The sequence below is a fragment of the Hymenobacter sp. PAMC 26628 genome (assembly GCF_001562275.1).
GTDB lineage: Bacteria > Bacteroidota > Bacteroidia > Cytophagales > Hymenobacteraceae > Hymenobacter.
The window spans coordinates 4,785,404-4,900,746 of record NZ_CP014304.1 but is presented as its reverse complement, the minus strand read 5'-3'; the positions used below and the strand labels follow the sequence as shown (position 1 = coordinate 4,900,746).

Below are 115,343 nucleotides of genomic sequence, written 5' to 3'. Positions count from 1 at the left end.
CCTTGCCTTTTTTCTCCCTCGTTATGAAAGCCTTCCCTAAGTTCATCGGTGCCGCCCTGGTAAGTGCGTTTGCTTTGCTGACCGCCCCGGCCGCCCACGCCCAGGTGGGGGTCAGCGTCAACATCGGCAGCCCGGCCTGGGGGCCCCAGGTGCCCTACGGCACGCAGTACTACTACATCCCCGAAATTGACGGCTACTACGACCTCTACACGCAGCAATACCTTGTGTACCAAGACGGCTACTGGGTGCCGTTGCCCGAGCTCTACGGGTACGACCCCTACCAGTTCCACCCCGTCGTGATTGGCTACCGCGGCAACCAGCCCTGGCTGCAAGGCGAATATTACCACGCCCACTACGCCTACCGCCCCTACGCGCCCTACGGCGGCGGCGGCGGTGGGTACTACGCCGGCCGGCCCGGCTACGGCCGCCCCGGCGTGGTGGTGCGCCCCGGCTACGGCGGCGGCTACGGCAACCGCGGCGGCTACGACGAACACCGCGGGGGCTTCGACAACCGTGGGGGGAACTACGACGACCACCGCGGCGGCTTTGACAACCGCGGGGGCTACGGCGGCAACCGCGGGGACTACGGCGGCAACCACGGGGACCACGACGACCGCCGGGGCGGTGGCTTTGACAACCGCGGGGGCCAGTACCCCGGCGGCGGCCCCGGCTCCGATAACCGCGGCGGCCAAGGCCCACAGGGCGGCCGCGGCAACGGCGGCTTCGACCCGGGCCGCGGCGGGGCAGGCCCAGGGCCCCAGGGTGGCCGCGGCCAAGGCCCGCAAATTGGCGGGAGCCCAGGCCGCGGCGACGGTGGCGGCCGGGGGCCCCAGGGCGGTGGGGGCCAGGGGCCGCAGGGCGGCCGCGGCGATGGTGGCGGCCGGGGACCCGGCCGCGGCGGCCGCTAGGGTTTAACGCGCTAAATACGGCAGCGGGCGCCGTGCCCATCACTTAATTTTTAAACCAACTACACGTTTTACCGTCCAAACGCCATGAAATTCCTTCAAACCACTTTTTGCGCCGCTTTGCTGAGCGGTTTTGCGCTGGCCGCCGCCCCGGCCGCCCAGGCCCAGGTCAACGTTAATGTAAACATTGGGCGGCCCGCTTGGGGCCCCGCCGTGCCGCAGGGCGCCCAGTACTACTACATCCCCGAGATTGACGGTTACTACGACCTGCAGGCCCAGCAGTACATTGTGCTGCGCAACGGCCGGTGGCTGCCGGTGGCCGCGCTGAGCGGCTACGACCCGTACCAGTTCCACCCGGTGGTGCTCGACTACCGCGGCCGCCAGCCGTGGGCGTACGTGGGGGCGCACCGCGACCGGTACCGCCCGGTGGTGTACCGCCCTGCTCCTACCCGCGTCATTGTGCGCGACCGGGGCTTGCCGCCCGGCCAGGCCAAGAAGCTTTACCGCGCCGGCTACAACGACGGCCGCGACCAAGATGATGACCGCGGCCGTGGCCACGACAATGACCACGGTGACCGCGGGCACGGCCGGGGCCGCGACTAACCCTCACCCGTTTGGCTAAACAAAAAAACCGCCCCTACCGGCGGTTTTTTTATGCGCTTGCGCGGCGTGGGGCCCTGGTTAGTCGTTGGCTACGGCCCAGCTCATGCCCTCGTGCACGGCGGTCGGGGCGGGCAGCTGGCCCTGCTCCAGGCGCTCGGCGAAGTAGATCATGTCGGCGTCGCGGTTCATGCTGGCGGCGGCGATGATGCGGCCGTCCAGCACGTACAGGGCCAGGAAATCCTGCTTCGCCACCTCGCCGTGGTAGATGATTTCGTCCCACTTTTCGGCGTGGCCGGCGTAGCGCAGGCTCTTGCCGTACTGCTGCGTCCAGAAGTAGGGCGCGGCGCGGTAGGCCTCCCGCTGGCCGAGCATGTTGCGGGCCGCCGTGCGGCCGTGCTGCTGGGCCACGCGCCAGTGCTCGATGCGCGTGGGCACGCCAGAGGGCCCCAGCGGAAACCGGGCAATGTCACCGGCGGCGTACACGTTTTCGGCAGCTTGCAAGTAGGCATCCACGGCCAGGCCGCCGTCTTTTTCCAGCGGAAAAGCGACTTGCAAAAACTCGGTGGCCGGGCGCACCCCCATGCCCAGCACCACGGCGTCGGCGAGCAGCACGCGGCCGGTTTTCAGCTGCACGCCGGTTACGCGGCCGGCCTCGCCCAGCAGGGCCGTTACCTCGGCTTCGGCCTCAAAGTGCACGCCTTTCTCCTCGTGCAGGGCCCGGAACATAGCCCCGATTTCGGGCCCCAGCACCCGCGCAAAGGGCACTTTGTCCTGGGCCACCACCGTCACGGCGCGGCCTTCGCCCACGAGGCTGCTGGCGGCTTCCATCCCAATGAAGCTGGAGCCGATAACCACTACCTGCTTCGCATCTTTCGTGGCGGCCAGGATGGCGTCGGCATCGGCCTGGGTGCGCAGGGGCAGCACGCCGGCCAGGCCGTGGCCGGGCAAGCCGGGCAGGCGGTTGGGGGCCCCGCCGGGGGCTAGCAGCAGCCGGTCGTAGCGCAGCGGCGGCTGGCCTTCGAGCTGCAGCTTCTGCCGCGCCAGGTCGAGGCCGGTGGCGCGGGTATTCAACACTAGATCAATGCGGTGCTTTTCGTAGAAGTCCGGCTTGCGCAGGGGCAGCGCCGCCGGCTGGGCCTTGCCCGCCAGGTAGGGCTTGCTGAGCTTGGTGCGGTCGTAGGGCGCTTTTCCGTCGGCCGACACGAGCACGATTTTCCCCGCGAAGCCTTCGCGGCGCAGCGTCTGGGCCGCGTACTGGCCGGCTGCCCCGCCGCCCACCAGCACGAAGGTGCGCGCATCGGCGGGGGCCCCGGGGGCGTCGGCGGGAGGCGTGCCGCCCACTTCCGCGGTGGGCGTGGCGTTGGGGTCGTCGGTGCTGGCGGCGGGCTTCGCGGGCACTTGCACCAACACCCGGCCGCCGGCCTCGCGCACGGCAAAGGCGGGCAGGTCGTCGAGGGCCGGCGGCTCGCACAGGCTGCCATCGGCCACCCGGAAGCAGGCGTGGTGCCAGGGGCACACAATTTTGCCGTTCACCAGCTGGCCCTTGGCCAGCGGGGCCCCGTAGTGTGGGCAGTGCGCGGCAAAGGCGTGCACGGTGCCCTGGTAGCGGGCCAGCAGCACCTCGGGGCCCTCGTGGGGCGTGGGGAAGGATTTCAGCGCGCCTTCGGGCAGGCTGGCGGCGTCGGTCAGGTCAATTTCGGGCATGGCGCGGGGCAAAAAATATTTTTCTTTTCAACAGGTCAGCCGCAGGCGGGGTTAACCGATAAGCACAAAAAAAGCGGCCCGCCGGGAGCCGCTTTTTTAGAAAAATACTTGTGCGCCGGGGCCCTAAAACGCCGCGTTTTTGGGGTAGCGCGGGAAGGGAATCACGTCGCGGATGTTGCCCATGCCGGTCACGAACAGCACCAGCCGCTCGAAGCCCAGGCCGAAGCCGGCGTGCGGCACCGTGCCGAAGCGGCGCGTGTCGAGGTACCAGTCCAGCTCGTCGGCAGGCACGTGCATCTCGGCCATGCGGGCCGTCAGCTTGTCGTAGTCCTCCTCGCGCTGCGAGCCGCCGATGATTTCGCCGATGCCGGGAAACAGCACGTCCATGGCCCGCACGGTGCGGCCGTCATCGTCGAGCTTCATATAGAAAGCCTTGATTTCCTTAGGGTAGTTGGTGAGGATGACGGGCTTCTCGAAGTGTTTTTCCACCAGGTAGCGCTCATGCTCGCTCTGCAAGTCGGTGCCCCAATCGACGGGGAACTCGAATTTCTGCTTCGCCGATTTCAGGATTTCCACCGCCTCGGTGTAGGTCAGGCGCTGGAAGGCGTTGTCGGTCACGAAGCGCAGGCGTCCTAGCAACTCCTTGTCGTACTGGTCGTTGAGGAACTGCAGGTCATCGGCGCAGCGTTCCAGGGCGTAGCGCACCAGGTACTGGAGGAAGTCCTCGGCCAGGTCCATGTTCTCCTCCAGCTCGTTGAAGGCCACTTCCGGCTCAATCATCCAGAACTCGGCCAGGTGGCGGGCCGTGTTGGAGTTTTCGGCCCGGAACGTGGGCCCGAACGTGTAGACGCTGCCCAGGGCCATGGCCGCCAGCTCCCCCTCAAGCTGCCCGCTCACGGTGAGGTTGGTTTGCTTGCCGAAAAAGTCCTGGCTGAAGTCCACCGAGCCGTCCGCGGTGCGGGGCGGGTGCTCGGGCGGCAGCGTGGTCACCCGAAATATCTGGCCCGCGCCCTCGGCGTCGGAGCCCGTGATGATGGGCGTGTGGACGTAGAAAAAGCCGTGGTCGTTGAAGTACTGGTGGATGCCGAAGGCCAGCGCGTGCCGGATGCGCAGCACCGCCCCAAACGTGTTAGTGCGGGGGCGCAGGTGGGCAATTTCGCGCAGGTGCTCCAGCGACGTGGCCTTCTTCTGCAGCGGGTAAGTTTCGGGGTCGGCCTTGCCGAGCACGGTAATTTCCAGGGCCTGAATCTCCACCGCCTGGCCCTTGCCCTGCGAGGCCACCAGCTGACCCCGGATGGCCACGCTGGCGCCATTGGCCACGTCGCGCAGGCTCTCCTCCGGGAACAGCTCGGCGTTGGCCACCGCCTGGATGGTGTGGATAGTAGAGCCGTCGTTGACGATGATGAACTGCACGTATTTGTTGCCGCGGCGCGAGCGCACCCAGCCTTTGACGAGCACTTCGCGGTCGAGCTCCTGGCTGGCCAGCAGGCTCTGAACGGTGGACCGTTTGAGGGACATAGTGGTAAAAGAAAGCAGAATACCGGATAAAGGTAGGGCCCCCGCGGCGAGGCCAAAGTTTCATCCGTTACCGGGGCCCGTGCGTACTTTACCTGTTCCTACGCCACGCCGTCCGCTTATTAGCTACTGTTATGCAACGCCTCGATTTAAAACAGCTCCTCTCGCAAAAGCTCAGCCCCCAGCAAATTCAGTTCATCAAGCTGCTGCAAATCCCGACGGCGGAGCTGGAAACGCGCATCAAGGAGGAAATGGAGGTGAACCCCGCCCTGGAGGAAGGTGACACCGACGAGCCCGAGGACCAGGACAGCGGCGACGATGAAGATGACCGCGACGAGGCCGACGCCGACGACCCGGACGCCGAGTTTGACAGCGACAACAGCACGCTCGACGAAGATTTTGAAGAGCCCGCCGACGTGGACGACTACGACGGCCCCGCCGAGGCCCCGCCCGAGCCCGAACCTGCCAAGGAAGAGGGCCCCGACAACGCCGACCTCGACCTGAGCGACTACCTCAACGACGATGAAATAGCCGGCTACAAGATGCAGGGCGACGGCCCCGGCGAGGAAGAGGAACGCGAAATGCCCCTGGCCGACACCAGCGGCTCGCTCATGGACTCGCTGCTCGACCAGCTGCACTTCACCCAGCTCGGCGAGCGGGAGGAAGCCATTGGCCAGCAGCTCATTGGCTCGATTGACGGCGACGGCTACATCCGGCGCGACCTGGCGGCCATTGCCAACGACCTGGCGTTTTCGCAGAACCTGGAGGTGACGGTGCCCGAAATCGAGGCCGTGCTGCGCGTGGTGCAGGGCTTCGACCCCGCCGGCATCGCCGCCCGCGACTTGCCCGAGTGCCTGCTCTTGCAGCTGGAGCGCCGCCCCCAGGACGCGACGACGGAGCACGCCGAGCAAATCATCGGCACGCTGTTCGATGAGTTCAGCAAGAAGCACTACGCCCGCATCCAGCAGAAGCTGGACCTGGAGGACGACGAGCTAAAGGAAGCCGTGGGCCTGATCCTCAAGCTGAACCCCAAGCCCGGCGGCGCGGGCCCCACGGGCCCCGGCAAAACGCAGTACCTGATGCCGGACTTCATCCTCACCAACGACAACGGCGAGCTGAGCCTGACCCTGAACGCCCGCAACGCCCCCGAGCTGCGCGTGAGCCCGGCCTACACCGAGATGTTCCGGACCTACGACAAGGCCGCGAAGAAGGACCAGAAGATGAAAGAGGCCGTATCTTTTGTTAAGCAAAAATTGGATTCTGCCAAGTGGTTCATCGACGCCATCCGGCAGCGGCAGAACACGCTGCTGCGCACCATGAACGCCATTGTGGGCTTGCAGCGCGACTTCTTCATCGAGGGCGACGAAACCAAGCTGCACCCGATGATTCTCAAAGACATTGCCCAGCAAATCGGCATGGACATCAGTACCGTGAGCCGGGTAGCTAACTCTAAATCAGTACAAACTGAGTTTGGTATCTATCCATTAAAATATTTCTTTTCAGAAGGAATCGCTACCGATTCGGGCGAGGACGTGTCGAGCCGCGAGGTGAAAAGCATTCTCAAAGATTTGATCGATAAAGAGAATAAATCGCGCCCACTGGCCGATGACAAATTAGAGAAGATGCTGAACGCCAGGGGCTACAACATTGCCCGGCGCACGGTGGCCAAGTACCGCGAGCAACTGAACATTCCAGTGGCGCGGCTGCGCAAGGAATTGTAGCCAAAAGAGTGGCCCCGGGGCCCTACATTTACGGCAGCTATTAGTATTTTCCCGCTATGCCCTGTCGTTATGGTTGCTATCTCTTATCCCCCGCCCGCCGCGGCTGATGCCCTGGCCGAATTGCGCGCCGAACTGGCCACCGAGCGCATGCACCGCTGCCGGGCCGAGGCCGAGGCCATTCACCTGCGCCTGACGGCCCACCTGACCGAGCGCAGCTCCAACGCGCTGGTGCGCCTGGGCCCGGAAGGACAGCTGCAATACGCCAACGACGCCTCGTTTCGGGTGCCCGAGCTGGTGGGGGGCCCTGGTACGCCGGCGCGGCAGTGGATGAACGCCACGGCCGCCGCAGTGTGGGCCGCCGGCGAATCGGGCGAGCACGAGCTGGACGTGGCCGGGCACAACTTTCTAGTATGTGTGGTGCCGGTGCAGGATGAGGGCGAGGTGTACACGCTGTTTTACCTCACGGACGTGACGAAGCTGCGGGCGACCGAAACCGAGCTACGCGAACAGCATACCTTTTACGAGGCCTTGCTCCGGCACATGCCGGCTGCCGTCTCGGTGCTCGACCCTGAGCAGCGCCTGACCTACCGCAACCCGGCCGGTAATGCCCTCCGCCAACAGGCGGGGCTGGGCGAAACATTCAGCGATTTTTGCCATGTCAATGACCTGCCTGCGGCCCTGGCCGAGCGCCGCAAGCGCATGTTTCAACGGGCGGTGTCGCAGCGCACTGGCGTGGACTGGGAGGAAGAATGGCCGGGCGTTAATGCCGAACCTCCAGTGTATTGGCTGCGCTCGTACCAGCCCGTGTTTTACGCCGACGGGGCCCTGCGCGTGGTCATCAGCTACGGGCTGGACGTGACCGGCCGGCGCCGGGCCGAAGCCCAGGCCCGGGCCAGCGAGGCGGCGGTGGCGGCCCAGCAGGCCTTCGTGGGCCAAGTGCTCGACCTCAACCCCAACCTGATTTACGTGCGCAAGCCCCAGGCCGAGGTGGTGTTTCAAAACCGGGCCATGCTGGAGCTGCGCCAACTGGTGAAGCAAATGGCGGGCACGGCTACGGCCACGGCTAGTATCTCAACTGAGGAAAACGCCTCGTTTGACGTGTCCGATGCCGAAGTAATGGCCCTGGGCCGCCCGCTGATGGTATCGGACTGCCTCACGCTACCCAACGGCGAAGTGCGCTGGTACCAGTCGATGAAGTGCCCGCTGGTGCAGCCCGACGGCACGGCCCACGTGCTGTGCGTGAGCACCGACATCACGACTTTAAAGGCGGCCCAGCTGGCGGCCGAAGCCGCGGCCACAGCCCGCGAAAACTTCCTGGCCAACATGAGCCACGAGATTCGCACGCCGCTGCACGGGGTGCTGGGCATGGCCTCGCTGCTGGCTAAAACCCCGCTCGACGCCGACCAGCAGCGCTTCGTGGGCACCATTCAGCACACGGGCCAGCACCTGCTCTCGGTGGTGAACGACGTGCTCGACATGGCTAAGATTACCTCGGGGCAGCTGGAGCTGGAGCAAACTGCTTTTAACCTGTGCGAGAGCATGTCCAATGCCGTGCAGCCCCTGTGGGTACTGGCCCAGCAAAAGGGCATCACCGTACAGGGCAGGCGCCTGAGTGAATCGTGCGACCACCCGTGGGTGGTGGGCGACCCGTACCGGCTCAACCAAATTATGCTCAACCTCATGAGCAACGCCATCAAATTTACCCCGCCGGGGGGCACCATCTCGATGGGCGGCTTTTTCGTGTCCGAAACCGACACCACCACCACCACCGAGTTTCGGGTTGCCGACACGGGCATCGGCATTGCGCCCGATAAGCTGGAGGCCATTTTCCAGGAATTCACCCAGGCCTACGCCGATACGGCCCGGCACTTCGGGGGCACCGGCCTGGGCCTGAGCATCTGCCGGGCCCTGGTGAAGCAGATGGGCGGGACCCTGCGCGTGCAAAGTGAAGTCGGCCAGGGCAGCGCATTTGCCTTCACCATCACGCTGCCCAAAGCCGCTGAGGCGCAGCGGATCGCTGCCCTGGCTCCGCCGCCGGCCCCCGGCCACCAGGCCGTGCGCGGCCGCCGCGTGCTGCTGGCCGAAGACAACCCCGTGAGCGCCGAAGTGGCCCAACTGCTGCTAGCCGGCCACGGCGTGACCGTGGACGTGGCCGCTAGTGGGGCCGCCGCGCTGGCCTTGTTTACCGCCAACACCTATGACGCCGTGCTGATGGACATTCAGATGCCCGGCATGAACGGCCTCGAAGCCACCGCCCACTTGCGCGCCCACCCCGACCCGGTGCGGGCCGCCACGCCCATTTTGGCCCTCACCGCCAATGCTTTCCGCGCCGATGCGGACAAGTACCGCGCCGCGGGCCTCAACGATACTTTGGCTAAGCCTTACGTGGAAGCCGAACTGCTGGCCAAGCTGGCTGCCCTGCTCGGCGAGCCGCTGCCCGACTTAGTAGCGGTAGACACACCGCCCGCCCCAGCGTGCCCGGACGCAGAGGCCCCCACCCCCCTCTACGACCTGGCCCTGCTGCGCGAGACCGCGCACGGCAGCCTGGTGTTCATCAACCGGATCCTGGCTGCGTTCCACACCAATACGCCGGGGGCCCTGGCCGAGCTGCGCGTTGCCCAGGCGGCCACCGACCTCCCCGAGCTAGCCGCCCTGGCCCACCGCCTGCGGCCCTCGTTGCAGCTGCTGGGGGCCCAGCTGCTCGCCCCCCACTTGGCCGTGCTCGAAACCCCCGGCGTGGCGTCGGTGGACGCGCACCGGGCCGCACGAGCCCTCGCGCAGGGCCTGGCGGCGCTGCTCCGGCACGTGCCCCATAGTGTACCCGCTTAAGGGCCCCAGGGTCCGTTCTTTGCCGCCATGCTTCACCTTGTTTCGCGCTACGCGCTGGCGGCCGTCTTCGTGGGGGCGGGCCTACTGCATTTCATTAAGCCCGCCACGTTTGTGCGCATTGTGCCGCCGGGGCTGCCCGCGCCACTGGCCTTGGTGTACGTGAGCGGCTTTTTTGAAATAGCCGGCGGCGTGGGGCTACTCGCCGGGGCCACGCGCAGGTGGGCCGCGCTGGGCCTGGTCTTGCTGCTGGTGGCCGTGTTTCCAGCCAACGTGTACATGGCTCAAATTGCCGGCCAGCTGGGCTTGCCAGCCTGGGCTGCCTGGGGCCGCCTGCCCCTGCAAGCCTTGCTGATGTGGTGGGCATGGACGGCCCGGCGTTGAGCTTTACACAACCAAATTTCGAACCCTAAGCAGTTAAGGATTTTATTAAAAAAGTTATATTCGTTAGCAGACGGACCTTGGCTTACTGCGAAAGATTCAACCGCGTTTGGCTTGGGCACATTTATTTATCCACGTCCCGCAACGCTGGTTCGAAGCGCAATTCAACCTCTTGTCGCTCAGTATTATATAGCCATCCAATTGTTGCACTAATATTTTACCAAAAACTCGACCTTAGCACCCCGGTGCTTGGCTGGCTTTGGCTAACCTTCTGCTACTTGCGCCAGGGACGGGCCACCGGTTTAATTATTTTTTGTAGAATAGCAGAATATTTACAAACCACCGCAGCGCAGAAAACAACCTGTACAGGCCAAGTACCCATCTAGCGAACGGCTCACCCGTGACCAATCCGATGGGCTAGACAACCGGCGCCCGGTGGCGGCCGCATCCGGGCCGGGGCCCTAGCGCGCCCCGCGCCGCCCAGCGTTTTTTTGCCTGCTTTACTTGCTTCGTTCTCCTATGTCTTCCTCCCAGCCCCAGCACCTGCACCGCTTGGTGTACCAAAGCTCGGCTACTGTTTTTCTGAACGAGTCCCACTTGGAGCCTTTGCTCGCTAAATCGCGCGCCTGGAACACGGTTCACGGCCTCACAGGCCTGCTGCTTTACTGCGACGGCGAGCTGCTGCAAGTGCTGGAGGGCCCCGCCGATGAGGTACACGCCATCTTTGCCCGCATCCGGCACGACGCCCGCCACACGCACGTAACCACGCTGGCCGACGGCCCCGTGGGACAGCGCTGCTTCACCGAGTGGTCGATGGGCTTCCGAACCGTTAACTCGACTTACCTGGCCTCGGTGGCCGGGTACTTCAACCCCGCGCAGGCCCCAACTCCCGCCGACCTGGCCGAAGACAGCTGCTGCTGCGACCTGCGCCCGCTGGTCTTCGACTTCCTAAGCGCGGACCACAGCTGGGCGTAGGGCCCCGGGGCCCTACGCCCAGCGCAAATCCAGCAGCCGCAGCTGCACATGGCGGCTACCACGGTACTCGTTCATTTCCAGCGTGTAACACGCATCAAAGGGGCGGCCTTCGTTGATTTGGGGTAGGTAGCCGGCCAGTCCAAAGCCGATGACTTCCACGGCGGGGCCCGGCGCGTCGGCGGCCACAAGGCGAATTTTGAGGTGGCCATTACCCACTTCGCGGGCACTGCCGGGCACGGCCAGCACGCGGGCCGTGGCAAACACCGGGTTGGGATTGCCAGGCCCAAAGGGCTCCAGGGGCCGCAAGTCCTGCAAAAAGCCGTCGGTGATGCGGGCCACCGGCAGCAGGGCGTCAATTTCGACGGGCCGCACCAGGTGGGCCGTGGCCTGGGTGCGGGCCACCACTTCCTCGAACTGCTCCTGGAACGCGGGTACGTTTTCGACCTTCAGGGTGAGGCCGGCGGCGGCGCGGTGGCCGCCGTACTGCTCCAGCAGCGGGGCGCAGGCCTCCAGGGCCGAGTGGATGTCGAACCCCGCCACCGAGCGCGCCGAGCCCGTGGCCTTGCCGTCGCGCTGCGTGAGGATGACGGTGGGGCGGTAGTACTGGTCGAGGCAACGCGAGGCCACGATGCCAAGTACGCCTTGGTGCCAGTGCGCCTGGTAGAGCACCGTGGCGTGGGATGTTTGCAGGGTGGGACTGGCGGCAATCAGGGCCAGGGCCTCCTGGGTGGTGGCTTGGTCGGAGCCTCGGCGCTCCTGGTTCATGCGGTCCACCACTTCGGTGGTGTGGCGGGCTTCCTGCTGGTCGGCGGCCAGCAGCATGGCCACGGCGCGGCGGGCGTCGCCCATGCGCCCGGCAGCGTTGATGCGCGGCGCAAACCCGAACACCAGGCTGCTGAGCGTCAGGGGCCCCTCGCGCAGGGTAGCCAGCTCGCGCAGGGCGGCCAGGCCCGGGCGCAGCAAGTGGGCGTCTTCGTTGAAGCGGCGCAGGCCGTGGGCGGCCAGCACACGGTTTTCACCGGTCACGGGCACCACGTCGGCGGCAATGCTCACCGTCACCAAGTCCAGCAGGTCGTAGAGCGGGGCCGTGTCGCGGCCCAGGCGCTGGCCCAAGCCCTGCATCAGCTTGAAGCCCACGCCGCAGCCCGACAAGTCTTTGTAGGGGTAGCAGCAATCGGCGCGCTTGGGGTCGAGCACGGCCACGGCGGCGGGCAGCTCGTCGCCGGGCAAGTGGTGGTCGCAGATGATGAAATCGACGCCCTTGGCCGCGGCGTAGGCCACCGGCTCCAGGGCTTTGATGCCGCAGTCGAGGGCCACAATGAGGCCGTAGCCTTCGGCGGCGGCCACGTCCACGGCGGTGTGGCTGATGCCGTAGCCCTCGGTGTAGCGGTCGGGGATGTAGTCGCGCAGGCGCTCGGCGCCAAACAGGGGCGTGAGGTAGCTGATGACCAGCGCCACCGACGTGATGCCGTCCACGTCGTAGTCGCCCAGCACCAGCACTTTTTCACCCGTCTCCAGGGCCCGCACGAGGCGGTCTACGGCCAGGTCCATGTCGTGCAGCAGGAAGGGGTCGGGCAGCTGGCGCAGGTCAGAGTAGATGAACGCGGCGGCGGCTTCGGGGGTGTCGAGGCCGCGCTGCACGAGCAGGGCCCCTACTTCGGGCCCCACGGGCAGGGCCTCGGTGATGGCTGAAACCAGCGCCGGGTCGGGGGCCGGCGCAAAGTTCCAGCTTTTGGCGGCGGGTGGTGGCATCAAAGGAACGGATAGAGTAGCGGAAAGAATATCGAGCAAAAGTACGCCCAAACCCCCGCCCGGGATGCGGGCGTACCTTTGCCCGGGGCCCCGCCGCTCCCTGCCCCCGCCATGTCCAAGCTCCGCGACTTTTACCGCCGCTACCGCCAGTACATCCTCACCGACGGGCTGATGTACGTGGTTTTCATTGTGTTCCTGGCGCTGCTGTTCGTGTTTTTCGGCTGATAAAAGCGCGCCGGGGCCCCACCCCGGGCCGCCGGCTTCCCGGTAAGAGCCAATTATCCCTAAGTTGGGTACCACAAGGCAGCGGCAAGCCGCCGGCCGGGCAGCGGTGGCAACAAGTAGCGGGCAGCTGGCAAGAAGTTGGCAGCCCGGCGCAGGCCCCGCCCCCCGCGCCGGGGGCCCTACTGCACGCTGTCGCCGCGCAGCTTGCGGAAGCGCTTGCGGGCTTCGGCCACGTAGATGCTGCCGGGGTACTTGGTCAGCACCTGCTCGTAGAGGGCCTGGGCCTTGGGCCGGTCCTTGAGGTCTTCTTCCTGAATGCGGGCCAGCAAAAACAGCGCGTCGTCGCTGAGCACGCCGTTGGCGGGGCCGGCCAGCAGGCGGCCGAGCGTGGCGGTGGCGGCGGGGAAGTCGCCCATGCGCCGCTGCAGCTGGGCCTTGAGGTAGTAGGCGTTGTCGGCGAGCGAGTGGCCGGGGTACTTGGCCAGCAGCGCGTCGAGGCCGGCCACGGCGGCGGGCAGCTTGTTCTGGAACACGAGCTGCTCGGCGGCGGCGTAGTCCTTCAGGGCCAGGCCCAGGGTGTCTTCCACCGTGTTGGTGGCGATGAGCAGCGAGAGCTGCATGGCGTCATTGGCGATTTCGCGGGTCGTGGCTTCCTTCAGGATGTCCAAGTGGCTCTGGGCCAGCTTAAAATCGCCGGCGAAATAGCTCAGGCGGGCGTTGCGCAGCTTGGCCTCGTAGCCCAGCGGCGAGTCGTGCTCGGTTTTCTCCACCTGCGAGTACAGCAGCGTGGCCTCCCAGGGCTCGGCGCGCAGCAGGTACAGGTCGCCGAGGGTCAGCTTGGCCTCGTCCACCAGGCCGGTGGGGGCCTGGGGCTGGTCCACAACGGCCTGGAGCAGCCCCATGGCCTTGGCCTGGTCGCCGAGCTGGAAGGCGTAGAGGTCGGCCAGGCGGCGGCGCACCTGGGCGGCTTCGGGGGCCTGGCCCAGCTCGGCCAGCAGCTGCTCGTACTCGGTGGCCAGGGCCCGCACCTGGGCTTGGTCCACGGGGTAGGTGCTGCGCACCTGGTCTTCGCGGGCCGACAGGCGGCCCTGCCGGGCCACGTTGTAGAGGGGCCCCGTGCGGTACTCCTTCAGCACGTAGTCGTAGCCGGCCAGGGCGCTTTCGAAGTCCTTGTTTTGCTGGGCGATGGAAGCTACTTCCAGCACGCGGCTGCCCTGGGTGTGCCCGCGCCGGTCCAGGGCCCGGGCCTGCATCAGGGCCCCCACGAAGTCGTGGCGCTGCACTTGCAGCCACAGCAGCAGCTCGGCGTAGGCGGCCTGCTCGGGGTGCTGCTGCACGGCGCTGAGCAGCTGCTTTTCGAGCGCGTCGAAGTCCTTTTCCTCCTTCAGCGCGTTCTGGAGCATGTTGCGCACGTAGGGCAGCTGCTGCTCGTCCTGCTGCACCAGGCGCAGGGTTTCGGCCAGCAGCTTGTCCTGCTGCTGGCTTTGGGTGTAGAGCTGAATGAGCTGGGGCCCGTACTCGGTTTCGTTGCGGGCCAGGGCGCGGCCGCGCAGGTAGGTTTTTTCGGCCCAGGCCGGCAGCTCGCGCCGGCTGAACTCGGCCGCCACGGGCCCCACTTGGTTGGGCGTTAGCTGGTTCACCACGCGCTGCCACTGCTTGTCGGCCGCGGCGGCGTCGCCGGCCGCTTGCAGGGCCCCGCCCAGGGCCACGCCGTAGGTGGCACCGTCGGGGTGCAGCTTGATGGCTTTTTTGGCCAGCTTCTCGGCGTCTTTGTAGCGCTTGAGGTCCATCAGGGCCTGCACGTAGAGCGGGAACAGCTCGGGGCTGGTTTGCTGCTCGGCAGGCAGCCGCTCCAGCAGAAATACGGCTTTTTCGGGCTCGCCCCGGCGGGCGTAGTCCTTGGCCAGGGCGGTGCCGTCGGCGGGGCCCCAACTCCGGGGGCCCTGGGCGCGGGCCGGGGCGGCGAGCAGTAAGGCCGCGCTCAGCAGCAGAAGGGACGGACGCATGGCAGGGTACGGGTAGTGCAGGCTATCAACGCCCGCCGGGGCTGGGTTCGTTCATCCCGAGCCAGCTCCGGCAGACGCGAAAGTTAGCGGGTTTCAGGGCCCCGTGCGGACCCCGGCGTTCCAGGGTCAGGCCCTCGCGTTCCGGGGTCAGACCCCGGCGCTCCACCCAAAAAGCCCGGCCCGCCACCAAGAAACCCTGGGCCGCCAGGCAAAAAGCTCGGCGTCCCACCCAAAAAGCCCGGCCCGCCAGGCAAAAAGCTCGGCCCGCCGCCAAAAAAGCCCGGCCCGCCACCTAAAAAGCTCGGCGTCCCGCCTGAAAAGCTCGGCCCGCCGGGCTTTTTTGGCGGCGGGCCGGGCTTTTTGGGTGGGACGCCGGGGGCAACAGTTGCCGGGCGGCTGGCGCGGGGCCCTGCGCCAGCCGCCCGAAAGAAGCAATAAAAAAGGGCCGCACCCGAAGGCACGGCCCTTTCACAGCCTTAGCCGAAGTGGCTTAGAAAAACTTCGAGCGGTTGTCTTTCACGTTGGCGTGGGCCTTGATGGCTTCGTAGATCAGGCCGTCCTGGCGGCTGCCGCGCTGCTGGGCCAGCTGCTGGCGCACGGCTTTCAGGTCGGCGGCCGCAGCGGCGGGGGCCACGCGCACGGGCTCCACCACCAGCACGCCCTGCTCGCCTTGCAGCGGGGCCGAGTGCTGGCCCGGCTTCAGGCCGAAGGCGGCGCCCACGGCCAGGGGCTCGAAGCCCACGTTGGGCAGCGTGCCCGTGCCCAGGGCCACGCCCTCGGCGGTGCCCAACTGGGCAGTAGGGCCGTAGGCGGTGGCCAACTGCTCGATGGCGCCGGTTTTGCCGAGCTTGGCCATGATTTGCTGGGCCTTGAGGTCGTTGCGCACCAGGGCCGATAGCTGCGGCTTGAGGCCGGCCACCGTGGCTTCGCCCTTGGCCTGGGTGCCGGTGAGGGCCGCGATGACGTACTGGTCGCCAATCTCGTACACCTCGCTCACGTCGCCGATTTTGGTTTCGCCGCTGGGGCCGGCGCCGTAGGCCCAGCGCACCAGCTCGCGGGCGTTCTGCAAGTTGTTCACGGCGCGGGCGTTGCGGTCGAGGTTAGGAGCCTCCTGCTTTTGCAGGGTCTTGTCCTTGGTCGTCAGCTGGCGGAAGCTGGCCAGGTCGGTGGCCTGGCCTTTCAGCTGCTGGGCCCGGGCGTAGGCGGCCTCACGGGTGGCGTCGGTGGGCACAATGGCCTTCTTCACCTCGGCCACCTGGTAGGTCTTCGTGGTGGTGGGGGCCGTTACTTTGATGACGTGGTAGCCAAACGAGGTTTCGACCGGCGCGGACAGCAGGCCCACGGGGGCCCCCAGCACAGCTTTCTCAAACTCGGGCACCATGCGGCCCTTCGTGAACCAGCCCAGGTCGCCGCCCTGCTCCTTGGTGCCGTCGGTGCCAAACTGCCGGGCCAGCGCCGCGAAATCGGCCCCAGCCTTGATTTTGTTGATCAGGTCCTGGGCCTTGGCTTTGGCCGCGGCCTTGGCCTGGGGCGTCTGGGCCTCAGGCTTGATGAGGATGTGGCTGGCGCGGGCAGATTGGGGCCCCTCCTTTTCGCCGGTCACTTTATACAGCGAGTACGTGCCGTTCTCGGCGTAGGGGCCGTACACCTTGCCCACCGCCAGGGGCATTTGCTTGCGCAGCTGCTCGGGCAAGTCGGCGGGGCTGCGGAAGGCCTTGTTGTAAGGCTGCTCCGAGTTCATCTTCACAAACAGCGAGTCGGCCGGGGCCGTGGCAAACTGCGTGGCCAGGGTGGCAATGGTACTGCGCACGGCGGTGCTGTCCTCCTTCGAGGCCACCACCGGCACGCTGATGTATTCCACTGAGCGGCCGTCTTCCACCTTGTACTGGCCTTTGTGCTTGTCGAGGTAGGCTTGCAATTGCTCGTTGGTCACCTTCACCGCCGAGTCGGAAATGCTGGCGTAGGGCACGAACAGGTACTTCACCGTGGCCTTGGTGTTCTGGTCGTCGCTGAAGCGCTTGGCTTCGGCGGTGGTCACGTACACCGAGTTCTTCAGCAGGCTGTTGTACTTGTTGGCCAGCCGGTCGGCGGGCAGGTTGGCCTCGAAGTTGCGCCAGGCGGCCTGGCTCTCAGGAGGCAGCTTGTCGAGGTTTTTGAGGTACTCAATCAGGCGTGCCTTGTCGAACTGCCCGGTTTTGGGGTCCGTGAAGGCCTGCTTGATGCCGGGGTTGATGTTGTCGCCCTGCACCATGTCCACCAGCTCGTCGTCGCTCACGGCCAAGCCCAGCTTGTCCCACTCGGGCTGGAAAGCCAGGCGGTAAATGGTTTGGTTCCAGGCCTGGTCGCGCAGGTAGCCGAGGGCTTGGTCGTCGGGCGGGCGCTGCTGCTGGGCGGTAAACTGCTGCTTGGCTTGCTCGAGGGCATTGTTGTAGTCAGCCAGCTCCACTTTCTGGCCGGCCACTTCGCCCACCACGGAGTCGTTGCCGCCAAAGAGCCTGTTCTTGCCGCCCACCAGGTCGCCGCCCACAATGAAGAGCAGCATCCCGATGGCCACCGTGCCCACGGCCCAGCCCGATTTTTCCCGTATCGTGTTGATTAACGCCATTTTTTAGTTGTCAGTTGTTGGTTGCTGGTTGTCAGTTGCCGGCCGTTGGTTGTTTGCGAACAACTGACAACCAACAACTGATAACTAATTCGTAAGGTCAAAAGAGGCGCAAAATAACCAGAAATCCCCGGTTTATCCTAGCCGGGGCCCCTCAGCGGCGCCGCGGGGCGGGCTTGCCGCCCTTGGGGGCCCCGCCCGGCTTGCCGCCTTTGGGCGCGGCCTTGGCCGCTTTGGCGGCCTGCTCGGCCAGCTTAGCGGCCACCGTGTCCTTCTGCCGCCAGTAGATGAGGGGCATCCAGCAGGCTGAGGCCACCATAAAAATCCAGTAGTTGCGGCCCAAATCGTTGAAGAGCAGCGTTTGGTAGATGCCGATGACCATGGCCACCACGCCCACGGCGAAGAGCACGGTACGGAGCAGGTCTTTGTCGAATTTCATGGGCGGTGGGGCCCCCTACGGGGCCACGGACTGGTCGATGGCGAATACGCCCTCGGGCCGGGTGATGCGGTAGGTGGAGAAGTTCTGGTTGGCCTTCAGGCCGTAGCCAGTGAGGCGCTCGGTGAGCGTTTCGACCCGCACGAACATGGCCGAATCGGTGTAGATCTGCCCCTTATTGCGGTCGTAAAACAGCTCTTCGGTGAAGAGCTTCTGCTGCTCGGGCACGTTGGCCACCCGCACGTCGCCGCGCATGGTGAACAGGTTTTTGGTTTGCTCCAGCTTGCCGTAGTGGGCCGTCAGGGTATTCACCACTGACTTATCCTTGGCGTAAAAAGTAACGGACACACCCTTGGTATAAATCACGTCGCCGTTTTCGTAGCGCTGCTCCAGCGGCGCCGTGAGGCGAATTTGGAGCCGCGCCGAATCGCTGAACAGCTCCAGCACGTTGGTGCTTTCCATATTGGGGCCCTTGTAGATGAGCGTGGGCCCCACGGTTTTTTGCTCGTCGCAGCCCACCAGCGCCAGCGCCAGTAGGCCGCCAGCCAGCCAGCCAGCCCCGGGGCGCTGCCGACGCCCGGGCCGCGCACGCAGTGCCCGGGGCCCCACGGCTATTGCAGGCGGCGCTTGATGAACCACCGGTTGTTCAGCGTCACGCCAAACGTCATCTTCACGTAGTTTTCCTGCACGTTGCTGGCACCGGTGCCGGCCGCCAGCAAGTCGGTGTTGCCGCGCATGCCGTAGGTGAAAGCCAAGCTAAACGTGGTAGCCTCGAGGGGTGAGGAGGTAGGCAGCGGGAAGCCGAAGCCCCAGCTCACCGAGCGGTCGTACAGCATTTTGCCTGCGGGCTGGTAGGGCAGCTGGGCCACGTTGACGCCCACGCGGTAGTTCACGCGCTGGAAGTAGTGCTCCACCGAGCCCGGGTCGGGGGTGAACTCGCCGCCCACGCCGATGCGCACGGTGTTGTGCAGCGGCGTCGTGACGACGCCGAAGCTCGAAAACTTGGACCATTGCTGCTGGGCCACGTCCACGCTGGCGCTCCAGTTCTTGTCGTTGTCGAGGCTGATGCCCAGCTGGGCCAGGGCGGGCACCTTCACGGTGCCGTTCACGTCCTCGGTCTGCACCGTGGTACCGGCCACGGTGGCCCCGTTCACGTCTTGCCGCTCCTGGGTGGTAGTGCGCCGGGCCCCCAGGTTGGCGGGGAAGCTGTACACGCCGGCCAGGTTCATGCGCAGGTCTTTGCCCAGGTTGTGGCGGTAGTGCAGCCCAGCCCGGAAGTCGAAGTCGGAGTAGTGGACGTGGCGGCGGTCCTGCGTGGTTTGGCTAGCCGAGCCGTCGGACAGCACAATGCGGGTACCGGTCGTTTCGTCCACAGTGCCAAACACGTAAGCCGCCGTAAAGCCCACGTTCAAGTCGCGGGTAACGTGCACGCCCTGGGCCAGGTAGGCCCGCGAGATGCCCCCCGAACCCGAATAGCGCGTCAGGGCCGAGTCGCGGGGCGCGCCCACGATGGTGCTGCGCACGTTGGTTTCGTAGTCCACGGCGCTCAACGGCTTCAGGCCCACGGCGGCGGCCCAGCGGCGCTTCAGCGGCACGGCCAGCGAGAGGTAGCCCAGCGTGGCGCTGCCCGATTGGGCCGACGCCGCGTTGTTTTTCACCGTCTTGTACTGCCCGTCATACGCCGCCTCAAACGTGGTGCGGGCCGTATAGTAGAGCAGTGCCGGGTTCAACTCGTTCACGTTGATGGCGTTGGGCGCGGCCAAGCCCACGCCGCCCATGCCCGCCTGGCGCACACCGCCGGTATTGGGGTAGTACTCGCCAATGCCGAGGCGCGAATAGGGCGAATTGCCCAGGCCCTGCGCCTGTGCCCCGCCGGCCAGCGCCGCCATCCCCCCAGCCAACAGCAACCGCCGGCCTACGTTCTTATTGTTCAACATTATAGGCTAAAATCCGGTAAAGCCCGAGCAGCACCAGTTCGGGCACAACAAAGATAGGGCCTGCCAGCCGGCTGGCTAGCAGGGGGGCGTCACCACCAGTCAGCAGCACGCCCAGGGCGGGGTACTGCTGGCGGTAGGCGGCAATTAGGCCGTTGGCTTCGGCGGCGGCCCCGTTCACCACGCCGCTGAGCAGGGCCCCCGGGGTAGAGTCGCCCACCAGCGGAACCGTTGCATCGGGAGCGGGCAGCGGCAGCAGCGGCAGCCGGCCGGTGAACTCGTGCAGGGCCCGCAGCCGCATGCCCAGCCCCGGCCCGATGCTGCCGCCGCGGTAGGTGCCGTCGGCCGTCACGAGGTCGCATTTCAGGGCCGTGCCGGCGTCGAGCACCAGCGTGTCGCGGCCCGGGCGCAGCGCAGCGGCCCCCACGGCCCCGGCCAGGCGGTCGGCCCCCAGGGTGAGGGGCGTGGCGTAGGCATTGCGCAGCGGCACGGGCGTGGTGCCCGGCTCAAACAGCAGGATGCGGCCTGGTACTAGGCCTTGCAGCCGCAGGGCCCACCGGGCCGCTTCCTCCGCCACCGACGCAATAAGCAGGTGCTGGGGGCCCCAGCGCCGCACCAGCGCGTCCACCTCGTCGGCCGTGAGGCCCGCCGCCATTTCCCGCAACGCCGCGCCCGCAAAGCAGCCCGCCTTGATGGCGGTGTTGCCAATGTCGAGAACTAGGGTGTGCATTGGGCTAAATTAATAAATGCTTGGGGGTTAAATTGTTGAGGGCATAGTCTCAACAATTTAACCCCCAAGTATTTAACAATTTACATGAAGTACTTCAATCGAATTACCTCTTGCTCGCTCAGGAAGCGCCACTTGCCGCGGGGCAATTCCTTCTTAGTAAGGCCGGCGTACTGCACGCGGTCCAGGGCCACCACGTCGTAGCCTAGGTGCTCGAAAATGCGGCGCACGATGCGGTTGCGCCCGATGTGGATTTCAATGCCCACGAAGTGCGGGTTGCCCGCCACCACGGCCACGTCGTCCACCTCAGCCTTGCCGTCCTCCAGCTCGATGCCTTCGCCAATCTTGCGCAGGTCGTCCTCAGTCAACGGCGTGCTCAGCTCGACCTGGTAGATTTTCTTGTTCTTGTGCGAGGGGTGCGAGAGGCGCTGGGCCACCTCGCCGTCGTTGGTGAAGAGCAGCAGGCCGGTGGTGTTGCGGTCGAGGCGGCCCACCGGGAAGATGCGCTCTTTTGAGGCGTTGGCTACCAGCTCCATCACCGTGCGGCGGCCCTCCGGGTCGTCGGTGGTGGTGAGGAAATCCTTGGGCTTATTCAGCAGCACGTACACCGACTTTTCGCGGTTAAGGTTAGTCTTGCCGTACTGCACCGTGTCGGTGGGCTGCACCTTGTAGCCCATTTCCGTCACCACTTCACCGTTCACCCGGATTTCGCCGGAGGCAATTAGCGCGTCGGCCTCGCGGCGCGAGCAAATGCCGGCGTTGGCGATGTAGCGGTTCAAGCGCAGCTCATCGGTGGCAAAATCCTGGTTCTCCTGGTCGCGGCGGCGTTTGTTGCCGCGGTTCGGGTCGGCGTCGTAGTGCTTGAGGTTTTTGTAGTCGGGGGCCTCACCGGGGCGCTCGCCGAAGCGGGGCTTGTCGGCGCGGTTGGTTTGGACAGCGGTACCGTAGCCGGTGCCCGAGCGACGCACGCTGCGCTCCTGGGCCTTCAGTTCCTCGCGGCGCTGCGCGAACTTGCCTAAAGCCGGGCGCTCGTCACCGTCGGGGCGGGCATTGCCCACGCGCACCGCGTCGCGCTCGCCGCCAAAGCCGCGCTTCTCGAAGCCACCCGGCCGCTCGCCGTTGCTACGCGGGGCCCCCGGGGCCCCATCGCGCTTGCCGAATGCGCCCGGCGTAAACTTGCGCTCGAAGCCGCCTTCGCCGCCGCGCGCGCCACCGAAGCCCCGGTCGCGGCTGCCGTCACGGTCGCCACCCGCGTTGCGGTCATTGCGGTCGGGGCGGCTGTTACGGTCGTCGCCGCGCTCCTCGCGGGGCTGCGGCGGGTTGGCCTCGAAGGGCCGCGCTGCCCGGATGGGCCTGTTAGGACCCCGCTCGTCGGCCGAGCGCGGGGCGCTTTCCTCGCGGGGCGTGCTACGGCCGAAACCGGTGCCCGTGGTACTGCGGCTAGCGCTTGTCTCGCCCTCGGGGGCCCCGTAGGGGTTCTGCTTTTGGAATTTCCGGTTGCGCTCGCCCGGTGTGCCGCGGGGCACGGCCGGCCGGCCTTCCTGGCGGTAGGGCTGGCCGCTCCAGTTTTCGCGGGGCTGGTAGGGCCGGGCGGGGCGCTCGTTGGCCTCGCCGCCGTTGCGGCCGAAGCCTTCGCGCGGGGGCCGCTCGGGGCTGCGCTCGGTACGGCCGTAGCTGGTGCCGGTGCGCTGCTCTCTGCTGCTGTCAGGCCGCTCATCGCGGCGCGCGGCGCTGTAGCTGGCGCCACCGCCCTGGCCGTAGGGCCGCCGCTCGGCATTGCCGCCAAACCGCTTGCCCCCGTCAAACGAGGGCCGGCCACTGGCGCCGCCGGATTGCTCACGGCTACCTCCGCCGAACGAAGGCCGGCCGCCGCCGTAGCTACCGCCGCCCGATTGCTCGCGGCCGGCACCGCCGCGCTCGGCGCCGCGGCTACCGCCACCAAATCCCCCGGGGCCCGTGTTGGGGCGCCGGTCGCTACTGGGCCGGTCGCCCGAAAAAGAGCGCCGCTCGCTGCTGGGCCGGTCGCTGGACGATGGACGGCCGGAGCCGCTGGAACCACCGCCGCGACGGTCGTTCTTGTCTTTGGAAAAATGTTGCTTGCCCATGGGGAACAATAGCTAAGTGCCGTATCGCTACGGTACGGTTGGTAAGGGATGGATTAATTAAAAAAGCAGTCGGTACCGAATAGCCGATGGATCAGATGCGGGGCCCGGCCGGGCCGGCCGCTCTGATCACCGAATGTATTCAGTACCGACTGTCGAACGCGCAAAGCGCCAGGCATAGTGCCTAATCGCGGCGCGCCATTTTGGCTTCGATGGAATGCTGGGTGTGGGGCACCGCGCGGAGTCGTTCTTTGGGAATGAGCTTGCCCGTGCCGATGCACACGCCATACGTACCGTTTTTGATGCGGACCTGCGCGTTTTCCAGCTGCTGGATAAATTTCATCTGGCGCGAGGCCAGTTGGTTCATGCTCTCTTTCTCGGCCGTGTCGGCGCCGTCTTCCAATACCTTGGCCGACGAGGCGGTGTTATCAGTACCCGAATCGTTGCGGCGGGTCAGGGTTTCTTTGATGAAGGAAAGCTCCCGCCGGGCGGCCACCAGTTTTTCTTGGATAATCTGGTCGAATTCACTTAAGTCTTCCCGCGAGTAGCGGACGTTTTCGTCGGTCATGGTAAAGGAAAGGAATAATCAGAATAAGTGCGCTTACAACCCGTAGATGGGCAAGGCAACGGTTGTGGCAGATAAATAGTTTACCGGCCCCCTATCCGCTTTGCCACCGGTGGGTTTCATAGGCCCTTTGCCCCGGTCTGCAAAGGTAACAAGTGTGTTGTGGTTTCGCCTAACCTTCTCAAAAGCTCAACATTTGGATGGCGGCCACGGCAGCCTCTACACCTTTGTTGCCAAGTTTGCCGCCGGCGCGGTCCTGGGCTTGCTCAAGGGTATTGGTGGTCACGAGCCCAAAAATTACCGGCTTGTTAAACTTTAGCCCGACGGTGGTAAGGCCCTGGGCCACGGCGTGGCAGATGTAGTCGTCGTGCTTGGTTTCGCCTTGGATTACCACGCCCAGGCAAATCACGGCGTCGATTTCTTCATGCTGGGCCAGGAACTGGGCCCCCAGCGTCAGTTCGAAGCTGCCGGGCACGCTGTTGCGGAAGATGTTTTCGGCCAGGGCCCCGTGCTTCACCAGCGTGTCGTAGGCCCCGGCGTTTAATACATCAGTTATTTCACGGTTCCAATCGGCCACTACCAAGCCAAAGCGCTTGTCGCTGATGTCGATGAAATTAGAAGCGTCGTAGGTACTCAGGTGTTGCAGAGAAGTGGCCATAAAAGCGCTGGTTTAATTGTTTATCCGTGGCAGCACGGATTTTTAATAAGAAGAACAAATTAGGCCCCGGGGCCCCAAGACCGCGAGGCTAAAGACAAAAAATGCGCTTCCCGGTTGGGGAAGCGCATTCAAACTTCAAACTGTGACGCAAGTAGAGGTTATTTCTGCAGTCGGGCTTTGAACTGCCGGGCCTCAGCTACTTCTTGAGCCGAAGGATATTCGTTGAGGATGCGGTCGTAAGCTTTGAGGGCCCCGTCGCTGTCTTTGGCCAGCTCCCGGGCCGTAGCCTCCTTCATCAGGTAGCCGGGTGAGAAGTACTCATTGGCTTTATTGTCGGCAGCTTTCGCGTAGAGGTCGGCGGCTTCTTTGGGTTTGTTCAGTTCCAGTTGCGCGTCACCCATCAAGGCATAGGCGCGGCTTTGCACCAAGTAGTCGTCCGAACTGAAGTCTTCTAGGTAATCAAGCGCGTCTTTGTACTTGCCCTCTTTCAGCGAAGCTACGCCAGCGTAGAAATTGGCCAAGTTACCGGCCTTGGTGCTACCGTACTCATTGGCCACGGTAGCCAGGCCAGGGGCCCGGCCGTCACCCTTCATGGCCTTTTTCAACGAGTCTGCCTCCCAGGCGTCAACAGCCCGAAACATGGCTGTCTGCGCTTTCTGGGTTTGCTGGCCGCGCCAGGTGTAATAGCCAAAACCGCCAACGATGGCCGCGACCACCACCGCCAGGATGCCCAGCAGCAGGTTGCGGTTGTTGCGCACAAAGTCCTCTGATTCGACTAGGCGAGCAGCCAAGGCATCGGGGTCTTCGAGCAACGGATTCTCCGTGGCGTAGTTTTCGGCCGGGGCCAGCGGGTCGGCGGGCACGGCCTGTTGCACTTGCCCCTGGCGGGCCTGCTGGCTTTTGCCAGTGAACGGAATTTTAGACATAGTATCCTGAAATGGACGAATCGGACCCTGCCGGACGAGCAGTTCCTCGGCAGCGCAATTAGTCGTGGATGTAAGGGTAATCTGCTTGCACGTACACGTCCTTGAACAACTCGTCGGGCGTGGGGTACGGCGAAACTTCGGCAAAGTCGACCGCGGCCTGCACTTCACCTTTAATGCGCTCGTCGATGGCGTTCAAGTCGTCTTCGGTGGCCATCTGGTTTTCCAAGATGGTGTGGCGCACGGCCTCGATGCTGTCCTGGGTGCGTTTCTCTTCCAGCTCTTCTTTGGTGCGGTACTTGGCCGGGTCGCTCATCGAGTGGCCCTTGTAGCGGTAGGTACGGAACTCCAAGAACGTGGGGCCCTCACCGGCCCGGGCGCGCTCGGCGGCTTGGGCTACGGCGTGGTGCACATCTTCTACCTGCATGGCGTTCACCGACTGCGACGGCATGTCGTAGCTCAGGCCCAGCTTGTACAACTCCGTCACGTTGGACGAGCGCTGCACCGAAGTCCCCATGGCGTAGCCGTTGTTTTCCACCACAAAAATAACGGGAAGCTTCCACAGCATGGCCATGTTGAAGGCCTCGTGCAGGGCCCCCTGGCGCACCGCGCCATCGCCCATGTAGCAGATGCAGAGCTTGCCAGTTTTGTTGTACTTCTCGGCAAAGGCAATGCCCGCGGCCATTGGAATTTGGCCGCCCACGATGCCGTGGCCGCCCATGAACCCAACTTCTTTGTCGAACATGTGCATCGAGCCACCCTTGCCCTTCGAGCAGCCGGTGGCCTTGGCGTACAGCTCAGCCATCACAGCGTTGGGTGAAGTGCCCAATGCCAGCGGGTGGGCGTGGTCGCGGTAAGCGGTGATGTACTTATCGCCCTTTTCCAGCGCCGACACGGCCCCGGCGACGCACGCCTCCTGGCCAATGTAGAGGTGGCAGAAACCTTTGATTTTTTGCTGGCCATAGAGCTGGCCGGCTTTGTCCTCAAACTTGCGCATGAGCTGCATTTGCTCGTACCAGCGCAGGTATATTTCTTTGGGGAAGGTGGGCGCGGTTATGGTTTGCGCCCGTGGCTCAGCCCCGCCTTCGGCGTCCACCGGGCGGTCGGGGCCCGGCGTGGCAGCGTCGGGCTGCGGCGCGGTGGCTACTTGCTGGGCTTTGCCGTTGCCATTGGCAGCGGGCACATCGGGTGCATTTTTAGGGGCCTCTTTTACTTTCGTATCCGCCATAGCACGTATAGGTTATTCGCGTTGGGAGGGCGAAATTACGTAAAACTGCCCGTACTACCGACAACCCGATGACCTTAGACTCGTTGCAACTCCTTTTTTTCAAGAATTACGAGGCGGCAACGCTGCAATTCACACCCGGGCTCAACTGCTTTATCGGTGATAATGGCAGCGGCAAAACCAACTTGCTTGACGCAATCCACTACTTATCGCTTACCAAAAGCGCTTTAACAGCCGTGGATGCCAACAGTATTAAGCAAGGTGCTGATTTTTTTGTAGTTAAGGGCAAATTTAGCACTGATGAGAGTGCAGATGCCGAAACCATCCAGGTGAGCCTTCGCCAAGGCCAGAAAAAGACTCTGACGCACGACAAGCAGCCCTACGAGCGCATGGCCGACCATATAGGCCGCTACCCCGCCGTGCTAGTATCTCCTTACGATACTGACCTCATCCGCGAGGGCAGTGAGGAGCGCCGAAAATATTTCGATAGTTTGCTCTCACAATTCGACCACGGGTTTTTGGATGTGCTCATTTCTTACAACGCTCTGTTACGCCAACGCAACGCCCTGCTAAAGCAAGCCGCCGAACGTCCTACCCACGGCTTTGACCATGACTACTTGCTGGCGATTGACGATCAATTGGTGCCATTAGGAACGGAGCTTAGCCAACAGCGGACTACTTTCCTAGAACGTTTCACCCCCATTTTCCAGCATCACTACCAGCAGTTGGCCGACGGCCGGGAAGAAGTCTCGCTTACTTATAAGAGCCAATTGCTGGAAACCGACTTCGGCCAGCTGCTGCGCCAGAACGAACGCCGCGACTTGGTTATGCAGCGCACCACCACCGGGGCCCACCGCGACGACTTTGTTTTCCTGATGGATGGGTTACCCGTCAAGAGTTATGCATCGCAAGGCCAGCAGAAATCCTACGCCATCGCCCTCAAGCTGGCTCAGTTCGAAACCTTGACCACGCGGCTCGCCGCAGCGGGCACTGCGGCTGCTAAGCCCCTGCTGCTGCTCGACGATATATTTGACCGGCTTGACGACAAGCGCATAGCGCGGCTACTAGAGCTGGTGGCCGACGACACCTTTGGCCAAGTCTTTCTTACGGATACCAACCTAGCGCGCACCGACCAAGCACTGGCCAACGTGCGCGGAGATATCCGCCGGTTTCGCGTGCAAGGCGGCACGGCTGTACAGCTGTAGGGGCAAGCCCCACGGGGGGGCGTTGTACCTTTGTGGCCTACCCCTGTTGGGGGCAAGAGGAGCCATTCGCAGTTTTTGCGGGGGCCCTCTCCCCTACCGGCTCCGCTGCCACTCCGTGAAAAAACAAGGCCCCTCCGCTTCTTCTCGCCGCAACGACGTCATCGATTTGAAGGATGGCTTGGCAGCCCTCGTGAAAGCTTATCGGTTGCAAGGAAAGCTAAATGAGGTGACCGTGGTGGCCAGCTGGGAGCGGGTGATGGGAAAACCAGTTGCTCTCAAAACAAAGGAGGTGTACGTGTACCAAGGCAAGCTTTTCGTTCGGTTAACGTCGGCTCCTTTGAAGCACGAATTGATGATGGCCAAGACGAAAGTCCTCGAACTCATCAACGCCGAGGTAGGCGAATCAGTAGTGAAAGAAGTGGTATTCCTGTAACCCTTGCGCCAATTTATTTAGGTAGAATAGCAACAAAAATGTTTCACGTGGAACATTTTTGTTAACGGGGGCCGTACACTTTTAGAAGCAACTCATTATAGGCTTCAAGCAAGGCGATGTACTTAGTCTGAAGGGCTAATAACTGGCTGGAAAGGCTATTATCACTGATGGCAGGCGGTGTTACACGGGGTGTAACAGCAGACCGACCTGTAACACCAACCGGTTGTGTTACAAATGACAAAGGTGGTTGTTGGGAATTTGTAAAGTCATTCGCAAAATCATGCCCGATTACATCGCCAACTCGCTTTACGAAATTGTAGTCAATTGTGTCTTCTTTGAATTTGCGGTAGATCGTTGGGCGTGTAATACCCATCTCCTCCACGATGCGCGTGATGGAAATACCGCTGCTTTTAATCGCTTCCTGAAGGATTTCGCCTTGGTGTGGCATTTAAGTGTTGAATCAGATCGAATAATACAAAGATGTATCAATTACAGTAATAAAGCAAAAATGCAAGCAAAAATAGTCGTCTGTTACAGCGTACAAAAAAATGACGTATGTAATGCATAGTAACACTGTTACTATTACACAGATGTATATTGTATCATTATTTGTAACAATAACTCTTTATTTGTAATTACTTTACGCTCTCAGCGCCAAAATGGCGAGCAAACGGTCCGGGTAATCGGTAGTCAGGCCCTCGACGCCCATTGACAGCAACCGCTGCATATCAACAGGGTTGTTTACGGTCCACGGCACCAAGCCAGTGCCCGGGTACAAACGGCGAAGCTCCGCTACAGCCGTGGGGGTGACCGACTCGTAATTGGGACCGAAAACATCCGGCTGAAAGCCCAGTTCAATCACAGCGGCGGGCCAAGGTTGGCTGCTCTCGCTGAGCAGGCACAAAGACAGACTGGAGCCAAGCTGGGCGCGGGCCAAGCGCAATACCCGCGGATCAAAACACAGCAGTGTGGTGCGAGGCACCACACCGGCTGCTACCAGCTCGGCCAGCACTAGGGCCAGGAATTGCGCCGGCTCGGGGTGGTAGAGATGGTCGCCGGCGGGGGTGCACTTTATCTCCACAGAGTAGCGTAGGGGCTTGCATCTGGGCGGGCGGGGCAAACGCTCAGTAGCGGCCAGAACCTCCCGCAGCAGCGGCTTAGGCGCGGCTGCTGGCTGCTGCAACGGGAAGTCCGGATTGGGGCAGCTCCCACAGTCGCACTGCCGGATGGCAGCATAAGGCATATGATACAAGTTGTGCTTGCGCTCTTGAGCTGAGGCAATACGGAGGCCCTCAGCATTGCGGCACAGGTGAGCGGCCAGCCACGGATCGTGCGACACTACTACCTGCTGATCGGCCGAAATAACAACGTCCATTTCCAGCACATCCACGCCTAGGGCTGCGGCATGCAGAAACCCTGGCAACGTATTTTCAGGAAATAGGCCCCGGCATCCCCGGTGGCCGTGCACTTCGGGGAGCCTGGGGGCGACACCGTTTGGGGGGCGATTGGCGGTTAGCATGAATGAATACTGGCGTGGGAGCCTTTTACTAATTGCTGCGCGAAAGATTTCGCATCGGCCGTAGGTACAGGTAATTTTGAGTACCTGCAAGTACTTTGATTGCCTTTCTCTATTTCTCACCAATACCGCTTTTTTATTCGCTTACAAATGAAAAAACTGTTCCTCTTCGTCGTGTTGCTGGCGCTAGCTGCTGGGGCCTATTACTACGTGAAAAGCAAAAAGGACGGTCCAACTGGGGCCCTGGTGCAGGCCGCGGCGGCTGTGCGGGCGCACGACGTTGCCAGCTTCGAAAAATTCGTGGATGTGGGCAGCGTCGCTTCCCACTTGGTTGATAACGTGGCCAGCCAGGGCTCGCTGCTGACGGCACTGGTGCCAGGCGGTGGCCTGATGATGGGCGGGGCCCTGCGCTTGCTAAAACCCACACTGGCCAGCGTTGCTCGTAAGGAAGTGGTGCGCTATGTCGAAACCGGGTCGGTGGCAGCAGCGGCGGAAGCTGCTCCGAACCACGGCGTGAACATGTCCATCCTAGGCTTAGCGGGCAAAGTGATGGGCCCCGACAGCAAATTCAAGGGAATTAAATATGCCAATGAACAGGGCGAGCAGGCATTGGTGGGCATTGAGTTTACGCAGCCGCGCTACGACACCACGATGGTGATAGAAGTAAAAATGCTACACCGGGGCGACCACTGGCAGATGACCGAAATCACGAATACGGGAGAGTTGCTGAGCCGTGCGGCGAGCCTAGAAAAGCGGAAGCTACTGCAATAGCTACTCCATTAGATAGCCTTAAAAGCAAAAGGCCGGCCCGTCGTGATGACGGGCCGGCCTTTTGCTTTTAAGGCTAACTGAGAGGGGGCTACTTGCCGCGACCGGCGAAGAGGTAATAGATGATCAAGCCGCCCAAGGGGAAGAAGAAGATGATGGCGGCCCAGAGAATTTTCTTGCCAATGTCCCAGGGCTGGCGGAATACGTCGAGCAAAGCCAGCACGTCAAGCGCCAACAACACGTAACCCCAAATGGCCAAGTTACCGTTGTTGGTGTAGCGGCTGCACGAGGTGGCTAGGAGCAGGAAGGGCAGCAGCAGCGTGGCGAGGGGCACGCGCGAAACGAAAGAGTTGAAAGTGCGCATCAGAGTAGGGTGAAAGTGGTGAATTTGCCCCCTTCTACGCACTTAACGACAAATGGATATGGAAAAATCAAGGTTTATATAGTTAAGTAACAGGTTATCAGAACTTTGAGTAGATAAACTGCTTCACCTGCATGAAGAATTGGGGAGCGGTGGCTGGCAGCAAGGCCACCATCAGTACGACGCCGAACAGGGCCCCGTAGAAGTGGGCGTCGTGGTTAATGTTGTCGCCCCGGCGGCGGCCCTGGTACCACGAGTAGAATAGGTACAGGAAACCAAACAGGAAGGGCTGAATGGGAAACGGAATGGGGAAGATGATAATGCCGCCCCCGCCCGGTGCTACTGGGAACAGCAGGATGCTGGCGAACACTACCGCCGACACGCCGCCCGAAGCCCCCAGGCTGCGGTAGTTGGCGTCACGGCGGTGGCGGTAGTAGGTGGGCACGTCGGAGAGGACGATGCCGCCCAGGTAGAGCAGCAGGAACCAGCCCAGGCCCGGCAGCTGCCCAAAATTACCCTCCAGGGCCCCCAGCACCACGGGGCTGAAGGAGTAAAAGGCAAACATGTTGAACAGCAAATGGCCCCAGTCGGCGTGCAAAAAGCCGGAGGTAAGGAAGCGGTACCATTGCCCACGCCGGGCCATGAGGGCCGGCTCGAGTATCCAGGCATCCATGAATTCGGGCTTGGATAGGGCGTAGGCCGACACGAGCACCGTGAGGGCGATAAGGACGATGATGGGAAGGGGCACGATAAGTTAGTTTTCGCGGTCCATAAGCTGGAGCGCGAGGTGGTGCAGGGGTTGCTTGCGGGCCTCGGGGGCCCCCACGCGGGCCAGGTGCTGCAAGGCATCCTGGAAGTAATCGTTGATAAGAGCTTCGGTCTGGGGCCGGATGTCCAACTCGTCGTACACGGCGCGCACAGCGGCTACTTTGGCGTCGGCGTCGGCCACGGGCTGGCCAATGTGCTGGGCCAGCACGGCGCGCTGGGCGGCGCTGGCCTGGGCCTGGGCGGTGAGGAGCAGGTAGGTTTTCTTGTCCGACACGATGTCGCCGCCCACCCGCTTGCCGAAGGTGGCGGCGTCGCCGTACACGTCCAGTAGGTCGTCGCGCAACTGGAAGGCCAGGCCAATGTCGGTACCGAACTGGCGCAGGTGCTCGGCATCGGCCTCGGGGGCCCCAGCGAGGCGGGCGCCCAGCTCCAGGCAGAAGCCCAGAAGCACGGCCGTTTTCAGGCGAATCATATCCAGGTACTGCGGAATGCTGACCTGGGCTTCGGTCTCAAATTTCATGTCCCACTGCTGGCCTTCGCACACCTCGGCGGCCGTCTGGCTGAAGCGGCGCAGCACTGCTGGCAGCAGCGCCGGGGCCACGTCGAAGAACAGCTCGTAGGCGCGCACCAGCATCACGTCGCCGCTGAGGATGGCCACGTTGGGGTTCCATTTTTCGTGCACCGTGGGCCGGCCGCGGCGCAGCGGGGCCTGGTCCATCAGGTCGTCGTGCAGCAGGGTGAAGTTGTGGAATACCTCCGTGGCCAGGGCGGGCTTGGTGACGGGCCCCAGCTCGTCGGTGAAGACGTGGGCCCCCAGCAGCGTGAGCAGCGGCCGGATGCGTTTCCCACCCAGGCCCATGATGTAGCGGATGGGGTCGTAGAGCGTGTCGGGCGCCTCGCCGTAGTGGAGCTCGGCGAGGGCGGCGGTGATGTGAGCGGGGAAATCTTGTGGCGTCATGTAAATACAAAGGACAGCTTTTAAAAGTATCTCGGTTGGTATCAGGTGTCATCCTGAACGCAGCGAAGCGGAGTGAAGGACCTTAAGAAAGCTGAACAATTAGCAGTGACTATCTACTGCATGCGGTTCAATTCTCACCAGGTCCTTCACTCCGCTTCGCTGCGTTCAGGATGACAGTTTAGTCCCAATCATTGGAAACTAGCGGCGACGGTTGCCGCCCTTGGGGCCCCCTTTCGAGCCGCCCTTGTGGCCGCCGCCCGAATGCTCACGGTAGCCGCGGGGGGCGTTGCGCTGGGCTTTGCGCTCCTCGGCTTCGCGGCGCTTCACGTCGTCGGGCCGGTTGTCCACCAGGTCGAAGTCGATGGTGCGGTCGAGCAGGTTGGCCGACTTCACTACCACGTCCAGTTCATCGCCGAACTGGATGATGCGCTTGCTGCCGCGGCCCACGATGCGGTAGTTGTCCTTGTCCAGTTCGAAGGTGTCGCCTGGAATATCACTCAGGCGCACCATGCCTTCGCACTTGTTCGACTCAATCTCGATGTACATGCCGCGCTCCGTGAGGCCCGACACCACGCCCTTGAAGACGTTGCCAATCTCGTCGGCCATGAACTCGACCTGCTTGAACTTGATACTGGCGCGCTCGGCGTTGGCCGCCAGCTTTTCGCGGGCTGACGAGTGCTTGCACTCGTCTTCCACCGGCGCTACGGGCACGTTCTTGCCGCCCAGCAGGTAGTGTTCCAGCAGGCGGTGGGCCATCATGTCGGGGTAGCGGCGGATGGGCGAGGTGAAGTGCGAGTAGTGCGCGAAGGCCAGGCCGAAGTGGCCCAGCGGCTCGGTCGAGTAAATGGCCTTCGACATGGTGCGGATGGCCAGGCCTTGCAGCACGTTCTGCTCGGGCTTGCCCATCACTTCCTCGCTCAGGGTATTCAGCTCAGTGCTGACCTTTTTGGGGTCGTCGAGCTTGAGGGTGTAGCCAAACTTCTGGGCGAAGAGGGCGAAGTTCTGGAGCCGCTCGGGCTCGGGGGCGTCGTGGGTGCGGTACACCATGGTGTAGCGCGGCTTGGTCTTTTTGAGATTGAACACGAACTCGGCCACCTTGCGGTTGGCCAGCAGCATGAATTCCTCGATGAGCTTGTGCGCGTCCTTGCGCTCCTTCACGTACACGCCGAGCGGCTTGCCGTCGGGGGCCAGGCGGAACTTCACTTCCTGGGTTTCGAAGCTGATGGCCCCCTGCTTGAAGCGCTGGGCGTGCAGCTTCTTGGCAATGCCGTTGAGCATATTCACCTCCTCGGCGTAGTCGCCCTCGCCGGTTTCGATGCGGTCCTGGGCGTCTTCGTAAGCAAAGCGGCGGTCGGAATGAATGATGGTTTTGCCAAACCACGACTCGTAGAGCTTGCCGTTTTCGTCCAGCTCAAACACGGCCGAAAAGGTCAGCTTGTCCTCGTTGGGCCGCAGCGAGCAGAGGCCGTTGGACAGCCGCTCAGGCAGCATCGGAATCACGCGGTCGACCAAGTACACCGACGTAGCGCGGTGCTTGCCCTCGCGCTCCAGCTCGGTGTTGGGACGCACGTAGTGGGTCACATCGGCGATGTGGACGCCGATTTCCCAGTTGCCGTTTTCCAGCTTTTCGATGGACAACGCGTCGTCAAAATCCTTGGCGTCGGCCGGGTCGATGGTGAAGGTGGTGATGTTGCGGAAGTCGCGGCGCAGGACCACTTCGGATTCGGGGATGACATCAGAAATAGCTTCCGACTCCTCTTCCACTTCCGCCGGGAATTCAAACGGCAACCCGAACTCAGCCATGATGGCATTAATCTCGGCCTCGTTGCCGCCGGCCTGGCCGAAGTTGCGCACCACCTCGCCCACCGGCTGGCGGTGGCTATCCTCCGGAAACTCCACGATGCGCACGAGCACCTTGTCGCCATTGCGGGCGTCGCCCAGGGCGTGCGGCGGCACGAACACGTCGAAGTACATCTTGCGGTTATCGGGCTTCACGAAGCCCAGCGTGCCCTGCACTTGCAGGCGGCCCACCACCTCGGGGCGCTGCCGCTTGAGCACTTCCACTACGTCGCCCACCGGGCGGCCGTCGCGCGAGCCGCGCATGCGCACCCGCACCACGTCGCCCTGCAAGGCAAACTTGAGCTGGTCGGTAAACACCCGGATGTCGTCGCTGCCCTCCGCCTCGGGCACCACGAAGGCAAAGTTGGCCGTGGCCAAATCCACCGTGCCAATGATGGTATTCGCGTCGCGGCTGGGCCGCGAGTCGTCGCCCACGTAGTCGAAGCCCGCCTCGCGGCGGCGGTGCACGATGGGGTCCTGGCCGAACTCGGCCACCGGCTCGCGGCCCGACGAGTGGCTGGCGGGGGCCCCAGCCTTGACGGTTTTCTTGCCCTTGGCGGGCAGCTCCGGCGCGGGGGCGACGCTGACGTCGGCCAGGCGGTACTCGTCGTTCTGAAGCAGCGTAATTGCCCCGAGCTGGCGCAGCTTCTTGAGGTAACCGAATATCTCTTCGCGCTGCTGCTTGGTGGTCACGCCCAGGCGGCGCGAGAGCTGGCGGTAGGCCAGCACCTTGTCGGGGTTGTCGGTAAAAGCGCGCAGCACCAGCTCTTGGGTGATGGGCGCGGGGGCGGGCTGTTCGCGCTTGGCGCGGGCGGGCCGGGGGGGATTCGTTGGTTCCATTTAAAACGTAGGCCGCCAATAAGTGAATTGAGCCGAGGCGGCGGGCGGAGAAGCCGGACGGGGCCCGGCAGTAGGTATGTAAAACGCGGCCATGGTCGCGAGGTTATAAGCGTAGGTTTTTAGTTGCTGGTTGGCAGGTGCTAGTTGTCAGTTATTCGCAATTGGGATAATTTCATCCGAGCAAAAACTAACATCCGACAACTAATCAAGCCGCCCGCCCGGCCACCGCCGACCGGATGTCGGCCAGGCTGTCTTTGGGAATGGCGGCCAGCAGGCCCTGGGTGTAGGCGTGCTGGGGGTGGGCGTAAATGGCAGCGGCCGGGCCGCTCTCCACGATGCGGCCCTGGTGCATCACCAGCAGCCGGTCGCTCATGAAGCGGGCCACCGACAGGTCGTGGGTAATGAATAAATAGGTAATACCGAACTCGCGCTTGAGGTCGTTGAGCAGGTTCAAAACCTGGGCCTGGACCGATACGTCGAGCGCCGACACCGACTCGTCGCACACAATCAGCTTGGGCTGCAAGGCCAGGGCCCTGGCAATGCAAATGCGCTGCCGCTGCCCCCCGCTGAACTCGTGCGGGTAGCGCAAGAAGTGCTCCTCGCGCAGCCCCACAATTTGTAGTAACTCCAGTACCCGCGCCTTTTGCGCAGCCCGGGTGCCGCCCACGCCGTGCACCCGCATGGGCTCCCAGATGGCCTCCCCCACCGTCAGCATCGGATTAAGGGCCGCGTAGGGATCCTGGAATACCAGCTGGAACTCGCGCCGACGGCGGCGCAACTCCTCGGCTGGCAGCCGGGCGAGGTCGGTGCCTTCAAACAGAATGCGGCCCGCGGTAGGTTCCGTGAGGCGGAGCAGGGCCCGGCCCAGGGTGGTTTTGCCGCAGCCCGACTCGCCCACGAGGCCCACCGTTTCGCCGGGGTAGAGCGTAAAGCTCACGTCGTCTACGGCACGCACCACGGCCTTGGGCTGAAACCAGCCGCTGCGCACGGGGAAGTGCACCTGCAAATTCTCCACCTGCAACAGCGGCTGCGCTTCTGCAACAGCGCCGTTGGCGGCCAAAGCTGGGGGCCCACCGGGCTGGGGCACCCGCGCCGGGGCCCCAGTTGGAGCAGGTTGTTCCACGCCCATCTGTAGATGTTCCACGGGGAACGTTTTGGTGGTACCGGAATTATCCCGTAACTGCTGGGCCTCGATTTCGGGCGATGAATCCGTAAGTACCTCATCCTCCAAGGCCACCACCGGCGCCGGCTGGGCCGTGAGGAACCCGCTGGCGTCTTCCGCCATGAAATCAGCCACCACGGGGAGCCGTTTCAGGCCCACCGAGAGGCGCGGACGGCACGCCAGAAGGCCTTTTGTGTACGGATGTTGCGGATTCTCGAAGATTTCCAGCACGGGGCCCTGTTCCACCACTTTCCCGCGGTACATGACCAGGATGTGGTCGGCAATTTCGGCCACCACGCCCAGGTCGTGGGTGATGAAGAGCACCGCCGTGCCGTGCTGCCGCCGCAGGTCGTCGATGAGGCGCAGCATGCGGGCCTGCACCGTCACGTCGAGGGCCGTGGTGGGCTCGTCGGCGATGAGTAGCGCGGGTCGGCAGGCCATGGCCATGGCAATCATCACGCGCTGCTTCTGGCCGCCCGAAATCTCGTGCGGGTAGCTGGTGAAGATGCCGGCCGGGCGCGGCAGCTGCGCTTCGGTGAACAGCTCGATGGTGCGCTCCCGGGCCTCGGCTTTGCTGAGGCTGGTGTGCAGCAGCAGGGCCTCGGCCACCTGGGCCCCGCAGGTGAGCACGGGGTTCAAGGAGGTCATCGGCTCCTGGAAGATCATCCCGATGTCGTTGCCCCGCACTTTTTGCAGCTGCTTTTCGGGCAGGGTCAGCAGGTCTACTTCGCCCAGGGCCCCCGACTGAAACACGGCCGAGCCCGATACCAGCCGGCCGGGCGGCATGGGAATCAGCCCTAGCAAAGCCAGCGACGTGACCGATTTGCCCGAACCCGACTCCCCCACTATCGCCACCGTTTCGCCCCGGCTCAACTCAAACGACACGCCGTCTACGGCCCGGGTGTGGCCACGGTGGCTGAGGAAATCGAGCGTAAGATTGGAAACGGCAAGTAGCGGTTGGGGCACGGGCGGCGAATGCAAAGAAATGGCGGAGCGGAAAAGCGCAGCGGGATGTGCGGTGGCAAGTAAGAAAAATCCCCGAAGCCAAGGGGCCCCGGGGACGTGAAGTTAGTGTGCGGCCGGGGCTTCGGCCGTGCCGGGCGCGGGCTGCGGGCTGGCTTCCTCCTGCTGAAAAAACCGGCTTTGGTTAAGTAGAATCAGCGCGACGCCGATGAAGATGGACGAATCGGCGATGTTAAAGATGGGCCACAGCGACACGTACTTTCCGCCCAGCAGCGGCCACGACTGCGGCAGGAAGCCTTCGTAGATGTCGACGTAAATCATGTCGATAACCTGGCCGTGGAACCAGGGCGTGGGGGCCCCAAACGGTGCGTTCTTGTACAATAGGCCGTAGAAAATGGAATCGACCAGGTTGCCCACGGCCCCGCCCAGGATGAGCGCCATGCAGGCAATGAAGCCCGCGGCGGCCCGCTCGCGGCACAGCTTCACGATGTACCAGCTCAGGCCCCCCACGGCCAGCAGGCGGAAGCCGCTGAGCAGGATTTTGCCGTACGGCGGCGGCAATTCCACGCCGAAGGCCATACCGGGGTTGAGGGTATAATGTAGCTTGAGCCAGTGGCCTAAGAGCGGAATTTCGCCCGGCATGCCGGGCTGCATGTAGGTGTGCACGGCCCACTTCGAGAGCTGGTCGAGGCCGATGACCAACAGGGCCAGCAGGAAGAAATTGAGCGCCGTTTGGGGGCGGGTGGTGCGGGTTGGTTGCATGGCAGCGTGCCGGGAAGTTGCCGGAGCAACAGGGAACCGGCTTATCGACTTTTTATACCTTTTATAACTGATTTACTGGTCTTTTGGACCGATAAAGACGAGCTTATTGAACACTTGTGCGGCATTGGACTCACCAGGGTCTTGGGGCCCCGGCGAGTCGTTCAGCCTCAGCTAGTTGCGATTTCGAGGCGCACGGGCACCGCGAAGTCGTCAAATTCCAGCACCGAGCCGCCCGTCACTTCCGGCGCAAAATCGAGCGCCAGGGCCTGGGTTTCGGTGCGGATATAGTCGCCAAAGGCGGCCACGGCGGCCGTTAGGGCGGGCTCCTGGTCGGCCAGCGTCACGCGGATGCGGTCCTGCACTTCCAGGCCCGAGTCTTTGCGCAGGTTCTGGAGGCGGTTTACCAGCTCGCGGGCGAGGCCTTCCTGGCGCAACTCGTCGGTCAGGGTTACGTCGAGGGCCACGGTTAGGGGCCCATCGGTGGCCACGAGCCAGCCGGGCAAATCGTCGGTGCGGATTTCCACGTCGTCGGGGGCCAGGGTGATGGGCTCGCCGTTGACTTCCACGGCGAGGCTTCCCTCCTTCTCCAGCTGCGAAATTTCCGCCGCCGTCATGGCCTGAATCCGGGCCCCCACGGCCTTCAGCCGGGGCCCGTACTGCTGGCCCAGGCGCTTAAAGTTCGGCTTCACCGACTTCACCAGCACGCCGCTCTCATCGGTCAGGAACTCGATGTGCTTGACGTTTATTTCGGCGCAAATCAGGTCTTCCACGAGGCCGACTTGCTCCTTGGTCGAGTCGTTCAGTACTGGCACCAAGATGCGCTGCAAGGGCTGGCGCACCTTCAGCACCGACTTCTTGCGCAGCGAGTGGGCCAGCGAGCTGATGCGCTGGGCCAGTTCCATGCGCTCCTCCAGGGCCCTGTCGATGCGGGTGGCATCGGCCGCGGCCAGTAGCGTGAGGTGCACCGATTCGATATAGCTGAAGAAGTTAAGAGTTGAGAGTTGAGAGTTAGAAACTTGGGAGTTTTCATCTTTTAACTCTTCACTTTTAACTTTTAACTCCACTCCTACCAAGTTCTGGTACAGCCACTCGGCGAAGAACGGCGCGATGGGCGCCATGAGTTGCGCCACGGTAGTCAGGCACTCGTGCAGCGTCTCGTAGGCACCGCGCTTGTCGGTCGTCAATTCGCCCTTCCAGAAGCGGCGGCGCGAGAGGCGCACGTACCAGTTGGAGAGGTGGTCGGTCACGAAATCCTGGATGGCGCGGGCGGCCTTCGTCGGGTCATAACTATCAAGCTGCAAGCGCACTTCGGCAATGAGCGACTGGAGCTTACTCAGCACCCAGCGGTCCAGCTCGCTCAAATCGACGTGCGGAACGCGGTTGTTTTCGTCGATTTCAAACCCGTCGAGGTTGGCGTACAGGGCGTAGAACGAGTACGTGTTGAAGAGCGTGCCGAAGAAGCGGCGCTGCACCTCCACCACGCCGGCGGGGTCGAACTTGAGGTTGTCCCACGGCGGCGCGTTGGCGATGAGGTACCAGCGGGTGGCGTCGGGCCCAAACTGCTTGATGGTGGCAAACGGGTCCACGGCGTTGCCGAGGCGCTTGCTCATCTTCTGGCCGTCTTTGGCCAGCACCAAGCCGTTGGCAATCACGTTCTTGAACGCCACCGAATCCTCTAGCATCACGGCCAGCGCGTGCAGCGTGAAAAACCAGCCGCGGGTTTGGTCCACGCCTTCGGCGATGAAATCGGCCGGAAAGTTCTTGGCAAAAACGTCGGCGTTTTCAATTGGGTAGTGCCACTGCGCGTAGGGCACGGCCCCCGAGTCAAACCACACGTCGATGAGGTCGGGCTCGCGGTACATGGGCTGGCCGCTGGGCGAAACGAGGAAAATGTCGTCCACGTAGGGCCGGTGCAGGTCAATTTTCTCGCCGTTAGCGTAGGGATTGTGGGTCATGACTTCGGCCGCGACGGCCTTGTCAATTTCCGCCTTCAGCTCGGCAATGCTGCCGATGCAGATTTCCTCGGTGCGGTCCTGGGTGCGCCAGATGGGCAGCGGCGTGCCCCAGTAGCGCGAGCGGCTGAGGTTCCAGTCCACCAGGTTTTCGAGCCAGTTGCCGAAGCGGCCGCTGCCGGTGCTTTCGGGCTTCCAGTTGATGGTTTTGTTGAGCTCGATGAGCCGGTCCTTCACCGCGGTGGTCTTGATGAACCACGAGTCGAGCGGGTAGTAGAGCACCGGTTTGTCGGTGCGCCAGCAGTGCGGGTAGGTGTGCTCGTACTTCTCGGTTTTGAAGGCCGTGCCGTTCGTGCGCATCCGGATGGCGATGCTCTCGTCCAGCGTTTTGTAGTCGGCGCCGCTCTGGTCGTGGCCGTCGTAGTTCTTCACCCAGCGGCCGCCAAACTCGCCCATTTGGGCCACGTAGCGGCCCGTGCGGTCCACGATGGGCCCCAGCTTGCCCTGGTCGTCAGGCACCATCAGGGCCGGAATGCCCGCCAGCTGCGCCGCCCGGAAGTCGTCCGCGCCAAACGTGGGCGAGATGTGCACGATGCCCGTGCCGTCTTCAGTGGTTACAAAGTCGGCCGGGATGACGCGAAACGCGTTTTCCTCGCCCTCAAAGTGCGGGAAACCAGCCTCGGCATTGAATAGGCGCTCGTAGTTGATGCCAACCAGGTCCGCGCCGGTGAATTCAGCTAGAATATTCCATTGAGTGATTTTACCATCTTTTCCAACACCATTATTTTGGGCGGAATAATGCGAATCGTCAACGTCAAGACCGGGAATATTTTTCACATCGAAGTACCGACTCATCAGATTGCGAGCAAGTACTACCGCGATTTTCTCGTGTGTGTAGGGATTAATTGTTGCAACAAGCAAGTAACTAATGCTTCGCCCTACTGCTAGACCTGTATTTGCGGGTAAGGTCCAAGGAGTCGTTGTCCAAGCCAAGATGAATAAATTTCTTGGGGCAAATGATACCTCTTCTACCTCAGCAGCATCTTCTTCTGATTCTCTAGAAGCTACACTTCTATCAACAATTTTGCGTCTTTTATCAAGAACGGCAAACAGCTTCTCCGAAACCTCATCGCGCTTCACCTTAAACTGCGCTACTACCGTCGTGTCCTTCACGTCCTTGTAGGTGCCGGGCTGGTTCAGCTCGTGCGAGCTGAGGCCGGTGCCGGCAGCGGGCGAGTAGGGCTGGATGGTATAGCCTTTGTAGAGCAGACCCTTGTCGTAAAGCTTCTTGAGCAGGGCCCAGCAGCTCTCGATGTATTCGGGCTCGAAGGTGACGTAGGGATTATCCAGGTCCACCCAGTAGCCCATTTTCTGGGTCAGGTCGTCCCACTGGGCCTTGAAGCGCATCACCGTTTCCTTGCAGCGCTGGTTGTAGTCCTCGATGCTGATTTTGTGGCCGATGTCCTCCTTCGTGATGCCCAGCTCCTTCTCCACTTGCAGCTCGATGGGCAGGCCGTGGGTGTCCCAGCCGCCCTTGCGGGGCACCTGCTTGCCAAGCATGGTTTGGTAGCGGCAGAAGATGTCCTTCACCGCCCGCGCCATCACGTGGTGGATGCCCGGGGCTCCATTGGCCGACGGGGGCCCCTCGTAAAATACGAACGTGGGCTGGCCTTCGCGGCTGCGCACGCTCTTTTCAAAAATGTGGTTTTGCTGCCACCAGGCCAGCACGTCCTCCCCTACTTTGGCGTAGTCGAGCGGCTGTTTGTATTCGGGGTATTTCATTGGGTTAAGCTATTAGCTGACAGCTGGTAGCTGTTAGCTTTTTAGTTGATATAGAACGTCATGCTGAGCGCAGCCGAAGCATCTCTATTGCTCAACTAATTATGATTACTGCTGCGGTAGAGATGCTTCGACTGCGCGGACGCCAGATGAGCATGACGGCCTTTTTGCGCAACGTTCTTTTGAGTTATTATATTCAAACGACTCTATTCAAACCGTCTTCACCGGCTTGGCCCGTTGCACGCTCAAGCGTTGCAGGTTCTGGTCCATGTCGTCGTCTTCCTCGTGGTAGCTGTCGTCGTAGTGGCGGATGGGGGCATTGCCCGGAATCTGCTCGCCCTTGCCGTGCTCGAAGGTGACGAGCAGCGCCGGCAGCAGCACCAGGTTCGAGAAGTTGGTGATGAGCAGCGAGGCCCCCATCAGTACACCCAGGGCTTTGGTGCCCCCAAACTCGCTGAAGGCGAAGATGCTAAAGCCGATAAAGAGCACGATGCTGGTGTAGATCATGCTCGTGCCGGCCTCGCTCAGCGTGTTCGTGATGGCGTCGCGCACGGTGCGGCCCCCGATGGCCATTTCCTGCCGGAACTTGGCCAGCAAGTGGATGGAGTTGTCGCCGTCGATGCCCAGCGCAATCACGTAAATCAGGGCCGTGCTGGGCTTGAGGGCAATGCCGATGTAGCCCATAATGCCGGCCGTGAGCGAGAGCGTGACCAGGTTGGGCGTGAGGGCGTAGAAGATGGTGCGGAACGAGCGGAACAGCAGCAGCACCACCAGCGCCACCAGCCCGAACGCCCACAGCAGGCTCTCTTGCAGCGTGCCAATCACGTACTCGTTGCCCTTGGTGAAAATCACCGTGGTGCCCGTGCGCGTCACCTTCATGCCCGTGCCCTTGAAAATGCGCTCGATGGCCGGCTGAATGCGGCGGTTTACCAGCGTATCGAGCTTGTGCGAGCCGATGTCGGCAATTTTCAGGCTGACGCGGGCGCTCTGCGAGTTGCCGTTCACGAAGGAGCGAACGAGCTTGCTGTCAGTGCCCGCGCCAGTGCCCTTCGAATTACCCAAGTAGCTTAGGATAAAGTTTTTATCCGAGTTGTCGGGCAAGTGGTAGAACTCTGGGCTGCCGTTGTAGAACGCCTGCGTGGCAGCCTTGATGAAGGTGACGATGCTGATGGGCGGCGACAGCTCGGGCTGGGCCCGCAGGAACCGCTCGAACTGGTCGATTTTTTGGAGGTTAGGCAGCTTGAGCAGGCCGTTGGGCTTGCCCGTGTCTACCACAAATTCCAGGGGCATTACCCCGCTGAAATGGGCCTGAAAAAAATCCAAATCGGTATTGACCGAGCTTGACTTGGGCAGATCATCGACCATAAACGACACCGCTTCAATCTTGCGAATGCCCAGCCCGGCGATAACAATCAGCCCCAGGGCCGCCAGGTACACGGTGCCGCGGCGGTTGAGCACGATATAATCGAGAAAGTTGATGATGCCCATCAACGGCTTCGAATCAAGGTGTTCGAGCTGCTTGTCAGTGGGCGGCGGCAGGTAGGTGAACACCGCCGGAATCATGATAAAACTGATGACGAAGGCCACGAAAATGTTGATCGTGGCCACCATCCCAAACTGGTACAGAATGGCAATGTCGGTGAAGGTGAACACCACGAAGCCGATGGCCGTGGTGGTGTTGTTCATCAGGGTGATGAGGCCGATTTTGCGGATAACCCGCGTCATGGCCAGAATCTGGTTGCCGGATTTGCGGTAATCGTAGTGGTAGCGTGAGAGCAGGTAGGTGCAGTTGGGCACCCCAATCACCACCAAAATACTCGGAATCAAGCCCGTAAGCAAGTTGATTTTGTAGCCCAGCAGCACAATGCTGGCGATGCACCACACCATGACGATGGCCACCACCAGCAGCGGAAACACCACCGCCGACCACGTGCGGAAAAACAAGTACAGCGTGACGCCCATCACCAGCAGCACCAGCAGGGCAAAGAACTTCATCTCGCCGGCCACCTTCGTGGTCATCGTCGAGCGTACGTAGGGCAGACCGGCGTAATGCAGTTTGATGCCGGTGGCCTTCTGAAACTGCCCGGCGTGGCCCAGGATATTATTCATCACTGCCTGCCGGCGGTTGGAGTTCAGGTAGGCCGGGTCGAGCGTTACGGCCAGCAGGGTGGCCCCGGTGCGGGGCGCAATGATCTGGCCCTTATAGAACTCGATGCTGTTCACCACCCGCAGCAGCGAGTCCAACTCGCGCTGCGAACGGGGCTTGCGCTGGAAAACCGGGGCCGTCACGAACCGCCCTTGGGCCGTGTCCTTCTCAATCTGGATGAGGCGCGTGATACCCAGCACGCCGCTCACGCCCTGCACCTTGGCCAGCGTATCGGTGAGGTGTTGGTACTGCGTGAAGTTTTTGAGCCCGTACACGGAGCTGTCCTGCATCCCCAGCACGAGGATATTGCCGTCCTCGCCGAAGGTTTTTTTGAACTGCTGGAAGTACACCATGTCGGGGTCCTTCGGGCTCACCACCTGGGCAAAGTCGTAGGTCATCTCCACGTCCTTGGCCACCCAGGCCATGTACACGGTCGAAACACCGATCAGGCTCAGCAGCCAGACGCGGTACTTGATGATAAAGAGGGCAATGTGTCCCCACATAAGATTCAGAAGATTAGCGAATAAGCAAAGGTAGGGGCCTCATGTAGAACGGAGTGGCACTCCGTTCTTAATGCGCAAGTAATCCAGTGCTGCAACGGAGTACCGTTCCGTGTCAGTTTTACCAATCAGGATTCAGGTAAGTATGAGGCCATTGGGTCCAATCATTTACTAGCCCAGCCTTCACCGGATTATTCAAAATATAGGCAATAATCCGGTCCATCTCAGCCGTGTTCCGCACATAGTGGTCGTAGCTCTCCGGCTGCCAAAATGCATCCCCCGTACCCGCTATCAACTCGTTGCAACGCCGGGCAGTTCGGGCCTTTAATGATTGCAATATGCGGTGAAACGGCTGGCCACCCGCTTCAAATGGGCTGACCAATAAATGGACGTGGTTTGCCATGATGCAGTAAGCCCATAGCGTGTAGTCGCGGCCGTGCCGGAAGTGTAGCGCTTCGGCCACTACCTGCGCCACGGCAGCTTGCCGTAGCCAGATAGGCCCCCCGTCGTCGGTGTCTAGCAGTTGGTCAAACGCGCCAAAATAGCGCCGTTGGCGGGCATAGGTTTGGTCAGGATTTTCTTGAAAATGCAGCGACTGAGCGTATTCGACTTGCAATTGCTCGATGACAGCTAATGGCAATGAGCCAGCCAGCCGAAAAGTGATGAACAGCGTGGCTCCCGGCGGCATAATGTGCGGCAGGTTACGCTGGTAGTGCATAGTGCGGCTGTAAAACGGAGTGGCACTCCGTTATTGTAGAACGTTCAATGATTCCAGCCCCGGAACGGAGTACCACTCCGTTTTACAGCTGCTCGAAGATGCGGCGGAAACTTACGGCTTCCGCGATGTAGGCCCGCAACGCGCTGATGGGCATGCGGGTTTGCTCGCGGGTATCGCGGTGGCGCACGGTCACGGTGTCATCCGCTAGGGTCTGGCCGTCCACCACGATGCAGAAGGGCGTGCCGATGAGGTCCTGGCGGGTGTAGCGCTTGCCAATGGCATCCTTTTCCTCCACGGTCACGCGGAAGTCAAAGCGCAGGTCGTCAAATATTTGCTGGGCCTTTTCGGGCATCCCGTCTTTGCGCACCAGCGGGAAAATGGCGGCCTTAATAGGGGCCAGCGCCGGGTGCAGCTTTAGGAAGGTGCGGGTTTTGGTTTGCTGGGCCTCTCCTTCGCCTTCGGTAATGGTTTCCTCGGCAAACGCCTCGCAGAGCGTGGCCAGGAATAGGCGGTCGGCGCCCACGGAGGTTTCTACCACGAAGGGCACGTAGTTGCCGTAGGCCTTGCCGGTGGCGGGGTCAAGGTCGGCGTCGAAGTACTGCTGCTTCTTGCGGCTCAGGTTCTGGTGCTGGGTCAGGTCGAAGTCGCCCCGCGAGTGGATGCCCTCAATTTCCTTGAAGCCGAACGGGAACTCGTACTCGATGTCCACGGCGGCCTTGGCGTAGTGGGCCAGCTTGTCGTGGTCGTGGAAGCGCAGCTTGGCGGGGCTCAGGCCCACGGCTTCGTGGAAGCGGCGGCGGGCGGCCTTCCAGGTGTCGTACCACTGCTCCTCGGTACCGGGGCGCACGAAAAATTGCATCTCCATCTGCTCAAACTCGCGCATCCGGAAGATAAACTGCCGGGCCACAATCTCGTTGCGAAACGCCTTGCCAATCTGCGCAATGCCGAACGGCACTTTCTGCCGCGCCGACTTTTGTACGTTCAAAAAGTTAACAAAAATGCCCTGGGCCGTTTCGGGGCGCAGGTACACGGGCGGCGCATCGGAGTCGACGGCCGAGCCCTGGGTGGAGAACATCAAGTTGAACTGGCGCACCTCCGTCCACTTGCCGGTGCCCGACACGGGGCACACGATTTTCTCATCGATGATGAGTTGGCGCACGCCGGCCAAGTCGTTGGCCGTCAGCAGCCGGCCCATTTCGGCAGTGAGGGCCGCGCCACGGGCCGGGTCGCCGGCCTTTTCGTATTCGGCGGCTTTTTCTTCGAGCAGCACGTCGGCGCGGTAGCGCTTCTTGCTGTCGAGGTTGTCGATGAGCGGGTCGTTGAAGCCCGCCACGTGGCCGCTGGCCTCCCAGGTGCGGGGGTCCATGAAAATGGCGGCGTCGAGGCCCACCACGTTGTCGTGCAGCTGCGTCATGGCCTCCCACCACAGGCGCTTGAGGTTGTTTTTCAGCTCCACGCCGTTGGGGCCGTAGTCGTACACGGCGGCCAGGCCGTCGTAAATCTCGGAGGACTGGAACACGAAGCCGTATTCCTTGGCGTGGGCCACGATGTCTTTCAGCTGGGCCGCGTCGGCGGGGGCAGTGGGGTTGCTCATAAGGGGCAAAGGTAAAGATTACCGCCCGGGCCCCGGCGCGCTAAAACCAAGCGCCCGGCCGCGAAGTCAAATATTATCGGGGATACAAAGCAACCCCGGGGCCCCGTGCCGGCTCATCCAAAGCCCGGTGCCGCCGTGCTGGCTCCGGCACCTACGCACCTTGCTGGGCCCCGGGCCTTGGGGCCCCTCCGTCGGGCGCGGGGCCCTAAAGGCAGTTCGTAGAAGCTAATACTTTTACTACTCATCTTGCGTTCCCGTGTATACTCTTTGCCCTATTCGTATGAAAAAAACAATTCTATTTACTGTCCTACTGGCCGTTACGGCCGCCGCGGCTCATGCCCAAAGTCCTTCGTTTGGCATCAAAGCTGGCGCTTCGCTAACCAACGTAGTTGGCAGCAGCACCATGGGTTTTGACATTAAGAACAAGTTGGGTTTCCACGGTGGGTTCATAGCCAACCTGCCCATTAATGACGTTTTCTCCATTCAACCCGAGCTTTTATATTCTATGAAAGGCTACAAAATCAATGAGGATGACGGTTTCGGAGCCATGTTAGAAAGAAAACAGACGCTGGATTACATTGATATACCCGTGCTGGCGCCTCAACGCTGGCGGTTTGTTCTTCGAAGCAGGGCCCCAATTTGGTTATCTGGTAGCAGCCAAGTACTCGCAGGACGGCAATGCTAATAATCCAGCCAGTTCTTACAGCAACCGTGGTGGCCACAGAGCGGTAGACTTCGGTTATGCCGCAGGCCTGGGCTACCAGATGCCCGAGGGGCTGGGCATCGGCCTGCGTTACAACGGCAGCTTTAAGAATATCATCGAGTACTATAACGGCCAGGGCGCCCGCAACAGCGCCTTCCAGCTGTACCTGTCCTATATGCTGGGCGGGAAGTAAGCTGTATCGCGGCAGCAGTGCCAAAAGCCCGTTTTTCCATGAAGAACGGGCTTTTTAGCGCTGCTTGCTTTTGGTTTTCTAAGTAGGTGCTTGAGTTAATAAAAACGGCCATACTGAACGTAGTGAAGCATCTCCCTCGCTTCGCTGGAACCGTTTACTAAAGCGGGAGATTTTCCACAATCCACTGGGCGAGAGGTGCTACAACCCCTGCCCGCCGGCGCCGGCCTTCATCGAGGTGCTCGTGAGCGGTATTCCCGCCGACACGTACAACTATTACTTGTCGGTGCAGCGCTACTACGACACCGAAAACAGCATTTTTGCCGAGCCTGCGCCGCTGCGCTCCAACGTGCCGGGCGGCTACGGGCTGTTTGCCGGGGCCAGCGACGTAGTGCTGCGCATTCCGCTTTAAGTAATATTTACGCCGGGGCCCCTCTGCCCCCGCAAGCCCGGCTTGGCCGGGCTTTTTGCGTTTGGCGGCGGGGCCCCGACGGCCACCTAGGGCCCCGGGTGGGCAAGCGCCCGGCGGCGGGCCGACACAATTCGGTAACATAGCCGCTGCCGGATGCCCCGCTACCTTTGCGCCCAAACCGCACCCCGCCCAACCACCAAATTCCCTTATATGTTTGGATTAGAACCCCATGTGTTGCTGCTGCTGGGCGTGTGCCTGCTGGCCGCCTGCGCGTTCGAGTTCGTCAATGGCTTCCACGACACGGCCAATGCCGTGGCCACGGTCATCTACACCAACACGCTGCGGCCCTGGGTGGCCGTCGTCTGGTCGGCGTTTTGGAACTTCATCGGCGTGTTTTCGGGCGGCATTGCCGTGGCCATGGGCATCGTGTACTTGCTGCCGGTCGAGAGCCTCGTGGACCAGAACGTGTACCACGGCATTGCCATGGTGGGGGCCTTAATTGTAGCGGCCATTATCTGGAACGTGGGCACTTGGTACTACGGCCTGCCCTCGTCGTCGTCGCACGCCCTCATCGGCTCCATTTTGGGCGTGGGCATCGCCTTTTCGCTGCTGCCGGGCTCCAAGGGCGCGGCCGTAAACTGGACCAAGGCCGGCGAAACGGGCCTGGCGCTCATCACCAGCCCGGTGCTGGGCTTCACGTTCACCATCGGCATGATGTTCTTGCTCAAGCGCTTCGTCAAGAGCAAGGCCATTTTTAAGGAGCCGCACAAGCGCAAGCCTCCGCCCCTCTGGATCCGGCTGCTGCTGGTCGTCACGTGCACGCTGGTGAGCTTCTTTCACGGCTCAAACGACGGCCAAAAGGGCGTGGGCCTGATCATGCTCATCCTCATCGGCATCGTGCCCACGTTCTACGCCCTCGACCAAAGCAAGAACCCGTTGGATTTACGCGAGTCGCTGACCAAGGTGGAGTTCGTAATGGGCCGCGTGAACCAGGCCGAATTGAGCCCCGCCGACCAAAAGCTGCTGACCGAAGTGAACGCCCAGACCGCGAACCTCGACCGCGTGTTTGCCGGCAAAACCGACGTGTCCCAGCTGCCCCAAACCGCCCGATTCGAAATTCGGCGCGCCATTTTGTTGTCCGCCAACCGCGCCAAATCGTTGCTTGGCTCCGATAAGGTGAGCCTCAGCGCCCAGGACCGCGCCACCTTCGACGGGGCCATCAAGGAAATGAAAACCTTCACCGACTACGCCCCGTGGTGGGTGCTGCTGGTGGTGTCGCTGTCGCTAGCCTGCGGCACCATGATCGGCTGGCAGCGCATTGTGACGACCATCGGCGAGCGCATCGGCAAGGAGCACCTCAACTACGCCCAGGGCGCCAGCTCCGAGCTGGTGGCCGCCGCCATGATCGGGGCCAGCACGGCTTTCGGCCTGGCCTCTTCCACTACGCACGTGCTATCGTCGGCCATTGCCGGCAGCATGGTGGCCAACCGCGGCATCAAAAACCTGAACCCCCAAATGGTGCGCAACATCGCCCTGGCCTGGGTGCTCACCGTGCCCGTCACGATGGTGCTCTCCGGGGCCCTGTTCCTGCTGTTCCGCGCGGTGCTGGGGTAAGTACCTTCATCCGTGCCTCACCGGGGGCCCCACACGACAACGCCCGGACACTGCTAAGTGTGCCGGGCGTTGCTGCGTTCAGGGGCCCCCGGGGCTACGGTGTGGGCCAGGTTATTTTTTTAAAGGGCTTGTTCAGTGTAGCTGCTGTCCGCCCGGGGCAAGGATCGTTCACTGGGGTGAACATTACCTCGTCCTTTTTGATCTTGTAGGCCCAAGTGCCGGGCGTTTGGGTGTCGCAAGGGCTACCGCCGCTTATTTTTTGCCAGGTGAATTGATTGTTGCCTTTCTGCGTGTAGCGCATGGTTTCGGCCACCTCCTTGCTGCCCTTAACGAACATGATTACCGTGTCCTGTTTGAACTGCAACACCACTTCCATGGGGTCGGGAATGGCAGCCATGCCCACCCAGGCAGTCCCCGCCAAAGGCTTTTGAGCCTGGGCGGGCAGGGCCCCAGTGCAAGCAAAAAGTACGGGCAAACAACAAATGATTTTTTTCATAGCAAAAGCTGGTTGAAAGATTGACGATTAACAAATATATAGTTAAATATATTTTTTGATAAAATTGCTTGTCCACCGTCCGTCCAATGGCCCGTTGTAATGTTGCGCTCGGTTGCTGCTAAAACAAAAAGAGGCTGCCCGGTTTACTGGACAGCCTCTTTTTGTTTTTGAGCCGACGGGTGGAAGAAAACGTTGACCGCCAACATTCAAATCCAACGATAAACAGGCCCTTTTCACTTAGTTATCCACTTATCCACAGCGAAAAGCCGCTGTTTTGTGGATAACTATGGGAACCTATTTGGGCCACTGCACTTCCAATTCGTCGTTGATGAAGACGCCAAAGTTGACGAATTGCAATATGCCCTCGTCGAAGTACAAGTCAATCATCGATTGCTCATAGCTTAGGCGCATTTCGCCGCCGTCCATGGTTTCCACTTCGGCGTCGGCCACGCCGTTGCGCTGCATCAGGGCTTGAATCTTTTCGAGCGGCTGGCCCTGGATGATTTCGCCGAAAAGGCGCATGTTGGGGTTGTCGGTTTCGATGCAGCTCAGGCGGAAGTCGTCCTCGCGGTCGAAGTACAGCGACACGAGGTATTCCTCCTCGTGGTACACCCACTCCTGGTGCTCAAACTCGTCTTCGTCTTCCGATTCCTCGATTTCCTCGGGCTCGCCCACCAGGGTTCGCACCTCGTCCATGGTGGCACCGAAGCGCAGCAGGCCCATGCCGGTGCCCAGGGTAATTTCGTTTTCCTCGATGCTGGAGGGCTGAATGGTTGCCATTGGGCTGGTAAGTAAAAGTGATGCGCAAAGGTAAGAACGGGGCGCGGGGCCCGGCGTTGGCCGGGGGCCCCGGCTACTTGCCGTAGCGGGCGATGAAGGCGTCTTTCTGGCGCACGTAGTCGGGGTGGGCCTTGGCCTCGTCCCACTTCCGGCCGAAGATTTCGGCGGCGGCAATCTTGTCGGGGTCGGGCGCGTCGGTGCGGGGCAGCTCGGCGCGGCCGTGGGCCCCACTCTGGCCTTTTTTGTCGGCGGGCACGGGGCCGGCGTACTTTTTGCCGCCGCGGTGGTTGGCGTAGCGCCGGGCCCGGGTGAAGCCCATCTGCAAAAACTTGCGCGCCATGTCGGCCCCCACAAAGTCCTCGGCCTTCAAATACGCCTCGAACAGGCCCCATATGGCATCCGACGAAGCCGTGGCCGCCGCCGCGTCTTTGAAGCGCCAGTGGGGCAGGATTTCGCCCTTGTAGGGCTGCACCAGCAGCACGCCCTGCTCGCCGCGCCCCACGCGGTACAGCTCGGGGTGCTGGCGGAAATCAACGGTGTGGAAATCGAGGGTGTAGTCGAACGGCATTGGGGGGCCCGATGGGGATAAAGTGGATAAGTACGTGGATAGCCGCCCGACGCCGAGCCCCGGCGAGGATAAAGTGAACAACTGCGGGGATAACCGGCCGGCTGGGGCCCCAGCCGGCCAGCGCCGGGGCCCCCGGCCGGCCGCAGCGTGCCGGGGCCCTGGCCGGGAGTTTTCCACCTGGATAAACTTTGATTAAATTTTTTTCAAAAAAACCCTTTCTATTTCCAGTTATTAGGGACGTTAACAAGTGGACAACTCGGCGGGGTTATCCACCGTGCGGATAACTTGTGGGTAATGCGGGGGTTGTCCACCGGATATCCACCGGCAATGTGGATATCATTGCGCTGTACATCAGTGTGTTGATTCGTTTTTCCACCTATCCCTACGTTCTCCACATACGCACAATCCACCGGGTGGGGCCGGTGGGGATTGGGCATATCCAGTGGGGGAGTTATCCCCGGTTGTCCCCAGGCCGCGCGCCCTGTGCGGGGCCCCTCTCCCACCAAATAAAGTTGTGCGCACATTATCCCCACGGGCCCGGTAGGTTTCCCCCAGGTTATCCACCCAAATAGGGCCCCAGGCAAAGGGATGTGGATAAGCCGGTGGAAAACGGGTGGATTACCGCCCAAAAATGCCCTCAGTAACTGGAAATAGCCTAAAGTTATCCCCCAATGTGGACTACTTAGACTAAAACGCTAAGGGTTCTTCAAGTTCAAAGTTTGAACGCATCTGGAACACTTTGGGGAGCAATACCACCGGCTCGGGGGGGGTAACCAGGTCGGGGTTGCCGCCTTCCCAGCGGCCGTTGCCGTTGGCGTCGACGAGCACACGCAGGCGGTACTTGCCGGGGGCCACGTGCTCGAAGCGGTACTTACCTACGGGCGAGGCCAGGGATTGCACCACCTCGTACTTGTCATTAAGCAGCTGCAAAACGAAGCTTTTGCGCTCGGTTTTGACGGTGCCGAACAGCGTGCCGTCGGGGTCTACCTCGCCCGGCTCGAAGCGCACGGGGCGGCGGGGCCAGCGCAGCGTCTGCCCCGTCACGGGCAGCAGGGCGGTGCTGTCAATCACGAGCTCGACGCGGTTTTTGGCCTGGGTGTTCAGCGTCACCGTCAGCTCGGTGCGGGCGGCGTTGAAGGTGCCATCGGCGGGCAGGCGCAGGGGGCGGCGGCGCACCGAGTCTTCGACCAGCGTGCCCACCGGCCGGCCGGCCACGGCCAGCATCGGCACCGGGAATTGCAGCCGCACGCGGCCCTGGCGGTACACGCTGCGCGGGTTGCCCTCCACGGCGTAGGCCAGCGGCTTGGGGGCCTTGCGGGCAGCGGCGCCGGGCACCGGGAAGCGCACGGCCAGCGTGTCGTGCGCCACGTTGCCGCTGCTGTCGGTGGCCGTGAGCAGGTAGCGGCCATCGGCGAGGCCTGGGGACTTGTAGAGCAGCACGTTGCGTCCCCCATCGGTGAGCTGCACAGCTTCGGGGGCGGGGGTGCGGGCGGGGTCGGCGGCGGGCAGCGGGGCCAGGGCGGCGGTGGCCAGCCCCTCGTTGAAGACCACGCGCAGCACGTTGGGCCCTGGGGTTTGGGTGGTGAGCAGCGGCGGCCGGCGGTCGGGCCGGGTCAGCTGCAAGTCGGCTACGAGGGGCGTGGGGCCCACCACCAAGGGCGCGGGCAGGTAGCCAATCCGCTCGCCCTCGTCGAAGCGGTTGTTGGTGTTTTTGTCCACGAAGGCGTAAAGCCGGTACGAGCCCGCCCGCAAAAAGCCCAGGCTATACAGGCCTTTTTTGTCGGTGCGGGTGAGGTAGTAGGGCCGGCCGCGGCGCACGCCGGCCGTGTCGGCCAGCCGGAACAGGGCCACGCTGGCGTCGTTGACAGGCAGGGCCGCGAGCAAGTCCGTGACGGTGCCGCGCACGGCCCCCGAGTCGAGTACGGCGCCGGTGCTGAAGCTGAGCTGGGCGTTTTTGGCCGGCAGGCTCTCCGTGATGTCCACCACCGCGTTGCGGAAGTTGAAGCTGTAGGTGGTGCTGTCGGCCAGCGGCTTGTCGAAAAGCAGCGTCACCGAGTTGCGGTCCTCGCGCAATTTGTAGTTGTTGTCGGGCGGCAGCTGGGGCGTGATGAGCAGGTTCTTGCTCAGGTCCTTCACCTGCACGTACTCCGAAAACACGAGCCGCACCGACTGCAATTTCACGTTGCGGGCCGCGCTGTCGGGCACGCTGCTTATGCGGCGCGGCGGCGTCACGTCGCGGGGCCCCCCCTGGGGCGGGGCCACGGCCGCGCAGCTCGCCAGGGCCCCCAGGGCCGCCACGGCCAGCCATCTTCTAACGTGAAAAAGCATGGTTTTTTAGTCGTCAGTAATTGGTAGCCAGTAGAGTTATCCCCGAGTTAGAAAAAAGCAGAACGTCATGCAGAGCGCAGCGCAGCATCTTTTCCACGCCAGTAATCAGGATTAGTTACGCAGGAAAGATGCTGCGCTACGCTCTGCATGACGTTCTTTTTTAGGCAGTTTTCTATTTGGGAATAACTCCCTCCGCAGCCCGCCCCGCTACGTAGAGCAGGCTCGAATATTGCCCTTCGTGCCGGGCGGCGGCGCGGTTGGAGGCGTAGCCCAGGCGCAGGGCCCGCAGCAGGCGGCCGGCTCCGCTTTCGGCGGGCTCGCTCAGCAGGCTCACGTAGTAGGCATCGAGGGGCATGGGCAAGGTGGCGCGCAGGGCCAGCCGGTGTTTTTTGAGCAGTCGGGCCATGGTGGCGGGCACGAAGTGGTAGAGGTGGCGCGGCACGTCGTAGGCCGCCCACCGGGCCCCGTAGTGCTGGGCGTCGAAGCTGGCCGCGTTGGGCACGGCGATGAGCAGCACCCCGCCCGGCCGCAGCAGCCGCACGAGCTGGGCCAGGGTTTCGTTGAGCGCGTGCACGTGTTCGAGCACATGCCAGAGGGTGATGGCGTCGAATGAGCCCGCCGCCAGCGTCGCCAAATCCTCGGGGCCCCCAATGGGCTGGCCCACGCGCCGGGTGGCTTCGGCGCGGGCAGTGGCGTTGGGTTCGAGGCCGGCCACTTGCCAGCCGGCGCCCCGGGCCGCGGTCAGGAAGTGGCCCGTGCCGCAGCCGTAGTCCAGCACGCGGCCGCGCTGGGGGGCGTAGCGGCCCAGCAGGCGCACTTTGCTGCGCATGGTGAACACCCGGGCCAGGCGGTACACTTGGTTCACGAGGCCGGCGGCGCCGCTGTTGTGCGACACATAAGCCGCCGATTCGTAGTAGCGCCCGATGTCAGCGGGCCCCGGGCGGGGGTTGGTGAACTGGAACCCGCAGGCCGCGCACGCCACCACGGCAAAGCTCTCGTGGCTCACCGTGCGGTCTTCCACCACCAATTTGTTGCGAAACTCGGTTTTGCCACAAACTGGGCACTTTTCTATTTTCTCGTAATTCACAGGCTGTGCTGATTGGGGCGCCGGCCGTGCAGAGCTAGCCGGACAAAGCCTAGGCCACCCCACCGCAACGCGGTGCTTAACGCGGCAAAGGTAAACGGCCGGGCCGGGCGGCTGGGGCCCCACCGCTGGCAGGGCCCCGGCCGCCCGGCCCGGGAGTGCAACCGCCGCCTAACGGTTCAAATACACCATCAGCACCGACACGTCGGCTGGCGAGATGCCGCTGATGCGGCTGGCCTGGCCCAGCGTTTCGGGCTGAATCTTCAGCAGCTTCTCGCGGGCCTCGTGGCTGAGGGCGGGCATAGCCTTGTAGTCAAGCCGGCCCTGGATGACGAAGTTTTCCAGCTCCAGCATGCGGGCGGCCTGCTGCTGCTCCTTCACCAAATAGCTCTCGTACTTAATGCCGATGACGGCCTGCTCCAGCGCCTCGGCGTCGAAGCCGGCCAGGGCGTCGGCCAGCGCGGGCAGGGCCCCGGCCAGGTCGGCCAGCTCCAGGTTGGGGCGGCGCAGCAGGTTCACGGCGCGGGTGCGCTCGTGGATTTCGGCCGAGCCCAGGGCCCCCAACAGCGGGTTGATGGCGGGCGCTTCGATGGCAAAGTCCTTCAGCAGCTCGGTGGCTTCGGCAGCCTGGGCCTGCTTGCGCTGCACCCGGGCCAGGCGCTCGTCGGAGGCCAGCCCGAGGGCGTGGCCCAGCGGCGTGAGGCGCAGGTCGGCGTTGTCTTGGCGCAGCAGCAGGCGGTGCTCGGCGCGGCTCGTGAACATGCGGTAGGGCTCGTCGGTGCCTTTGTTCACCAAGTCGTCGATGAGCACGCCGATGTAGGCCTCGCTGCGCGAGAGCACGAACGGCTCGCGGCCCTGCACCTTGTTGTGGGCGTTGATGCCGGCCATCAGGCCCTGGCAGGCAGCTTCCTCGTAGCCGGTGGTGCCGTTGATCTGGCCCGCGAAGTAGAGGCCCGCCACCTGCTTGGTTTCTAGGGTGGCGCGCAGCTGCGTGGGCGGGAAGTAGTCGTACTCGATGGCGTAGCCGGGCCGGAACATCTTGGCGTTTTCGAACCCCGCAATTTCGCGCAGGGCCCGGTACTGCACGTCCTCGGGCAGGCTGCTCGAAAAGCCGTTCACGTAGCACTCCACGGTGCTCCAACCCTCGGGCTCCACAAAAATCTGGTGGCGGTCTTTGTCGGCGAAGCGGTTGATTTTGTCCTCCACACTCGGGCAGTACCGGGGCCCCAGGCCCTTGATGCGGCCCTGGAACATGGGCGACTTCTCGAATCCTTCGCGCAAAATGTTGTGCACCCGCTCGTTGGTGTACGTGATGTAGCACGGGCGCTGCTGGGCCAGCGGCGCGGTATCCAGGTACGAGAACTTGCCGGGCACGGCGTCGCCGGCCTGCACTTCCATTTTGGAATAATCCAGGCTGCGGCCGTCCACGCGCGGCGGGGTGCCGGTTTTCATGCGCCCGGCCTCGAAGCCCAGCGCCACCAGCTGCTCCGTCAGGCCGCGGCTGCCCTTCTCGGCCGCCCGCCCGCCGCCGAAGTTTTTCTCGCCGATGTGGATGAGCCCGTTCAGGAACGTGCCGTTCGTCAGCACCACCGCGGGGGCCCGAAACTCGATGCCGAGTTGGGTGACGATGCCCGCCACCGCGCCGTTTTCCACCAGCAGGCCCGTCACCGATTCCTGCCAGAAGTCCACGTTTGGGATGCTTTCCAGGGCCAGGCGCCAGGCTTCGGCGAAGCGCATCCGGTCGCTCTGGGCGCGCGGACTCCACATGGCGGGGCCTTTCGAGCGGTTCAGCATCCGAAACTGAATCATGGTTTGGTCGGTGATGATGCCCGACTGGCCGCCCAGCGCGTCGATTTCGCGCACAATCTGGCCCTTGGCCACGCCGCCCATGGCCGGGTTGCACGACATCTGGGCAATGGTGTTCAGGTTCATGGTGGCCAGCAGCACCCGCGAGCCCAGGCGGGCGGCGGCGGCGGCGGCCTCGCAGCCGGCGTGGCCGGCGCCCACCACAATCACGTCGTATTCAGAAGAAGGGAACATAGGGGTAGCGCGTAAGGTCGTCGCGGTGAGTAAACCCGTGAGTAGCAGGACAACGAAAACCGCCCACAAAGTTCGCCACAAAATGATTAGCGCCGGGGGCCCCCGCTAGGGCCGGGCCAGCGCTTTGGCTAAGCACACGCTGTTTTCGACGCCCACGTACTGCCCGTAGTTGGGCGTGCGGGCGTAGCCGCTGCGCTGGTACAGGGCAATGGCCGCGGCCTGCCGCTGGCCGGTTTCCAGCACGCAGCCGGCGTAGCCCAGCTCGGCGGCCCACTGCTCCAGCGCGGCCAGTACGGCACGCGCCACGCCCTGCCCGCGGTGCGCTGGCTGCACAAACATGCGCTTGATTTCGACCGTCTCGGCGGCGTAAGGCTTGAAGGCGCCGCAGCCCACGGGCGCGTCATCGAGGTAGGCCACCACCACGTGGCTGAGGCTGGCCACCTTGTTAAACTGGGCGTAGAAAGCGTGCTCGTCGTCGTCAATTTCTGCCAAATAGTGGTCGAGCAGCATCACCAGCGACTGAAAATCTTGGTTATCAGAATCGGTGCGGACGAGGCGGAGCATGGCGGATACGGGCGGTTTAGATGGGCAATTTACCCCAGCCAACGCTGCTGGGGCCCTAGCCAACCCTTAGTCCTCACTGCTGGGGCCCTCCCGCGACAGCCAGTCGGCCACGATGGCCGCCGACTGCTGCGCTACTACTTCCCAGGAGAAAAGCGGCCACTGGCGGCTGTAGCAATCGAATGCTTCGGTGGCTGCCAGGCAGGCCCACAGCTTGTAGTCGAACTTGGGGTAGCCGTGCACCACGTAGCCGGGGTAGTAGTACGTTTTCTGTTGCTGTTGGGCGTGGGCTATTTTCAACAGCATCAGGTACTTGCCCAGGCTGTGCTGGCGGTAGGCTGGGTGGTAGAAGTTGACGATGCCGGCGATGCTGTCGGTGCCCTGGTCGAAGATGCCGGCCGCCACCAGCAGGTCGCCGGCGCGCACTTCCACAATTTCCGTGTTGAACACCGAGTGCGCCGTGTCATCGGCGAGTAGCAGCTCAGCAAGCGTCTCCGCCGCCTCAAAATCAAGGAATTGGTGGTAAAGGCTGTACAGTGCCTCATATTCCGCCGTGAGGCGAAACGGCCGTACCGCCACCGAAAACGCCGCGTTGCGCCGCAGCAGGTGGCGCTGCTTGGGGCCAAACTGCACGTCGCGCAGCACCACGCGCAGCCAGTGCACGGTGTAAAGCTGGTCGTCGTGGGGCAGAAACTGGCAGGTGAACAGGTCCTGCCGCATCCGGTAGTAGCCCTGGGCCAGGTAATAATCCAGGGCGGCGCCGGGAATTATGAGCGGCATGGCAGGCAAGCAAACGGGCCCGGGGCCCCTAAAACGTGCGTAGCGCCAGGCAATGGTCTTCCTTGGCGCGCATGGCCGTCTGGCTCAGCAGGTCCTTGTCGTGGTAGCCCAGCAGGTGCAGCACGCCGTGGATCATCACGCGGTGCAGCTCGTCGCGGAAGCTAATGCCCAGGTCTTTGGCATTGTCGGCCACCCGCTCGGTGCTGATGAAGATGTCGCCCTCCAAAATGTCCGCGTCGTCGGCGTTGTCGAAGGTGATGACGTCGGTGAGCGTGTCGTGGCCGAGATAGTCCACGTTCATGCGGTGCAAGTACTCGTCCGAGCAGAACACGTAGGTGAGCTGCACGATGCGGTGCTCGTGCACTTCGGCCACGCGCTCAATCCAGCCCACCAGCTCCTCGGCATCGGCCAGCTCAAAATTGGGTGCGTCTTCCACCATAAACTCGATGCCGGGGGCCTCGTGGTGCAGGGGCCCGGGCGGAAACGAATCGGAATCGGGCGGCTCTACGGGCGGGGCAGTGTTCACGCGGCGGCGGTGGTCTGGGTCGGCGAAGTTTCGGCGGGCGTCAGCTGGAACGTTAGCTCCACGCGGCGGCCCTCTTTGCTGAATTCCACCGCGTCGGCCAAGTGGCGGATGAGGAAGATGCCGCGACCGCCGGGGTTTTCGATGTTTTCGGGGGCCGTGGGGTCGTCCAGGTTTTCGTGGTTGAAGCCCGTGCCCTCGTCCTCAATCTCAAACTTGAGCTGGTTGGGCTGCACGTACAGCGAGAGGTACACGTTTTTGTCTTTGTCGAATTTGTTGCCGTGGCGGATGGCGTTGTTCACCGCCTCGGTCACGGCCACCATGATGTTGCCGTAGATATCGTCCTCAATCTGAAAGGTATCCTTCGAGTTATCGATGAAGCTCTCCACCACGCGAATGTTCTCGACCAGCGACGGAATCTGGATTTTTACTTGTTTCATATATCAAAGGGCAAAGGAGAGCGACAGGCGCTGGGCGGCAAAATTAAAAACTTTAACGATAAATACAGAATGACCAATATGGGTCCTGCCGTAAATTATTTCATTTTCTGGAAGTACTCGCCCACCTCGCGTTGGTAGTAAGGCGTGAGCGTCGGCGGGTTAGTACGCAATAGGTCGGTTTGGCGTTGGCCCAAAACTTTGTACTTATCGAAGGCTGGTGGAAACACGGGCGGCTGCGGCTTGGCGGTTTGTGCCTCCCGTTTGGTGTCCTGGTCGCGCTCCCGGGCCGATTTCTCTACCTCCAACAAACGGGTCAGTATTTGTTGCTGCCGCAGCAAGGTCTGCTCCGTCAGGCGCTTGTTTACGAGGTCGGTTTCAGTTTGTTCCATCAGCTTCTTCACTTCGCCGCTGCCACCCCCGCCCTGCTCTCCTTTGGCATCTTTCTCGCTGGGGTTGTTGCCTTTGCCATCCTTGCCGCCGGGCTTACCGCCGCCATCCTTGCCGCTGCCGCCGGGGCCCCCCGGGTTCTGCATCCGGTCGAGCTGCTGCATTGCTTGGCGCAGCATCTGCTGCTGGCCGGCCAGCTTGGCCAGCTCCTGCGACATGGCGCGCCCGGTTTTGCCGCTCTGCGAGAGCTGCTGAATCTGTTGGTTGAGCTGCTGCTGCATCTGGCCCAGGTTGCCGGGGCCCGGTTTACCCTGGCCCTGCCCTTTGCCCTTGCCCTTTTTGCGACCGGGCTTGCCCTTGCCGTCCTTGGGCTGGCCCTGTGCCTGTGCCTGGGCCTGCTGCATGTCGTTGAGCGAGCTGCTGAGCATCAGGGCCAGGTTGTTCATGCTGGTCATGGCCTGCTGCTGGGTGGCGGTGGCGCGGTTCACGTCGCGCTGCTGGATGTGGCCCAGGGCCTCGTCCATGCGGCCGTTCATGTCGCCCACCTCGCGGGTCACGAAGCTCTGAATTTTGGGCTCGCGCTTGGCCAGCGCGTACAGCGAGTCCTGGATGATGCGCGAGTCGTCGCGCAGCTTGCGCTGCGTCTGGCCCAGCTGCACGAAGCGCGGGTCGCTCTGGTCCACGCGGCGGAAATCCTTCATCAGGCCCTCCTGGTCGAAGCTGAGCGTCAGCAGGTTCTTGAGGATGTAGCGCAGGTCGTCGATGTTCTGCTGGGCGTGGTCGCTTTCCTCCTGGTCCTGCTGGTCGCGCATTTTCTTGGCCATTTTCTGCATCCGCTGGGCGGCGCTTTTCTGCTTGGCGGCGGCCTTCTGGTTCTGGTTTTTGCCCAGCTGCTGCTGGCCCTCTTGCATGTCCTGGTCTGTTTGCTCCTGCTCGGGTTTCTGCTCGTCGGCTCCGTTCTGGTCGCCCATTTCCTTGTCCATCTGCTTGAGGTCCTGCAAGTCCTTTTTCAGGTCCTCAAACTGCTGCTGGTTCTCGGCCTGGGTTTGCTTGAGCTGCTCCTGGGCGGCTTTTTGCTGCTCCTTCGAGGCCTTGTTCTCGGGGTTATCCTTGTCGTTCTGGGCGGTTTTTTCAGCCAGCTTTTGCTCGTCCTCGGCCAGCTTTTCCAGCTTGTCGGCGGTGGCCTCAGCCTTCTGGTCAAACTGCATCTGCTTGAACATCTCCAGGGCCCTATCCAGCTCTTTTTGCAAGGTGTTCTCCTTGTTTTCGAGCTGCTGCATCAGCTTCTGCATCTCGGCGTCGGGCTGCTTTTGCTGCTCCAGCAGCTTTTGCAGCTTGTCGTACAGCTTCTTGGTTTCGGGGTCGAGCAGGTCGGCCATCAGCTTTTTTAGCTCGTCGGCCTTCTTGGCCAGCTCCTCGCTCTTGGGGTCGAGCTGGTCCTGCTTCTGCTGCAACTGCTCGAAGGCCTTCTGCATCTGCTCCACCTGCTGGTTGAGCTGCTGCTTCTGGTCGAGCATGTTCTCCAGCTGCTTGCGGTCCTGGAAGCTCAGCTCGCGCTTGGTTTTCAGCTTGTCGGTGGTTTTGGCCAATTCGCGCTCCAGCTTCTCGCTCTGCTTGGCGGCCTGGCTCATCTGGCTGGCCACGGCCTGCGAGGCGGCGGCCAGCTGCTGCTCCTGCGCGCGGCGGCTGGGCAGCCGGAACTCGGCCGGGCGGGTACGGGTGGCCTTGGGGCCGTGCAGGCCATCGTTGTCCCAGGCTTCCACGAAGTATTCGAGGCGGTCGCCGGGCTTCAGGCCCAGGGCCCCAATGTTCCAGGTGTGGCTGTAGGTGCCGGCGCTTTCGCGGGGCAGCGCCAGCGCCACCACCCGCGCCGCGCCGCCGGGGCCCCCGCGGCGCACGGTGTAGTGCAGCAGCAGGCGCGTGAGGCCGTAGTCGTCGCGCACGGTGCCGCCCAGGGCCAGGAAATTCAGCGAGGCGGTGTCGGAAAATACCTCCAGCGTGAGCGTGGGGGGCGCGTCGGGCACGGCGGTGAGCTGGTAGGCGATGGGGTCGGGGTTGCGGCTGGCCGCGTTTTGCAGGCGCAACTGGTAGGGCTGCGAGCGCAGCACCTGCCGCGTGGCCACGAAGGCGTCGCCGTCGCGCTGGGCGGCCAGCGTTTCGGCCGGGTTCTCAAACACCAGGGCCAGGGCCTGGGTGGCGGCCGTGGCAAATTCCCAGCGTACGGTGCTGCCCTCGGGCACGGTCAGGTTGCCGCCGTTTTCCACGGTTTCGGGGCCCCGGCCGGTGTAGGCGGGGTAGGTGATGCGCACCTTGAAATCGCGCAGGCTGGGCCGCTCCCGCACCACCAGCCGGTGCTCGGGCGAGGCGAAGCCGGCGCCGGTCAGCTGGAAATCCACGTCGGCCTGGGGCTGCTCAAACACGTAGCGAAACTGGTCGGGGTGGCCCGCCACGCGCTGCATCTTGCGCTCGGAGCCCCCGTAGCGGACGCTGGCTTCGGCCGGCAAAGCGCTGCCGGTCACCGTCACGTCCAAGGTAAAATTCTCGCCCCGGAAGGCCGTCAACTGCTTGTTTTTCAGCACGAATTCAAACGGCGCGGGCGGCGAATACGCCCGCTGGTAGTGCCAGATCCGCTCGGTGCCCTGCTTCAAAAAGCTCGGGAATACGGCCAGCGCCAGCCCCAGCAGCGCCAGGGGCCCCAGCGCATATTTCCACAGCGGGCGGCTTTGCTGCTGAATGTCAATGCCTTCGGCGAAGGAGATTTGGCCGAGCTGGGCGGCGCGCTGCTCCAGGCTGGCGGCTACCAGGGCGTTGCCGCGGGCCTGGCCTTGCAGCTGAAGGGCGTTCAGGAGGCGGTCCTGCACCTGCGGGAACAGCTCGCCCACGCGGCGGGCGGCCTGCTCGTCGCTCAGCAGGCGGCGTAGGTTCGTGAGGGCCGCCAGCGGCTGCCAAATCCAGCGCGCAAAGGCGTAGGCCGCCAGCCCCAAAAAGCCGAACAGCAGCACCGCCCGCACCGCCGTGGGCAGGTACAGGAAGTATTCGAGCAGGCTAAAGGCCACGAACAGCGTGAGCAGCAGCCCGCCCGCCACCAGGGCCCCCCGCACCAGTAAGTTCAGGTAAAACTTGCGCTTGAAGGCTTCCAGCTCGGCCCGCACCCGCGCCAGCGCCGGGTACTGGTCCGCGCCGGGCGCGCCGCGCTCCACCACTACAGCCATAAGTCAGGTCTTGTCTTCAGGAAAGATACGCAAAGCGCGGCCGCGTTGGTTCAACGGTATTCAATGGGTGAATGATTGAATGGGTGAATGGGTGAATGAAAAAGTGCCCTCATTCACCGATTCACTCATTCGCTCATTCACCCATTGAGTTCCACCCAGGCCGGGCAGTGGTCGGAGTGCACGGCATCGGGCAGCAGGCCGGCCGCCGCCAGGCGCGGTTGCAGGGCCGCGTCGGCCAGCCAGTGGTCGAGGCGCCAGCCCACGTTGCGGGGGCGCGAGCCGGCCCGGTAGCTCCACCACGAGTAGTGCCCGGGGGCCCCTGGGTAGTGGTGGCGGAAGGTATCGACGAAGCCATCGGCGAGGAAATCGCGGAACCACTGGCGCTCCTCGGGCGTGTAGCCGGGACTCTGCTGGTTGGCCTTGGGGTTGTGCAGGTCGATTTCGGTCTGGCAGCAGTTGAAGTCGCCGCCGATGAGCAGCGGGGCCCCGCCCGCGGCCCGCAGCCCCGCCACGTAGCGCCGGAAAAAGTGCAGCCACTCCACCTTAAACGCCTGCCGCGCCAGCCCGCTTGTGCCCGAGGGCATGTAGGTGTTCAGCACCGACACGTCGTCAAAATCGAGCCGTAGCACGCGGCCCTCGTCGTCGTAGGCGGGTGTGCCGCAGCCGTGCACCACGGCCACGGGCTTGGTTTTCGAGAACGTGGCCACGCCGCTGTAGCCGGGCTTTTGGGCGGGGTGCAGGTAGGCATAGTAGCCCAGCGCCTCAAAGCCCGACACGTCCAGGGGCCCCACGCCGGCCTTTATTTCCTGGAGGCAGAGCACGTCCGGGTCGGCCTGCTGCACCCAGTCGAGCAACCCCTTGCTCAGGGCCGAGCGCAGGCCGTTGACATTGTAAGAAATGATTTTCAAATGTGGGTTGCTTTAAAATTTAGGACGTCATGCAGAGCGCAGCGAAGCATCTTTTCCGCGTTACCAACCCAATCGTTCAACGAATGAGTTAGTGACGCGGAAAAGATGCTTCGCTGCGCTCTGCATGACGTCCTTATAATTAATTGATTCTTTAGTCGTCCAAGCTGAAATACTCCAGCATGTGCCACTTCATCATGCGCTCCTGCTCTTTGAGGAAGGCGAAGGGCACCGGGCGCAGCAGCTTGTAGTGCGGCCAGCCGTCCTCGTCCACGCGCTCCAGCTCGTAGTGGCCGCTGAGGCTGAAGAGCTTGCAGGTGGCGATGTGCATCAGGTCCTGCTTTTGCTCCTTGGTGAATTCGGCCACGCCCTGCCCCAGCTCCTGCACGCCGATGAGCAGCAGCAGCGCGTTCAGGTCGGGGCGCTTGCCAAAGCGGGTTTCCATCTCGTCCAGCAGCGCGGTCCAGCGGTGCTCGAAATCGGCCTCGGTCTCGAGGTGTTCCGGCGCCGGGTTTAGGTCGTCGCTCATGCGGCGGGGCCCCCGTGGGCGTGGGCGTGGTCGGGCGCGGGCTGGCCCGGGCCGGCTTCCTCCTTCAGGATTTCCCAGTACTCCACCGCGCGGCGGAAGTGCGGGATGACGATGCTGCCCCCGATGAGGTTGGCGATGGCGAACACCTCGTAAATTTCTTCGTCCGAGAGCTTTTCCTCGAAGCACTTGCCCAGGTGGTACTTGATGCAGTCGTCGCAGCGCAGCACCAGGGAGCAGGCCAGGCCCAGCATTTCCTTGGTCTTCACGTCGAGGGCCCCGGCGACGTAGGTGTTGGTGTCGAGGTTGAAAAAGCGCTTGATGACCTTGTTGTCGGCGGCGAGAATCTTCTCGTTCATCCGCTGGCGGTAGTCGTTGAATTCGTTTACTTGGGACATGGTAAGATTATCGGTTATTTGCTGTTCAGTGGGGCCCCAGAATGTCATGTTCATCTAGCGTCCGCGCAGTGAAGCGTGACGTTCTGGGGCCCCAACAACTAAAACGCAAATTTACGCCCATGCTCCGCTCCTGGCTGGCCGACTTCGTGGGCCTGGTTTTCCCGCGCTTGTGCCCGGCCTGCCGCGAGCCGCTGGCCCGGGGCGAGGCGCACCTCTGCACCAACTGCCGCGCCGAGCTGCCCTACACCGATTTCCACCGCCTGCCGCCCGAAGCCAATCCGCTGGGCCGCCGCTTCTGGGGCAAACTGCCGGTGCGCCACGCCCTCAGCTACTTGCGGTTTGTGCGCCAGGGCCGGGTGCAGCGCCTGCTGCATGGCCTCAAGTACGGCGGCCAGCGCGACGTGGGCACGGCCTTGGGCCGCCTCTACGGCGCCGAGTTAGCCGCGGCAGGCTTGGCAGCCGACTTCGACCTCATCGTACCCGTGCCGCTGCACCCGCGTAAGCTAGCCAAGCGCGGCTTCAACCAGGCCGAAGTATTTGCCGAAGGCCTAGCCGCCGGCCTGGCCTTGCCCTGGGCCCCTGCCCTGCGCCGCACCGCCCACACGGCCACCCAAACCAAGAAAAACCGCGCCGAGCGTTGGGACAACGTGGCCACCGTATTCGAAGCCGCCGACGCCGCGTCGGTAGCCGGCCGCCGCGTGCTGCTCGTCGACGATGTGCTGACCACCGGCGCCACCCTCGAAGCCTGCGGCGCGGCCCTGCTTGCTGCCGGGGCCCTGGAAATCAGCATTGCCACCATCGCGTGCGCTTGACCGCAGATTAAGTGGATTTAACGGATAAGAACGGATTCGAGGGTCCCTGTTTCTACTAAGTAAACGCTGTACAATAGGTGATTATGAGGATTTCAAAGCAAAAAAAGGCGACCCGTACGGGTCGCCTTTTTTTGCTTTGAAACTAAGAACGGAGCCTCTCGAATCCGTTCTTATCCGTTAAATCCACGTAATCTGCGGTCCTACTTGTTGCTGCCGGCGTTGATCATCGCGCAGCGGAAACCGATGGTGGCCGTGGCCGAATCCTGGGCCATGAAGCGGCGGGTGCCGGGCGAGAGCCAATAAGCCACGTCGCGCCACGAGCCGCCTTTGTACACGCGCACTTTGTCGTCGATCAGCGACTGGTAACCTTTCTTGTCGTACTTATCGGCGGGGTCCAGCACGCCGTTGCGGCGGAAGGGGTTCAGGTCTTCCACGTCCTGGTACGAGAGGGGGCGGTACACGTCCTGCACCCACTCGTTCACATTGCCGGCCATGTTGTAGAGGCCGTAGTCGTTGGGCGGGTAGGCATAAATCTGCTCCGTAATCATGGCGCCGTCGTTCAGGCTGCCGGCAATGCCGGCGTAGTCGCCGCGGCCACGCTTAAAGTTGGCCAAGAACTGGCCCTGCTTGCTGCCGTAGGCGTTGCGGGTGGTGCGGCCGTCCCAGGGGTAAATGCGTTTTTCCTCCTGGTTTTCGTTGCCCACTTCCTGGGTGCCGATGAGGGCCAGGGCGGCGTATTCCCACTCGGCCTCGGTGGGCAGGCGGTAGTTGGGCAGCGTGTTGCCGTTTTCGATGGAGATGCGGTTCTTGCTATCAGCAGACGCGGTGCCTTCGGCAGCGGTGTCTTTCTTTTTGCGCGAGAACAATCCCCCACTTTTTTTGCCTGAGCCGCCTGCTTTAGCAGCAAAGCCCTCATTCACCTTGGCCGTGCGCCAGGTGCAATAGTCGTTGGCTTGCAGCCAGCTCACGCCCACCACGGGGAAGAAGCGGAAGCCGGGGTAGCGCAGGTAATACGTTACGTAGGGGTCGTTGAACGACAGGTCGCGGGCCCACACGGTGGTGTCGGGCAGGGCCGACTTATAAAACTCCTCCGCCGAGTCGGTGCGGATAAAGTGCAAATATTCCAGCCAGTGGATGTTGGCCACCTCGGCTTCGTCCATATAGAACGAGGCAATGGTGACGGTGCGCTCCATGTTGTCGTGCGAGAGCGTCACGTCCTCCTCCTGGGTGCCCAGTACGGTGCGGCCACCCTCGATGAACACGAGGCCCGGGCCGGCCGGAATGCCCTTGTAGCTGGACACCTGCATGCCCTTTTCGGTGTTGTATTCGACCCCCGTGGTCGACGACTCCTTGCCGGGGTTGGTCGCACTGACGCCCGGCTTGCAGCTTGAAAAGCCCCCGAGTGCGAGTGCGCCCAGGCATAGATAGTTGGATAATTTCATGACTGGACTAGTTCAACTAGGGGTGAGAAATCGTTATCAGTATTAATTCGGTTGCAATTTAAATGCAATATTACAAAGAATCTAGAATGCTGGGCAAGGCGCGATAGGATAATTTCTCCGGTGCAAGCGTTGGTAGGCATTTTCGAGCTTGTCAAACGCCCTAATGGCTAAAGTTATTTCGTGGGCCCCGCCCAAATTTGCGCTTAAGCTACTCAGGCCCACGTCGTAGCTATAGCCCAGGCGCAGGCCCCCGGTCTGTACCCCCGCCACTACGGCTAGCACGTGCTGCGGCCCAACGCCAGTGTTGCCAAAAAGGTTGCGGTACACGGCCCCCAGCGTGATGGGCGACGCGGTGAAATACAATCCGGCCTCGACGCGCTGCGAGCCGCCCTGCCGGCTGTAGGCCGCCACGGGCGTATAACTCAACTCGCGGGTGGCCCGGCCGGGGCCCGGTTTCAGGACAAAAAATTTGTAGCCGCCGCTCACGTTCAGCAGCAGTGGCAGCTGGCTTTGGGCCCGAAACCCTAGGCTGGGCTGGTTGAGGTGCTGCCCGGCAATGCTCAGCCAAGCCTGGTCGGAGTACAGTACTACGCCGGTGCCCACGCTGAGGTAGTTGCTGGGCGCGAAGTCGATGGCCTCGGCCGAGGGCCCCGTGAGCTGGCCGTCGGCCGAAATCTGGTCGCCGAACGTGAAGTTGCCGTAGCTCACGCGCTGGCGGCCGTAGCTGGCGCGCAGGCCCCCGCTCAGGGCCACCTGCCGGGTCAGGCGGGTGTGGTAGGCGTACAGGGCCCCGGCTTGGATGCGGGTGTAGCCCACGGAGCCCGCCCGGTCCTGGTCCACGAGTAGGCCGAAGGCGTGGTGTTGGCCGGGCTTGTCGGGCCGCCAGTCGGCCGCGGCCTGGGTCGTCACAAACGAGCCCGCCAGCGTGGGCAGCTGGTTGCGGTAGCTCAGCGTCACGCTGTAGTCGTCAATCAGGCCGGTGAAGGCCGGGTTGGCGTGCAGGCGCGTGGCGAAGGGTTGCGAAAAATACACGTCCTGGGCCTGGGCGGCGGGCGCGGCCAGGCCCACGGCCAGCAGCAGCGCCGCGCCGCGCCCCAGCCAGCGGGCCGGGGCCCCGCGCAGTGGAAGAGAGCAAAGCATAAGGGCAGGCAAAACGCAGTTGGGCCCGGTTTTGGTACGGCCGGCCAACGAAAGTACGGCCGGGGGCCCCGGAAATGAACACTGGGGCCCGAGCCCGCCGTTTAAGGTGGGGCAATGGGCGGCCGTTCTATTTTTGCCCGATTCACTTTAGTACGACTGGCTATGCGGAAGATTCTGATTGGTTTGGGAATAGTGGTGGTGCTGCTGCTGGCGGCCGTGGTAGCCGCGCCGTTCTTATTTAAAGACCGGCTAAGGGCCCTGGCCGACAAGCAGATTGCCCAACGTGTGCGCGCCAAAGTGCAGTACGACCCGAATAGCATCGACGTGAGCGTGCTCCACTCCTTCCCGGATTTGACGCTGGACATCAAGAATCTGCGCGTGATTGGGCTCGACTCGTTCGGCCGCGACACGCTGGCCTACTTGCCCAGCCTGCGCGTGGGCCTCGACGTGATGACGGTCCTTAAGGGACAGGAAATCAAAATCAACAACGTGGAGCTGGACCGGCCCGACGTCAGCCTGCGGGTGCTAAAAAGCGGGCGGACCAACTGGGACGTGATGATTTCGGACTCGGCCGCCGCCGCCAAAGGCCAGGACACCAGCCAGGTGCGGCTGGCCATCAAGGGCTGGAAAGTGACCGACGGCCACCTGCGCTACGAAGACCTGACGCTGCCCTTCCGCATGGAGGCCCGCCAGGTGAACCACACCGGCAGCGGCGACTTCGCCAGCAACGTGTTCGAGATGACGTCGAAAACCACGGCCGGCCGCCTCGACATGACCTACGGCGGCGTGGCCTACGTGACGGACAAAAAGCTCGACGCCGACGTGACGATGAACATGGACCTGAACAAAAACCTGTACACCTTCAAAGACAACAAGATCAAGCTCAACGACTTCCCGTTCAGCTTTGCCGGGGCCATTGGGCTGCCGAATGCCACGGACATTACCTACGACGTGACGTTTAGGGCCCTGGAAACGGACTTCAAAACTCTGCTCAGCCTGGTGCCGGGCGTGTACACCGACAAGTTTAAGAACGTGGAAACCAGCGGCCAAGTGGCCTTCGACGGCTACTACAAGGGCACGCAAAACAAGCTGCGGATGCCCGGCTACGGCGTGAACCTGGCCGTAACCAACGGCCGCTTCAAGTACCCCGACCTGCCGCAGGAAGCCAAGAACATCAACGTTCAACTGGTGGTGGACAACCCCTCGGGCTTCACCAACAACGTGAAAGTGAACGTGTCGCAGTTTCACCTCGACCTGGGGCCCAACCCCGTGGACGGCAACGTGACCATCGACGGCCTGGAGCCGATGAAGGTCGACGGCCGTGTGAAAGCCAACGTGAACCTGGCCGAGGCCCTGAAGGTGTACCCGGTGCCGGGCCTCAGCATGCGCGGCCAGCTGGCGGTGGACGCCACGGGCAAGGGCACCTACTCGAAAACGCAGATGCCGGTGGTGAACGCCGCCATCAAAATGACCAACGGCTACGTGAAGTCGAACAAGTTTCCGGCCCCGATTGAGGACATCAACCTGAGCGGGACGGTGGTGAACACCACAGGCCAGGTGAACGATACCTACGTGAACCTGCCCCAGTTCCACATGGTGCTGGAGGGCGAGCCGCTCGACGGCCGCCTCACGGCCCACAACATCAACCAGCCGGTGTTCGACGCCAACGTGAAGGGCACGGTGGACCTGACCAAAATCACCAAGATTTTCCCGCTGGCGGGCATGACCGTGACCGGGCGCGTATCGGGCAACATCGCCGCCGCCGGCAATATGGCCGACGTGGAAGCCGGCCGCTACCAGAACGTGAAAGCCAGCGGCACGGTGCAGGCCAAGAATGTGACATACAAGAGCAAAGACCTGCCGCAGGGCGTGAACATCAGCAGCGCGGCGGGCACGTTCAACAACAACCAGATTGTGCTGCAAAACGTGAACGGCACGGCCGGCAGCTCCGACTTTGCCGCCAACGGCACGGTGAGCAACTACCTGGGCTACCTCTTCACGCCGGGCCAGGCGCTGAAGGGCACGATGAACGTGACCTCGCACAACTTCAACGCCAACGAGTGGATGGTGGACCCGGTGAGCAACAAGTCGACCGCCACCGGCCAGGGGGCCCCGGCGAAGGCCACCGGCGTGCTGGAAATCCCGAAGTTCTTCGACCTGGTGCTGAACAGCAAGGTGGACAACGTAACCTACGACAACCTGAAACTGACCAACGCCAGCGGCACGGTGGCCGTGAACAACCAGATTGCTACGCTGAAGGACTTGACTTTCAACACGCTGGGGGCCACTTTTGGCACCACCGGCAGCTACAACACCCAAAACCTGGCGCACCCCAAGTTCGACCTTGGGTTGAACATTAAAAACCTCGATTTCCAGAACGCTTTCAAGGCTTTCAACACGGTGAAAGCGCTGGTGCCGCTGGCCGCAGCAGTGCAGGGCGTGTTCGGCACCAACTTCAACGTGAGTGGCGAAATGGGCCAGGACATGTTCCCCAAGCTGAGCACGCTGAGCGGCACGGGCTTGTTTGACATCGTGAAGGCCAGCGTGTTGCAGTCGCCGGTGCTGAGCCAGATTTCGAGCCTGACGACCTTGCCCGAGCTCAAAAACCTGCAAGTGCTGAACAAGATTGTGAACGCCCAGATTGTGAACGGCAACTTCGTGGTGAAGCCCTTCGACCTGGCCATTGGCGACGTGAAGATGACGGTGGGAGGCTCGAATAGCTTGGCGGGCCTGCTGTCCTACGTCACGGCCATCAACGCGCCCACCGGCAAACTGGGCAATGCGCTGAGCGGCAAGCTCACGCAGCTCACTGGCGTGCAAAACATCCAGGGCACCGACCGGGTGACGCTGGGCCTGAACATCGGGGGCAGCATGGCGAGCCCGGTGGTGAAGCTGACCAGCGGCAGCCTCAAGGACCAGGGCAAGGCCATCGTGACGAATGTGGTGAAGACCAAGCTTACCGACGCCCTGCTGGGCCTGGCCACCAAGAACCGGGCAAAGACCGACAGCACCCAGAAAGCCACCGCCACCACCCAGCAAAACTCGCAGGAGCAGCTGAACCTGGAGCTGCAAAAGAAGAAGCTGGAGGCCCAGGAGAAAGCCAAGCAAGCCATAGGCGCGGGCCTGAACAGCCTGTTTGGGGGCCGCAAGAAAGCTGCTGCGCCCGCTGTTGCTCCGGCCGCCGCCGATACCACGAGGAAGTAAGGCCGGTTCTTCCGGCAGGGTTTTTGAACGGAACGCTCCGATAACCAATTGGTTATCGGAGCGTTTTTGCATCCTGTTTATTCTGCCTATTGTTCTCTTTTAGCATTTCCTGTTCACCTTATCTCTTCTTTTTTACCACCACCTTATGAAAAATTATTCTTTCCTGGGCTTGGCCGGCGCGGCGCTGCTGGGTTTGGCAAGCTGCTCGAAAAGCACGTCGGACGACCCCAGCGCCACCGCGGCCAAGCTGGAAGTGCGGCTGACGGACGCCCCCGGTAACTTCAACAGCGTGGTACTGGACGTGCGCCAGATTGAAGTGCACCTCAAGGACGAAGGCAACCCCGACGGCTGGCAAACGCTGAACTTCACGCCCCAAACCGTGAACGTGCTCGACTACGTGAACGGTAAATCGGCCCTGTTGGTGAACACCGACTTCGCGCCCGGCGACTTGAAGGAAATCCGGCTCATCCTGGGCCCCAACAGCTACGTGGTGGGCACCGACGGCCAGCAATACGACCTGAAAACGCCCAGCGGCCAAACCTCGGGCGTAAAACTCAAGCTCGACAAGGTCACGCTGAAGCAGCGCGAAACGTTTCAGCTGCTGCTCGATTTCGACGTGGCCAAGTCCATCGTGGAGCGCGGTAACTGGAAGGCCGGCAACGACAAAAAGGAGCGCTACCTGCTAAAGCCGGTCATCCGGCTGGTGGCCCAGGACCTCAAAGGCGGCTTGGGCGGCCTCGTGAGCCCGGCAGCGGCGCGGCCTCAAGTACTAGCCATTCGCTCGTCCATCCTGGGTCCCGACACGGTGAGCACGTATGCCGACGCCTCAGGCGCCTTCCAATTGCGGGGCCTGCCAGCGGGTACGTACCAAGTGCAGTTCTTCCCAACTGTGGGGGCCCCGGCCGGCCAGCCAGCGTATAAAAACGTGGTGCGCACGGGCATCACGGTGGACAACGTTCAGGCAACTGACTTGGGACTAACGCCACTGAATTAATTACAATCTTGCTAAACCCAAAAAGGCCGTTCCCTGCGCAGGGAACGGCCTTTTTTGGGTTAATAAAATGGGTCTAACTGGACCCCGGTGTGGGCGAGTTAGGGCCCCAAGCAGCCTAACCTAACTGCTGCACCAGCGCCAGCAGCTCGTGCTGGGTGGTGCGGGTGGCATCCTGGGCGTACCAGCCGTGGAGCTGGGCGGCCAGCTCGGCGAAGGGCGTTTGGCTGGCTTTCAGGGTTTGGAACAGGGCTTGGGCGGGGGCCGGGCGGGGGCCCCACACGGCGGCCTCGGCCATCGAGTCGGCGCGGAGCAAGACGGTCATCGGGATGGCGCGGCCGCCATTGGTGAGGTAGCGGTCGATGAGGTCGGGGTTGGCGTCGCGCAGGAAGTAGCGAGTGGCGAGGCGGCCGTTGCTGGCCTGGGCTACGGCCTCAATCACGGGCACGAGCTGGGCCGCATCGCCGCACCAGCCTTCGGTGATAACTACCCAAACGTATTGCCCCGCAATGCGTTGCAAGGCCGCTTGCAGCTCGGGCAGCACGGCCACCGTGGGGACCAGGGCGTTCATGCGGGCCTCGCCCTCTCGGTAGTGGGGCAGCATTTTGGCCAGCTGCGGGTCGGGGCCCTGGGCGGCCAGCACTGCGGTGATGTGCTGGCGGTAGGCAGCGTAGGTAAGGCCAGCGGCCAACTGGTCGGCGGTAAGAACGGGGGCGGTGGTAACAGACATCGGGAAGAGCGCTAAAAGTGAGTGCTACAAACAAAAAGCCGGACGAATTGATAACGTCCGGCTTCGGTTTTCGACCCCTAAGGTTGGGGCCCCTACTGCCAACCGCCGCCAAGGGCGCGGTAGAGGTTTACGCTTTGTAGCAGCTGCTCCTGGCGGGCATCGGCGAGGCTCAGCTCAGCTTCGAGTACGCTACGCTGGGCGGTAATCACTTCTAAATAAGAGGCATAGCCGGCCACAAACAACTCGTTGGATGTAGCTACAGCGCTTTGCAACTGGGCTACTTCGCGGGCGCGGAGGTCGGCCACGGCGCGGTAATTTTCGAGGCCCCGCAGGCCCACCACCACCTCGCGGAAACCGGTTTGCAGCGCCTGCTGGTAGCGGTAGTAGCCTTCGTAGTTGTTGGCCACGGCCTGGCGGAAGTCGGCCCGGTACTGCGCCCGGTTGAGGATGGGGCCCGCCAGGCCCCCGATGATGCCGTAGGTCACGGAGCCGGCATCGAGCAGCAGGTTGGCCCGGAACGCGTTGAGGCCCAGGTAGGGCGTGAGGGTGAGGCTGGGCAAAAAGGCGGCGCGGGCGGCGTCCACGTCGGCGCTGGTGGCGCGCAGCTCCAGCTCGGCCTGGCGCACGTCGGGGCGGCGCAGCAGCGCCGTGGCGGGCAGGCCGGCTCCGAGGCGGGTGGGCAGGCCCTGCTGATTGGGCAGCGCGGGGCCCCGGCCGATGGGCTGCGGGTAGCGCCCCAGCAGCTGGTTGAGACTGGCTTCGGTTTCGGTGATGCGCTGGCGGGTGCCGTAGGCCAGACTCTCGGTGCGCAGGGCCTGGGCGGCAAACTGCTGCACGGCCAGCTCGGTCACGCGGCCGGCTTGCTTCTGAATGCGAATCAGGCGCAGGCCTTCCTGCTGGAAGCGGGCGTTGCGCAGCAGCGTAGCCAGTTGGTTGTCAAGGGTTAATAGCTCGTAGTAGGCCCGCGCCACGTCGGCCACTACGTTGGTTACCACCAGGTTGCGGCCCTGTTTCGAGCCCAGTACGCGCAGGTAAGCAGCCTTGCGGCGGCTGCGTAGCTTGCCCCACAGGTCAATTTCCCACGAGCTGCGCAGGCCCACGAAGTAGTCGGGCGTGAGGCTGGTGGGCACGCGCTGGTTGCCGTCGATGTTCTGCGAAAGGTTGGTGTCGTAGTTGCCCACGCCCGTCATGGTGTACCGGCCGTAGCGGTCGAGGCCGACATTGCCCGTGGCCGTTACCGACGGAAACAGCGCCCCGCGCCGGGCCAGGTACTGCGCCTGAAACACTTCCACCCGCTGCACGGCTACCTGCAAATCGAGGTTCTGCCGCAAAGCTGTGTCGATGAGGCCCACCAAGGCGGGGTCCTGGAAAAACTGCCGCCACGGCGTGGCGCCCACGCTGGCGGTGTCGGCCAGGGGGACCTGGGTAAAGGTTTTGGGGGCCCCGGGTGAGGCCGCGGGACCAGCGGGGGCCGCCACACGGCAGCCACCGGCCAGTAAAAGCAGACTGAAACTAAAAAAAGCGGCAAAGAGCGGGCGCATGCAAAACGGGTTGTCGTGGGGGAGAAGCGAGGCGGGCGGTAGGCGCCCTTAATGGGCCACCAACGCGGCCGCCGGTTCGGGGCGCGCGGCCGGGGTGGGCGTTGTGTTTGGGGCGTCGGCATCCAGGTTCTTCACCTTCTCGAAGCTGGCAAACAGCACGTAGAGCCCCGGTATCAGCACCATGCCAAACACGGTGCCGATGAGCATGCCGCCCGCCGCGGCCGTGCCAATGGAGCGGTTGCCCAGGGCCCCCGCGCCGCTGGCCGTCACCAGCGGAATGAGGCCCGCGATGAAGGCGAACGAGGTCATCAGAATCGGCCGCAGGCGCGACACGGCCCCCAGCACGGCGGCCTCCAGCACGGTGGCCCCGGCGCGGCGGCGCTGCTCGGCAAACTCAATGACGAGGATGGCGTTTTTGCCCAGCAGGCCGATGAGCATCACCAGCGCCACCTGGGCATAAATGTTATTTTCGAGGCCCAACAGCTTGAGGCTCAAGAAGGCGCCAAACACGCCGGTGGGCAGGCTCAGTAGCACGGGCAGCGGCAGCAACAGGCTTTCGTACTGCGCGGCCAACAGCAGGTACACGAATACCAACACGAGCGCGAACACGTAGAGCGCCTGGTCGCCGCTCAAAATTTGCTCGCGCGTCATGCCGCTCCACTCATAGGAGAAGCCTTTGGGGAGCACCTTGGCTGCTACCCGCTGGATGGCCGTAATGGCGTCGCCCGAGCTGTGGCCGGCGGCGGCGTCGCCGTTGATCATGGCCGAGGTGTACATGTTGTAGCGCGTCAGCTGGTCGGGGCCAAACACGCGCTCCAACCGCACGAACGTGGAGAAGGGCACCAGCTCGCCGCGGTTGTTTTTGACGTGCAGGGCCAGCAGGTCGTCAGGTCGGCCGCGGTACTCGGGGCTGGCCTGCACCATCACCTTGTACATCTGGCCGAAGCGAATGAAATTGCTGGCGTAGTAGCTGCCGAGCAGCGTTTGCAGGGTGCTCATGGCCTGGTCCACGGTCACGCCCTTTTTGGCGGCCATGTCCTGGTCTACGTGGATGAGGTACTGCGGGAAGTTGGGGTCGAAACCGGTGAAGGCGCCGTTGATGGCCGGTTCCTTTTGCAGCGCCGCCAGAAAAGTTTTCGACACCTTGGCCGTCTGCTGCAAGTCGCCGCGGCCCGACTTGTCCAGCAGCCGCAGCTCGAAGCCGCTGCTGTTGCCGAAGCCCGGCACCGTGGGCGGCGGCAGGAACTGAATGTCGGCATCGGCGATGCCTTTGGTCTTCTCTTCCAGCTCTTTAATAAACTCGGCCACCGACTGGTCGCGCTCTTCCCAGCCCTTGAGGTTAATCATGCCCATGCCGTAGCTGGCGCCGGCCACTTCGTTTACCAGACTATACCCGGCCAGCGTCGAAACCGATTCTACTGGCTTGAGCTTCTGGGCAATGCGCTGCACCTGGGCCAGCACGGCCTCGGTGCGCTCCACGGTGGCCCCGGCGGGCGTGGTCACGTTGATGTACACCATGCCCTGGTCCTCGGTCGGGATGAAGCCCGAGGGCAGGATGCGGCTGATGCCCCAGGTGGCCCCGAAAAACAGGAGCAGGGCCCCCAGCGTCACCACGCGGCGGCCGGCAATGCCGTGCAGCAGCTTCTGGTAGCCATTGGCGAGGCCTTCATACTTGTTATTAAAACCTTTGAAAAACTTGCCCACTAAACCCGTGCGTTCGCCCTCCTGGTGCTTGAGCATGAGCGCGCACAATGCCGGTGTCAGCGTCACTGCATTGACGCCCGAAATGACGATGGCGATGGCCAGCGTGAGCGAGAACTGGCGGTAGAACACGCCCACCGGCCCATCCATGAACGACACCGGGATGAACACCGCCGACATCACCAACGTGATGGCAATCAGCGAGCTGCTGATTTCGTGCATGGCCTCGTAGGTGGCGGCGCGGGCGTCCATGTGCTTCTCCTGCATCTTGGCGTGCACGGCCTCCACCACCACAATGGCGTTATCGACCACGATGCCGATGGCCAGCACTAACGCGAAGAGCGTGAGCAGGTTAATCGAAAAGCCCAGCATCTGCATGAAGGCCAGCGTGCCGATGAGCGCCACCGGCACGGCCAGCGCCGGAATGAGCGTGGAGCGCCAGTCCTGCAAAAACAGGTACACGATGATGAATACCAGCACGAACGCCTCCACCAGCGTGCGCAGCACCTCGTGAATGCTGGCGTCGAGGAAGCGCGACACGTCGTACGAAATGCTGTACTTCATGCCGGGCGGAAAGCTGGTGGCTTGCAGCTCGGCCATGCGGGCTTTCACGTTGGCAATCACCTCACTGGCGTTCGAGCCGGGCCGCTGCTTCAGCATGATGGCCGCCGAGGGCTGCCCGTCGTTCTTCGACGACATGCCGTAGGTAAGCGAGCCAAATTCCACGTCGGCCACCGCTTTTAGGCGCAGCACCGAGCCGTCGGGGTTCGAGCGCAGCACGATGTTGCGGTACTGGTCGGGCTCGAACAACTTGCCGGTGTAGCGCAGCACGTACTGCAACTGCTGGGCCTTGCCGCCCGAGCTTTCGCCCGATTTGCCGGGGGCGGCCTCCACGTTCTGGGCCCGAATGGCGGCCACAATCTCGTCGGTGCCCACCTGGTAGGCGGCCATGCGGTCGGGCTTCAGCCACACCCGCATCGAGTACTCGCGCGAGCCCATAATCTCGGCAAACCCCACGCCGTTGATGCGCTTCAGCTCCTGCAATACGTTGATGTCGGCGAAGTTGTAGATAAACTTCTCGCCCGCCGACTTATCATCGCTCGTAATGTTGAGGTAGAGCAGCATGGAGTTTACCTCTTTCTCCGTCGTCACGCCGGCCTTGATTACCTCCTCGGGCAGCTCGTCAATCACGGTCGTCACGCGGTTTTGTACGCCCACGGCCGCCAGGTCGGGGTCGGTGCCCACCTCAAAGAACACCGTGATGAGTGTCACGCCGTTGTTCGAGCTCACCGAGTTCATGTAGGTCATGCCCGGCACGCCGTTGATGGCGCGCTCCAGCGGCGTGGCCACGGCCTTGGCGCACACCTCGGCGTTGGCCCCGGTGTATTTGGCCGTGACGGTCACGGACGGCGGCACGATGTCTGGGAACTGCGTGATGGGCAGCGTGAACAGCGCCAGCCCGCCCAGCAGCACCAGGAACACGGAGATGACCAGCGAGAGTATCGGCCGGCGAATGAAAATGTCGAACATAGATGAGGCTTACTTAAGGGAGGAGGTGCGGAAAACGCCGTCATGCTGAACGCAGTGAAGCATCTCTACAGCAGCAGTACCCATTGATTAGTAGCGCAGTAGAAATGCTTCACTGCGTTCAGCATGACAAACTGGTGTGGCCAGTAGCGTCCTGGGGCCCTACTGCACGGCCGTGGCCAGGTCCACCAGCACGGCCTTGACCTGGATTTTCTGGCCGTCGTGCAGCTCCGGGGCCCCTTCGTATACTACCCGCTCGCCCGATTTCAGGCCTTCTTTCACCACGTAGAAATCGCCCAAGCGCGTCTGCGGCACAAAGTTGCGGGTGTGCACCAGGCCGTTCCGGTCCACCACGTACACGTAGTTTTTGTCCTGAATCTCAAATACGGCCTTTTGGGGCAACAGCAGGGCCGTGGGCAGGCCGCTGGTGAGGCGCACCTTGCCCGAGGCGCCGTGGCGCAACAGCCGCTGCGGGTTAGCAAAGCGGGCCTTCAGGGCGATGGAGCCGGTGTTGGGGTTGAACTCGCTCTCGGCAGTTTCGATGTGGCCGGTGAGGGGGTATTGCTCGCCGTTGGCCAGCGTGAGGTGCACCGAATCGGGGTGCTGCTCGGGGTGCAGCTGGTGAGCCTTGTTGTAGTCCATGTAGTTGCCCTCGGCCACATCGAAGTAGGCAAATACGGCGCTTAGATCCGATACCGTGGTGAGCAAGGTTCCTTCTTCCACCACGCTGCCCATTTTGAGCGGAATGCGGTCGATGACGCCGTCGAACGGGGCCTTAACCAGGGTGTAGCTCAGGCTGAGGCGGGCGGCGGCCTCGCCGGCGCGGGCGGCGGCAATCTGGGCGTCGGCGTCGTTCACCTTGCTCGTCGAGAGCGCCGATTCAGACTTGGCAATCACGTTCTTGTCCACCAGCAGGCGTACCCGGTCGCGCTCCACGCGCACGGCCGCGGCCTGGGCCTGGGCGCTGGCCACGGCGGCGCGGGCCTGGGCCAGCTTGTTCTGGTAGGCGCTGGCGTTCAGGCGAAACAGCAGCTGGCCCCTCTTCACGGGCTTGCCTTCTTCCACGTAAATGTGCTCCAGAAAGCCCGCCACCTGGGCCCGCACCTCCACATTGCGCACGGCCTGCACATCGGCCACGTAGTCGCGGTGCAGCGATTGGCTGGAGGTTTTCAGCGTGACCACAGGCACGATGGGCGGGGCCTCAGCAGTGTCTTTTTCGGCCTTGGCCGAACAGCCGGCAAGGCCAGCAGCCAGTAGGCCAGCCGCGGCAGCCAGCGCAAATGGGCGAGAGAAGGAGCAGCGAAACAAGGAGTTCATGGGGTGAAAAATGAGCAAGCGAAAGGCCCGGGTGGCCTATTGGGCGACGGCCGTGGCGGTGGGCAGGGCCCTGGGCAGCGCGGGCCGCAGGGCCAGTAGGCTGTCCTGCTGCTGGTGGTCGGCCTGGCAGCGGGCCAGCAGCCGCTGCGTCAGGCGCAGGTCGGCTTCGGTTTCCTGGAGGTCCTCGTAGTCGGCCGCCGCCGGGGCCCGGTTATACAGCAGGAAGCCATTGAGCCCCAGCGACAAGGCCAGGGCCCCCGCCAGTAGCAAAGCCAGGAAATTCAACGACCGGAATGGATGGGGCATGGGCAGGCGGGGCAGTGGCAACTGCCCACAAAGCACCCCCCGCGATATTAAAACGGTATGAGAACCGTATTAGAAAAGATGAAAACGGGGTGAATAATTAGCACTCCGGCCCGTTGCCACCCGCTCGCTACACCGGCGTGGCCGGTAGCCACACCGTGGCCGTAGTGCCCTGGCCCACGGCCGAGGTCAGTTCCAGCCGGCCTTCGTGGCGGCGCACGATGCGCTGGGTAAGGGGCAAGCCGAGGCCGTAGCCGGGGCGGCCCACGGCGCCGGCGGCCCGGTACAGCGGCTCGTAGATGTGGCTCAGCTCGTCGGGGCTGAGGCCGGGTCCGGCGTCGCTGACGCGCACACGCAGGGTGTGGGGCCCCTCGTAGGCCAGCTCGGCCAGCACGGGGCCAGCCGAGTATTTGGCGGCGTTATCAAGCAGGTTGAGCAGGGCGGTGGTGAGCAGCTCGGCGTTGCCGGGCAGCATGAACACGTCGCTCTCGGCGGTGGGGGGTAGGGCCCCAAAGGCCAGGCGCAGCTCGCGGCCGGGGTACTTGGCGTGGGCAAAGTCCAGGGCCTGGGACAGGCATTCGTCGAGGCGCACGGGCGCAAAGGGCGGCAGGGTGCCGTCGGCCTTGGCCAAGGCCAGGAGGCTGGTGGTGAGGCTTTGCAGGTGGCGGGCAGCATCAAGCGAGTGGGCCAGGCTCTCGCGGGCGTCGGGCAGGGTGGCGTCGTAGGCCAGGGCCGTTTCGAGGGTGCCGGTGAGGGTGGTAAGGGGCGTGCGCAGCTCGTGCGAGGCGTGGGCCAGGAAGCTTCTCTGCGCCTCAAACGCCTGCTCCAGCCCAGCCAGCATGCCGTTGAAAGCGCGCGCCAGCTGGGCCAGCTCGTCGCGCCCGTTGCCCTCCGACAGCCGCCGGCCCAGGTTGGTGGCCGAAATGCGCCCCGCCTGCCGCCCGATGCGGGCCACCGGCGCCAGCGCCGCCCCCGCAAAGTGCCAGCCCGCCAAAATGGTGAGCGCCAGGGCCCCCACGTTGCCCAGCAGCAGCAGCAACCCCAACTGGTATAGCCGTGCCCAGCCCAACTGGTCGTCAGCCGACACAAAAATGGCGTACTGCTCACCCTCGTGGTTGTAGCCCAGGCCCACGGCCTCGCGCCGCGCGCCGGCCCCGAAGCCCGTGAACTGGCCCGGCCGCAGGGCCCCTAGCCGCGCCCGGTTGGGGCCCTGGTCGATGTCGTCGGCGCTGCTGTAGCGCAACTTGCCGCCGGGCCCGTAAATGCTGATCTGCTCCTCGGGCAGCGTCAGCAGGTCGCGGCGGCGCAGGCTGCCGAGCTGCCCGGTTTGGAGCTTGCCGGGCCGGATGAGCAGCCGCGCCGCCAGCGTGGCGCTGGTGCCCAGCCGGTGCTCGAAGCGTTGCGCCCGTGTGCTGGCATTGAAATAGTAGATGAACGCCGAAAAGCTGACCTGAATCGCCAGCACCACCAGCGTAAAGCGCAGCATCAGCTTGTTTCGAATCAGCATATTAGCATATGTAGCGTGGACTCTGCGAGTCCGCGCGTTTGAACGGTTAGGGCCCCCACGCGCGGACTCGCAGAGTCCACGCTACCCCTCCCGCATCACGTAGCCCATGCCCACCACGGTGTGAATGAGCTTGGGCGAAAAATCGCGGTCCAGCTTCTTGCGCAAGTAGCTCACGTACACATCAATAACGTTGGTCGTGGTGTCGAAGTCCAAGTCCCAGACGCGCTCGGCGATGTCCACGCGTGAGATGACGCGGCCGCGGTTGCGCAGCAGGTGCTCCAGCAGCGAGTACTCGCGGGTGGTGAGGGCAATGCGCTGGCCGGCGCGGGCCACGGTTTTGGCGTCGAGGTCGAGCACGAGGTCGGCCATGCGCAACTCGCGACGCTCGCCGCTGGCGGCTGCGTAGCGTTGGGTGAGGGCCCGGGCGCGCATCAATAATTCCCTGAATTCAAAGGGCTTGACCAAGTAATCATCGACCCCGGCGGCGAAGCCAGCCTCCTTGTCATCGAGGCTGTCGAGGGCCGTAAGCAGCAGCACCGGCACCAGCCGGCTGTGCGCCCGAATGCGCCGGCACAGCTCCACGCCGCTCACATAAGGCAGGTTCACGTCGAGGATTACCAGGTCGTAGGGCTGCTGCTCGTAGAACGACCAGCCCACGCGCCCGTCGTAGGCCACGGTGAGGTCGTAGCCCTCGTGGGCAAAGCCTTTTTTGATGAACGAGGCCAGCGGTGGCTCGTCTTCAACCAGCAGAATTTTCATGGGAATTAACGTACTGCCCAGCTATACGCAGGGTCCCCAAACGCGAACAGGCCGCCCCACAACTGACTGCCGGGCGGCCTGCTAAAATTGTAAAACGGCGTGGCACTCTGTTTTCACGCGCCGTTTCCGCCTTAGCAAATCCGGACTAACGGGAACGGCGTGCCACTTCGCTTTACAGCTGCGGGGCTACCTGGCCGCTTTGTTCGCGGCAATAGGTGATGAAGTCGGAATTGACGGGCTCCAGGCCACCTTCGCGCATTTTGGTGGCCACCTGGCCGCGGTGGTAGCTGGCGTGCACCACAGCGTGGGTCAGGATGTCGCTCACCTGCGAATCGAAGGCATCGCCCTGGGAATTAGAATATTGGATGTGGCGCAGCAGCTCGGTTTCGTCGGCGTTGGCGCAGAGGTCGGCAAATGCCTGCGAGGTTTGCTCGTGCCAGTAGTGCAGGCCGGCAAGGTCGTGTTCCTGCCACACTTTGAGGGGGCTGGCCGTGCCCGAAAGGCGGGCAATCCAAATGGCCTGGGCGTTGATGACGTGGCTGAAAATGCGCAGCGCGGGCTGGGGTGCCTCCTTGCCGGCAGCTACCGACGAGTCGAGGCGCCGCAGCAGCGTTTCGTTGGCCCACACGTTGAAAACGCCGAGCTTGGCGATGGTATTAATCATTTAATTAATGTGGAAATGTGGAGTGATGTGGAGATGTGAAAACGCAGTGTAATCTGAGGGTGCGAAAGTAGCAAAGTGCATGAAGGATGCCATAACAGAGGGTTTTAATGGCATCCATTTTCACATTCTTTCGCATTGTTCACGTTCCGCACATTCCTATCGTGGGTCTTGCCACACCAGTTTTTCGTTGGCCTTGCGCTTCTCGAAGTTGGCGCACTGGCCGTCGCCCTTGCCCGTGATGCCGCCGTCGGGGTGGCACAGCACGTTGCCCTTGGTGTCGTACACCGTCGATTGCTGGTCGCAGCAGGGCGCTGTTTCCCAGTACACCGTCTGGTCGTTGTACACGTAGCGGTAGATGCGCACGATGGGGTACTGCTTGCGGTGGCCCAGCGTTTCGGCGATGCGCGCCTTCAGCCACTGGGGCCGGGCGGTGGTGTCTTCGATGGCCATGCGGGCGGGCACGGGGTCCACGGTGTTGGCCGAGGTGGGGGCGGGGGTGCTATTTTCGGTGATGCTGTTGCCGTTGGGCTGGGTAGTGGGCGTGCCTACCGTCACGCGGTCGGCGCCGCAGGCAGAGGCCAGCAGCAGGGTGGCAACAAGAAAGGCAGGCAGCGGGCGCATAAGAATCGGTTGACGGCGTGAGGAGCGGGTGGGCCCCCCGAGCACCGGGGGCCCCACCCGCCTGCTTACGCCCGAGGTTGGCAATGGTTGGCGCCGCCGCCGGGGCCCGCCCTACGCATGGCCCGAAAACACCCGGGGCCCAAACACCAGGGCCCCCACCACCAGGGCCCCCAGGGCGGCCAGCAGCACAGCGCCGGCGGCCACGTCCTTGGCCCGGCCGGCTAGGGCGTGGTAGCCGGGCGAGGCCAGGTCGGTAAGGGCCTCGATGGCGGTGTTCACCAGCTCAGCAGCCCACACAGCGGCCACGGCCAGCGCCACCAGGGCCCATTCCAGCCGGGCAATGCCGTAGTAAAATCCCAGCCCCACCACCGCCACCGTAGCCACGGCGTGGAAGCGCAGGTGCAGCTCCGAGCGCAGGGCCGCGCCCACCCCGCGAAACGCGTGGCCGAAGCTGGCCACGCGCCGCCGCAGCAGCACCTTGGCCGACAGGCTCCGGGGCTGCGGGCTACGCATCGAACTCGGCAAAAACGGTGTGCCGGAGCGCGTCCCACTCGGGCCGGATGATACTGAAAATCACCGTGTCGCGCCGGTAGTTATCCTGCGTAAAGCGGTGGCGGCGCAGGGTACCTTCCTCGGTGGCGCCCATGCGGCGCATGGCTTCCTGCGATTTCTGGTTGCGGCTGTCGGTTTCCAGCTCCACCCGCTCGTATTGCAGCACGTCGAAGGCGTGGCACAGCAGCAGGTGCTTGGCCGCCCGGTTCAGGCCGGTGCGCTGAAACGCGGTGCCCACCCAGGTGTGGCCGATGCTTAGGCGCTGGTCGTCGGGCACGACGTTGTAGTAGCTGGTGCTGCCGGCCAGCTCGCCGGTGAGGCGGTCGATGATGGCGAACGGGTAGCGCTGGCCGGCTTGCCGCGCCTGCTCAGCCGCCGAAATGTAGGCGGCCAGGCTCAGCACGTCGTCGGCGCGGGTGAGGGTGTAGCGCCAGATTTCGGGGTCGAACGCCACGGCCTTGAGGGCCTCAAAATCAGCGGCTTCGAGGGGCCGCAGGCGCACGCGGCTGTTTTCCAGTACGATGTTCTTGGTATAATCCATAGCTCTGCAAATATGTCGATAAAAAAAGCCGCCCTGCCCGGGCAGGCAAGGCGGCTAAGCGAGGCGCGGGGGCCCCAGGCGCTACTTCTTAATCTCACCCACCATGTCCTCGGGCTTCAGCCACTCGTCGAACTGCTCGGCGGTGAGGTAGCCGAGCTGCAGGGCGGTTTCCTTCAGGGTCGAGCCGTTTTTGTGGGCCGTCTGGGCAATTTCGGCGGCTTTGTAGTAGCCGATGTGCGGGTTGAGGGCCGTGACGAGCATCAGCGACGAGTCGACGTGCTTCTTAATGTTGGGCAGGATGGGCGCGATGCCCACGGCGCAGCGGTCGGTGAACGACACGCAGGCGTCGCCGATGAGGCGGGCCGAGTGCAGGAAGTTGTAGATCATCAGCGGCTTGAACACGTTCAGCTCGAAGTGGCCCATCGAGCCGCCAACGGTGATGGCCACGTCGTTGCCCATCACCTGGGCGGCCACCATCGTCAGGGCCTCGCACTGGGTGGGGTTCACCTTGCCGGGCATGATGCTGGAGCCGGGCTCGTTGTCGGGGATGGAGATTTCGCCGATGCCGGCCCGGGGCCCCGAGCTGAGCATGCGCACATCGTTGGCGATTTTCATCAGGCTCACGGCCACCGTTTTCAGGGCCCCGTGGGCTTCCACGATGGCGTCGTGCGCGGCCAGGGCCTCGAACTTGTTCTCGGCCGTGACGAAGGGCAGGCCCGTCAGCTCGGCGATGTGCCGGGCCACGTTTTCGGAGTAGCCGGGGGGCGTGTTGATGCCCGTGCCCACGGCCGTGCCGCCCAGGGCCAGCTCGCTCAGGTGGGCCAGCGTGTTATTAATGGCCTTGAGTCCGTGGGTGAGCTGGGCCACGTAGCCCGAAAACTCCTGGCCCAGCGTGAGCGGCGTGGCGTCCATGAAGTGCGTGCGCCCAATCTTCACCACGTCCATGAACTCCGTGGACTTGGCTTGCAGCGCGTCGCGCAGCTTGGTGATGCCCGGAATCGTGGTTTCGACCAGAATCTTGTAGGCCGCGATGTGCATGGCCGTCGGAAACGTGTCGTTGCTCGATTGCGACTTGTTCACGTCGTCGTTCGGGGCCAGGAACTTCTGAGTGTCCGTGAGCTGGCCGCCGTGCAGCACGTGGCCGCGGTAGGCCACCACCTCGTTCACGTTCATGTTACTCTGCGTGCCTGAGCCCGTTTGCCAGACAACCAGCGGAAAAGAATCGGCCAGCTTACCGTCCAGAATCTCGTCGCACACCTGGCCAATCAACTCGGCTTTCTCGGCGTCGAGCACGCCCGCGTCGCGGTTGGTGAGGGCGGCGGCCTTCTTGAGGTAGGCAAAGGCGCGGATGATTTCCTTGGGCATCTTGTTGATGTCCTGCGCGATGGGGAAGTTCTCGATGCTGCGCTGGGTTTGGGCCCCCCAGTAAGCGTCGGCGGGCACTTGCACGGTGCCCATGGTGTCTTTTTCGGTGCGGAACTGCGTCATGGCCTCGGGGGCGGGAGTGAAAAGCGTGAGAAGAAAACAACCGGCAACGGCCGCAAAAGTAAGCCGGCAGGCCCCGCGGGCAGCCATTGGGGCCCCCGGGCCGTACACCCCGCAGTTCTCCTTTCTTAATCCTGCCCGCGCCATGAGCCAGACCGATCCAACCCCCGACCCGCACACCGAGCCGCCCGTACCCGTGCAGGGCGACGGCGTGCCCGACTACAGCAAAGTCCACATCGAAACCGAAACCGACCTGCCCACGCCTACCAAGCCCGGCGGCAGCGCCACCGAGCCCGAAAGCGGCGGCGGCTACAGCGGCTAGGGCCTCCCAGAAATTGCGTTGCTGAAAAGCGCCGTGCTGCTCCGTGTAGGAGCGGCACGGCGCTTTTTTTATGTAGCGTGGACTCTGTGAGTCCGCGACGAGCGCAGCGAGTGGGCTAGTAGCTCGTTCAATCGCTGCACTCGCTGCGCTCGTCGCGGACTCGCAGAGTCCACGCTACATAAAAAAGCGCACCAACTGCTTGAGCCAGCGTGCTATCTTGCGCGGCACTACGGCCGGAGTTTTGAGGATAAATTAGGGCCCCGGTACTTTTCTTTCCCGAAAAAAGACAGTTCTATGCTGAAACACTACTCGCTTCTGCTGGCTGCCAGCCTACTAGCCCCGGCCGCCCACGCCCAAACGGTCTCGCCGGCCGACGTCAAACCGCTGCTGGGCTTCGAGTCCGCCGCGGCGGCCGCCGAGTACCAGCTCGAAACCAAGTTCGACGCCCAGCTGAAGGCCGGCAACCTGCGGGACTGGATGAAGCGGCTGTCGGCGCACCCGCACCACGTGGGCTCGCCCTACGACAAGGAAAACGCCGACTACATGGCCGGCCTGTTCAAGAGCTGGGGCTACGACACGCGGATTGACGTGTCGTACGTGCTGTTTCCGACGCCCAAGCTGCGCGTGCTGGAGCTGGTGGGCCCCACCAAGTTCGTGGCCGGCCTTACCGAAAAGCCGGTGCCCGAAGACGCCACTTCGGGCCAGACCGCCGAGCAGCTGCCCACCTACAACTGCTTCTCGCGGGACGGCGACGTGACCGCCGAGCTGGTGTTCGTGAACTACGGCATCCCCAAAGACTACGAGGAGCTGGCCCGCCGCGGCATCGACGTGAAGGGTAAAGTGGTGATTGCCAAGTACGGCGGCTCGTGGCGCGGCATCAAGCCCAAGGTGGCCGCCGAGATGGGCGCCATCGGCTGCCTCATCTACTCCGACCCCAAAGACGACGGCTACGCCCAGGGCGACGTGTACCCCAAGGGCCCTTTCAAGCCCGAAACCGGGGCCCAGCGCGGCTCGGTGCTCGACATGCCCACCTACCCCGGCGACCCGCTCACGCCCGGCTACGGCTCGACCAAAAACGCCAAGCGCCTCGACTACCGCAAGGCCCCCACCATCACCCAGATTCCGGTGCTGCCCATCTCCTACGGCGACGCCTTGCCGCTGCTCACAGCCCTGGCCGGGCCCATGGCGCCGGCCGACTGGCGCGGGGCCCTGCCCATCCCGTACCACCTGGGCCCCGGGCCGGCGCGGGTGCACTTGCAGCTGGCCTTCAACTGGAAAACCGAGCCGGTGTACAACGTCATCGCCACGCTCAAGGGCAGCCAGTACCCGGGCGAGTGGATTATGCGCGGCAACCACCACGACGCCTGGGTGAACGGCGCCAGCGACCCGCTCAGCGGCATGGTGGCCGAATTGGAAGAGGCCAGGGCCCTGGGCGAGCTGGTGAAAACCGGCTGGCGCCCCAAGCGCACCGTCATGTTTTGCGCCTGGGACGGCGAGGAGCCCGGCCTGCTGGGCTCGACGGAGTGGGCCGAAACCAACGCCAAGGACATCCAGCAGCACGTGGTGGCTTATTTGAACACCGACAACAGCGACCGGGGCTTCCTGGGCGTGGCCGGCTCGCACACGCTGGAGAAATTCTTCAACCAGGTGGGGCGCGACGTAATGGACCCCGAAAAGCAGGTGTCCATCATCGAGCGCCGCAAAAGCCTGGATATGGTGAGCGGCACCCCCGAGGCCCAGAAGGATGCCCGCGACCGGCCCGACCTGCGCATTGGGGCCCTGGGCGCGGGCTCCGACTACTCGCCCTACCTCCAGCACCTCGGCATCCCGGCCCTGAACGTGGGCTTCGGCGGCGAAGGCGCGGGCGGCGAGTACCACTCCATCTTCGATTCGTTCGACGACTTCACCCGCTTCAAAGACCCCACCTTCGCCTACGGCGTGGCCCTGGCCCAAACCATGGGCCGCTGCGTGCTGCGCTTGGCCGATGCCGACGTGCTGCCCTTCGAGTTCCAGAACCTGTCGAACACCGTGGCCAAGTACGGCACCGAGGTGAAAGCCCTGGCCGAAACCATGCGCACCGACACCGAGAAGCAAACCAAGCTGCTGGCCGACAAGCGCTACGACCTGGTGGCCAACCCCGACCAGCCCCTGCTGCCGCCCAAGCCCCAGGCCGCCGTGCCCTACCTCAACTTCGCGCCCCTCGACAACGCCCTGGCCAAGCTCGAGCAAAGCGCCCAAGCCTACGCCCAAGCCCGCCGGGGCCCCAACAAGCTGTCGGAAGACCGCAAAAAGGAGCTGGACCAACTGCTCTACCAAGCTGAGCAGCAGCTCCTGAGCGCCGAAGGCCTGCCGCGCCGCCCCTGGTACCGGCACCAGCTCTACGCGCCCGGCTTCTACACCGGCTACGGCGTGAAAACCCTGCCCGGCATCCGCGAAGCCGTGGAAGAGCGCAAGTGGGCCGAGGCCGACGAGCAAATCCGGCGCACCGGCGCCGCCATCGAGCGCTTTGCCACCCAGGTTGACCGCGCCACCGCGGTGGCCGGCCCGGCGCCGGCGCAGTAGCCGGGGGCCCCGGGGGGGCCTGAGGGCCTTAGGTTATTAGGGTGATTGCCTTGCAAACAAGTAAATTAGGCCGTCATGCAGAGCGCAGCGAAGCATCTTTCCCGCGTAACTAATCAGGATTACCAGCGCAGAAAAGATGCTTCGCTGCGCTCTGCACGACTGGCCTGCTGGCGCTTTGCATGACTGGCCCACTAGCTGCCTGCTCCCCCGTGCCTGGCGGCCTAATTGCCGCCACGAATCCAAAAAAACAATGATGCCCGCATGCCCACCATTCGCCTCGCTCTCTTGCCGTTGCTCCTAACCCTTGCCGCCCGGCCAGCCGGGGCCCAAACGGCCGAGGCGATGCTGCAAGCCCGCGCCCGGGCCCTGCACGAGCGCGCCTTTGTGGTTGATTCGCACCAGGATACGCCGGGCAACCTCATCAAACCCGGCTTCGATTTGGCCCGCGACCACGGACCGGCAGAAGAAGCCAAGGTAGACTTCCCCAAGCTGAAGCGCGGCGGGGTAGACGCCGCGTTTTGGGCGGTGTACGTGGGGCAGGGGCCCCGCACGCCGGCTGGCTACGCTGCCATCCGGCCGGAAGTGCAGGCCCAGTTCGATGCCATCCACGCCGCCATTCGCCAGCACCCGGCCGAGCTGGCGCTGGCCACCACGCCGGCCGAGGCGCGGCGCATTCGGCGGGCGGGCCAGCGGGCCATTTTCATCGGCATGGAAAACGGCTACCCCGTGGGCCAGGACCTGGCCCTGCTCCAAACCTATTACGACCAGGGCGCGCGCTACCTCACGCTGTGCCACTCCTCCAACAACGACCTCTGCGACTCCTCGACTGACCCCAAGGGCCCCGAGTGGCAGGGCCTCAGCCCGTTGGGCGAGCGGGCGGTGCGGGAAATGAACCGCTTGGGCATGCTGGTGGACGTGTCGCACACTTCCGACTCGACGTTTTACGACGTGCTGCGGCTGTCCCGGGTGCCGGTTATTGCCTCGCACTCGGGCAGCCGGGTGCTGGCCGACATGGCCCGCAACCTCACCGACGACATGCTGCGCGACCTGGCCCGCCACGGCGGCGTGGTGCAGCTCAACCTGTTCAGCCCCTACGTGAAAACGGAGGAGAAAACGCCCGCCCGCCAGGCCGTCGAGCAGGCGTTTTGCACCAAGTGGGGCCTCAAAACCTTCCTCAACGTGTACGCCCTGCCCTCCGCCGACCGCACCCAAGCCCTGGCCGAATACGTTGTTATTGAACGCAATTACCCCGTGCCGCTGGCCAACGTGGCGGACGCGGCCAACCAAATCGACCACCTAGTGCAAGTGGCTGGCATCGACCATGTGGGCATCGGCTCCGACTTTGACGGTGGCACTGTACTCGACGGCCTGGCCGACGTAGGCGACTTCCCCAACCTGACCCTGGAGCTGGTGCGCCGCGGTTATTCGGCCCGGGCCCTGCGCAAAATCTGGGGCGGCAACCTGTTTCGGGTGATGGACGCCGTGGCCAAGGGCCGTAGCGTGGACTCTACGAGTCCGCGCGGTTGAACGGTCGCTGAACGATTACCGGCAGGACGAAGCGAGCGACGCGGACTCGCAGAGTTCACGCTACATTCAAACCGATACCTCAAATCATGAAAAAAACTACCCTTATCCTCCTGGCCCTTGGCCTCGCCCAAGCCGCCCGGGCCCAGCAGGGCCCCGAGCCGGTAAAGGTGACCGACTTGCTGAAAATCCAGCAGGTGGGCAACGTAACGCTGACGCGCGACGGGCGCCGGGCAGCCTTCACGGTGCTCAGCGTGGAGCCCGACGAGAAGAACAAGGCCGACTACAAGAACGTGACCCAACTCTACCAAGTAGGCACTGCGGCGGGAGCCCAGCCGCGCCAGCTCACGTCTTCTAGAGAAGGCGCGGGCCAGCCGGCCTGGAGCCCCGACGGCCGGCAGCTGGCCTTCGTGCGCACGGTGGATGAGAAACCGCAGGTGTTCATTATGCCCGCCGACGGGGGCGAAGCCCGCCAGCTGACGCGCTACAAGTTCGGCGCCGGGGCCCCCAAGTGGTCGCCCGACGGCCGGCAAATCCTGTTTTCGGCGCCCGTGCCGCTGCGCGAGTTGCTGCGCGATTCGGTGCTGAACGCGGCGAAGGCCGTGCCGGGCTGGTCGTTTGAAAAGCCCGGCTTCGCCAAGAACAGCCTGCTAGGCCCTGCCAAGCCCAACGCCGACGGCAACCTGGCCGAAATCCGCGCCTACCTCGACAAAGACGAGGTGGACAAGAAGGCCAAGGTGCTGGATAACCTGAACTTCCAGGACGAAAAGGAGGTGTCGGCGGAGCAGAACTACACGCAGTTTTTCCTCGTCAGCGCCACCGAGGCGGGGGCCCAGCCCATAGCGGTTACCCACGGCTTCTACCGGTTTTCGCAGGCTGAGTTCACGCCCGACGGCCAGCACCTGGTGCTGCTCGCCGCCCTCGATTCGCTGCGCCACCCCGACCGCGCCCAGGAAAACGGCCTTTACCTAACCGACCGCGCCGGCCGCCACCCGCGCCTGCTGCTGGGCCGCGACAGCACCGCGTATTCCGGCTTCCGGGTGTCGCCCTCGGGCAAGTGGCTGGCCTTCCAGCAGGAGCCCACTGGGCGCGTGGCCGTACCCACGCTGGCCCTACTACCGCTGAACGGTGGCGCCAAGGAAGTGATTACCATCCCGTTTGACCGCAGCAAAGGCGCCCTGGCCTGGAGCAGCGACGAAAAATACGTCTACTTCACGGCCCAGGCCAACGGAGGGGCCCCGCTGTACCGGGCCAACGTAAAAACCAGAAAAGTCGAAAAACTCTCGTCCGACGACACCGGCATCCTGAGCTTCGACGTGGCCCAGGGCCGGGTGGTATTTGCCCAAACTGGCGTGCGCAACCCTTCGGATTTGTTTGTGGCCGACGCCGGGCTGCGCCGGGTGCAGCGCGCCGGCACCTTCAACGACTGGTTGAAAAACCGGCAATTATCTATGCCCGAAAAGCATAGCTTCGTGAACGACAAGGGCTTGACGGTGGAGTACTGGGTGATGAAGCCCACCGCCTACCAGGCCGGCCGGAAGTATCCGCTGCTGCTCGACATCCACGGGGGCCCCGCGGCCATGTGGGGCCCCGGCGAGGCCAGCATGTGGCACGAATTCCAGTACTTCGCCGCCCAGGGCTACGGTGTGGTGTACGGCAACCCGCGCGGCTCCGGCGGCTACGGCCAGCAGTTCCTGCGCGCCAACATCAACGACTGGGGCACGGGCCCCAGCGCCGACGTGCTGGGCTACCTCGACAAAACCGTGGCCGAGGGCTGGGCCAACCCGCAGAAACTGGTAGTGACGGGTGGCTCGTACGCGGGCTACCTCGTGGCCTGGATCATCGCCCACGACCACCGCTTCCAGGCCGCTTGCTCGCAGCGCGGCGTGTACGATCTGGCCACGTTCTTCGGTGAGGGTAACGCTTGGCGTCTGGTGCCCAACTACTTCGGCGGCTACCCCTGGGAGCCGGCGGTGCGCGCCGTGCTCACCCGCGAGTCGCCCATCACCTACGTCCAGAACATCACCACGCCCTACATCATCTTCCACGGCGAGAGTGACCGGCGTACGGGCTTCGTGCAGGGTGAGATGATGTACCGCAGCCTCAAGGTACTGGGCCGCCCCGTGGAGTATGTGCGCCACCCCGGCGGTACCCACGAGCTGACCCGCGCCGGTGACAACCGCCAGCGCATCGACCAGATGCTGCGCACCTACGAGTTCTTCGAGCGGTATATCAATACTAAAGCTGTAGTGGCGCAGTAGCCCCGGAGGCCCCCTGGCGTAATTCGCGGCTACTTAAAAATAGTAAATACTTAAAAAAGAACGTCATGCAGAGCGCAGCGAAGCATCTTTCTCGCGCCAGTAATAATTAGTTACGCGAGAAAGATGCTTCGCTGCGCTCTGCATGACGTTCTTTTTCCGTGCCCAACTATCACTTCTTCCGCATCATATTTACTGGCGCGAAAAAGATGCTTGGCTGCACTCTGCATGACGTTCAACACTGACGCTAAAATCCCACCGTTTTTCCTCTTCCTTTCATTATGAAAATCCTTTCCACGCTGCAACGGGCCGCCGGGGCCCTGGGCGCCGCCGCCCTGCTCGCCGCCTGCAACCCGCCCGCCGCTACTGAAACCAGCGCCGCCGCGGGGGGCCCCAGCGCCTACTTCGCGCCCACCGAGACGGGCGTAAAAACCGGCGGCGTGCAGGTCATCCCCATCAAAAGGCCCAAGGGTACGTTCAACGTGTGGACCAAGCGGTTTGGCAATAACGCGAAAATCAAGGTGTTGCTGCTGAACGGGGGCCCCGGCGCCACCCACGAGTACTTCGAGTGCATGGAAAGCTTCCTACCCAAGGAAGGCGTGGAATTCATTTACTACGACCAGCTCGGCTGCGGCAACTCCGACAACCCGCGCGACACCGCCATGTGGAGCCTGCCGCGCTACGTGGAGGAAGTAGAGCAGGTGCGCCAGGCCCTGAAGCTCGACAGCACCAACTTCTACCTGCTGGGCCACTCCTGGGGCGGCATCCTGGCCGCCGAGTACGCCTTCAAGTATCAGAAAAACCTGAAAGGACTCATCATCAGCAATATGATGATGAGCTGCCCGGCCTACGGCAAATACGCCGACGAGGTGCTGGCCAAGCAGATGAAGCCCGCAGTACTGGCCGAAATCCGCAAAATCGAGGCCGCCAAGGATTTCAGTAACCCGCGCTACATGGGCCTGCTCGAACCCAACTTCTACGCCCAGCACCTGTGCCGCATCGTGCCCAACCCCGAGCCAGTGACGCGCGCCATGAGCAAAATCAACCAGTCGCTGTACGTCACCATGCAGGGCCCCAGCGAGTTCGGCATTTCGGGCAAGCTCACGCACTGGGACCGGGTGCCCGACCTGCCCAAGCTCTCGGTGCCGTTCCTCTCCATCGGCGGGCAGTACGATACAATGGACCCGGCCCACATGCGCATGATTGCCACCAAAGTGCAAAAAGGCGCCGCCCTCATCTGCCCCCAAGGCAGCCACATGAGCATGTACGACGACCAGGAAACCTACATGAAAGGCCTCCTAACCTTCCTCAAATCGGTGGACGACAAGTCGTTCAAAGCCGGCATGGCAATGTAAACATCTGTAGCGTGGACTCGCAGAGCCCACGCTACATGCTAAAACACCACGTCCAGCTCCACGGGCAAAGCGGCGCGGCGGCCGCCAGATACGCCAGGCACCCAGGCGGGGCCCTCGCACACCAGGCGCAGGGCCTCCGCGTCGTAGTCGGCGCGCAAGCCGCGCACCACTTTCAGGTTGCTGAGTTTACCGTCGTCGCCCACCGTGAAGCGGACCCGCACATTGCCCTTCAGGGGTGCTTCTTCGGGCACAAACTCGGTGGCGGCGCGGCGCAGCTGCTCACGCAGGGGCCCCAGGCCGCCCACCGGCGCGGGCGCCAAGGCCGGCGCGGCGGGCATAGCGCCCACCACGGCGCTGTTGGCGGGTGCCGTGAATGATAGGCGTTGCGCCACAGCGGTGCTTTCGGTGGGCACGGTGGGCACCACGGCCACGCCCGCCACGCGGCCCATTAGGGCCCTGGTCTTGGTAACTGGTGCGACCGGCGCGGCCCTGCTCATGGCTACCTCGCCCAGCGGCGCCGCTACGGAATCGGCGGCCGCTTTGGGGGCTGCCGCCAGCACTGCTACGGGCGCCGGGGCCCTGGCAGCCGCATCGTCCGCGGCCGCGCTCATATCCGCAATATTCTCGTTATCAACGCCTGCCGAAGCCTTTCTCCTGGTGGCCATGCGCTGGGTCTCGTAAGCAACGGCTGGAGCGGGCCGCCGCCTAGCAGGAGCGGCGGCCGTGGTGGCGAGCGGCTCCGACGCTTCGGTAGGGTTTGTGGCGGCGACCGGTGGCACGGGGGCCCCCGCCGAAGCAGCAGCTGCGACCGAAGATTCTGCGGCTGCGGGTGGCGCGGCCACGGTGGCTACTTCGGAGGTGGGAGCGGCCTGGTGCTGCCACTGCCACAAGCCGCCGCCCGCCAGGCCGGCCACTACGACGGCGGCCACGGCCAGGCGCGGCCAGTGCCAGGCGCTGGCGGTGGGGCGTGGGGCGGCTTCGGCGGCCACGCGGGCGTGCAGGCGGCGGCGCAGGGCGGCCAGGGCCTGGTCGGTGGTGGCAGCGTCGGTTTGGGCGAGGCCGGCGAGCACGTCGGCGCAGCGCGGGCAGTCCAGGGCGTGGGCTTCTACCTGGTGCTGCTGGGCGGGCGCGAGGGTGCCGGCCGCGTACTGGCGTAGCGTGTCGGCGGCCGGGTGGGGGCCGCGGGGGGCCGCGAGGGCCGCGGGCAGCAGGTCAGCGGCGGGGGGCATGGGCGGGAACGGCGGCCGGGGCCGGGTGGTCGGTGAGGAGACGGCGCAGCGTGCGCTTGCCGTTTTGCAGGTGGCTTTTCACTTGGCCGAGGTCGAGGCCGAGGGCCCCGGCCACTTCGTGGTACGATTTATTTTCGAGAAAAAACAGCTCCAGGCAGCGGCGCTGGCCCTCGGGTAGTTGCGCAAGGGCGTGTTCCAGGGCTTGCAGGGTGGTTTCGGTGATTGCCGCGGCTTCGTCGGCCGCCGCGGCATCGGGAAGATGCCGGGCGGCGGCCAATTCCACATCGGCCGCGTCGGGCAGGCTGATGAGCAGGGGCCCCGCGCTGGGGCCGGCGCGCTGGCGGGCGCGCAGCTGCATCAGGCAGTGGTTGCGGGCGGTGGCGTGCAGCCAGGCGGGGAAGTTGTCGGGCGCGTGCTTTTGCAGGGCCCCCACCAGGTACTCAAACAGCTGCATACTCGCGTCCTGGGCGTCCTCGTCGGGCGGGGCCAGGTAGCGGCGGCAGGTGGCAAACACCATCGGCAAGTGCCGGTCGAATAGCTCGCCGAGGTCGGCCACGTCGCCGCGCATGCGGTAGCGGGCCAGCAGCTCCTGGTCGGAGGGCGGCGCGGCGGCGGCGGGCGGGGAGCGGCGGAAAAACATCGGCCGCGGCAAGGTAGCCCGGGGCCCCTAATTTTTTTTGGGTGGCGCGTGTGCAATCCGGTCGGGCGCGGCATCTCCCCAGCAGCTTCCACCGCCTAACCCCTTCACTGCCATGAAAAACCTCCTGCTTCTGTTGCTCCCGCTGGCCCTGGGGGCCCCTGCCCGCGCCCAAGAGCCCGCCCCGCTGCCGGCCCCCGTCATCCGGCCCCGCGGCATTGTGCTGATGGACACCACTACGGCCCGGGCCATTGCCATCAGCGGCACCGTGCGCGACGGCCAGGGCCCGCTGCCCGGCGCCACGGTGCTCATTAAAGGCACCACGCGCGGCACCAGCACCGATGCCCAAGGCCACTACCTGCTGCTGGTACCGCGCAGCGGGCGGGTCACGCTGGTGTTTTCAATGGTGGGCTATACCACTCAGCAGCGGCGCGTGGGCAAAGACGTGGTCATAGATGTGGTGTTGAAGCCTAACACCCAGGCGCTCGAAGAAGTGGTGGTGACGGGCTACGGAACCGTGCGTGATAAATCCGCAAACTATAGCGTAAGCACGGTGACGATGGGCAGGGTGGCCGGCGTAGCCATCCAGCGCAGCCCCGCCGCGGCCGGCTTCTTCCCCGGGGCCCCCGCGCCTTACCCCGCCCGGCCCGAGGCTGGCGCCGGCGACACCTACGCCCACGTGGCCGAAAATGCCTTCCAAGCCGTTCAGAAAGAGCCGCTCAGCACCTTTGCCCTCGACGTGGACAACGTCAGCTACGCCAACGTGCGCCGCTTCCTCACCGAAGGGCAGCTGCCCCCGGCCGACGCCGTGCGGGTGGAGGAAATGCTGAACTACTTCCACTACGACTACCCCGCTCCCGCCCCCGCCAGCCCCGACCCCGTGCGCATCAGCACCGAGCTGGCCGTGTGCCCCTGGAACCCCGCGCACCAGCTGGCGCGCATCGGCATCCGGGCCCGCAGCGTGGAAATCAGCGCCTTGCCGCCCGCCAACCTGGTGTTTTTGGTCGACGTGTCGGGCTCGATGCAGGGCCCCGACCGCCTCGGCCTGGTGCAGGCCGGCCTGCGGCTGCTCGTGCGCCAGCTGCGGCCGCAGGACCGCGTGGCCCTGGTGGCCTACGCCGGGGCCGCCGGCCTGGTGCTGCCGCCCACACCCGGCAACCAGCCCGAGGCCATCTTGGGGGCCATTGAGCGGCTGGAGGCGGGCGGCTCCACGGCCGGCGGCGCGGGCCTGCGCCTGGCCTACGCCACGGCCCGGCAGTACTTCCAGAAAGCGGGCAATAACCGCGTGATTTTGGCCACCGACGGCGACTTCAACGTGGGCGAAAGCTCGGACGCCGCGCTGGAACAACTAATTGTGAACGAGCGCGAAAGCGGCGTGTTCCTGACCGTGCTGGGCTGTGGCCGCGGCAACCTGCGCGATGCCCGCATGGAAACCCTGGCCGACAAAGGCAACGGCAACTACGCCTACCTCGACAACCTCGCCGAGGCCCAGCGCGTGCTGGTGGCGCAGTTCGGCGGCACGCTTTTCACCGTGGCCCAAGACGTGAAGTTGCAGGTCGAGTTCAACCCCGCCCGCGTGGCCCACTACCGCCTCGTGGGCTACGAAAACCGCTTACTGGCCGCCGAAGACTTCAACAACGACCGCAAAGACGCCGGCGAGCTGGGCGCGGGCCACATCGTCACGGCCCTCTACGAACTGGTGCCCACGGGGGCCCCGCAGCCGCTGGTAGACGGCCTGAAGTACCAGCACCAGCCCGCAGCCACCGCGCCCGGGGACCCCAGCGCCGACGTGCTCACCGTGAAGCTGCGCTTCAAGCAGCCGCAGGGCCACACCAGCCAACTGCTAACGCAGGCACTCACGGGAACTGCCGCACCCGTGGCGCAGGCCTCGGCCGATTTCCGGTTTGCCGCCGCCGTGGCCCAGTTTGGGCTGCTGCTGCGCCAAAGCCCGCAGGCCGGCACCGCCACCTGGGCCGCCACCGCCGCGCTGGCCGCCGGCAGCCGGGGCCCCGACGCCGACGGCTACCGCGCCGAGCTGGTGCGCCTCGTGGGCCTGGCCCAGGGCCTGAGTGGCGCCGGGGCCGTGGGCGTGCGCTGAGCCGGGGGCCCATAAGAAGGCCCCGCTGCGCTGGCAGCGGGGCCTCCGGAATAAGGCACCAGAATAAAACACGTGAATGGCCGGGCGGTGTGATTCCCAGCAGATAGGTAGGGTCCCTAGTTTCAAAACCGTGCCAAACTGCGGGAAAGCGCCCTAGGGCCCGTTGGGGGCAGTTTTGAAACTGGTGGGCCCGGGTGGGGACCCGCCGCCGCCCACCGCCGGGGCGCAAAACGCGCTTACCTTTGAAGCGTCTTTTGCCTCCCTAACCGATTTTTGTTCAGTGTTTTCATCGAAAGTTTTCGGCCCGTTGGCCGCCTGCGCTCTGCTGGCCGCCGGGGCCCTGCCCGCCTGCCAGAACCGCCCCATCGAGGGCGAGAAATCGGCGACTGAGGCTTCAGCCGTTGCGCCGCCGGCGGCCGTCGACACCATCAAAATCAAGCGGTTGGCCTTGCAGCGCGATTCGCTGAAGGCCGACAGCATTGCCCGCAAAACCGGGCAGCTGCCGGGGGCCATCCTGCCGGGCCACCGCATTGTGGCGTTTTATGGCAACATCCGTTCAAAAGGGATGGGCATTCTGGGCCGCGAGCCCAAGGCGCAGATGATGCGCAAGTTCGACAAGGTGCTGGCCGAGTGGCAGGCCGCCGACCCCAGCCTGCCCGTGATGCCGGCGCTGCACAGCGTCACCATCACGGCCCAGGGCGCGGCGGGCTCCGACGGCAAGTACCGCCTGATGAACTCGAAAAGCACGATTGAGGAAACGCGCGCCTGGGCCAAGGAGAAAAACGCCATCCTGTTCATGGACGTGCAGGTGGGCCTGAGCGATTTGCCCCACGAGCTGCCCAAGCTGACGGAATACCTCAAGGACCCGACCATTCACCTGGGCATCGACCCCGAGTTTGCGATGCAGACCAAGGGCGTGCGGCCGGGCAAAAAAATTGGTACCTACGACGCCAAGGACGTGAATTACGCCATCAACTTCCTGGCCCGCATCGTGAGCGAAAACCACTTGCCACCCAAAATTTTGATGGTGCACCGCTTCACCCAGAACATGCTCACAAATTACAAAAACATCAAGCTCGACCCGCGCGTGCAGGTCATCATGGACATGGACGGCTGGGGCGACCCGACGCTGAAGAAAGATTCCTATAAGGCCTACGTCGAGAAGCAACCCGTGCAGTACACCGGCTTTAAGCTGTTCTACCAGTACGACATCAAGCCCAAAGGTTCGCACCTGATGACGCCCAAGGAAGTGCTGACCGAGCTGACCCCGGTGCCGCTCTACGTGCAGTACCAGTAGGGCCCCGGGGCCCCGCCGCACACCAAAAGGGCTTCCCGCTAAATGCGGGAAGCCCTTTTTATATCCTAGTGAATCGTCACCTAATTAAGCCACGTACAATAGCTTAGGCAAATTGCGGGCCACAAAAATTAGTGAGCGGCGTTAAGGTCCATTTTTTCGTTCGCCTTGCTGCGCTTAATGAGGAACACCAGCGGCAGGCAGGCGATGAAGAAGAACCCCAAGCCCGTGAATACCTGCCCGTAAGTGATGATGGACACCTGCTTCATCAAAATGCCTTCGAGGGCGGCGTAGGCCTGTTGCCGGGCTTGCTCCAGCGGGAAGCCCCTCGCCATGAAGTTCTGGGTGAAGGCCTGGATGCGCTGCACGGTTTCGGGGCTGTAGAGCGAGATGTTGGGCAGCAGGGCCACGCGGTTGGCCTGGATGCTGCGCTCGAGGTACGTGCCCACGATGGCCACCCCAAACGAGCCGCCGAGCTGGCGGATCATGCCGGTGAGGCCCGCGGCCTGGCCCGCGTCTTTGCCCTGCAAGCCCGCCAGGCTCATGGTGGTGATGGGCAGGAAAATCAGGCCCAGGCCTACGCCCCGCGTGATGAGCGGCCAGAAAAAGTCGCTCTCGCCTGCCGTGGGCGTGATGCGCGCGGCAATCCAGAAAGTGAAGAAGAAGAAAATGGTGAAGCCCAGCGGTATCATAATCTTCTGGGGCACGCCGTTTTGCAAGGCCTTGCCAATGATGGGCATCATGAAGCCCGACGCCAGGGCCCCCGGCAGCAGCAAAAAGCCGGTTTGGGCCGCCGTGAAGCCCAGAATGCGCTGCGTGAAAATTGGAAACACAAACACCGAGGCGAACAAGCCGAAGCCCAGCACGAACGACAGGAAAGCACCCACCGCCAGGTTGCGGCTCTTGGTGAGCACGCGCAGGTCCACGATGGGGGCTTTGGCCGTGAGCTCGCGCCAGATGAAGCCCACAATGCCGGTAGCCGACAGCACGGTGAACAGGACGATAGTGGAGTCGTCGAACCAGTCGTTGGTTTCGCCCTGCTCCAGCACAAACTGCAGCGAGCCTACCCCCAGAATCAGCAGGCCGATACCGGCCCAATCAATTTCGCGCAGGGGCCGGGGAATGGCATTTTTGATGCGCTCGGGGTCGCGAATGAACAGCAACGTGAAGATGCCGGCCAGGATGCCCACGGGCACGTTCACATAGAAAATCCAGGGCCAGTCATAGTTGTCCACGATGTAGCCGCCCAGCGTGGGCCCGATGGTGGGCCCGATGATGACGCCCATGCCGAACAGGGCCTGCCCCAGCGGCAGCTGCTTGGGCGGAAACGTGTCGATGAGGATAGCCTGCGACGTGGCCATGAGCGCGCCGCCGCCCACGCCCTGCACGAAGCGAAACGCCACCAGCTCCCACAAGTTGGTGCTTTGCCCGCACATGATGGAAGCCAGCGTGAAAATGCACACCGACACGAAAAAGTAGTTTCTGCGCCCAAATTGCTCGGCCAGGAAGCCGGTCATCGGAATCACAATCACGTTGGCGATGCCGTAGGAGGCCACCACCCAGCTCACTTCCTGCTGCGTGGCCGAGAGGTTACCCATCATTTGGGTCAGGGCCACGTTCACGATGCTGGTGTCAATCAGCTCCAGCAACACGCAGAGGACCACCGTCACGACGATGATCCACTTGGTAAATCCGGTTTCCATAGTATAGGGCTATTGAATAAGTATCGGCGCGTGGCCGCCTAATCTTTTGTAATCCTGAGCACCGCGAAGGACCTAAGGGCAGAAGAACAGCGGGCCACAATTCGTTTGCTACTTACCGTTTTATTCTTCTCGGGTCCTTCGCGGTGCTCAGGATGGCAAAAGATTAGATAAACTATTTCACCTGCACCACTGCGTTCACGCTCATGCCGGCGCGCAGGGGGTGCTGGGGGTCTTCTTGGTCAAGCACAATTTTGACGGGCACGCGCTGGGTCACTTTCACGAAGTTGCCGCTGGCGTTGTCGGGGGGCAGCAGGGCGAAGCGGGCCCCCGTGGCGGCCGATAGCGACTCGACATGGCCTTGAAATTCTTCATGGGGGTAAGCGTCCACTTCCAACTTCACTTTTTGGCCCACTTTCATTTCTTCCAGCTGGGTTTCCTTGAAGTTGGCGATGACCCAGGTTTTATTGCTCGATACCAAGCCCAGCAGTTGCTGGCCGGGCCCTACTACCTGGCCGGGCTGCACGTTTTTCTTGCTCACAACGCCGTTGGCGGGCGCCACGAGCGTGGTGTAGCTAGTCTGGAGCTTGGCGTTGTCGAGGTCCGATTGGTGCTGCTTCACCACAGCCTGCGCCACGGCAATTTGCTGCTGGGCCGCCACCACTTGCTGGCGCGCCACGTTCACCTGGTCCTGGGCGGTGCTTTGCTGCGCGGAGGTCATTTTCAGGTTGGCCGCTACGGCGTCGTAGTCACTCTGTGGGATGATGTCGTCTTTGCGGAGCTTCACGCTGCGCGCCAAGTCTTGCTGCAAGCGCGCCCGGCTGGCCGCGCTCACGCCGATGGTGGTTTGGGCGGTGCGCACGTTGGCCTGGGCCGTGCCCACCCCGGCGCGGGCGGCTACTACCTGGGCTTGGGCCGCCACGAGGGCCGCCTCCATGGCGTTCACACGCTGCTGGTAGTCCGACTTGTCGATGGTTACGAGCGTGTCGCCCTTCTTCACCACTTGGTTGTCGTTAACAAATACCTTGATTACCGGGCCCGACACGCGGGGGATGATGGGGTACACGTCGCCTTCGACCGCGGCGTCGTCGGTGCTTTCGTGCGCCTTGGCAAACTGGTAGCGGTTCCAGCCATAGAAGCCGGCGGCCAGCAGCACCACGGCCAGAATAACGAATACGAGGGGGTTGCGGCGCTTGGGGGCTTCAAGGGGCTCGGCGCCGGCCTCGGGTGCCGCGTCGGGCGCAAATGTGTTTTGGGGAGCGGTGGAGGTAGCCATTGGGGATAAACGTTAAACGGTGCGGAAAAGGCTGGTGTAGAAAATTTTGGATGGGGCCCCGGGGCCCCGGGCTACGCGGCGGGGGCCCGCACCAGTAGCGTGGGGCAGGGCGCGGTGCGCAACACTACCTCGGCGGTGTTGCCCATTAGGAAGCGGGTGAGGCCGGTTTGGCCGTGGGCCCCGATAACAATTAAGTCGGCGTGGCGGCGGCCGGCTTCGGCCACTATTTCAGGGGCGGCCTCGCCCTGCACCGTGCCCGTGCTCACGTGCGGGGCCCCGGCCTGCTCGGCGGCCAGGCGCAGGCCGGCCAGGCGGTCGGCCCCGGCGGGCGGGGCGGCGTCCTGCGGCTCGCGCACGTGCAGCAGGAGCAGCTCGGCCCCAGTGGCCGCGGCCAGGGCCGCCGCATAAGCTACCAGCCCCGGCGTCGCGGCCGAAAAATCAAGCGGGCAGAGAATGGAGGTGAGGGTCATTTTTTAACGGGAGACGTGAAAATTTGGAAATAAAAAATTTGGAAATGAGCACGGTATAACCATTGTCGCTGCAATGGGCTTCGGCAAAGGCATTGGCTATTTTCACATTCTTTCATTCACCACATTTCCCACATTTAATAATGATTATTGCCAGATTTGCTCGCCGGTGGCACGGCGCAGCTGGTACTGGCCGAGGGTGTAGTTGTACATGGCCTGGGCGCGGGCCAGGCGCGACTGCGCCAGCTGGGTTTCGGCGTCGAGCACGTCGAGGTTTTGGCCTACGCCGTAGCGGTAGCGGCCCTTGGCGCGGGTGAGGGCGTCGGTAGCCTGGGCCACTTGCTGCAACGCGTTATCGTAGCGCGCCTGGCTGAACTCCATGTTGTTGGCCGCCTGGCGCACATCGGCCCGGATCTGCTCCTGCGTGTCCTGGGTGCGGGCCACCGCGCTGCGGTAGTTGGCCACGGCCTCTACCCGCTGCTTGCGGTTTTTGCCGCCGTCGTAAATCGGCACCGACAGCTGGGCCACGCCCACCGTGTTGAAGCGGATGTCGGTGATGGCCACGTTGGGCAGGATGTAGCCGTTTTTACCGCCCATTTGGGCCCCCACGCCCAGGCTGGGCATGTTGCTGCGCTCGATGAGCTTGGACTGCAGCTCAGCCGTGGCTTCGGCGTCTTTCGAGAGCTTTACTTCGGGGCGGTTCTGGGCGGCTTTGGCCAACTCAGCTTCCAGGTTCACGGGCTGCGGCTGGTACTCTAGATGGCCTTTCACCGGCACGTCGGCTTGCTGGGGCTTGTGTAGCAAGCGGGCCAGCTGCACCTGCTGGTTGCGGAGCTGGTTTTGCAGGTCGAGCTTGGTGTTTTGGGCCTGGGTGATGCGCACGTCGGTCGTCGTCACGTCAAATTTGGTGCTTACGCCGGCTTCCACCCGCTTCTGCATCTCGTTGCGGTGGGCTACCAAAGAGGCAATCTGCTCGTCCTGCACCCGGATGCTCTCGCGGGCAAACAGGATGTTGTAGTACACCTGCGCGGCGTTGAACGCTAAATCGCGCCGGGCCACCACGATGTTGTCCTGGGCTGTTTGTACCTGCGAGCGCGACAGATTAGTCGTCGCGCTGCGCTTGCCAAAGTCGAGCAGCTCGTACTGGGCCGTTAAGTGCGCGTCGAAGTTGTTGTTGGGGACAAACGAAAGGACGTCATTGCCAAAGGCCACTTTCGACACGGGATCGAGGCGGGTATAGGTGGCCGTGCCCGTTATCTGCGGCAGGAAGCCCGCCTGCGATTGGTTCAGGCGGCTGCTGGCGGCGTTGGCCAGTTCGGTTAGGTTCGTAACGCCGGGGTTGGCATCCAGCACGGCCTGCACGGTGCCGCCCAGCGTCAGCGAGTCGCTGGCCAGGCCAATGGCTTGGGCCGAGGCGGGCACGCCGGGCTGGTTTTGCGCCAGCACCGGACTGGCCAGCAGCAAAGCGGCCCCCAACAGCAGTGGCGACCCGGCCAGCCCAGCAGAGTTAAATCGTGGAAACATAGAGCAAAAGCGGTAAAGTGTTGCCGCCGCTTTAGCCAAGCCTGTGCCACGCCAAAAATAGGTCGCCGCAGTAGTGCTAAGTAGCAATAAAAAGTGCCATACGCCCCTGGAAAAACAGTTTATTAATTAAAATCAACCCTGCGTAAAACATAGGGGCCCCGTAACCGTGTTCCTGATATAACAGGAATTGCTCACATAACGGTCCTGTTATATCAGGAATGACCACTCCCGACGAAACCCTGCTGCTGCACCTCAACGAAACCATTGCCACCACCCGCGACAAGGAAACGCTGTTCAAAACGGTGACCACCAAGCTGCGGCTCATCTTCCCGTTCGACATCATCGGCATTAGCGTGTTCGACGCCGCTGTGCAAAACAAGCGGCTGTTTTGGCGTGACTATTTCGACGCCGAAGAATTGAGCCCCGGCTTGCCCACGCCGCCCGCGCACTTTACGCCCATCGTGGGTTCACCCTTCGAATCTGTTATGAAAAGCGCGCACATGCAGCGCATTGAGCTTGACGATTATTTGCTGGAATACCCTGATTTTGAGCCCTTCCAGCGAATGCGCGCACTGGGCATCCGCTACCTCACGTCGGTGCCGCTGCGGCTGGGGGGGCGCCTCATAGGGGCCCTCACGCTGGCCGCCCGCCGCAAGCCGGCCCTGACAGCGGCCGACGAAAGCCTGCTGGAAAAAATTGGCTCGCTAATCGCCGTGGCTGTGGCCAACACGCTGGCCTTTGAGGATGTGGCCCGCCGCGAGCAGGAGCGCAGCCTGCAGCTCAACATCAGCAATGCGCTGCTTAGCATCAAGCAGCGCGAGCCGCTGTTCCGGGCCGTAGCAGAAGAGCTGGGCCGCGTGATGCCGTTCGAGTACTTCGGCATTCGGGTGCAGCGGGCGGGGCAGCCCGACGCTTCCGAGGGCTTCGCCGAGTTCCGGCGCCAAGGTGTAGATGCGCCCTTCGAAACGCTGGACCCCGACCGCCACCAAGGCCACGAATACCCCGACCCTATTTTCATGTACACGCAGCTCGAGCCGCTGGCCCAGGGCGGCAGCCTGTACGTGGGCGACGAGTTCAGAGCCCTGGCCGTGCGCCACCCGGCCATGCGCCACGTGTACGAGGCCTACGGTGTGCGGGCGCTGCTGCTGGTGCCGCTGTGGCAGCGCCCCGACGGGGCCGCCGTGCTCACGCTGGCCAGCTCCGATGCCCACGCATTCAGCGCCAGTAACTTGGCTACCGTGGAGGGACTGGTACCCCAGGTGGCCCTGGCGCTCGATAACCTCTTTGCTTTCGAGCAAATTGAGGCCCTGAAGGCCCAGGTGGAGCAGGAGCGCACGTACCTGATCGACGAAATCAACACCACGGCCACGTTCGACGAGCTGATTGGGCCCAGCGAGGCCCTGCACACGGTGCAGGTGCGCATTGCCCAGGTGGCCCCCACCGATACCACCGTGCTGGTGAGCGGCGAAACCGGCACTGGCAAGGAGCTGGTAGCCCGGGCCCTGCACAACGCCTCGCCGCGCCGCGGCCGCGCCCTCATCAAGCTCAACTGCGCTGCGCTGCCCGCTCAGCTCATTGAAAGTGAGCTGTTTGGGCACGAAAAGGGCGCCTTCACCGGGGCCTCGGAGCGGCGCATCGGCAAGTTTGAGCTGGCCGACGGGGGCACGATTTTCCTGGACGAAATTGGGGAGCTGCCGCTCGACTTGCAGGCCAAGCTGCTGCGCGTGTTGCAGGAAAAGGAGTTTGAGCGCCTGGGCGGCAGCCGCGTACTCACGACCGACGCCCGCGTGGTGGCCGCCACCAACCGCGTGCTGGCCGACGAGGTGGACGCTGGCCGCTTCCGCGCCGACCTCTACTACCGCCTCAACGTTTTTCCCATCACGCTGCCGCCCCTGCGCACCCGCCCCGAAGACGTGGGGCCCCTGCTGCGCCACTCGGTGCAGCGCCTGAGCCAGCGCCTGGCTAAGCCCCTACGCCCCGTCCGGCCCGCCGACCTGGCCGCCCTGCAAGCCTACGCCTGGCCCGGCAACGTACGCGAGCTGGAGCACTTGGTCGAGCGCGCCCTCATCGTCAGCCAGGGGCCCTATTTAGAATTTGCCGGTCTGCCCGCACCCGCCGGGGCCCCGCAGGAGCCCGCCGCAGCCGGCGATACCCCGGCCGACCGCCCGCTGAAAACCCTGCGCGAACAGGAGCGCGACCACATCCTCGCCGCCCTGGGCCGCACCAGCGGCCGCGTGAGCGGGCCCCAGGGCGCGGCAATTATGCTCGACATCAACCCCAAAACCCTCGAAGCCCGCATGAAAAAGCTGGGCATCCGGCGCACCGTAGCGGCCGAGTAGGGGCCCCGGCGGATTGGGCGCCGAATTGGCGCTGGCTGGGGCCCCAGCGGCGGGCCGGGCTTATTCGGGCGGGCTGGCCGGTGGCCCATTTGCCGGGGCGGGCGCGGCGCGGGCCGCGCGGTCCACGTCGCCGGTTTCGCGGATGAAGCCGGCCTTGAGGTGCTCGTAGAGCGAGTGTGGATCGATGAGTGAGGCCACGCCCTGGGCCAGCAAGCCGCTGAGCAGCAGCTGGAAAATGGCCGAGTGCCGGTCCGTCATTTCGAGCACCAGGATGGCGGCTGTGAATGGCGAGCGCACCACCCCGGTCAGGAAGCTGACCATGCTCACCAAAATCAGCAGGTTGCGGTCGGCCACGGCCACGTCGAAGAGTTGGCAAATACCGTCGCCCAGGATGGCCCCCGCGCTGAGCGAGGTGGCAAACACGCCGCCCGCCCCGCCGCTGCTGTAGCTGAGGGCCATGCCCGCGAAGCGCACCGGAAACAGGTACCACGGCGTCACGCCGTTGTTCTGGAACAGCAGCCGGTTGATGATGGGTTTGCCCGTGCCCACGCCCTCAATGCCCACCAGGTAGGCCAGCCCGCCCAGCAGCAGGCCGCAGCCCAGCACCCAGCCCGCCTGCGCGGCCAGCGTGGTGAAGCGCTGCCGGTAGCGCCCCAGCCACAGCAGCGTTTTGGCAAAGGCCGCGCCCGCCAGCCCGCACACCAGCGCCACTACCACCACCAGCACCTGCACCCGCCCCGTCGCCGGCAGCACCTTCGGGAAGCCCAGGTACAGGTAGGGCCCCAGGAACGTTTGGGCCGTGAGGCCCGCGATGATAACGGCCGTGAACACCGCCATCCGAAAGCGCGCCATGTGCATCTGGGTCAGCTCCTCCACCACGAACACGATGCCGCCCAGCGGCGTGTTGAAGGCTGCCGCCAGGCCCGCCGCGCCGCCCGTGACCAACGCAATCTGGCGCGAGAGCTGCGGCCAACCGGCCGGCTGCAACTTGTTGATGGCCCGAAAAATGGCCGCCGATACCTGAATCGTGGGGCCCTCGCGGCCAATCACGCCGCCGCCCAGCAGCAGCACTAGGCTGCTCAATACCTTAATAATGGCCACGCGCAGGCTCAGCAAGTAAGCTGTGCGGTGGTGCTGGCTGGCATTCGACAGCTCGATGCCCGCCATGACCTGCGGAATGCCGCTGCCCCGCGCCGCTGGGGCCCCCCGCACCAGCAGCCACGATGCGCCAAAGGCCAGCGGCGTGAGCACAAACGCCAGCCACGGCGTGTGCGTCAGCCAGGCAAAACTTGCCTGCTCGGCCCAGCCGAACACCTTTTCGTAGCCCACGGCCACCAAGCCGGTTAGGACGGAGGCCACCCAAAAGGGAAAACTCTGGAGGATGAGCCGCCGCACCCGGTCGGTGTAAAACGGGCGAATGATGCGCTGGTCGAGCCAGGCCAGCGCACGGGTGTAGCGGGAAGGAGAATCGGGCATGCCAAGGAAAAACGGGTGGACCAGCGGCAAAGGTCGGGCCCCCACGCCCGACAATGCACAGGGCCGGCCACGCAAAGGGCTCATGTTCTTGCGCATTCACCCTCTGGTGGGGCCCCGGCGTGGCGGCTAAAGCCCAACCCTGATGCCAAGAAAATCCAGGCCCGGGACGGCGTGTAGTGAGGGAGAATAGTGCATCTGCGCCGGGCCCGGGCTAACTTGAAACTGCTTTGCCCCTCCAAACAAATACCTTTGTTTATGCATAAACTACTGCTTTATGGGCTGGCTTTCGGAAGCCCTTTGCTTGGCGGGGCCGGCCAGCTGCTGGCGCAAACCCACGAAGCGCGCAACCTGGCTGCCGACACCTTGCAGCCGGCAAACCCAAAATATTACCTGCCGGTTAGCCGCCTCGGCACGGCCAACGGCCAGCTGCTCTACGCGTTTATTCCGGACGGGGAAGTGCGGGGCCCCGGCCTCACGTTCACCTGGCGCAACCCGATGACGCTGCCCCGGCCCAAGCCGCTGACCATCAAATTGGCGGAGGTGCAGTGGGTGCGGACCGGCAACGTGTACTACGAGCCCGTGCATGTGCTGGGCCAGCTCTACTCTGGCCTGGCTCCGCGCATTCTGGCCGGGCCCCGGGTGGAGCTGTTCGACGTGGCCACGCTCAAAAGAGGGGTACCCATTCCCTTGCCCGTACCGGGCGGCGGGCTCATATGGACGGGGGCGTTCAGCACCAACTACAACCACACCTGGTTTCTGCGCCGCCCCGGCCTCACCGGGCTCGTGCAGGTGCCTGATGGCAAGCAGTTTGCCCCTTTCCTGGCCGATTACCTCGCCGATGCCCCCGCCCTGGCCGCCGCCATCCGGGCCGGCGCCGAAGGTCACCGCCACGCCGACATGGCCCGGCTGCTCGAAGCTTACAACCAGTCCGCCGGGGCCCCGCACCCGTCCCCGGGGCCCTAACTTCCGCTTGTGGCAACCTTTTTGGCCCGGGTAGCCTTATCCTTGCTGAAATAATTAGCAAGAATGGCCAAAGCAAGAACCGTTTTTTTCTGCCAAAGCTGCGGCGCGCAGTCGGCCAAATGGATTGGCCGCTGCCCGGCCTGCGGCGAGTGGAATACCTACGTCGAAGAAGTCGTCCAGAAGGAAACCGTGGCCACCACCACGGGCCAGTGGAAGCCCGCCAGCACGGTGCCCGGCGGCAGCCTCACCAAAACGGCCAAATCGGTGCCGCTCGGCGACATCATCGCCGAAGACGAGCCCCGCATCCTCACCCCCGACAACGAGCTGAACCGCGTGCTGGGCGGGGGGCTGGTGCCGGGCTCCATCGTGCTCATCGGCGGCGAGCCGGGCATTGGCAAGAGCACCCTGATGCTCCAGATTGCGCTGGGCCTGCGGCAGTTGCGCGTGCTGTACGTGAGCGGCGAGGAAAGCGAAGCCCAGATAAAAATGCGCGCCGAGCGCCTGGCCGACGGCCAGCACCCGGGCTGCTACATCCTCACCGAAACCAACACCCAGAACATCTTCCGGCAGATTGACCAGGTGAAGCCCAACCTGGTCGTCATCGACTCCATCCAGACCATGCACTCCACGCTAGTCGAGAGCGGGGCGGGCAGCGTGAGCCAGGTGCGCGAATGCACCGCCGAGCTGCTGAAGTACGCCAAGGAAACCGGCGTGCCCGTGCTGCTCATCGGTCACATCACCAAGGACGGCAGCATCGCGGGGCCCAAAATTCTGGAGCACATGGTCGATACCGTGCTGCAATTTGAAGGCGACCGGCACCTGACCTACCGCATCCTGCGCACCACCAAAAACCGTTTCGGCAGCACCTCCGAGCTGGGCATTTACGAGATGCAGGGCGACGGCCTGCGCCAGGTCAGCAACCCCTCGGAAATCCTGCTCTCGCAGCGCGGCGAGAGCCTGAGCGGCATGGCCATCGGTGCTACCCTGGAGGGCAACCGCCCGCTGCTGGTGGAAGTGCAAGCCCTGGTGACGCCCGCCACCTACGGCACGCCCCAGCGCAGCAGCACCGGCTTCGATGCCAAGCGCCTGCAAATGCTGCTGGCCGTGCTCGAAAAGCGCAGCGGCCTGCGCCTGGGCCAGCACGACGTGTTCCTGAACATTGCCGGGGGCCTGCGCCTCGACGACCCCGCACTGGACGCGGCGGTGTGCGCGGCGGTGGTGTCGTCGCTGCACGACGTGCCCATTGCGGGCGACGTGTGCCTGGCCGCCGAGGTGGGGCTGAGCGGCGAAATCCGGGCCGTGAGCCGCCTCGACCAGCGCCTGGCCGAAGCCGAAAAGCTCGGCTTCCGCGAGATGTACGTGTCGCAGTTCAACGGCAAGAACCTGGGGGCCCTGCGCCCGGGCTTGCAGGTGCGCCCGGTGGGCCGGCTCGACGAAGTGCTGGACGGCTTGTTCGGCTAGCCGGGGCGCGCTAGTCGCCCAGCATTGAATTATAACGAAAAGACGACCAAGTGAGTACAGAAACAAGAAAAATCAGGCAAGAGCTAGAAATTGTATTTTATTTAACCAATGCCCGTATCTTCGGTTTGTGAATAGGGTTTTCCCAGGAAATATATACTTGGTTGCACAGGTTTGCGTCCTGCAAATGCTCCATTAGGATTGCTCGTTATCTTGGCTATGTTCAATATTTTTTCTTCAACCTTCTATCGGCTGCTGGCGCTGCCGTTGTTGTTGAGCCCGCTGCTGGGGTACGCCCAGCAAGCGGCTGCGGACGCCACCGCCGTTTCGGGGCCCGGCACCGCCGTGCTAACGGGGCGCGTGAACAACCCGGACGACGACTCGGTGGCGGTGTCGCTGCGCGACAACCCGCTCGATGCCAGGCCCCGCATTGTGCGCGCGGCCCTCAGCGGCAAAGGCGAGTTCCGACTCTCCATTCCCGTGAACGGGGCCACCAAAGCCGATTTGGTGTACGGCGACGACGTAGCCGCCCTGTTCCTCGACGCGGGCACCGACCTGGACGTGCGCTTCAAGGGCGATGACATGGCGAGTTCACTCAAGTTCAAGGCCAACATGCCCCCTGGCATGTCATCGAAAGTGCGCGGCAACGCCACCGACGAGCAGCGCCACCGCCTGCAAGCCGCCAACGCCAACGCTTACTTGGCCGAAGTGGACCAGCAATTTGTGGAAAACGATGGATTCCAAGTGCTGCCCGACAACGTGCAGCTCTACGAAGCCCCGTTTTTGTCGTTCCTGGAGTACCGCCGCAAACACGAAGAAGAGTTTTTGGAGGAGCGTGCTGACAAGCAGGCCTTCACGGATGAGTTTTATAAATATGCCAAGGCGGAGATTAGCTACGCCTATGCCAACGACCGCCTCACCTTCCAGGACCTGCGCGAGCAGGTGGTAAGCACCGAAGGCCGCCTGAAGATGACGCCGACCTACTACGACTTCCTCAAAAACCCGGCCCTCATCAATAACGCCGACGCGACGCAGAGCGAGTTGTACCACGAATTTTTGGTGAACTACCTGCACTACGCGGCGGCAGCGGCCAATCATCAGCGCACCGACCCCGACTTTTACACCTACTCGTTTGCACTGGCGGGCAAGGAACTAACGGGACCCATCCGGGCCATTATTCAGGGACGGGTGCTGGAAGAATCGTTTCGCTTTGGCCACGTAAAGCGCTCGGCGGCCATGCTGGCCGAGTACCACGCCGCCGACCCCCAGAGCAAGTTCTACCCGACGCTGTTGGCCGATTTCGACCAGCACAAAGAATTCGCCATTGGGGCCCCGGCCCCGAATTTTCGGCTGCCCACCGTAGCCGGCGACTCGGTGAGCCTGCGCAGCTACGCGGGCAAGCTGGTGTACCTCAATTTTTGGAAATCGACCAACGGCTTGTGCCTCCGCGACTTGGTGTACGCCCAGGACTTGATTCGCCGTTTCGAGAACAAGAACATTGTGTTCATCAACATTGCGCTTGATGAGAATGAAATGGCTTGGCGGCAGCTGGTGAAGTCCAAAAACCTGCCCGGTGTGCAGGCGCGCATCCCCGGCGGTGGCTTCCGCTCGCCGGTGGCCAAGGCCTACGCGGTGCAGGAAGTGCCAGCGTACTTCCTTATTGGCGAGGACGGTACCTTCCTCAACACCAAGCCCAAGCGCCTGAGCAGCCGCGCCGCCATCGACGAAATTAACCAGGCGTTTGGCAAGGCCAGCACCTACACCAGCGCCCTCGAACCGGCAAAATAGGGCCCCGGGGCCCCACAGCCGCGCCGCGTAACTTTGCTCAGACGACGGAAGCCCCGCGCTTCCGTCGTCTTTTTTTATCAGTGGGGCCCCGGCCCTGCGGTTTTCCCCGGCCCATGCACCCACTCCTTGCCGACAGCCTTAATGTGTTGTCCAAAACCACCCCGCGCCGCCTCTGGAACGCGGCCCAGGTGGTGGGGTCCTATTTGCTGAGCAAGGCCACCGGCCGCGCCCGCCACCGGGGCCTGCCCTTGGCCCTGAGCTTCGAGCCCACCACCAGCTGCAACCTGCGCTGCCCCGAGTGCCCCAGCGGCCTGCGCTCGTTCACGCGGCCCACGGGCATGCTGGCCGACGACCTGTTCAAGAAAACCATCGACGAGGTAGCCAGCCGGTTGTGGTACCTGATTTTTTACTTCCAGGGCGAGCCCTACCTGCACCCACACTTCCTGGAGCTGGTGCAGTACGCGGCCCGCAAGGGCATCTACACCGCCACCAGCACCAACGCCCACTACCTGACCGACCAAAATGCCCGCCGCACCGTGGAAAGTGGCCTGGACCGGCTCATCATCTCGCTCGACGGCACCACCCAGGAGGTGTACCAGCAATACCGCGTGGGTGGCAAGCTGGAGAAGGTGCTCGAAGGCACCCGCAACATCGTGCGCTGGCGCAAAGAGCTGAAATCGAGCACGCCGCGCGTCATCTTCCAGTTTCTGGTGGTGGGCCCCAACGAGCACCAAATTGCCGATGCCAAACAGCTAGCCCAGGCCATGGGTGTGGACGATGTGTGGTTCAAGACGGCGCAGATTTACGACTACCAGCACGGCTCGCCCCTCATTCCCACCATCGACTACTACTCGCGCTACGAGAACAACCACAACGGCACCTGGAGCCTGAAAAACCGCCTCCTCAACCACTGCTGGAAAATGTGGCACTCCTGCGTCATCACCTGGGACGGCCTCGTGGTGCCCTGCTGCTTCGACAAAGACGCCGAGTATCGCCTCGGCGACCTTAAAAACCAGTCCTTCACCAGCCTCTGGCAGGGCCAGAAGTACCAAGGCTTCCGCCAGGCCCTGCTGAAGGGCCGCGACCAAGTGGAAATGTGCCGCAACTGCACCGAGGGCACCAAAGTTTGGGGTTGAGCTACTGTCTTATTAAAGCACTAAAAAACTGTCATCCTGAGTGTAGCGAAGGATCTGAGCACAGTAGAACGATACGCAGCAAACAGTTACTGCGCACTGTTCTAGGGCCCCAGATCCTTCGCTGTCCCGGGATGATAGTGCATTAGGGCCCCCGCTATCTACGACTGCCGGCCTTCTTCTCTTCCCGATTTGACGCTGCCGCTTCCCCCGCCGCCGGGGTTGGCAATAGAGTCACGCATCTCCGTATCGGCCTGCACGTTGCGCATCTTGTAGTAGTCCATGATGCCGAGGTTGCCGCTGCGGAAGGCTTCGGCGATGGCGCGGGGGATTTCGGCTTCGGCCTCCACCACTTTGGCCTTGGCTTCCTGGGTTTTGGCGCGGTACTCTTGCTCCATGGCCACGGCCATGGCGCGCCGCTCCTCGGCGCGGGCCTCAGCTACGCGCAGGTCGGCGCTGGCCTGGTCAGTTTGGAGCTTGGCCCCGATGTTCTCGCCGATGTCGATGTCGGCAATGTCGATGCTGAGGATTTCGAAGGCCGTACCGGCATCCAAGCCCTTGTGCAGCACCAGCTTGGAAATTTTATCGGGGTTCTCCAGCACTTCCTTGTGCGACACCGACGAACCGATGCTTGTCACAATGCCTTCGCCGACGCGGGCCAGGATGGTTTCCTCGCCGGCCCCGCCCACGAGCTGCGAGATGTTGGCCCGCACCGTGACGCGGGCAATGACGATGAGCTGGATGCCGTCCTGGGCCACGGCGGCCACGTTGGGCGTATTGATGACTTTGGGGTTCACACTCGTTGTGACGGCCTCGAATACGTTGCGGCCCGCCAGATCAATGGCCGTGGCCTGCTTAAAATCGAGCGGAATGTTGGCCTTGTCGGCCGAAATTAGGGCCTTGATGACGCTGGGCACGTTGCCGCCGGCGAGGTAGTGGGTCTCCAGTTCGTCGGCCGTCAGCCGCAGGCCCGCTTTGGTAGAGGTAATCAAGGAATTGACAATCAGCGAGGGCGGCACCTTGCGCACCCGCATAAAAGCCAGTTGCAGCAAGCTCACCCGCACGCCCGAAAATAGCGCTGTGATCCAGAGACTGACCGGAAAAAAATACAGCAGCATCAGCAGCGCCACCGCCGCGACGATGAGGGGCAGAAAGGGGTAGTTCATGGCCGTAAGGTAGAACGGATTTCGGGGCCGCCGCCCGGGGCCCTACGCGCCCTCCACCACGATGCGGTTCTGCTCAATGCCGAGCACCCGCACTGCGCGGCCCGCGTCCACGAACTCGCCGCGCGTCACGGCCTCGCGCCGCTCCTCGCCGAACAGCACCGTGCCCGCTGGCCGCAACGCCGAGAGCGTGTGGCCCACCGTACCGGCGGGTACATCGGCGCGGCGCACGTCGCGCACCGAGCCTTCGTTCACCGAATGCAGCGCCGCCCGGGCCAGGTTTTTTGGCCGCAAGCCGAGGTAGAGCACCATCCCTGCCAGGGCCCCCGCGCCCGCCAAGGCGTAGTGCCCGGCGGGCGTGCCCAGGTCGTGGTAGCTCAGCCACACGCCCCAGGCCAGCAGCGCGAACCCCACGAACCCCACCACCGTGGTGCCAGGAATAAAAACAACTTCGGCGGCTAAAAACAGCAAGCCGAACAGCAGGAGCAGAGCGATGGTGAGCATGGCGGGTGGGCGTTTAACCACCAAAAGGTACGCCCGGGCCGCCAGATGGCAGCCCGGGCGTTCAGGTCCGCCAAGCCCGGGGCCCTAGCGGGCCGGGGCAGCCTTGGCTTTGGTGCGGGTCAGGAAAGCATTGAGCCGTCCGCCCGACGAGGTGATGCCCACAATATCCAGCAGGTCTTCGTAGTACTCGGCCACATCGGCCCGGTCAGTGGTGCCGGGGGTAAGGGGCGTTAGCGCGGCCAGGCTGCCGTCTAGCACCTGAAGATAGGCTTCCTCGGTGGGCCGGCCGCCCATGATCTGCAGGAAATCGTCGGTCGATTCGGATAAAATGCGCGCCACCTGCGGCCGGTTTTTGAAGGCCGCCAGCTCGCCCACGAGCGGCTGGATGGTGTCCTTCATCTTCACCAGCTTGCGGTTGGCGTCGGTGCGCGTGGGCAGCACGGTAGCCGCTGGCATCGGCGAGGCAACGGCGATGAGGGGTGCGGCTGCGAGGTCAGGCGTAGCAGTGGTCGTAGTGGTCTGGGCGTAGCCCGCCAGGGGCCCCAACAACAAGAAGCAGAATACAGGTTTACGCATAACGTCGGCGTTTTAGAGAGAGGAAAATAGTAAAGGCCCCGAAATATAAATAATTGTAAGGATAATATAATTGACCTTGGCCAAAGAAAATGAAATGATAAAGGGCCGGCCCCGAAACAACGTTTCGGAGCCGGCCCTTCACAAGTACCATAAATTTAATTAAAGCGCTGGCTAGTAAGCCCGGGCGAAGTAGGCGCGGCGCGGGCTGGGGGCCCCCGTCACCATGCAGATGCCGTCTTCATCGGGCTCGGCCAGGGCCAGGCAGCGCACGGTGGCCTTGGTCTCTTCCTTGATGCGCTCCTCGGTTTCGGAGGTGCCGTCGTAATGGGCCAGCACGAAGCCGCCCTTCTCGTCGAGCACCTGCTTGAACTCGTCGTAGCTGTCTACGCGGGTCAGGTGCTGGTCGCGGTAGGTGCGGGCCTTCTGGTAAATGTTGGCTTGGATGTCGTTCAGCAGCTGGTCCACGGCGGCCACGATGTCGGCCAGTGGCAGGGTCATTTTCTGCTTGGTGTCGCGGCGGGCCACCTCCACGGTGCCGGCGTCGAGGTCGCGGGCCCCCACGGCCAGGCGCACGGGCACGCCCTTCAGCTCCCACTCGGCAAACTTGAAGCCGGGGCGCTCGGTGTCGCGGGCGTCCACTTTCACCGAAATGCCGCGGGCAATCAGCCCCTGCTGAATGGGCCGGATGCGCTCCATCAGCGCGTCCAGCTCGCCGGTTTTGTAGATGGGCACGATGACCACCTGGATCGGGGCCAGCTTGGGCGGCAGCACCAGGCCTTCATCGTCGGAGTGGGCCATCACCAGGGCCCCCATCAGGCGGGTGCTCACGCCCCAGCTGGTGCCCCACACGTACTCGCGGGCGCC

Annotated in this window: 92 protein-coding genes and 1 pseudogene (1 of these 93 cut by a window edge); 28 read left to right on the top strand and 65 right to left on the bottom strand. The window is 63.4% G+C overall.

Annotated elements, in window-relative coordinates:
- Window positions 1–23 precede the first annotated feature (23 nt).
- Complete coding sequence (locus tag AXW84_RS21165; protein ID WP_068238074.1) at window positions 24–908, top strand: hypothetical protein; 885 nt, start codon at window positions 24–26, stop codon at window positions 906–908.
- An 84-nt stretch (window positions 909–992) separates the two neighbouring features.
- Window positions 993–1,508 carry a hypothetical protein gene (locus tag AXW84_RS21160; protein ID WP_068238073.1) on the top strand — a complete coding sequence of 172 codons (516 nt, stop codon included), beginning with the start codon at window positions 993–995 and terminating at the stop codon, window positions 1,506–1,508.
- A gap of 78 nt (window positions 1,509–1,586) precedes the next feature.
- Here the strand turns inward: AXW84_RS21160 and AXW84_RS21155 are convergent, their stop codons facing one another.
- Together AXW84_RS21155 and asnS are read right to left on the bottom strand one after the other, a co-directional pair.
- Window positions 1,587–3,212, bottom strand: a complete 1,626-nt coding sequence (locus AXW84_RS21155) for an FAD-dependent oxidoreductase (RefSeq protein WP_068238069.1) — start codon at window positions 3,210–3,212, stop codon at window positions 1,587–1,589.
- Between the two features lie 123 nt (window positions 3,213–3,335).
- Window positions 3,336–4,730 carry an asparagine--tRNA ligase gene (gene asnS / locus AXW84_RS21150; protein ID WP_068238067.1) on the bottom strand — a complete coding sequence of 465 codons (1,395 nt, stop codon included), beginning with the start codon at window positions 4,728–4,730 and terminating at the stop codon, window positions 3,336–3,338.
- Window positions 4,731–4,861: 131 nt separating this feature from the next.
- Here asnS and rpoN point away from each other — a divergent pair, with 131 nt between their 5' ends.
- The 4 genes from rpoN to AXW84_RS21130 all read left to right on the top strand — a co-directional run bounded on the left by rpoN (window position 4,862) and on the right by AXW84_RS21130 (window position 10,630).
- A complete protein-coding gene (gene rpoN, locus AXW84_RS21145; RefSeq protein ID WP_068238063.1) occupies window positions 4,862–6,448 on the top strand; it encodes an RNA polymerase factor sigma-54 in 1,587 nt (528 codons plus the stop codon).
- A 69-nt stretch (window positions 6,449–6,517) separates the two neighbouring features.
- Entirely contained in the window at window positions 6,518–9,277 is a 2,760-nt protein-coding gene (locus AXW84_RS21140; protein WP_068238061.1) for a PAS domain-containing hybrid sensor histidine kinase/response regulator, read from the top strand.
- 27 nt (window positions 9,278–9,304) lie between these two features.
- A complete protein-coding gene (locus AXW84_RS21135) occupies window positions 9,305–9,658 on the top strand; it encodes a DoxX family protein (protein WP_068238058.1) in 354 nt (117 codons plus the stop codon).
- 516 nt (window positions 9,659–10,174) lie between these two features.
- Window positions 10,175–10,630 (top strand): BLUF domain-containing protein, encoded by a 456-nt coding sequence (locus AXW84_RS21130; RefSeq protein WP_068238055.1) that lies wholly within the window; start codon window positions 10,175–10,177, stop codon window positions 10,628–10,630.
- Window positions 10,631–10,642: 12 nt separating this feature from the next.
- Here the strand turns inward: AXW84_RS21130 and recJ are convergent, their stop codons facing one another.
- The 12 genes from recJ to pdhA all read right to left on the bottom strand — a co-directional run bounded on the left by recJ (window position 10,643) and on the right by pdhA (window position 25,656).
- Window positions 10,643–12,382, bottom strand: a complete 1,740-nt coding sequence (gene recJ / locus AXW84_RS21125) for a single-stranded-DNA-specific exonuclease RecJ (RefSeq protein WP_071892398.1) — start codon at window positions 12,380–12,382, stop codon at window positions 10,643–10,645.
- A gap of 404 nt (window positions 12,383–12,786) precedes the next feature.
- Entirely contained in the window at window positions 12,787–14,613 is a 1,827-nt protein-coding gene (locus AXW84_RS21120) for a tetratricopeptide repeat protein (protein ID WP_068238053.1), read from the bottom strand.
- Between the two features lie 490 nt (window positions 14,614–15,103).
- The gene (locus AXW84_RS21115) at window positions 15,104–17,218 is read right to left on the bottom strand and encodes a peptidylprolyl isomerase (RefSeq protein ID WP_068238050.1); all 2,115 of its coding nucleotides are present in this window, start codon (window positions 17,216–17,218) and stop codon (window positions 15,104–15,106) included.
- Window positions 17,219–17,369: 151 nt separating this feature from the next.
- The gene (locus AXW84_RS21110) at window positions 17,370–17,654 is read right to left on the bottom strand and encodes a hypothetical protein (RefSeq protein WP_068238046.1); all 285 of its coding nucleotides are present in this window, start codon (window positions 17,652–17,654) and stop codon (window positions 17,370–17,372) included.
- Between the two features lie 15 nt (window positions 17,655–17,669).
- Window positions 17,670–18,260, bottom strand: coding sequence for an LPS export ABC transporter periplasmic protein LptC (gene lptC / locus AXW84_RS21105; RefSeq protein WP_236943190.1), 591 nt, complete (start codon window positions 18,258–18,260; stop codon window positions 17,670–17,672).
- A gap of 2 nt (window positions 18,261–18,262) precedes the next feature.
- Entirely contained in the window at window positions 18,263–19,588 is a 1,326-nt protein-coding gene (locus AXW84_RS21100; RefSeq protein WP_068238043.1) for an outer membrane protein transport protein, read from the bottom strand.
- The gene (locus AXW84_RS21095; RefSeq protein ID WP_068238040.1) at window positions 19,575–20,315 is read right to left on the bottom strand and encodes a type III pantothenate kinase; all 741 of its coding nucleotides are present in this window, start codon (window positions 20,313–20,315) and stop codon (window positions 19,575–19,577) included. Before AXW84_RS21095 ends, AXW84_RS21100 begins: the two co-directional genes overlap by 14 nt.
- 80 nt (window positions 20,316–20,395) lie before the next feature.
- Entirely contained in the window at window positions 20,396–22,417 is a 2,022-nt protein-coding gene (locus AXW84_RS25585) for a pseudouridine synthase (RefSeq protein WP_082774151.1), read from the bottom strand.
- Window positions 22,418–22,598: 181 nt separating this feature from the next.
- A complete protein-coding gene (locus AXW84_RS21085; RefSeq protein ID WP_068238034.1) occupies window positions 22,599–22,982 on the bottom strand; it encodes a TraR/DksA family transcriptional regulator in 384 nt (127 codons plus the stop codon).
- 178 nt (window positions 22,983–23,160) lie between these two features.
- Window positions 23,161–23,637: a 6,7-dimethyl-8-ribityllumazine synthase gene (ribH, locus tag AXW84_RS21080; protein WP_068238031.1), complete on the bottom strand. Its 477-nt coding sequence runs from the start codon at window positions 23,635–23,637 to the stop codon at window positions 23,161–23,163.
- A gap of 158 nt (window positions 23,638–23,795) precedes the next feature.
- Window positions 23,796–24,563 carry a tetratricopeptide repeat protein gene (locus AXW84_RS21075; RefSeq protein ID WP_236943189.1) on the bottom strand — a complete coding sequence of 256 codons (768 nt, stop codon included), beginning with the start codon at window positions 24,561–24,563 and terminating at the stop codon, window positions 23,796–23,798.
- A gap of 58 nt (window positions 24,564–24,621) precedes the next feature.
- Window positions 24,622–25,656, bottom strand: a complete 1,035-nt coding sequence (gene pdhA, locus AXW84_RS21070; RefSeq protein ID WP_068239876.1) for a pyruvate dehydrogenase (acetyl-transferring) E1 component subunit alpha — start codon at window positions 25,654–25,656, stop codon at window positions 24,622–24,624.
- A gap of 200 nt (window positions 25,657–25,856) precedes the next feature.
- On the opposite strand from pdhA, the gene recF reads away from it, so the two are divergent.
- Window positions 25,857–26,990 (top strand): DNA replication/repair protein RecF, encoded by a 1,134-nt coding sequence (gene recF / locus AXW84_RS21065; RefSeq protein WP_068238028.1) that lies wholly within the window; start codon window positions 25,857–25,859, stop codon window positions 26,988–26,990.
- Window positions 26,991–27,105: 115 nt separating this feature from the next.
- Window positions 27,106–27,423: a DUF721 domain-containing protein gene (locus AXW84_RS21060; RefSeq protein ID WP_071892950.1), complete on the top strand. Its 318-nt coding sequence runs from the start codon at window positions 27,106–27,108 to the stop codon at window positions 27,421–27,423.
- Between the two features lie 61 nt (window positions 27,424–27,484).
- On the opposite strand, the gene AXW84_RS25250 is transcribed toward AXW84_RS21060, so the two are convergent.
- Both AXW84_RS25250 and AXW84_RS21055 read right to left on the bottom strand, forming a co-directional pair.
- Window positions 27,485–27,871, bottom strand: coding sequence for a helix-turn-helix domain-containing protein (locus AXW84_RS25250; RefSeq protein WP_071892395.1), 387 nt, complete (start codon window positions 27,869–27,871; stop codon window positions 27,485–27,487).
- A 192-nt stretch (window positions 27,872–28,063) separates the two neighbouring features.
- A complete protein-coding gene (locus AXW84_RS21055; protein ID WP_068238025.1) occupies window positions 28,064–28,942 on the bottom strand; it encodes a glycerophosphodiester phosphodiesterase family protein in 879 nt (292 codons plus the stop codon).
- A 147-nt stretch (window positions 28,943–29,089) separates the two neighbouring features.
- Between AXW84_RS21055 and AXW84_RS21050 the strand changes: the two genes are divergently transcribed.
- A complete protein-coding gene (locus AXW84_RS21050) occupies window positions 29,090–29,710 on the top strand; it encodes a hypothetical protein (protein WP_068238017.1) in 621 nt (206 codons plus the stop codon).
- 88 nt (window positions 29,711–29,798) lie between these two features.
- On the opposite strand, the gene AXW84_RS24120 is transcribed toward AXW84_RS21050, so the two are convergent.
- From AXW84_RS24120 to AXW84_RS21000, 10 genes are all read right to left on the bottom strand, one after another.
- The gene (locus AXW84_RS24120) at window positions 29,799–30,071 is read right to left on the bottom strand and encodes a PLD nuclease N-terminal domain-containing protein (protein ID WP_068238010.1); all 273 of its coding nucleotides are present in this window, start codon (window positions 30,069–30,071) and stop codon (window positions 29,799–29,801) included.
- Window positions 30,072–30,168: 97 nt separating this feature from the next.
- The gene (locus AXW84_RS21040; protein ID WP_236943188.1) at window positions 30,169–30,816 is read right to left on the bottom strand and encodes a rhomboid family intramembrane serine protease; all 648 of its coding nucleotides are present in this window, start codon (window positions 30,814–30,816) and stop codon (window positions 30,169–30,171) included.
- Between the two features lie 6 nt (window positions 30,817–30,822).
- A complete protein-coding gene (locus AXW84_RS21035; protein ID WP_068238006.1) occupies window positions 30,823–31,794 on the bottom strand; it encodes a polyprenyl synthetase family protein in 972 nt (323 codons plus the stop codon).
- Between the two features lie 198 nt (window positions 31,795–31,992).
- Window positions 31,993–34,473, bottom strand: coding sequence for a ribonuclease R (rnr, locus tag AXW84_RS21030; protein ID WP_068238000.1), 2,481 nt, complete (start codon window positions 34,471–34,473; stop codon window positions 31,993–31,995).
- A 205-nt stretch (window positions 34,474–34,678) separates the two neighbouring features.
- Complete coding sequence (locus tag AXW84_RS21025; RefSeq protein WP_068237997.1) at window positions 34,679–36,601, bottom strand: ABC transporter ATP-binding protein; 1,923 nt, start codon at window positions 36,599–36,601, stop codon at window positions 34,679–34,681.
- A 102-nt stretch (window positions 36,602–36,703) separates the two neighbouring features.
- A complete protein-coding gene (locus tag AXW84_RS21020) occupies window positions 36,704–37,360 on the bottom strand; it encodes a lipoprotein signal peptidase (RefSeq protein WP_068237994.1) in 657 nt (218 codons plus the stop codon).
- A gap of 167 nt (window positions 37,361–37,527) precedes the next feature.
- Entirely contained in the window at window positions 37,528–41,094 is a 3,567-nt protein-coding gene (gene ileS, locus AXW84_RS21015) for an isoleucine--tRNA ligase (RefSeq protein WP_068237990.1), read from the bottom strand.
- A gap of 207 nt (window positions 41,095–41,301) precedes the next feature.
- Window positions 41,302–43,740: an efflux RND transporter permease subunit gene (locus AXW84_RS21010; protein ID WP_068237989.1), complete on the bottom strand. Its 2,439-nt coding sequence runs from the start codon at window positions 43,738–43,740 to the stop codon at window positions 41,302–41,304.
- A gap of 118 nt (window positions 43,741–43,858) precedes the next feature.
- The gene (locus tag AXW84_RS21005; protein ID WP_068237988.1) at window positions 43,859–44,455 is read right to left on the bottom strand and encodes a transposase; all 597 of its coding nucleotides are present in this window, start codon (window positions 44,453–44,455) and stop codon (window positions 43,859–43,861) included.
- An 82-nt stretch (window positions 44,456–44,537) separates the two neighbouring features.
- On the bottom strand, window positions 44,538–46,049 hold the full coding sequence (locus AXW84_RS21000) for a glycine--tRNA ligase (protein ID WP_068237984.1): 1,512 nt from the start codon (window positions 46,047–46,049) through the stop codon (window positions 44,538–44,540).
- Window positions 46,050–46,329: 280 nt separating this feature from the next.
- Between AXW84_RS21000 and AXW84_RS20995 the strand changes: the two are divergent.
- The 4 genes and pseudogenes from AXW84_RS20995 to AXW84_RS20990 form a co-directional block, all read left to right on the top strand.
- Window positions 46,330–46,810: pseudogene (locus tag AXW84_RS20995) on the top strand (porin family protein); the annotation flags it as partial.
- Between the two features lie 3 nt (window positions 46,811–46,813).
- Window positions 46,814–46,945, top strand: coding sequence for a hypothetical protein (locus AXW84_RS26280; RefSeq protein WP_257722071.1), 132 nt, complete (start codon window positions 46,814–46,816; stop codon window positions 46,943–46,945).
- Window positions 46,946–47,186: 241 nt separating this feature from the next.
- Window positions 47,187–47,354: a DUF4249 family protein gene (locus tag AXW84_RS23640; RefSeq protein WP_157887170.1), complete on the top strand. Its 168-nt coding sequence runs from the start codon at window positions 47,187–47,189 to the stop codon at window positions 47,352–47,354.
- Between the two features lie 210 nt (window positions 47,355–47,564).
- A complete protein-coding gene (locus tag AXW84_RS20990) occupies window positions 47,565–48,968 on the top strand; it encodes an inorganic phosphate transporter (protein ID WP_068237978.1) in 1,404 nt (467 codons plus the stop codon).
- Window positions 48,969–49,062: 94 nt separating this feature from the next.
- On the opposite strand, the gene AXW84_RS20985 is transcribed toward AXW84_RS20990, so the two are convergent.
- The 14 genes from AXW84_RS20985 to AXW84_RS20920 all read right to left on the bottom strand — a co-directional run bounded on the left by AXW84_RS20985 (window position 49,063) and on the right by AXW84_RS20920 (window position 63,996).
- Entirely contained in the window at window positions 49,063–49,464 is a 402-nt protein-coding gene (locus AXW84_RS20985; protein ID WP_068237976.1) for a hypothetical protein, read from the bottom strand.
- Window positions 49,465–49,758: 294 nt separating this feature from the next.
- Window positions 49,759–50,244 carry a hypothetical protein gene (locus AXW84_RS20980; RefSeq protein ID WP_068237975.1) on the bottom strand — a complete coding sequence of 162 codons (486 nt, stop codon included), beginning with the start codon at window positions 50,242–50,244 and terminating at the stop codon, window positions 49,759–49,761.
- 73 nt (window positions 50,245–50,317) lie between these two features.
- Window positions 50,318–50,812 carry a DUF4385 domain-containing protein gene (locus AXW84_RS20975; RefSeq protein WP_068237973.1) on the bottom strand — a complete coding sequence of 165 codons (495 nt, stop codon included), beginning with the start codon at window positions 50,810–50,812 and terminating at the stop codon, window positions 50,318–50,320.
- A 687-nt stretch (window positions 50,813–51,499) separates the two neighbouring features.
- Window positions 51,500–53,140: an Ig-like domain-containing protein gene (locus tag AXW84_RS20970; protein WP_082774026.1), complete on the bottom strand. Its 1,641-nt coding sequence runs from the start codon at window positions 53,138–53,140 to the stop codon at window positions 51,500–51,502.
- A gap of 172 nt (window positions 53,141–53,312) precedes the next feature.
- Window positions 53,313–54,227 carry a methyltransferase domain-containing protein gene (locus AXW84_RS20965; RefSeq protein WP_068237970.1) on the bottom strand — a complete coding sequence of 305 codons (915 nt, stop codon included), beginning with the start codon at window positions 54,225–54,227 and terminating at the stop codon, window positions 53,313–53,315.
- Window positions 54,228–54,395: 168 nt separating this feature from the next.
- Window positions 54,396–56,264: a tRNA uridine-5-carboxymethylaminomethyl(34) synthesis enzyme MnmG gene (gene mnmG / locus AXW84_RS20960; protein ID WP_068237968.1), complete on the bottom strand. Its 1,869-nt coding sequence runs from the start codon at window positions 56,262–56,264 to the stop codon at window positions 54,396–54,398.
- A gap of 105 nt (window positions 56,265–56,369) precedes the next feature.
- A complete protein-coding gene (locus AXW84_RS20955; protein ID WP_068237966.1) occupies window positions 56,370–56,828 on the bottom strand; it encodes a GNAT family N-acetyltransferase in 459 nt (152 codons plus the stop codon).
- Window positions 56,829–56,894: 66 nt separating this feature from the next.
- Window positions 56,895–57,605 (bottom strand): GNAT family N-acetyltransferase, encoded by a 711-nt coding sequence (locus tag AXW84_RS20950; RefSeq protein WP_236943187.1) that lies wholly within the window; start codon window positions 57,603–57,605, stop codon window positions 56,895–56,897.
- Between the two features lie 28 nt (window positions 57,606–57,633).
- Window positions 57,634–58,131 carry an rRNA maturation RNase YbeY gene (gene ybeY / locus AXW84_RS20945; RefSeq protein WP_236943186.1) on the bottom strand — a complete coding sequence of 166 codons (498 nt, stop codon included), beginning with the start codon at window positions 58,129–58,131 and terminating at the stop codon, window positions 57,634–57,636.
- The gene (locus tag AXW84_RS20940; protein ID WP_068237958.1) at window positions 58,128–58,568 is read right to left on the bottom strand and encodes an ATP-binding protein; all 441 of its coding nucleotides are present in this window, start codon (window positions 58,566–58,568) and stop codon (window positions 58,128–58,130) included. Before AXW84_RS20940 ends, ybeY begins: the two co-directional genes overlap by 4 nt.
- A gap of 95 nt (window positions 58,569–58,663) precedes the next feature.
- Window positions 58,664–62,167 (bottom strand): DUF4175 family protein, encoded by a 3,504-nt coding sequence (locus tag AXW84_RS20935; RefSeq protein ID WP_082774025.1) that lies wholly within the window; start codon window positions 62,165–62,167, stop codon window positions 58,664–58,666.
- A 137-nt stretch (window positions 62,168–62,304) separates the two neighbouring features.
- The gene (locus tag AXW84_RS20930; protein WP_068237956.1) at window positions 62,305–63,075 is read right to left on the bottom strand and encodes an exodeoxyribonuclease III; all 771 of its coding nucleotides are present in this window, start codon (window positions 63,073–63,075) and stop codon (window positions 62,305–62,307) included.
- Window positions 63,076–63,226: 151 nt separating this feature from the next.
- Window positions 63,227–63,601, bottom strand: a complete 375-nt coding sequence (locus tag AXW84_RS20925; protein WP_068237952.1) for a hypothetical protein — start codon at window positions 63,599–63,601, stop codon at window positions 63,227–63,229.
- Window positions 63,598–63,996 carry a carboxymuconolactone decarboxylase family protein gene (locus AXW84_RS20920; protein ID WP_068237949.1) on the bottom strand — a complete coding sequence of 133 codons (399 nt, stop codon included), beginning with the start codon at window positions 63,994–63,996 and terminating at the stop codon, window positions 63,598–63,600. The genes AXW84_RS20925 and AXW84_RS20920 overlap by 4 nt, the downstream gene beginning before the upstream one ends.
- Before the next feature lie 119 nt (window positions 63,997–64,115).
- Here AXW84_RS20920 and AXW84_RS20915 point away from each other — a divergent pair, with 119 nt between their 5' ends.
- On the top strand, window positions 64,116–64,808 hold the full coding sequence (locus AXW84_RS20915) for a ComF family protein (protein ID WP_071892389.1): 693 nt from the start codon (window positions 64,116–64,118) through the stop codon (window positions 64,806–64,808).
- Window positions 64,809–65,008: 200 nt separating this feature from the next.
- On the opposite strand, the gene gldJ is transcribed toward AXW84_RS20915, so the two are convergent.
- Window positions 65,009–66,250, bottom strand: a complete 1,242-nt coding sequence (gene gldJ, locus AXW84_RS20910; protein ID WP_068237947.1) for a gliding motility lipoprotein GldJ — start codon at window positions 66,248–66,250, stop codon at window positions 65,009–65,011.
- An 81-nt stretch (window positions 66,251–66,331) separates the two neighbouring features.
- Window positions 66,332–67,390: a PorP/SprF family type IX secretion system membrane protein gene (locus AXW84_RS20905; RefSeq protein ID WP_157887168.1), complete on the bottom strand. Its 1,059-nt coding sequence runs from the start codon at window positions 67,388–67,390 to the stop codon at window positions 66,332–66,334.
- Window positions 67,391–67,552: 162 nt separating this feature from the next.
- Between AXW84_RS20905 and AXW84_RS20900 the strand changes: the two genes are divergently transcribed.
- Both AXW84_RS20900 and AXW84_RS20895 read left to right on the top strand, forming a co-directional pair.
- Window positions 67,553–70,594, top strand: coding sequence for an AsmA family protein (locus tag AXW84_RS20900; protein WP_068237940.1), 3,042 nt, complete (start codon window positions 67,553–67,555; stop codon window positions 70,592–70,594).
- Between the two features lie 145 nt (window positions 70,595–70,739).
- The gene (locus AXW84_RS20895; protein ID WP_068237937.1) at window positions 70,740–71,588 is read left to right on the top strand and encodes a DUF4382 domain-containing protein; all 849 of its coding nucleotides are present in this window, start codon (window positions 70,740–70,742) and stop codon (window positions 71,586–71,588) included.
- 115 nt (window positions 71,589–71,703) lie between these two features.
- Here the strand turns inward: AXW84_RS20895 and AXW84_RS20890 are convergent, their stop codons facing one another.
- From AXW84_RS20890 to fumC, 12 genes are all read right to left on the bottom strand, one after another.
- Window positions 71,704–72,315, bottom strand: a complete 612-nt coding sequence (locus tag AXW84_RS20890) for a thioredoxin family protein (RefSeq protein WP_068237934.1) — start codon at window positions 72,313–72,315, stop codon at window positions 71,704–71,706.
- A gap of 92 nt (window positions 72,316–72,407) precedes the next feature.
- Window positions 72,408–73,856 carry an efflux transporter outer membrane subunit gene (locus AXW84_RS20885; RefSeq protein WP_068237931.1) on the bottom strand — a complete coding sequence of 483 codons (1,449 nt, stop codon included), beginning with the start codon at window positions 73,854–73,856 and terminating at the stop codon, window positions 72,408–72,410.
- 48 nt (window positions 73,857–73,904) lie between these two features.
- On the bottom strand, window positions 73,905–77,087 hold the full coding sequence (locus AXW84_RS20880; RefSeq protein WP_068237928.1) for an efflux RND transporter permease subunit: 3,183 nt from the start codon (window positions 77,085–77,087) through the stop codon (window positions 73,905–73,907).
- Between the two features lie 159 nt (window positions 77,088–77,246).
- A complete protein-coding gene (locus tag AXW84_RS20875; RefSeq protein ID WP_068237925.1) occupies window positions 77,247–78,401 on the bottom strand; it encodes an efflux RND transporter periplasmic adaptor subunit in 1,155 nt (384 codons plus the stop codon).
- Window positions 78,402–78,437: 36 nt separating this feature from the next.
- The gene (locus AXW84_RS20870; protein WP_157887167.1) at window positions 78,438–78,707 is read right to left on the bottom strand and encodes a hypothetical protein; all 270 of its coding nucleotides are present in this window, start codon (window positions 78,705–78,707) and stop codon (window positions 78,438–78,440) included.
- 127 nt (window positions 78,708–78,834) lie between these two features.
- Complete coding sequence (locus AXW84_RS20865; RefSeq protein WP_071892386.1) at window positions 78,835–80,211, bottom strand: sensor histidine kinase; 1,377 nt, start codon at window positions 80,209–80,211, stop codon at window positions 78,835–78,837.
- Window positions 80,212–80,292: 81 nt separating this feature from the next.
- Window positions 80,293–80,970, bottom strand: a complete 678-nt coding sequence (locus AXW84_RS20860; RefSeq protein WP_068237915.1) for a response regulator transcription factor — start codon at window positions 80,968–80,970, stop codon at window positions 80,293–80,295.
- 172 nt (window positions 80,971–81,142) lie between these two features.
- The gene (locus AXW84_RS20855) at window positions 81,143–81,634 is read right to left on the bottom strand and encodes a DinB family protein (protein ID WP_068237912.1); all 492 of its coding nucleotides are present in this window, start codon (window positions 81,632–81,634) and stop codon (window positions 81,143–81,145) included.
- 156 nt (window positions 81,635–81,790) lie between these two features.
- Window positions 81,791–82,255, bottom strand: coding sequence for a DUF6970 domain-containing protein (locus AXW84_RS24115; protein ID WP_068237909.1), 465 nt, complete (start codon window positions 82,253–82,255; stop codon window positions 81,791–81,793).
- Window positions 82,256–82,366: 111 nt separating this feature from the next.
- Window positions 82,367–82,768, bottom strand: coding sequence for a diacylglycerol kinase family protein (locus AXW84_RS20845; RefSeq protein ID WP_068237906.1), 402 nt, complete (start codon window positions 82,766–82,768; stop codon window positions 82,367–82,369).
- Window positions 82,761–83,348, bottom strand: coding sequence for a GNAT family N-acetyltransferase (locus tag AXW84_RS20840; RefSeq protein ID WP_068237903.1), 588 nt, complete (start codon window positions 83,346–83,348; stop codon window positions 82,761–82,763). Before AXW84_RS20840 ends, AXW84_RS20845 begins: the two co-directional genes overlap by 8 nt.
- 81 nt (window positions 83,349–83,429) lie before the next feature.
- On the bottom strand, window positions 83,430–84,836 hold the full coding sequence (gene fumC / locus AXW84_RS20835; protein WP_068237900.1) for a class II fumarate hydratase: 1,407 nt from the start codon (window positions 84,834–84,836) through the stop codon (window positions 83,430–83,432).
- 142 nt (window positions 84,837–84,978) lie between these two features.
- On the opposite strand from fumC, the gene AXW84_RS25245 reads away from it, so the two are divergent.
- The 5 genes from AXW84_RS25245 to AXW84_RS20815 all read left to right on the top strand — a co-directional run bounded on the left by AXW84_RS25245 (window position 84,979) and on the right by AXW84_RS20815 (window position 92,854).
- Complete coding sequence (locus tag AXW84_RS25245) at window positions 84,979–85,155, top strand: hypothetical protein (protein WP_157887166.1); 177 nt, start codon at window positions 84,979–84,981, stop codon at window positions 85,153–85,155.
- Window positions 85,156–85,449: 294 nt separating this feature from the next.
- Entirely contained in the window at window positions 85,450–87,717 is a 2,268-nt protein-coding gene (locus AXW84_RS20830; RefSeq protein WP_068237897.1) for a transferrin receptor-like dimerization domain-containing protein, read from the top strand.
- 291 nt (window positions 87,718–88,008) lie between these two features.
- Window positions 88,009–89,244 (top strand): dipeptidase, encoded by a 1,236-nt coding sequence (locus tag AXW84_RS20825; RefSeq protein ID WP_236943185.1) that lies wholly within the window; start codon window positions 88,009–88,011, stop codon window positions 89,242–89,244.
- Between the two features lie 86 nt (window positions 89,245–89,330).
- Window positions 89,331–91,502, top strand: a complete 2,172-nt coding sequence (locus AXW84_RS20820; protein ID WP_068237892.1) for a S9 family peptidase — start codon at window positions 89,331–89,333, stop codon at window positions 91,500–91,502.
- A gap of 278 nt (window positions 91,503–91,780) precedes the next feature.
- Window positions 91,781–92,854: a proline iminopeptidase-family hydrolase gene (locus tag AXW84_RS20815; RefSeq protein ID WP_068237890.1), complete on the top strand. Its 1,074-nt coding sequence runs from the start codon at window positions 91,781–91,783 to the stop codon at window positions 92,852–92,854.
- A gap of 38 nt (window positions 92,855–92,892) precedes the next feature.
- Here the strand turns inward: AXW84_RS20815 and AXW84_RS20810 are convergent, their stop codons facing one another.
- Window positions 92,893–94,083, bottom strand: coding sequence for an energy transducer TonB (locus tag AXW84_RS20810; RefSeq protein WP_068237888.1), 1,191 nt, complete (start codon window positions 94,081–94,083; stop codon window positions 92,893–92,895).
- Window positions 94,067–94,723: an RNA polymerase sigma factor gene (locus AXW84_RS20805; protein ID WP_068237885.1), complete on the bottom strand. Its 657-nt coding sequence runs from the start codon at window positions 94,721–94,723 to the stop codon at window positions 94,067–94,069. The genes AXW84_RS20810 and AXW84_RS20805 overlap by 17 nt, the downstream gene beginning before the upstream one ends.
- 112 nt (window positions 94,724–94,835) lie before the next feature.
- Between AXW84_RS20805 and AXW84_RS20800 the strand changes: the two genes are divergently transcribed.
- Together AXW84_RS20800 and AXW84_RS20795 are read left to right on the top strand one after the other, a co-directional pair.
- Window positions 94,836–96,818 (top strand): vWA domain-containing protein, encoded by a 1,983-nt coding sequence (locus AXW84_RS20800; protein ID WP_082774024.1) that lies wholly within the window; start codon window positions 94,836–94,838, stop codon window positions 96,816–96,818.
- A 307-nt stretch (window positions 96,819–97,125) separates the two neighbouring features.
- Entirely contained in the window at window positions 97,126–98,115 is a 990-nt protein-coding gene (locus AXW84_RS20795; RefSeq protein WP_236943184.1) for a hypothetical protein, read from the top strand.
- Window positions 98,116–98,243: 128 nt separating this feature from the next.
- Here AXW84_RS20795 and AXW84_RS20790 read toward each other — a convergent pair whose 3' ends face one another.
- The 4 genes from AXW84_RS20790 to AXW84_RS20775 all read right to left on the bottom strand — a co-directional run bounded on the left by AXW84_RS20790 (window position 98,244) and on the right by AXW84_RS20775 (window position 103,079).
- On the bottom strand, window positions 98,244–99,815 hold the full coding sequence (locus tag AXW84_RS20790) for a DHA2 family efflux MFS transporter permease subunit (protein ID WP_068237882.1): 1,572 nt from the start codon (window positions 99,813–99,815) through the stop codon (window positions 98,244–98,246).
- A gap of 172 nt (window positions 99,816–99,987) precedes the next feature.
- A complete protein-coding gene (locus AXW84_RS20785) occupies window positions 99,988–101,088 on the bottom strand; it encodes an HlyD family secretion protein (RefSeq protein ID WP_068237879.1) in 1,101 nt (366 codons plus the stop codon).
- 71 nt (window positions 101,089–101,159) lie between these two features.
- A complete protein-coding gene (locus AXW84_RS20780; RefSeq protein ID WP_068237875.1) occupies window positions 101,160–101,558 on the bottom strand; it encodes a universal stress protein in 399 nt (132 codons plus the stop codon).
- Between the two features lie 144 nt (window positions 101,559–101,702).
- The gene (locus AXW84_RS20775) at window positions 101,703–103,079 is read right to left on the bottom strand and encodes a TolC family protein (protein ID WP_082774023.1); all 1,377 of its coding nucleotides are present in this window, start codon (window positions 103,077–103,079) and stop codon (window positions 101,703–101,705) included.
- Window positions 103,080–103,297: 218 nt separating this feature from the next.
- On the opposite strand from AXW84_RS20775, the gene AXW84_RS20770 reads away from it, so the two are divergent.
- Window positions 103,298–105,418: a sigma-54-dependent Fis family transcriptional regulator gene (locus AXW84_RS20770; protein ID WP_068237869.1), complete on the top strand. Its 2,121-nt coding sequence runs from the start codon at window positions 103,298–103,300 to the stop codon at window positions 105,416–105,418.
- Window positions 105,419–105,478: 60 nt separating this feature from the next.
- Here AXW84_RS20770 and AXW84_RS20765 read toward each other — a convergent pair whose 3' ends face one another.
- Window positions 105,479–106,894, bottom strand: a complete 1,416-nt coding sequence (locus AXW84_RS20765; RefSeq protein ID WP_071892384.1) for a chloride channel protein — start codon at window positions 106,892–106,894, stop codon at window positions 105,479–105,481.
- A gap of 255 nt (window positions 106,895–107,149) precedes the next feature.
- On the opposite strand from AXW84_RS20765, the gene AXW84_RS20760 reads away from it, so the two are divergent.
- The 4 genes from AXW84_RS20760 (at window position 107,150) to AXW84_RS20745 (ending at window position 112,239) form a co-directional block, all read left to right on the top strand.
- Window positions 107,150–107,857: a hypothetical protein gene (locus AXW84_RS20760; RefSeq protein ID WP_157887165.1), complete on the top strand. Its 708-nt coding sequence runs from the start codon at window positions 107,150–107,152 to the stop codon at window positions 107,855–107,857.
- A gap of 63 nt (window positions 107,858–107,920) precedes the next feature.
- A complete protein-coding gene (radA, locus tag AXW84_RS20755) occupies window positions 107,921–109,318 on the top strand; it encodes a DNA repair protein RadA (RefSeq protein WP_068237864.1) in 1,398 nt (465 codons plus the stop codon).
- Between the two features lie 216 nt (window positions 109,319–109,534).
- A complete protein-coding gene (locus AXW84_RS20750) occupies window positions 109,535–111,103 on the top strand; it encodes a TlpA family protein disulfide reductase (protein WP_068237861.1) in 1,569 nt (522 codons plus the stop codon).
- Window positions 111,104–111,216: 113 nt separating this feature from the next.
- A complete protein-coding gene (locus tag AXW84_RS20745) occupies window positions 111,217–112,239 on the top strand; it encodes an SPASM domain-containing protein (protein ID WP_068237858.1) in 1,023 nt (340 codons plus the stop codon).
- A 158-nt stretch (window positions 112,240–112,397) separates the two neighbouring features.
- Here the strand turns inward: AXW84_RS20745 and floA are convergent, their stop codons facing one another.
- The 4 genes from floA to proS form a co-directional block, all read right to left on the bottom strand.
- Window positions 112,398–113,402: a flotillin-like protein FloA gene (gene floA / locus AXW84_RS20740; RefSeq protein ID WP_068237855.1), complete on the bottom strand. Its 1,005-nt coding sequence runs from the start codon at window positions 113,400–113,402 to the stop codon at window positions 112,398–112,400.
- A gap of 42 nt (window positions 113,403–113,444) precedes the next feature.
- Window positions 113,445–113,924, bottom strand: a complete 480-nt coding sequence (locus AXW84_RS20735; protein WP_442905557.1) for an NfeD family protein — start codon at window positions 113,922–113,924, stop codon at window positions 113,445–113,447.
- A gap of 63 nt (window positions 113,925–113,987) precedes the next feature.
- Window positions 113,988–114,479 carry a DUF4844 domain-containing protein gene (locus AXW84_RS20730; protein ID WP_068237850.1) on the bottom strand — a complete coding sequence of 164 codons (492 nt, stop codon included), beginning with the start codon at window positions 114,477–114,479 and terminating at the stop codon, window positions 113,988–113,990.
- 171 nt (window positions 114,480–114,650) lie between these two features.
- A protein-coding gene (proS, locus tag AXW84_RS20725) for a proline--tRNA ligase (protein WP_068237847.1) crosses the window boundary here: on the bottom strand, window positions 114,651–115,343 show its final stretch. The gene runs 783 nt beyond the window's last position; only the last 693 of its 1,476 coding nucleotides appear in the window; the start codon falls outside the window, past its right edge — the gene reads right to left on this strand; the stop codon is at window positions 114,651–114,653.

What these genes read in the sequence shown, in the direction of transcription:
- AXW84_RS21165 (WP_068238074.1), top strand. Translation starts at nt 24, where the DNA reads ATGAAAGCCTTCCCTAAGTTCATCGGTGCCGCCCTGGTAAGTGCGTTT.
- AXW84_RS21160 (WP_068238073.1), top strand. Translation starts at nt 993, where the DNA reads ATGAAATTCCTTCAAACCACTTTTTGCGCCGCTTTGCTGAGCGGTTTT.
- AXW84_RS21155 (WP_068238069.1), bottom strand. Translation starts at nt 3,212, where the DNA reads ATGCCCGAAATTGACCTGACCGACGCCGCCAGCCTGCCCGAAGGCGCG.
- asnS (WP_068238067.1), bottom strand. Translation starts at nt 4,730, where the DNA reads ATGTCCCTCAAACGGTCCACCGTTCAGAGCCTGCTGGCCAGCCAGGAG.
- rpoN (WP_068238063.1), top strand. Translation starts at nt 4,862, where the DNA reads ATGCAACGCCTCGATTTAAAACAGCTCCTCTCGCAAAAGCTCAGCCCC.
- AXW84_RS21140 (WP_068238061.1), top strand. Translation starts at nt 6,518, where the DNA reads ATGGTTGCTATCTCTTATCCCCCGCCCGCCGCGGCTGATGCCCTGGCC.
- AXW84_RS21135 (WP_068238058.1), top strand. Translation starts at nt 9,305, where the DNA reads ATGCTTCACCTTGTTTCGCGCTACGCGCTGGCGGCCGTCTTCGTGGGG.
- AXW84_RS21130 (WP_068238055.1), top strand. Translation starts at nt 10,175, where the DNA reads ATGTCTTCCTCCCAGCCCCAGCACCTGCACCGCTTGGTGTACCAAAGC.
- recJ (WP_071892398.1), bottom strand. Translation starts at nt 12,382, where the DNA reads ATGCCACCACCCGCCGCCAAAAGCTGGAACTTTGCGCCGGCCCCCGAC.
- AXW84_RS21120 (WP_068238053.1), bottom strand. Translation starts at nt 14,613, where the DNA reads ATGCGTCCGTCCCTTCTGCTGCTGAGCGCGGCCTTACTGCTCGCCGCC.
- AXW84_RS21115 (WP_068238050.1), bottom strand. Translation starts at nt 17,218, where the DNA reads ATGGCGTTAATCAACACGATACGGGAAAAATCGGGCTGGGCCGTGGGC.
- AXW84_RS21110 (WP_068238046.1), bottom strand. Translation starts at nt 17,654, where the DNA reads ATGAAATTCGACAAAGACCTGCTCCGTACCGTGCTCTTCGCCGTGGGC.
- AXW84_RS21100 (WP_068238043.1), bottom strand. Translation starts at nt 19,588, where the DNA reads ATGTTGAACAATAAGAACGTAGGCCGGCGGTTGCTGTTGGCTGGGGGG.
- AXW84_RS21095 (WP_068238040.1), bottom strand. Translation starts at nt 20,315, where the DNA reads ATGCACACCCTAGTTCTCGACATTGGCAACACCGCCATCAAGGCGGGC.
- AXW84_RS25585 (WP_082774151.1), bottom strand. Translation starts at nt 22,417, where the DNA reads ATGGGCAAGCAACATTTTTCCAAAGACAAGAACGACCGTCGCGGCGGT.
- AXW84_RS21085 (WP_068238034.1), bottom strand. Translation starts at nt 22,982, where the DNA reads ATGACCGACGAAAACGTCCGCTACTCGCGGGAAGACTTAAGTGAATTC.
- ribH (WP_068238031.1), bottom strand. Translation starts at nt 23,637, where the DNA reads ATGGCCACTTCTCTGCAACACCTGAGTACCTACGACGCTTCTAATTTC.
- AXW84_RS21075 (WP_236943189.1), bottom strand. Translation starts at nt 24,563, where the DNA reads ATGTCTAAAATTCCGTTCACTGGCAAAAGCCAGCAGGCCCGCCAGGGG.
- recF (WP_068238028.1), top strand. Translation starts at nt 25,857, where the DNA reads ATGACCTTAGACTCGTTGCAACTCCTTTTTTTCAAGAATTACGAGGCG.
- AXW84_RS25250 (WP_071892395.1), bottom strand. Translation starts at nt 27,871, where the DNA reads ATGCCACACCAAGGCGAAATCCTTCAGGAAGCGATTAAAAGCAGCGGT.
- AXW84_RS21055 (WP_068238025.1), bottom strand. Translation starts at nt 28,942, where the DNA reads ATGCTAACCGCCAATCGCCCCCCAAACGGTGTCGCCCCCAGGCTCCCC.
- AXW84_RS21050 (WP_068238017.1), top strand. Translation starts at nt 29,090, where the DNA reads ATGAAAAAACTGTTCCTCTTCGTCGTGTTGCTGGCGCTAGCTGCTGGG.
- AXW84_RS24120 (WP_068238010.1), bottom strand. Translation starts at nt 30,071, where the DNA reads ATGCGCACTTTCAACTCTTTCGTTTCGCGCGTGCCCCTCGCCACGCTG.
- AXW84_RS21035 (WP_068238006.1), bottom strand. Translation starts at nt 31,794, where the DNA reads ATGACGCCACAAGATTTCCCCGCTCACATCACCGCCGCCCTCGCCGAG.
- rnr (WP_068238000.1), bottom strand. Translation starts at nt 34,473, where the DNA reads ATGGAACCAACGAATCCCCCCCGGCCCGCCCGCGCCAAGCGCGAACAG.
- AXW84_RS21020 (WP_068237994.1), bottom strand. Translation starts at nt 37,360, where the DNA reads ATGCAACCAACCCGCACCACCCGCCCCCAAACGGCGCTCAATTTCTTC.
- ileS (WP_068237990.1), bottom strand. Translation starts at nt 41,094, where the DNA reads ATGAAATACCCCGAATACAAACAGCCGCTCGACTACGCCAAAGTAGGG.
- AXW84_RS21010 (WP_068237989.1), bottom strand. Translation starts at nt 43,740, where the DNA reads ATGTGGGGACACATTGCCCTCTTTATCATCAAGTACCGCGTCTGGCTG.
- AXW84_RS21005 (WP_068237988.1), bottom strand. Translation starts at nt 44,455, where the DNA reads ATGCACTACCAGCGTAACCTGCCGCACATTATGCCGCCGGGAGCCACG.
- AXW84_RS21000 (WP_068237984.1), bottom strand. Translation starts at nt 46,049, where the DNA reads ATGAGCAACCCCACTGCCCCCGCCGACGCGGCCCAGCTGAAAGACATC.
- AXW84_RS26280 (WP_257722071.1), top strand. Translation starts at nt 46,814, where the DNA reads ATGCCCGAGGGGCTGGGCATCGGCCTGCGTTACAACGGCAGCTTTAAG.
- AXW84_RS20990 (WP_068237978.1), top strand. Translation starts at nt 47,565, where the DNA reads ATGTTTGGATTAGAACCCCATGTGTTGCTGCTGCTGGGCGTGTGCCTG.
- AXW84_RS20985 (WP_068237976.1), bottom strand. Translation starts at nt 49,464, where the DNA reads ATGAAAAAAATCATTTGTTGTTTGCCCGTACTTTTTGCTTGCACTGGG.
- AXW84_RS20980 (WP_068237975.1), bottom strand. Translation starts at nt 50,244, where the DNA reads ATGGCAACCATTCAGCCCTCCAGCATCGAGGAAAACGAAATTACCCTG.
- AXW84_RS20975 (WP_068237973.1), bottom strand. Translation starts at nt 50,812, where the DNA reads ATGCCGTTCGACTACACCCTCGATTTCCACACCGTTGATTTCCGCCAG.
- AXW84_RS20970 (WP_082774026.1), bottom strand. Translation starts at nt 53,140, where the DNA reads ATGCTTTTTCACGTTAGAAGATGGCTGGCCGTGGCGGCCCTGGGGGCC.
- mnmG (WP_068237968.1), bottom strand. Translation starts at nt 56,264, where the DNA reads ATGTTCCCTTCTTCTGAATACGACGTGATTGTGGTGGGCGCCGGCCAC.
- AXW84_RS20955 (WP_068237966.1), bottom strand. Translation starts at nt 56,828, where the DNA reads ATGCTCCGCCTCGTCCGCACCGATTCTGATAACCAAGATTTTCAGTCG.
- AXW84_RS20950 (WP_236943187.1), bottom strand. Translation starts at nt 57,605, where the DNA reads ATGCCGCTCATAATTCCCGGCGCCGCCCTGGATTATTACCTGGCCCAG.
- AXW84_RS20940 (WP_068237958.1), bottom strand. Translation starts at nt 58,568, where the DNA reads ATGAAACAAGTAAAAATCCAGATTCCGTCGCTGGTCGAGAACATTCGC.
- AXW84_RS20935 (WP_082774025.1), bottom strand. Translation starts at nt 62,167, where the DNA reads ATGGCTGTAGTGGTGGAGCGCGGCGCGCCCGGCGCGGACCAGTACCCG.
- AXW84_RS20925 (WP_068237952.1), bottom strand. Translation starts at nt 63,601, where the DNA reads ATGAGCGACGACCTAAACCCGGCGCCGGAACACCTCGAGACCGAGGCC.
- AXW84_RS20920 (WP_068237949.1), bottom strand. Translation starts at nt 63,996, where the DNA reads ATGTCCCAAGTAAACGAATTCAACGACTACCGCCAGCGGATGAACGAG.
- AXW84_RS20915 (WP_071892389.1), top strand. Translation starts at nt 64,116, where the DNA reads ATGCTCCGCTCCTGGCTGGCCGACTTCGTGGGCCTGGTTTTCCCGCGC.
- gldJ (WP_068237947.1), bottom strand. Translation starts at nt 66,250, where the DNA reads ATGAAATTATCCAACTATCTATGCCTGGGCGCACTCGCACTCGGGGGC.
- AXW84_RS20905 (WP_157887168.1), bottom strand. Translation starts at nt 67,390, where the DNA reads ATGCTTTGCTCTCTTCCACTGCGCGGGGCCCCGGCCCGCTGGCTGGGG.
- AXW84_RS20900 (WP_068237940.1), top strand. Translation starts at nt 67,553, where the DNA reads ATGCGGAAGATTCTGATTGGTTTGGGAATAGTGGTGGTGCTGCTGCTG.
- AXW84_RS20895 (WP_068237937.1), top strand. Translation starts at nt 70,740, where the DNA reads ATGAAAAATTATTCTTTCCTGGGCTTGGCCGGCGCGGCGCTGCTGGGT.
- AXW84_RS20890 (WP_068237934.1), bottom strand. Translation starts at nt 72,315, where the DNA reads ATGTCTGTTACCACCGCCCCCGTTCTTACCGCCGACCAGTTGGCCGCT.
- AXW84_RS20885 (WP_068237931.1), bottom strand. Translation starts at nt 73,856, where the DNA reads ATGCGCCCGCTCTTTGCCGCTTTTTTTAGTTTCAGTCTGCTTTTACTG.
- AXW84_RS20880 (WP_068237928.1), bottom strand. Translation starts at nt 77,087, where the DNA reads ATGTTCGACATTTTCATTCGCCGGCCGATACTCTCGCTGGTCATCTCC.
- AXW84_RS20875 (WP_068237925.1), bottom strand. Translation starts at nt 78,401, where the DNA reads ATGAACTCCTTGTTTCGCTGCTCCTTCTCTCGCCCATTTGCGCTGGCT.
- AXW84_RS20870 (WP_157887167.1), bottom strand. Translation starts at nt 78,707, where the DNA reads ATGCCCCATCCATTCCGGTCGTTGAATTTCCTGGCTTTGCTACTGGCG.
- AXW84_RS20865 (WP_071892386.1), bottom strand. Translation starts at nt 80,211, where the DNA reads ATGCTGATTCGAAACAAGCTGATGCTGCGCTTTACGCTGGTGGTGCTG.
- AXW84_RS20860 (WP_068237915.1), bottom strand. Translation starts at nt 80,970, where the DNA reads ATGAAAATTCTGCTGGTTGAAGACGAGCCACCGCTGGCCTCGTTCATC.
- AXW84_RS20855 (WP_068237912.1), bottom strand. Translation starts at nt 81,634, where the DNA reads ATGATTAATACCATCGCCAAGCTCGGCGTTTTCAACGTGTGGGCCAAC.
- AXW84_RS24115 (WP_068237909.1), bottom strand. Translation starts at nt 82,255, where the DNA reads ATGCGCCCGCTGCCTGCCTTTCTTGTTGCCACCCTGCTGCTGGCCTCT.
- AXW84_RS20845 (WP_068237906.1), bottom strand. Translation starts at nt 82,768, where the DNA reads ATGCGTAGCCCGCAGCCCCGGAGCCTGTCGGCCAAGGTGCTGCTGCGG.
- AXW84_RS20840 (WP_068237903.1), bottom strand. Translation starts at nt 83,348, where the DNA reads ATGGATTATACCAAGAACATCGTACTGGAAAACAGCCGCGTGCGCCTG.
- fumC (WP_068237900.1), bottom strand. Translation starts at nt 84,836, where the DNA reads ATGACGCAGTTCCGCACCGAAAAAGACACCATGGGCACCGTGCAAGTG.
- AXW84_RS25245 (WP_157887166.1), top strand. Translation starts at nt 84,979, where the DNA reads ATGAGCCAGACCGATCCAACCCCCGACCCGCACACCGAGCCGCCCGTA.
- AXW84_RS20830 (WP_068237897.1), top strand. Translation starts at nt 85,450, where the DNA reads ATGCTGAAACACTACTCGCTTCTGCTGGCTGCCAGCCTACTAGCCCCG.
- AXW84_RS20820 (WP_068237892.1), top strand. Translation starts at nt 89,331, where the DNA reads ATGAAAAAAACTACCCTTATCCTCCTGGCCCTTGGCCTCGCCCAAGCC.
- AXW84_RS20815 (WP_068237890.1), top strand. Translation starts at nt 91,781, where the DNA reads ATGAAAATCCTTTCCACGCTGCAACGGGCCGCCGGGGCCCTGGGCGCC.
- AXW84_RS20810 (WP_068237888.1), bottom strand. Translation starts at nt 94,083, where the DNA reads ATGCCCCCCGCCGCTGACCTGCTGCCCGCGGCCCTCGCGGCCCCCCGC.
- AXW84_RS20805 (WP_068237885.1), bottom strand. Translation starts at nt 94,723, where the DNA reads ATGTTTTTCCGCCGCTCCCCGCCCGCCGCCGCCGCGCCGCCCTCCGAC.
- AXW84_RS20800 (WP_082774024.1), top strand. Translation starts at nt 94,836, where the DNA reads ATGAAAAACCTCCTGCTTCTGTTGCTCCCGCTGGCCCTGGGGGCCCCT.
- AXW84_RS20790 (WP_068237882.1), bottom strand. Translation starts at nt 99,815, where the DNA reads ATGGAAACCGGATTTACCAAGTGGATCATCGTCGTGACGGTGGTCCTC.
- AXW84_RS20785 (WP_068237879.1), bottom strand. Translation starts at nt 101,088, where the DNA reads ATGGCTACCTCCACCGCTCCCCAAAACACATTTGCGCCCGACGCGGCA.
- AXW84_RS20780 (WP_068237875.1), bottom strand. Translation starts at nt 101,558, where the DNA reads ATGACCCTCACCTCCATTCTCTGCCCGCTTGATTTTTCGGCCGCGACG.
- AXW84_RS20775 (WP_082774023.1), bottom strand. Translation starts at nt 103,079, where the DNA reads ATGTTTCCACGATTTAACTCTGCTGGGCTGGCCGGGTCGCCACTGCTG.
- AXW84_RS20770 (WP_068237869.1), top strand. Translation starts at nt 103,298, where the DNA reads ATGACCACTCCCGACGAAACCCTGCTGCTGCACCTCAACGAAACCATT.
- AXW84_RS20765 (WP_071892384.1), bottom strand. Translation starts at nt 106,894, where the DNA reads ATGCCCGATTCTCCTTCCCGCTACACCCGTGCGCTGGCCTGGCTCGAC.
- AXW84_RS20760 (WP_157887165.1), top strand. Translation starts at nt 107,150, where the DNA reads ATGCATAAACTACTGCTTTATGGGCTGGCTTTCGGAAGCCCTTTGCTT.
- radA (WP_068237864.1), top strand. Translation starts at nt 107,921, where the DNA reads ATGGCCAAAGCAAGAACCGTTTTTTTCTGCCAAAGCTGCGGCGCGCAG.
- AXW84_RS20750 (WP_068237861.1), top strand. Translation starts at nt 109,535, where the DNA reads ATGTTCAATATTTTTTCTTCAACCTTCTATCGGCTGCTGGCGCTGCCG.
- AXW84_RS20745 (WP_068237858.1), top strand. Translation starts at nt 111,217, where the DNA reads ATGCACCCACTCCTTGCCGACAGCCTTAATGTGTTGTCCAAAACCACC.
- floA (WP_068237855.1), bottom strand. Translation starts at nt 113,402, where the DNA reads ATGAACTACCCCTTTCTGCCCCTCATCGTCGCGGCGGTGGCGCTGCTG.
- AXW84_RS20730 (WP_068237850.1), bottom strand. Translation starts at nt 114,479, where the DNA reads ATGCGTAAACCTGTATTCTGCTTCTTGTTGTTGGGGCCCCTGGCGGGC.